Annotated in this window: 103 protein-coding genes, 1 tRNA gene and 1 pseudogene (1 of these 105 only partly in view); 68 read left to right on the top strand and 37 right to left on the bottom strand. The window is 62.4% G+C overall.

The window, feature by feature from the left end; genetic code table 11:
• Positions 1-58: the start of a phasin family protein gene (locus tag PQQ95_RS08795; RefSeq protein ID WP_054038013.1), read on the bottom strand. 515 nt of this gene lie to the left of the window's left edge; 58 of the gene's 573 nt are visible here — the first part of the coding sequence; the start codon lies at positions 56-58; its stop codon lies beyond the left edge, outside the window.
• A 399-nt stretch (positions 59-457) separates the two neighbouring features.
• Here PQQ95_RS08795 and PQQ95_RS08790 point away from each other — a divergent pair, with 399 nt between their 5' ends.
• Positions 458-745: a hypothetical protein gene (locus tag PQQ95_RS08790; protein ID WP_408436861.1), complete on the top strand. Its 288-nt coding sequence runs from the start codon at positions 458-460 to the stop codon at positions 743-745.
• 87 nt (positions 746-832) lie between these two features.
• Positions 833-2017 carry a D-alanyl-D-alanine endopeptidase gene (gene pbpG, locus PQQ95_RS08785; protein WP_408436859.1) on the top strand — a complete coding sequence of 395 codons (1185 nt, stop codon included), beginning with the start codon at positions 833-835 and terminating at the stop codon, positions 2015-2017.
• 129 nt (positions 2018-2146) lie between these two features.
• Here the strand turns inward: pbpG and PQQ95_RS08780 are convergent, their stop codons facing one another.
• A complete protein-coding gene (locus PQQ95_RS08780) occupies positions 2147-2953 on the bottom strand; it encodes an IclR family transcriptional regulator (protein WP_211610099.1) in 807 nt (268 codons plus the stop codon).
• 178 nt (positions 2954-3131) lie between these two features.
• Here PQQ95_RS08780 and PQQ95_RS08775 point away from each other — a divergent pair, with 178 nt between their 5' ends.
• Positions 3132-3854, top strand: coding sequence for a (Fe-S)-binding protein (locus tag PQQ95_RS08775; RefSeq protein ID WP_408436857.1), 723 nt, complete (start codon positions 3132-3134; stop codon positions 3852-3854).
• A 144-nt stretch (positions 3855-3998) separates the two neighbouring features.
• Positions 3999-5414, top strand: a complete 1416-nt coding sequence (locus PQQ95_RS08770; RefSeq protein WP_408436855.1) for a lactate utilization protein B — start codon at positions 3999-4001, stop codon at positions 5412-5414.
• 101 nt (positions 5415-5515) lie between these two features.
• Here PQQ95_RS08770 and PQQ95_RS08765 read toward each other — a convergent pair whose 3' ends face one another.
• Entirely contained in the window at positions 5516-6088 is a 573-nt protein-coding gene (locus PQQ95_RS08765) for a hypothetical protein (RefSeq protein WP_408436854.1), read from the bottom strand.
• Positions 6089-6358: 270 nt separating this feature from the next.
• Here PQQ95_RS08765 and PQQ95_RS08760 point away from each other — a divergent pair, with 270 nt between their 5' ends.
• The 10 genes from PQQ95_RS08760 to iscX all read left to right on the top strand — a co-directional run bounded on the left by PQQ95_RS08760 (position 6359) and on the right by iscX (position 13752).
• Positions 6359-6598 (top strand): hypothetical protein, encoded by a 240-nt coding sequence (locus PQQ95_RS08760; RefSeq protein ID WP_408436852.1) that lies wholly within the window; start codon positions 6359-6361, stop codon positions 6596-6598.
• Between the two features lie 262 nt (positions 6599-6860).
• On the top strand, positions 6861-7358 hold the full coding sequence (locus tag PQQ95_RS08755; protein WP_408436850.1) for a low molecular weight protein-tyrosine-phosphatase: 498 nt from the start codon (positions 6861-6863) through the stop codon (positions 7356-7358).
• A 142-nt stretch (positions 7359-7500) separates the two neighbouring features.
• A complete protein-coding gene (gene iscR, locus PQQ95_RS08750; RefSeq protein WP_153135270.1) occupies positions 7501-8031 on the top strand; it encodes a Fe-S cluster assembly transcriptional regulator IscR in 531 nt (176 codons plus the stop codon).
• A gap of 74 nt (positions 8032-8105) precedes the next feature.
• Entirely contained in the window at positions 8106-9329 is a 1224-nt protein-coding gene (locus PQQ95_RS08745; RefSeq protein WP_408436849.1) for an IscS subfamily cysteine desulfurase, read from the top strand.
• A 72-nt stretch (positions 9330-9401) separates the two neighbouring features.
• Entirely contained in the window at positions 9402-9815 is a 414-nt protein-coding gene (iscU, locus tag PQQ95_RS08740; protein WP_028199493.1) for a Fe-S cluster assembly scaffold IscU, read from the top strand.
• A gap of 180 nt (positions 9816-9995) precedes the next feature.
• On the top strand, positions 9996-10319 hold the full coding sequence (gene iscA, locus PQQ95_RS08735) for an iron-sulfur cluster assembly protein IscA (protein WP_028199494.1): 324 nt from the start codon (positions 9996-9998) through the stop codon (positions 10317-10319).
• Positions 10320-10517: 198 nt separating this feature from the next.
• Positions 10518-11045: a Fe-S protein assembly co-chaperone HscB gene (gene hscB, locus PQQ95_RS08730; RefSeq protein ID WP_028199495.1), complete on the top strand. Its 528-nt coding sequence runs from the start codon at positions 10518-10520 to the stop codon at positions 11043-11045.
• A 140-nt stretch (positions 11046-11185) separates the two neighbouring features.
• Positions 11186-13057 (top strand): Fe-S protein assembly chaperone HscA, encoded by a 1872-nt coding sequence (hscA, locus tag PQQ95_RS08725; protein ID WP_408436845.1) that lies wholly within the window; start codon positions 11186-11188, stop codon positions 13055-13057.
• Between the two features lie 140 nt (positions 13058-13197).
• Positions 13198-13539: an ISC system 2Fe-2S type ferredoxin gene (gene fdx, locus PQQ95_RS08720; RefSeq protein ID WP_064268968.1), complete on the top strand. Its 342-nt coding sequence runs from the start codon at positions 13198-13200 to the stop codon at positions 13537-13539.
• Positions 13540-13554: 15 nt separating this feature from the next.
• Positions 13555-13752 carry a Fe-S cluster assembly protein IscX gene (gene iscX / locus PQQ95_RS08715; protein WP_007181290.1) on the top strand — a complete coding sequence of 66 codons (198 nt, stop codon included), beginning with the start codon at positions 13555-13557 and terminating at the stop codon, positions 13750-13752.
• A 119-nt stretch (positions 13753-13871) separates the two neighbouring features.
• On the opposite strand, the gene PQQ95_RS08710 is transcribed toward iscX, so the two are convergent.
• From PQQ95_RS08710 to PQQ95_RS08690, 5 genes are all read right to left on the bottom strand, one after another.
• Positions 13872-14585 (bottom strand): glycine zipper 2TM domain-containing protein, encoded by a 714-nt coding sequence (locus PQQ95_RS08710; protein ID WP_408436843.1) that lies wholly within the window; start codon positions 14583-14585, stop codon positions 13872-13874.
• Between the two features lie 318 nt (positions 14586-14903).
• Positions 14904-16460 carry a lysine--tRNA ligase gene (gene lysS / locus PQQ95_RS08705; protein WP_408437002.1) on the bottom strand — a complete coding sequence of 519 codons (1557 nt, stop codon included), beginning with the start codon at positions 16458-16460 and terminating at the stop codon, positions 14904-14906.
• A 144-nt stretch (positions 16461-16604) separates the two neighbouring features.
• Positions 16605-17709 (bottom strand): peptide chain release factor 2 gene (gene prfB / locus PQQ95_RS08700; RefSeq protein WP_408436841.1). Its coding sequence is split into 2 segments (ribosomal slippage): positions 16605-17627 and positions 17629-17709, totalling 1104 coding nucleotides; the frame shifts between segments, so codons are not numbered across the junction.
• Positions 17710-17939: 230 nt separating this feature from the next.
• Positions 17940-19646, bottom strand: coding sequence for a single-stranded-DNA-specific exonuclease RecJ (gene recJ, locus PQQ95_RS08695; protein WP_408436839.1), 1707 nt, complete (start codon positions 19644-19646; stop codon positions 17940-17942).
• A gap of 28 nt (positions 19647-19674) precedes the next feature.
• On the bottom strand, positions 19675-20859 hold the full coding sequence (locus PQQ95_RS08690; RefSeq protein ID WP_408436837.1) for a regulator: 1185 nt from the start codon (positions 20857-20859) through the stop codon (positions 19675-19677).
• A gap of 132 nt (positions 20860-20991) precedes the next feature.
• Between PQQ95_RS08690 and PQQ95_RS08685 the strand changes: the two genes are divergently transcribed.
• The 10 genes from PQQ95_RS08685 (at position 20992) to ftsB (ending at position 33100) form a co-directional block, all read left to right on the top strand.
• Positions 20992-21237 carry a hypothetical protein gene (locus PQQ95_RS08685; protein ID WP_408436835.1) on the top strand — a complete coding sequence of 82 codons (246 nt, stop codon included), beginning with the start codon at positions 20992-20994 and terminating at the stop codon, positions 21235-21237.
• A 429-nt stretch (positions 21238-21666) separates the two neighbouring features.
• Positions 21667-22920, top strand: coding sequence for a lipoprotein-releasing ABC transporter permease subunit (locus PQQ95_RS08680; protein WP_175053676.1), 1254 nt, complete (start codon positions 21667-21669; stop codon positions 22918-22920).
• Positions 22913-23656 carry a lipoprotein-releasing ABC transporter ATP-binding protein LolD gene (lolD, locus tag PQQ95_RS08675; RefSeq protein WP_408436834.1) on the top strand — a complete coding sequence of 248 codons (744 nt, stop codon included), beginning with the start codon at positions 22913-22915 and terminating at the stop codon, positions 23654-23656. The genes PQQ95_RS08680 and lolD overlap by 8 nt, the downstream gene beginning before the upstream one ends.
• Positions 23657-23712: 56 nt before the next feature.
• On the top strand, positions 23713-24501 hold the full coding sequence (locus tag PQQ95_RS08670) for a TatD family hydrolase (protein WP_408436833.1): 789 nt from the start codon (positions 23713-23715) through the stop codon (positions 24499-24501).
• A gap of 121 nt (positions 24502-24622) precedes the next feature.
• On the top strand, positions 24623-27355 hold the full coding sequence (locus tag PQQ95_RS08665; protein WP_408436831.1) for a DNA internalization-related competence protein ComEC/Rec2: 2733 nt from the start codon (positions 24623-24625) through the stop codon (positions 27353-27355).
• Positions 27356-27462: 107 nt separating this feature from the next.
• On the top strand, positions 27463-28266 hold the full coding sequence (locus tag PQQ95_RS08660) for an alpha/beta fold hydrolase (RefSeq protein WP_408436830.1): 804 nt from the start codon (positions 27463-27465) through the stop codon (positions 28264-28266).
• A gap of 256 nt (positions 28267-28522) precedes the next feature.
• Positions 28523-30196: a CTP synthase gene (gene pyrG, locus PQQ95_RS08655; protein ID WP_408436828.1), complete on the top strand. Its 1674-nt coding sequence runs from the start codon at positions 28523-28525 to the stop codon at positions 30194-30196.
• Entirely contained in the window at positions 30193-31047 is an 855-nt protein-coding gene (gene kdsA / locus PQQ95_RS08650) for a 3-deoxy-8-phosphooctulonate synthase (RefSeq protein WP_097389693.1), read from the top strand. The genes pyrG and kdsA overlap by 4 nt, the downstream gene beginning before the upstream one ends.
• A 229-nt stretch (positions 31048-31276) precedes the next feature.
• Positions 31277-32560, top strand: coding sequence for a phosphopyruvate hydratase (eno, locus tag PQQ95_RS08645; RefSeq protein WP_408436826.1), 1284 nt, complete (start codon positions 31277-31279; stop codon positions 32558-32560).
• Positions 32561-32668: 108 nt separating this feature from the next.
• Positions 32669-33100 carry a cell division protein FtsB gene (gene ftsB, locus PQQ95_RS08640; RefSeq protein ID WP_408436825.1) on the top strand — a complete coding sequence of 144 codons (432 nt, stop codon included), beginning with the start codon at positions 32669-32671 and terminating at the stop codon, positions 33098-33100.
• 189 nt (positions 33101-33289) lie between these two features.
• On the opposite strand, the gene PQQ95_RS08635 is transcribed toward ftsB, so the two are convergent.
• The 3 genes from PQQ95_RS08635 to PQQ95_RS08625 all read right to left on the bottom strand — a co-directional run bounded on the left by PQQ95_RS08635 (position 33290) and on the right by PQQ95_RS08625 (position 35391).
• Positions 33290-33670 carry a hypothetical protein gene (locus tag PQQ95_RS08635; protein ID WP_408436823.1) on the bottom strand — a complete coding sequence of 127 codons (381 nt, stop codon included), beginning with the start codon at positions 33668-33670 and terminating at the stop codon, positions 33290-33292.
• A 182-nt stretch (positions 33671-33852) separates the two neighbouring features.
• Positions 33853-34803: an Hsp33 family molecular chaperone HslO gene (hslO, locus tag PQQ95_RS08630; protein ID WP_408436822.1), complete on the bottom strand. Its 951-nt coding sequence runs from the start codon at positions 34801-34803 to the stop codon at positions 33853-33855.
• Positions 34804-34866: 63 nt separating this feature from the next.
• Positions 34867-35391 (bottom strand): gamma carbonic anhydrase family protein, encoded by a 525-nt coding sequence (locus tag PQQ95_RS08625; RefSeq protein ID WP_172173977.1) that lies wholly within the window; start codon positions 35389-35391, stop codon positions 34867-34869.
• Positions 35392-35704: 313 nt separating this feature from the next.
• On the opposite strand from PQQ95_RS08625, the gene PQQ95_RS08620 reads away from it, so the two are divergent.
• The 10 genes from PQQ95_RS08620 to PQQ95_RS08575 all read left to right on the top strand — a co-directional run bounded on the left by PQQ95_RS08620 (position 35705) and on the right by PQQ95_RS08575 (position 44889).
• Positions 35705-36628, top strand: coding sequence for a ferritin-like domain-containing protein (locus PQQ95_RS08620; RefSeq protein ID WP_408436820.1), 924 nt, complete (start codon positions 35705-35707; stop codon positions 36626-36628).
• Positions 36629-36713: 85 nt separating this feature from the next.
• Positions 36714-37598 carry an alpha/beta fold hydrolase gene (locus PQQ95_RS08615; RefSeq protein ID WP_408436818.1) on the top strand — a complete coding sequence of 295 codons (885 nt, stop codon included), beginning with the start codon at positions 36714-36716 and terminating at the stop codon, positions 37596-37598.
• Between the two features lie 103 nt (positions 37599-37701).
• Positions 37702-38532, top strand: coding sequence for a 3',5'-nucleoside bisphosphate phosphatase (locus tag PQQ95_RS08610; protein WP_408436817.1), 831 nt, complete (start codon positions 37702-37704; stop codon positions 38530-38532).
• A gap of 166 nt (positions 38533-38698) precedes the next feature.
• Positions 38699-39334: an L-threonylcarbamoyladenylate synthase gene (locus tag PQQ95_RS08605; protein ID WP_054038207.1), complete on the top strand. Its 636-nt coding sequence runs from the start codon at positions 38699-38701 to the stop codon at positions 39332-39334.
• A 47-nt stretch (positions 39335-39381) separates the two neighbouring features.
• Positions 39382-40044 carry a site-2 protease family protein gene (locus PQQ95_RS08600; RefSeq protein ID WP_408436815.1) on the top strand — a complete coding sequence of 221 codons (663 nt, stop codon included), beginning with the start codon at positions 39382-39384 and terminating at the stop codon, positions 40042-40044.
• Positions 40045-40050: 6 nt separating this feature from the next.
• Positions 40051-41253 carry a tryptophan--tRNA ligase gene (locus tag PQQ95_RS08595; RefSeq protein ID WP_408436813.1) on the top strand — a complete coding sequence of 401 codons (1203 nt, stop codon included), beginning with the start codon at positions 40051-40053 and terminating at the stop codon, positions 41251-41253.
• A gap of 16 nt (positions 41254-41269) precedes the next feature.
• Positions 41270-41881, top strand: coding sequence for a class I SAM-dependent methyltransferase (locus PQQ95_RS08590; protein WP_408436812.1), 612 nt, complete (start codon positions 41270-41272; stop codon positions 41879-41881).
• Positions 41882-41924: 43 nt separating this feature from the next.
• Positions 41925-42839 (top strand): 4-hydroxy-tetrahydrodipicolinate synthase, encoded by a 915-nt coding sequence (dapA, locus tag PQQ95_RS08585; RefSeq protein WP_408436810.1) that lies wholly within the window; start codon positions 41925-41927, stop codon positions 42837-42839.
• 129 nt (positions 42840-42968) lie between these two features.
• Complete coding sequence (gene bamC / locus PQQ95_RS08580) at positions 42969-44108, top strand: NlpB/DapX family lipoprotein (RefSeq protein WP_200565523.1); 1140 nt, start codon at positions 42969-42971, stop codon at positions 44106-44108.
• A 7-nt stretch (positions 44109-44115) separates the two neighbouring features.
• Positions 44116-44889 (top strand): MBL fold metallo-hydrolase, encoded by a 774-nt coding sequence (locus PQQ95_RS08575; protein WP_408436808.1) that lies wholly within the window; start codon positions 44116-44118, stop codon positions 44887-44889.
• A gap of 171 nt (positions 44890-45060) precedes the next feature.
• Here PQQ95_RS08575 and PQQ95_RS08570 read toward each other — a convergent pair whose 3' ends face one another.
• Positions 45061-45759: a Bax inhibitor-1/YccA family protein gene (locus PQQ95_RS08570; RefSeq protein ID WP_408436807.1), complete on the bottom strand. Its 699-nt coding sequence runs from the start codon at positions 45757-45759 to the stop codon at positions 45061-45063.
• A 309-nt stretch (positions 45760-46068) separates the two neighbouring features.
• Here PQQ95_RS08570 and ndk point away from each other — a divergent pair, with 309 nt between their 5' ends.
• The 17 genes from ndk to PQQ95_RS08485 all read left to right on the top strand — a co-directional run bounded on the left by ndk (position 46069) and on the right by PQQ95_RS08485 (position 65647).
• Positions 46069-46494 carry a nucleoside-diphosphate kinase gene (gene ndk, locus PQQ95_RS08565; RefSeq protein ID WP_012433533.1) on the top strand — a complete coding sequence of 142 codons (426 nt, stop codon included), beginning with the start codon at positions 46069-46071 and terminating at the stop codon, positions 46492-46494.
• Between the two features lie 213 nt (positions 46495-46707).
• Positions 46708-47859: a dual-specificity RNA methyltransferase RlmN gene (rlmN, locus tag PQQ95_RS08560; protein WP_063497997.1), complete on the top strand. Its 1152-nt coding sequence runs from the start codon at positions 46708-46710 to the stop codon at positions 47857-47859.
• A 216-nt stretch (positions 47860-48075) separates the two neighbouring features.
• The gene (locus PQQ95_RS08555; protein ID WP_408436805.1) at positions 48076-49212 is read left to right on the top strand and encodes a helix-turn-helix domain-containing protein; all 1137 of its coding nucleotides are present in this window, start codon (positions 48076-48078) and stop codon (positions 49210-49212) included.
• Positions 49213-49299: 87 nt separating this feature from the next.
• Positions 49300-50616 (top strand): flavodoxin-dependent (E)-4-hydroxy-3-methylbut-2-enyl-diphosphate synthase, encoded by a 1317-nt coding sequence (gene ispG, locus PQQ95_RS08550; RefSeq protein ID WP_408436804.1) that lies wholly within the window; start codon positions 49300-49302, stop codon positions 50614-50616.
• Between the two features lie 20 nt (positions 50617-50636).
• Complete coding sequence (gene hisS, locus PQQ95_RS08545) at positions 50637-51986, top strand: histidine--tRNA ligase (RefSeq protein ID WP_408436802.1); 1350 nt, start codon at positions 50637-50639, stop codon at positions 51984-51986.
• Positions 51987-52064: 78 nt separating this feature from the next.
• Positions 52065-52694, top strand: coding sequence for a YfgM family protein (locus PQQ95_RS08540; RefSeq protein WP_408436800.1), 630 nt, complete (start codon positions 52065-52067; stop codon positions 52692-52694).
• A 74-nt stretch (positions 52695-52768) separates the two neighbouring features.
• Positions 52769-53914 carry an outer membrane protein assembly factor BamB gene (gene bamB / locus PQQ95_RS08535; protein WP_408436798.1) on the top strand — a complete coding sequence of 382 codons (1146 nt, stop codon included), beginning with the start codon at positions 52769-52771 and terminating at the stop codon, positions 53912-53914.
• 445 nt (positions 53915-54359) lie between these two features.
• Complete coding sequence (gene der / locus PQQ95_RS08530) at positions 54360-55697, top strand: ribosome biogenesis GTPase Der (RefSeq protein WP_408436796.1); 1338 nt, start codon at positions 54360-54362, stop codon at positions 55695-55697.
• Between the two features lie 153 nt (positions 55698-55850).
• Positions 55851-56087: an RNA chaperone Hfq gene (hfq, locus tag PQQ95_RS08525; RefSeq protein WP_006051315.1), complete on the top strand. Its 237-nt coding sequence runs from the start codon at positions 55851-55853 to the stop codon at positions 56085-56087.
• Positions 56088-56145: 58 nt separating this feature from the next.
• Positions 56146-57342 (top strand): GTPase HflX, encoded by a 1197-nt coding sequence (hflX, locus tag PQQ95_RS08520; RefSeq protein WP_408436794.1) that lies wholly within the window; start codon positions 56146-56148, stop codon positions 57340-57342.
• 49 nt (positions 57343-57391) lie between these two features.
• Positions 57392-58765, top strand: coding sequence for an FtsH protease activity modulator HflK (hflK, locus tag PQQ95_RS08515; protein ID WP_408436792.1), 1374 nt, complete (start codon positions 57392-57394; stop codon positions 58763-58765).
• 12 nt (positions 58766-58777) lie between these two features.
• Positions 58778-59680 (top strand): protease modulator HflC, encoded by a 903-nt coding sequence (hflC, locus tag PQQ95_RS08510; protein WP_408436791.1) that lies wholly within the window; start codon positions 58778-58780, stop codon positions 59678-59680.
• 44 nt (positions 59681-59724) lie between these two features.
• Complete coding sequence (locus tag PQQ95_RS08505; RefSeq protein WP_011488937.1) at positions 59725-59916, top strand: DUF2065 domain-containing protein; 192 nt, start codon at positions 59725-59727, stop codon at positions 59914-59916.
• Positions 59917-60163: 247 nt separating this feature from the next.
• Positions 60164-61315 carry an ATP phosphoribosyltransferase regulatory subunit gene (locus PQQ95_RS08500; protein WP_408436790.1) on the top strand — a complete coding sequence of 384 codons (1152 nt, stop codon included), beginning with the start codon at positions 60164-60166 and terminating at the stop codon, positions 61313-61315.
• 202 nt (positions 61316-61517) lie between these two features.
• Positions 61518-62864, top strand: a complete 1347-nt coding sequence (locus tag PQQ95_RS08495) for an adenylosuccinate synthase (protein ID WP_408436788.1) — start codon at positions 61518-61520, stop codon at positions 62862-62864.
• A 3-nt stretch (positions 62865-62867) separates the two neighbouring features.
• Positions 62868-63458, top strand: a complete 591-nt coding sequence (locus tag PQQ95_RS08490) for a phosphoribosyltransferase (protein WP_408436787.1) — start codon at positions 62868-62870, stop codon at positions 63456-63458.
• Positions 63459-63760: 302 nt separating this feature from the next.
• Entirely contained in the window at positions 63761-65647 is a 1887-nt protein-coding gene (locus PQQ95_RS08485; protein WP_408436785.1) for a potassium transporter Kup, read from the top strand.
• 158 nt (positions 65648-65805) lie between these two features.
• Here PQQ95_RS08485 and PQQ95_RS08480 read toward each other — a convergent pair whose 3' ends face one another.
• On the bottom strand, positions 65806-68157 hold the full coding sequence (locus tag PQQ95_RS08480) for a Tex family protein (RefSeq protein ID WP_408436784.1): 2352 nt from the start codon (positions 68155-68157) through the stop codon (positions 65806-65808).
• Positions 68158-68292: 135 nt separating this feature from the next.
• On the bottom strand, positions 68293-68532 hold the full coding sequence (locus PQQ95_RS08475; protein ID WP_408437009.1) for a hypothetical protein: 240 nt from the start codon (positions 68530-68532) through the stop codon (positions 68293-68295).
• Between PQQ95_RS08475 and PQQ95_RS08470 the strand changes: the two genes are divergently transcribed.
• From PQQ95_RS08470 to yoaA, 3 genes are all read left to right on the top strand, one after another.
• Entirely contained in the window at positions 68483-69436 is a 954-nt protein-coding gene (locus PQQ95_RS08470) for a hypothetical protein (protein ID WP_408437000.1), read from the top strand. The two genes, PQQ95_RS08475 and PQQ95_RS08470, sit on opposite strands and share 50 nt — an antisense overlap.
• 135 nt (positions 69437-69571) lie before the next feature.
• Positions 69572-69790, top strand: coding sequence for a DUF465 domain-containing protein (locus PQQ95_RS08465; protein ID WP_408436782.1), 219 nt, complete (start codon positions 69572-69574; stop codon positions 69788-69790).
• Between the two features lie 63 nt (positions 69791-69853).
• Positions 69854-72094: a DNA repair helicase YoaA gene (gene yoaA, locus PQQ95_RS08460; RefSeq protein ID WP_408436781.1), complete on the top strand. Its 2241-nt coding sequence runs from the start codon at positions 69854-69856 to the stop codon at positions 72092-72094.
• A 149-nt stretch (positions 72095-72243) separates the two neighbouring features.
• Here yoaA and PQQ95_RS08455 read toward each other — a convergent pair whose 3' ends face one another.
• Positions 72244-72507 (bottom strand): hypothetical protein, encoded by a 264-nt coding sequence (locus tag PQQ95_RS08455; protein WP_115780318.1) that lies wholly within the window; start codon positions 72505-72507, stop codon positions 72244-72246.
• 231 nt (positions 72508-72738) lie between these two features.
• Positions 72739-73989 carry a JmjC domain-containing protein gene (locus PQQ95_RS08450; protein WP_408436779.1) on the bottom strand — a complete coding sequence of 417 codons (1251 nt, stop codon included), beginning with the start codon at positions 73987-73989 and terminating at the stop codon, positions 72739-72741.
• Between the two features lie 32 nt (positions 73990-74021).
• Here PQQ95_RS08450 and PQQ95_RS08445 point away from each other — a divergent pair, with 32 nt between their 5' ends.
• Positions 74022-74564 carry an FKBP-type peptidyl-prolyl cis-trans isomerase gene (locus PQQ95_RS08445; protein WP_154565123.1) on the top strand — a complete coding sequence of 181 codons (543 nt, stop codon included), beginning with the start codon at positions 74022-74024 and terminating at the stop codon, positions 74562-74564.
• On the opposite strand, the gene PQQ95_RS08440 is transcribed toward PQQ95_RS08445, so the two are convergent.
• From PQQ95_RS08440 to PQQ95_RS08425, 4 genes are all read right to left on the bottom strand, one after another.
• The gene (locus tag PQQ95_RS08440) at positions 74544-75926 is read right to left on the bottom strand and encodes a hypothetical protein (RefSeq protein ID WP_408436998.1); all 1383 of its coding nucleotides are present in this window, start codon (positions 75924-75926) and stop codon (positions 74544-74546) included. The two genes, PQQ95_RS08445 and PQQ95_RS08440, sit on opposite strands and share 21 nt — an antisense overlap.
• A complete protein-coding gene (mutS, locus tag PQQ95_RS08435; protein ID WP_408436777.1) occupies positions 75913-78597 on the bottom strand; it encodes a DNA mismatch repair protein MutS in 2685 nt (894 codons plus the stop codon). Before mutS ends, PQQ95_RS08440 begins: the two co-directional genes overlap by 14 nt.
• A 147-nt stretch (positions 78598-78744) precedes the next feature.
• Complete coding sequence (gene lplT, locus PQQ95_RS08430; protein ID WP_408436776.1) at positions 78745-80043, bottom strand: lysophospholipid transporter LplT; 1299 nt, start codon at positions 80041-80043, stop codon at positions 78745-78747.
• 239 nt (positions 80044-80282) lie between these two features.
• Positions 80283-81086, bottom strand: coding sequence for an inositol monophosphatase family protein (locus PQQ95_RS08425; RefSeq protein ID WP_408436775.1), 804 nt, complete (start codon positions 81084-81086; stop codon positions 80283-80285).
• 363 nt (positions 81087-81449) lie between these two features.
• Between PQQ95_RS08425 and PQQ95_RS08420 the strand changes: the two genes are divergently transcribed.
• Both PQQ95_RS08420 and cysE read left to right on the top strand, forming a co-directional pair.
• On the top strand, positions 81450-82289 hold the full coding sequence (locus tag PQQ95_RS08420; RefSeq protein WP_408436773.1) for an RNA methyltransferase: 840 nt from the start codon (positions 81450-81452) through the stop codon (positions 82287-82289).
• Between the two features lie 180 nt (positions 82290-82469).
• The gene (cysE, locus tag PQQ95_RS08415; RefSeq protein ID WP_408436772.1) at positions 82470-83315 is read left to right on the top strand and encodes a serine O-acetyltransferase; all 846 of its coding nucleotides are present in this window, start codon (positions 82470-82472) and stop codon (positions 83313-83315) included.
• 98 nt (positions 83316-83413) lie between these two features.
• Here cysE and PQQ95_RS08410 read toward each other — a convergent pair whose 3' ends face one another.
• The 4 genes from PQQ95_RS08410 to PQQ95_RS08395 form a co-directional block, all read right to left on the bottom strand.
• Complete coding sequence (locus tag PQQ95_RS08410) at positions 83414-84211, bottom strand: UDP-2,3-diacylglucosamine diphosphatase (RefSeq protein WP_408436770.1); 798 nt, start codon at positions 84209-84211, stop codon at positions 83414-83416.
• A gap of 47 nt (positions 84212-84258) precedes the next feature.
• Positions 84259-84753, bottom strand: a complete 495-nt coding sequence (locus PQQ95_RS08405) for a peptidylprolyl isomerase (RefSeq protein ID WP_408436769.1) — start codon at positions 84751-84753, stop codon at positions 84259-84261.
• Positions 84754-84900: 147 nt separating this feature from the next.
• Entirely contained in the window at positions 84901-85482 is a 582-nt protein-coding gene (locus tag PQQ95_RS08400; protein ID WP_097389655.1) for a peptidylprolyl isomerase, read from the bottom strand.
• A 49-nt stretch (positions 85483-85531) separates the two neighbouring features.
• Entirely contained in the window at positions 85532-86260 is a 729-nt protein-coding gene (locus PQQ95_RS08395; protein ID WP_408436767.1) for a tetratricopeptide repeat protein, read from the bottom strand.
• Positions 86261-86575: 315 nt separating this feature from the next.
• Here PQQ95_RS08395 and cysS point away from each other — a divergent pair, with 315 nt between their 5' ends.
• From cysS to tilS, 4 genes are all read left to right on the top strand, one after another.
• Entirely contained in the window at positions 86576-87973 is a 1398-nt protein-coding gene (gene cysS / locus PQQ95_RS08390; protein WP_408436765.1) for a cysteine--tRNA ligase, read from the top strand.
• Between the two features lie 47 nt (positions 87974-88020).
• On the top strand, positions 88021-89094 hold the full coding sequence (locus PQQ95_RS08385) for a DNA-3-methyladenine glycosylase family protein (protein WP_408436763.1): 1074 nt from the start codon (positions 88021-88023) through the stop codon (positions 89092-89094).
• Positions 89095-89218: 124 nt separating this feature from the next.
• Positions 89219-90190: an acetyl-CoA carboxylase carboxyltransferase subunit alpha gene (locus PQQ95_RS08380; protein ID WP_007181378.1), complete on the top strand. Its 972-nt coding sequence runs from the start codon at positions 89219-89221 to the stop codon at positions 90188-90190.
• Positions 90191-90236: 46 nt separating this feature from the next.
• Positions 90237-91703 (top strand): tRNA lysidine(34) synthetase TilS, encoded by a 1467-nt coding sequence (tilS, locus tag PQQ95_RS08375; protein ID WP_408436761.1) that lies wholly within the window; start codon positions 90237-90239, stop codon positions 91701-91703.
• Positions 91704-91727: 24 nt separating this feature from the next.
• On the opposite strand, the gene PQQ95_RS08370 is transcribed toward tilS, so the two are convergent.
• Positions 91728-91997 carry a hypothetical protein gene (locus PQQ95_RS08370; protein WP_408436760.1) on the bottom strand — a complete coding sequence of 90 codons (270 nt, stop codon included), beginning with the start codon at positions 91995-91997 and terminating at the stop codon, positions 91728-91730.
• Positions 91998-92143: 146 nt separating this feature from the next.
• Between PQQ95_RS08370 and PQQ95_RS08365 the strand changes: the two genes are divergently transcribed.
• Positions 92144-93394 (top strand): aspartate kinase, encoded by a 1251-nt coding sequence (locus PQQ95_RS08365; protein WP_408436759.1) that lies wholly within the window; start codon positions 92144-92146, stop codon positions 93392-93394.
• Between the two features lie 216 nt (positions 93395-93610).
• A tRNA-Ser gene (locus tag PQQ95_RS08360) sits at positions 93611-93704 on the top strand.
• A gap of 336 nt (positions 93705-94040) precedes the next feature.
• Here the strand turns inward: PQQ95_RS08360 and tcuB are convergent.
• The 7 genes from tcuB to PQQ95_RS08325 all read right to left on the bottom strand — a co-directional run bounded on the left by tcuB (position 94041) and on the right by PQQ95_RS08325 (position 102358).
• A complete protein-coding gene (gene tcuB, locus PQQ95_RS08355; RefSeq protein WP_408436758.1) occupies positions 94041-95180 on the bottom strand; it encodes a tricarballylate utilization 4Fe-4S protein TcuB in 1140 nt (379 codons plus the stop codon).
• Positions 95181-95194: 14 nt separating this feature from the next.
• Complete coding sequence (gene tcuA / locus PQQ95_RS08350; protein WP_408436996.1) at positions 95195-96643, bottom strand: FAD-dependent tricarballylate dehydrogenase TcuA; 1449 nt, start codon at positions 96641-96643, stop codon at positions 95195-95197.
• Positions 96644-96674: 31 nt separating this feature from the next.
• Positions 96675-98009: an MFS transporter gene (locus tag PQQ95_RS08345; RefSeq protein WP_408436756.1), complete on the bottom strand. Its 1335-nt coding sequence runs from the start codon at positions 98007-98009 to the stop codon at positions 96675-96677.
• Between the two features lie 10 nt (positions 98010-98019).
• On the bottom strand, positions 98020-98268 hold the full coding sequence (locus PQQ95_RS08340; protein WP_408436754.1) for a hypothetical protein: 249 nt from the start codon (positions 98266-98268) through the stop codon (positions 98020-98022).
• On the bottom strand, positions 98268-99950 hold the full coding sequence (locus tag PQQ95_RS08335) for a UGSC family (seleno)protein (RefSeq protein ID WP_408436753.1): 1683 nt from the start codon (positions 99948-99950) through the stop codon (positions 98268-98270). Before PQQ95_RS08335 ends, PQQ95_RS08340 begins: the two co-directional genes overlap by 1 nt.
• A 233-nt stretch (positions 99951-100183) precedes the next feature.
• A complete protein-coding gene (locus PQQ95_RS08330) occupies positions 100184-101545 on the bottom strand; it encodes an MFS transporter (protein WP_408436751.1) in 1362 nt (453 codons plus the stop codon).
• A 300-nt stretch (positions 101546-101845) separates the two neighbouring features.
• Complete coding sequence (locus PQQ95_RS08325) at positions 101846-102358, bottom strand: carboxymuconolactone decarboxylase family protein (RefSeq protein ID WP_408436749.1); 513 nt, start codon at positions 102356-102358, stop codon at positions 101846-101848.
• Positions 102359-102737: 379 nt separating this feature from the next.
• Here PQQ95_RS08325 and PQQ95_RS08320 point away from each other — a divergent pair, with 379 nt between their 5' ends.
• The 3 genes from PQQ95_RS08320 to PQQ95_RS08310 all read left to right on the top strand — a co-directional run bounded on the left by PQQ95_RS08320 (position 102738) and on the right by PQQ95_RS08310 (position 105901).
• Positions 102738-104081 (top strand): MmgE/PrpD family protein, encoded by a 1344-nt coding sequence (locus PQQ95_RS08320; RefSeq protein ID WP_408436747.1) that lies wholly within the window; start codon positions 102738-102740, stop codon positions 104079-104081.
• Positions 104082-104244: 163 nt separating this feature from the next.
• Positions 104245-105060, top strand: coding sequence for an N-acyl homoserine lactonase family protein (locus PQQ95_RS08315; protein WP_408436745.1), 816 nt, complete (start codon positions 104245-104247; stop codon positions 105058-105060).
• A 121-nt stretch (positions 105061-105181) separates the two neighbouring features.
• A complete protein-coding gene (locus PQQ95_RS08310; RefSeq protein ID WP_408436743.1) occupies positions 105182-105901 on the top strand; it encodes a dienelactone hydrolase family protein in 720 nt (239 codons plus the stop codon).
• A 129-nt stretch (positions 105902-106030) separates the two neighbouring features.
• Here PQQ95_RS08310 and PQQ95_RS08305 read toward each other — a convergent pair whose 3' ends face one another.
• Positions 106031-106918 carry an NAD(P)-dependent oxidoreductase gene (locus PQQ95_RS08305; RefSeq protein WP_408436742.1) on the bottom strand — a complete coding sequence of 296 codons (888 nt, stop codon included), beginning with the start codon at positions 106916-106918 and terminating at the stop codon, positions 106031-106033.
• A gap of 32 nt (positions 106919-106950) precedes the next feature.
• Complete coding sequence (locus PQQ95_RS08300) at positions 106951-108402, bottom strand: aldehyde dehydrogenase (RefSeq protein ID WP_408436741.1); 1452 nt, start codon at positions 108400-108402, stop codon at positions 106951-106953.
• A 313-nt stretch (positions 108403-108715) separates the two neighbouring features.
• On the opposite strand from PQQ95_RS08300, the gene PQQ95_RS08295 reads away from it, so the two are divergent.
• Together PQQ95_RS08295 and PQQ95_RS36595 are read left to right on the top strand one after the other, a co-directional pair.
• On the top strand, positions 108716-109555 hold the full coding sequence (locus tag PQQ95_RS08295; RefSeq protein ID WP_408436739.1) for an IclR family transcriptional regulator: 840 nt from the start codon (positions 108716-108718) through the stop codon (positions 109553-109555).
• Positions 109556-109570: 15 nt separating this feature from the next.
• Positions 109571-109771 (top strand): annotated as a pseudogene (locus PQQ95_RS36595) (IS110 family RNA-guided transposase); the annotation flags it as partial.
• 129 nt (positions 109772-109900) lie between these two features.
• Here PQQ95_RS36595 and PQQ95_RS08290 read toward each other — a convergent pair.
• The 3 genes from PQQ95_RS08290 to PQQ95_RS08280 form a co-directional block, all read right to left on the bottom strand.
• Positions 109901-111088 (bottom strand): porin, encoded by a 1188-nt coding sequence (locus PQQ95_RS08290; RefSeq protein WP_408436737.1) that lies wholly within the window; start codon positions 111086-111088, stop codon positions 109901-109903.
• 63 nt (positions 111089-111151) lie between these two features.
• Positions 111152-113575 carry a glycoside hydrolase family 31 protein gene (locus PQQ95_RS08285; RefSeq protein ID WP_408436735.1) on the bottom strand — a complete coding sequence of 808 codons (2424 nt, stop codon included), beginning with the start codon at positions 113573-113575 and terminating at the stop codon, positions 111152-111154.
• Between the two features lie 19 nt (positions 113576-113594).
• Positions 113595-114881 (bottom strand): MFS transporter, encoded by a 1287-nt coding sequence (locus tag PQQ95_RS08280; RefSeq protein ID WP_408436733.1) that lies wholly within the window; start codon positions 114879-114881, stop codon positions 113595-113597.
• Positions 114882-115343: the final 462 nt, after the last annotated feature.

Raw genomic sequence — 115343 nt, 5'->3', positions numbered from 1 at the left:
ACGTTTCAAAGTTGGCTTTCTGGGCTGCAGCGAATTGCTCAGGGGTCAGCAGAGTCATGGTTTACGCTCCTGGATCGCGGTCTGTCTATGCGGACCGCATTGGGTTGGTGGCGAGACGCTCTCAGATCGTCTCCCCGGACCGCGACGTTTTGTGCATCGCAGCAATGGTTCCCATTTTAGGATGGTGTTAACGAATGTCAAGTGTTTTTTGTGCGTCGCACAATATTAAGAAACTGCTGACAAAACAATACGTTATGCGGTGGGCATGACATTCGTTTGACGCAGGTTGATTTGTCCGGCGCACCGCGCTGGTGCAGGTTAAATCTGCATTTGTTACCGATTTCAGGAGATGTTTTGACTACTCGATGGGGCGGAGCGGGGGCGGGACCTCGACAGTTAACAAAAAACCCGTCAGTCGGCCATCTCGATGTAAACCGGAAAGTGTCACGGAACGTTAATGCTCTATGCCGGTCGAATGCGCGTTGGCGATCTCCAGCAGGCGTTTAACACGCTGCGGCGAGGTTCCTTCGACGTTCCGGTGCGCTGGCAAGGCTTTACACGCCTGCGTGCTGACCGTATTTCCCCTGATCAAGGTTGTCTCGAAATTGCCGTTATGCTGAAAGAATCGGCTCGATTCCGGCATCTGGCGGCAAAGGCGAGGCGAAGCGCGTTGGCGATCGTTTTTTTCGATCGAAACGCGGCACTTATTTGCGTTTTGGCGATCGGAGCTTACAAGCCGGTTTAAGGAGCGCGTATAAGTGCTTCAAATTGCTAATTTTTCGTTGTTTTACTACACTTGCGGAAACCTCTTGCCGCTCCTTACCGAACACCCATGAAAACCGACATGTTTTCGTCGCTAAAAGTGATCCACGGCGCGGCCCGCAGCACCGCTCTGTCGGTGGCCGCCTCCATGGTCATCGCAGCGGCGTTCGCCACGCCTGTCAGCACTTTTGCCGCCACGTCCGCCACTCCGGCAAAAACCTCCAAACACGCGAAAGCGGCCAAAAAGCCCGCCGCGGCCCCTGCCGACAAAGTGTCGAGCAAGAAGGCCGCCAAAGGCGCCGCCGCGAAGACCGTGGCCGCCGCGGATGACGACGCGCCGCGCGCGAGTGTCAAGCGCAAGCGCGTGACGTATTCGTCGAACGGCCGTCACCGCTCGGTGGTGCGCCGCATCGCGTACGAACCGCGTCCGCCTACCGTCGGCCAGGCTTTCGGTTTGCACGACACGCCAGACGCGCTGATGCTGCGTTCAAGCGTTGCCTACGTGATCGATCAGAACACCGGCGAATCGCTGTTCGACAAGAATTCGCGCGCGGTGGTGCCCATCGCGTCGATCACCAAGCTGATGACCTCGATGGTGGTGCTCGACTCGAAAGAGCCGATGACCGACCAGATCGAAGTCACCGACGAAGACCGCGACTACGAGAAGAACACGGGTTCGCGTCTGTCAGTGGGCTCGGTGCTCTCGCGTGAAGACATGCTGCACATCGCCTTGATGGCCTCGGAAAACCGCGCGGCCGCGGCGCTGTCGCGTTATTTCCCGGGCGGCCGTCCGGCGTTCCTCGCGGCAATGAATGCGAAGGCCAAGCAACTCGGCATGACCGACACGCACTTTGAAAACCCCACGGGTTTGACGAGCCAGAACGTGTCGAGCGCGCGTGACCTCGTGAAGATGGTCAATGCGGCGTATCAGTATCCGCTGATCCGCAAGTTCTCGACCGATCACAGCTACGAGGTGTACACCGGCAAGCGTTCGCTGGCATACAACAGCACGAATGCGCTGGTGCGTAACCCGACATGGGACATCGGTCTGCAAAAGACCGGTTTTATCAACGAAGCGGGTGAGTGTCTCGTGATGCAGGCGACCATTCACGGTCGTCCGATGATCATGGTGCTGCTCGACTCGTCGGGTAAGTATTCGCGCTTCGCGGACGCGACGCGCTTGCGCACGTGGCTCGACAACGGTGGCGATCAGGCGCGCATCACCAGCGCGGATGCCGGCGGCGCGGGTACCTGAAGCGCGTTAGCGTGTTCTGGCGGCCGGTTTCGAACCGGCCGGAAAAAAGCCTCGCAGTTGCGAGGCTTTTTTATTGATCCATATCCGTGTAGGGACCGGAAAAGGACCACTACGAGAACCACCGCGAATTCACGCGTGCTGGGGATGCGAATGCTCCTGCGGGGTCTGCGGGCGATAACCGAGCGACTCGGAAATCAGCAGCGCCGTCTGGCTGAGTTGCCCCAACCACGAGTCCTGCAAGCGATCCGCCGGGGCCGACAGCGACAGGCCCGCAACCAGTTTGCCGGTGTCGTCGTAAATCCCCGCGGCGATGCAGCGCACGCCCAGTTCCAGTTCCTCGTTATCGCGTGCACAGGCCTGCTGGCGCACGTGCGACAGTTCGCGCTCGAGTTTGGTCAGATCGGTGATGCTGTTCTGCGTGTGGCCGGACAGGCCCGTGCGCGTGGCGTAGGCCCGCACGCGGGTCGATTCGTCCGCGGCGAGGAAGAGCTTGCCCACCGAGGTCAGATGCAGCGGCGCCCGTCCGCCGATTGCCCGCACGACCTGCATGCCGGAGCGCTCGGAGTAGGCGCGTTCTATATAGACGATTTCGTCGCCTTGGCGCACCGACAGATTGACTGTCTGCCCGGTTTGACGGTGCAGTTCGCGCATCGGCGTGAGCGCTGCGTCGCGTACCGACAACCTGGCCTTCACCAGATTGCCGAGTTCGAGCAGGCGCATACCGAGGCGGTAAGTGCCGGGATCCGACCGGTCGACCAGCCGGCACATCACCATATCGTTCAGGATGCGGTGCGCGGTGGACGGATGCAGCTCCGTGCGGATGGCAAGTTCTTTCAGGCTGACCGGGTCGCTATGCGCCGCGAGTGCATCGAGCAGGCGCATCATGCGTTCGATCACCTGGATCGACGTTTTGGGATCCGGGTTCGTATCGCTCATGGGAGGAATCGGTTGACGCGTCAAACAGCGGAAATTGATTGTATCCCGTATTGTGAAAAGAAGGGAAGCGCCTGGAGGCCTCATTCCAATTTAACGTGCATTCGTCCTATGCCTTCCGGCCGTTGGTATTGTTCGCCAAACAGCGGATAATCAGGGGCGTTTTCCCGAAGGAGGGCTCATGCGAGTCGGATTGTTCGTTACGTGCCTGATCGACCTGATGCGTCCGGAGATCGGTTTTTCGGTCATCAAGCTGCTCGAAGGCGCCGGTTTCGAGGTGATGGTGCCACCCGCGCAAACCTGCTGCGGGCAGCCCGCGTACAACTCGGGCGAGCGGCGCATCGCACGCGATCTGGCCGAGAAAGCCTTGCGCGAGTTCGAACAATTCGACTATGTCGTGGTGCCGTCCGGTTCGTGTGGCGGCATGATTCGCGCGCATTACGGCGATTTGTTTGCCGACGATCCGGAACTGATGACCCGCTTTGGCCGGCTGCGGCCCAAAGTGTTCGAATTGACCGATTTCCTCGTCAATGTGGCCAAGGTGCAATTGCAGCCGGGGGAGTTCGCGGGCCAGGTGACCTACCACGATTCCTGTTCGGGGCTGCGCGAACTTGGCGTCAAAACGCAGCCGCGCGCGTTGCTGGCGCAGGTCGGCGTGGCGGTGACCGAAATGAAAGATTGCGAGCATTGCTGCGGCTTCGGTGGCACTTTCGCGATCAAGTACGGCGACATCTCGACAGCGATCGTCGACGAGAAATGCGCGAATATCAGTGCGAGTGGCGCCGGTACGGTGGTGCTCGGCGACCTCGGCTGCATGCTCAATATCGAAGGCCGCTTGCGGCGCACCGGCGATACCGCCACGCGTGTGCTGCACGTTGCCCAGGTGCTGGCCGGCGACGTTTAAAGGTCGTCGCAGCGCCCAAACCGGCGCCGTTGATTCAGCGCGCTCCAATTCGCGCACTTCAGTTGCATTTCAATCGCACTTCGTTCGCGCATTTCACTCGCGCTTTTCGTTCGCGTTCTTCATCCGAGCATGCTCAAGGCCGCCATGCAAATCCAATCGATGCATTTCAAGGCCCGCGCGGGCCAGAAGCTCGCCGACCAGCGTCTGCAGCAGAACCTCACCAAGCTGTCGACCAAGTTCGTGTCGGCCCGCGCGGCGGCCATGACCGCACTCGACTTTCCCGCCACCCGCGCCGCGCTCAAGGAGCGCCGCAATCGTGCGTTGGACAATCTCGATGTCTGGCTCGAGACCTTCGAACGTGAAGCGAGCCGGCGCGGCGTCACGGTCCTGTTCGCCGAGACGACGCAGGAGGCTGCGCGCCTCGTCGGCGATATTGCGCGCCGGCACGAGGTGAAGAAGGTGATCAAGACCAAGTCGATGGTCACCGAGGAAATGCGTCTGAACGAGGTGTTGGGGCAGATGGGCGTGCAATCGATCGAAACCGATCTGGGCGAATACATTCTCCAGATCAATGACAACGAGCCGCCGAGCCACATCATCGCGCCGGTCGTCCATAAAGATAAGGACGAGATCGCCGATCTTTTCGCAAAGACACACCAGCGGCCGCGTCTGACCGAGATCACCGACATGACTCGCGAAGCGCGCGAGGTGCTGCGGCCGCACTTCATGACCGCTGACATGGGCGTGACCGGCGGCAACTTCGTGGTGGCGGAGACGGGGTCGGTCGTGCTGGTCACGAACGAGGGTAACGAGGGCATGTGCACCGTGATGCCGCGCGTGCATGTGGCCGTGACCGGCATCGAGAAAGTGTTGCCCACGCTGGAAGATCTTGCGACGGCCATGCGTCTGCTGCCGCGCTCGGCCACCGGGCAGGCAACGTCGAACTATTTTTCCGTGCTGACCGGGCCGCGCGGCGCGGGCGATCAGGATGGCCCCGAGCATATGTACGTGGTGCTGGTCGACGGCGGACGTACGGGGCTGATCGGTGGTGACTTCCAGGACATGCTGCGCTGCATTCGTTGCGGTGCTTGCATGAATCACTGCCCGGTGTATCAGAAGGTGGGCGGTCATGCTTACGGCTGGGTTTATCCGGGACCGATGGGGTCCGTCCTGACACCGAGTTATGTCGGGATCGACAAAGCGCTGGACCTGCCTCAGGCGGCGACGTTGTGCGGCGAATGCAACAGCGTGTGTCCGGTGGGAATTCCGTTGTCCGATCTGCTGCGCAAGCTGCGCGAGAAGCAGGTCGAACGACGTTTGCGGCCATGGCGCGAGCGGATAGGGCTCGCGGCGTGGGGCTTTCTCGCATTGCATCCGGACGCTTATGCGCTCTTTACCAAGCTGGCGGTTCGCGTGCTGGAAAGAATGGGCGGGCGAAATCGTTCGATTGTCAGACTGCCGCTGGGCGGCGCGGGCTGGACCAATACGCGCGATATGCCTGCGCCGGTCGGCCGTACGTTCAGGGAGTTGTACGCCGCGCAGCGCAGCCATATTGGCTGAGTGCGTGGCCCAGCCGTTGTAGTTTGCAGGGCAAAGGGAGTATGACGCGCAAGGACGTGTGACGCGCAGCCGCACCTACGCCTGCGCATTCCCCAGCCGGATCAATGGTCCGTCATCCCTGGCTGGCGGCTGCCATTGCCTCGGGCCTGCGTATTGCCGCCATTGCCCCCATTGCCGCGCCCACCACCGTTGCCCGCCTGCTGCGGCGGAGCGGGAGGTGGGCTGCCGGCGCCCGGCCGTGGCGCGTTGGATCCACTCGGTCCTCTCGGCCCGCCAACCGCGCCTTGAGGCGGCGGTCCTCCGTGGGATCCGCCCCCGTTCGGCTGACCATGCCAGCCGCCGTTATCTCCCCGGTTACCGTTGTTTCCATTGTTGCCGTTGTTCGGCCGCCCGCGATCCGGATAGCCTGGGTAGCCCCGATAGCCGGGTCCCGGCCCGTAATAGCGGCCTGGTCCGTCGTAGTAACCCGGCCCCCCGTAATTGCTGTAGCCCATGTAGACGTTGGTTTGCGGCACCACAGGCACGCCGGTGGCATAGCCGTCGTAACCGTCATATCCGCTGTAGCCGCCGCCATAGCCGTTGCCGACCATTGGCGTGCCGTCCGGATAGACGGCGCAGCCGCCTAGCAATGCAGCCGCGACCGTGAGGGCGGCGAGTGGAGCAATACGTTTCATTGGAAGGACCAGTGCGAAGATTTCATGTCTGTAAGACAGCTATTATCGCGAACCGTCGCAGCAGCTTTGTATATGTTTGTAAGGATTTCTTTTTCATGCCACGACGCGGGGCCAACGTCGTGCGCGGCAAACCAGTCAATGCACTGTTCCACCCAGCGCAACGCTGTATCTCGCGCCAGGGGATTTTTCCCGATTGTAAATTTCTATAGCATTTCGAATGGGCATAGTGTGTCACGAGCGCACGAGCCCTTAATCGGAAGAAACGACATCATGAAAAAGACAATATCGGTGTACTGGCCCCTCGCCATTGTTGTGCCGCTTGCTGCGGCAGCCTATCTGCACATTTGCGGCGATGCCGCGTCGCGTCTCTCGCAAGCCCCGCTCGCTGCTGATCAATTGACCGCGGAACTGGCGCGCGCCGTCTCGTACGGCATGATCGACAACGCGACGACGTTGCCCGCCAAACCCCTGCACGCAGCCCCGGCAATGCCGCTGGCCGAAGCGTCTTAAGCGCAGCGGAGCAAGATAGTGCGCCTTGATCCGTCGTCTCCCGCGCGTTACGCAACACGGGCCGTGGCGGAATCCGGGGTGCGCTGCTGGCGCACGGTGACATCCGTGACCGAATCTGACGCTTGCCGGCGCGGCGGCAGCAGTGAAATCCGGACGCTGGCTGGAGCGAACGGCCTCCGGCGCGATTTGATCGACCTTTGTATAATCGCGGCATCGTTTCCTAACTGCCGATCCGCGGGCGTTTAACGTCCGGAAGCCTCTGATGAAAACCGTGTCCATCTGCTTTGTCTGCCTGGGGAACATCTGCCGTTCGCCGACTGCGGAAGGCGTGATGCGGCGCCTGGTCGGGGAGGCGAAACTGGCGGAGCGGATTCTGATCGATTCCGCTGGCACAGGCGACTGGCACATCGGCCAACCGCCTGACGACCGCGCGCAACATGCGGCCGGCCGGCGAGGGTATGAGCTGGCCGCCTTGCGCGGACGCCAGATCGCAGCAGCCGACTTCGAGCGCTTCGACCTGCTGATCGCGATGGACGACAAAAACGTCGCCGCGCTGCGCCAGGTTTGTCCGGCGGAACAGCGCGACAAAATCCGCCTGCTGATGGAATTTGTGCCTGAGTTTGACAGCCGGTGGGGCGGCGCCCGCGAAGTCGCCGATCCGTATTTCGGCGGCGCCGAAGGCTTTGAACAGGTGCTGGATCAATGCGAAGCAGCTTGCCGCGGACTGATCGCAGCGTTGCGTCCTCAATTGATCACATAAGACCGGGCTGTCGTCGGCGGATGTCTGGCTGCGCTATCCAGCAATTAAGCAAATGACCCAAATCACGGTAGGGATACTTGACTAATTCAGTCATGTATTTATACTTGACCAAACTTGTCGAGAATTGCGGTTCCCACACCATATGAGACTCACCACGAAAGGCCGTTTCGCCGTCACGGCGATGATTGACCTGGCACTGCGCCAGGAGCAGGGCCCGGTGACGCTTGCGGGTATCAGCCAGCGCCAACATATCTCCCTGTCTTATCTCGAGCAGCTGTTTGGCAAGCTGCGTCGTCACGAAATCGTCGAGTCCGTGCGCGGACCGGGCGGCGGCTACAATCTGGCCCGCCGCGCTGAAGACGTGACCGTCGCCGACATCATCATCGCGGTCGACGAGCCGCTCGACGCCACCCAATGCGGCGGCAAGGGCTCGTGCGAGGGCACCAAACAGCACGACGGCCACTGCATGACGCACGAATTGTGGTCCACGCTGAACCAGAAAATGGTCGAGTACCTGGATTCGGTCTCCCTGAAAGATCTGGTCGATCAGCAGCGTTCGCGCGAAGGTGCGCCGGCGGTGCTGCGCGACCGGCGCAATGAAGCGCCGGCGGTCGAGCCCGCCCGCGTCGTGCCGAAAGGGCCTAATTCAGTTTTCAACATGGCCAGTTCCTAGGCGCGGCAATCTGAACGCACCGCAGCCTGATCAGGAACCCAGAAGCCAGAGCAATGACGTCCCCGGAGCAATTGATGAATAACGACACTCTCCACCTGCCCATTTACATGGACTACAGCGCGACGACGCCGATCGATCCGCGTGTGGTGGACAAGATGATTCCGTACCTGCGCGAGCAGTTCGGCAACCCCGCGTCGCGCAGCCACTCGTATGGCTGGGCCGCGGAACGTGCGGTCGAAGAAGCGCGCGAGAACGTCGCCGCGCTGGTGAATGCCGATCCGCGCGAGATCATCTGGACCTCGGGCGCAACGGAATCGGATAACCTCGCGCTCAAGGGTGCGGCGCACTTCTACAAGAGCAAGGGCAAGCACATCGTCACGGTGAAGACCGAGCACAAGGCTGTGCTCGACACCTGCCGCGAACTCGAGCGCGAAGGCTTCGAAGTCACGTATCTGGATGTGAAGGACGACGGTCTGATCGACCTCGAGAAGTTCAAGGCCGCGCTGCGCCCGGATACGATTCTGGTCTCGGTCATGTCGGTGAACAACGAGATCGGCGTGATCCAGGATATCGAGGCGATCGGCGAGATCACCCGTGAAAAGGGCATCATTTTCCACGTCGACGCGGCGCAGGCCACCGGCAAGATCGCCATCGACCTGCAAAAGCTGAAGGTCGACCTGATGTCGTTCTCGGCGCACAAGACGTATGGTCCGAAGGGCATCGGCGCGCTGTACGTGCGTCGCAAGCCGCGTATCCGTATCGAAGCGCAGATGCACGGCGGCGGTCACGAGCGCGGTATGCGTTCGGGCACGCTGGCTACGCACCAGATCGTCGGTATGGGCGAGGCGTTCCGTATCGCGCGTGAAGAAATGGCGACGGAAAACGAACGCATCCGCATGCTGCGCGACCGTCTGCTGGCCGGCCTGTCGGAAATGGAAGAAACGTATGTGAACGGCGACATGGAAAAGCGTGTGCCGCACAACCTGAACATCAGCTTCAACTTCGTCGAAGGCGAGTCGCTGATCATGGCGGTGAAAGACGTGGCGGTGTCGTCGGGTTCGGCGTGCACGTCGGCTTCGCTGGAACCGTCGTATGTGTTGCGCGCACTGGGTCGTAACGACGAACTGGCGCACAGCTCGATCCGCTTCACGGTGGGCCGCTTCACGACCGAGCAGGATGTCGATTACGTGATCAACCTGCTGAAGACCAAGATTTCGAAGCTGCGCGACTTGTCGCCGCTGTGGGAAATGCATAAGGACGGGATCGATATTTCGACCATCCAGTGGGCAGCGCACTGACGCGCCAGCGCGTCAGTCAGGCAGCGCCGAGTTCATCGAATTGCAGGTTGAAACGAATTAAGGAGTGTCATCATGGCTTATAGCGACAAGGTTCTGGACCACTACGAAAACCCGCGCAACGTCGGTTCCTTCGCGAAGGACGACGATGCAGTCGGCACCGGCATGGTCGGCGCGCCGGCATGCGGCGACGTGATGAAGCTGCAGATCCGCGTGGGCGCGGACGGCATTATCGAAGACGCGAAGTTCAAGACGTACGGCTGCGGTTCGGCGATTGCGTCGAGCTCGCTCGTCACCGAATGGGTGAAGGGCAAGACGCTCGATCAGGCCATGTCGATCAAGAACACGCAGATCGCCGAAGAACTGGCGCTGCCGCCGGTGAAAATCCACTGCTCGATCCTCGCCGAAGACGCGATCAAGGCAGCGGTCGCCGACTACAAGCAACGCCACGGTGAAGCGGTCGTCGAAGGCGATAAGCAACACGCGTAAGCGGCCGTTGAGCGCGCGGTTGAGTGCTCGTTCGGGCGAGGCTAGGTGAGTTTGGGTGAGCCGAAGCGGGCGGTGCAGATAAAAGCACGGCCCGGCATGAGCGATATTTGAAGCAGGCAGGGTAGCAGCGCGTCAGTAGGCACAGAAGTGACGAACACGCGCGGCGCAATGAGAAACGCTATGGCAATTACGTTGACCGAAAAGGCAGCACAGCACGTCCAGAAGTATCTGACTCGTCGCGGCAAAGGTGTCGGGCTGCGCGTGGGCGTGCGCACGACCGGTTGCTCGGGTTTGGCCTACAAGCTCGAGTACGTGGATGAACTCGCGCCCGAAGACGAAGTGTTCGACTGCAACGGCGTGAAGATCATTGTCGACCCGAAGAGCCTCGCCTATATCGACGGCACCGAACTCGACTTCGCACGCGAAGGGTTGAACGAAGGCTTCAAGTTCAACAACCCGAACGTGAAGGACGAGTGCGGTTGCGGCGAATCGTTCCGCGTGTAAATCGGCTCATTCCGCGTGCAGCGGATCAAAGGCGGCGCGTGCCGCCTTTTTAGTTTCATCCGCGCATCCGGGTTGTTGCTTGCCGGCTGATTTTGCCGCTGAATCCGCCGGCGAATCTCCACGGCGCTTTCGATTTGCGTCATCCGCGTTTTTAGCCTGCACTCCGGTGCGCTTTCCTGAACGGACTCCTTTTATCCGATGGCCTCGCTGAACGACAGCCACTTCGACCTGTTCGATCTGCCGGCGCAATTCGCGCTCGACGCAGCGGCACTCGATCACGCCTACCGCACGGTGCAGGCGCAAGTGCATCCGGACCGCTTCGCGGCGGCCGGCGACGCGCAAAAGCGCATTGCGATGCAATGGGCGACGCGCACCAACGAGGCCTATCAGACGCTGCGCGATCCGTTGAAGCGTGCGACCTATCTGTTGCATCTGCGCGGCATCGACGTCGGCGCGGAAAACAATACGGCGATGGAACCGGCGTTCCTGATGCAGCAGATGGAGTGGCGTGAAGGGATCGAGGACGCGGCCGCGGCGAAGAACGTCGATGCCCTCGACGCCTTGCTGACCGAACTGCGCGACGAAGAGCGCATGCGTTTCGACAAGCTCGGCGCGCTGCTCGACAGCGGCGCGAATCAGGCGGCGGGCGAGGCGGTGCGTCAGTTGATGTTCATCGAGCGGGTGGCATCGGAAATCGGCACACAGATCGAGCGGCTCGAGAACTAGCGGCCCGGTGGTCTGGCGCGCCGGTGCATACCGGCGCCGCGCATGAAGACGCAGCGATAGCAGTCGTAGCAATACACACAGCAACGCATCCAGCAACGCAAAAATTCAGGACGGGGCCAAGCGGCCTCGAGACGATCCAGATGGCCTTACTGCAAATCTCCGAACCCGGCATGGCGCCGGCGCCCCATCAGCGGCGTCTGGCGGTCGGCATCGATCTCGGCACCACCAATTCCCTCGTTGCCGCCGTGCGCAGCGGCGTGCCCGACGTGCTGCCCGACGAAGACGGCTACGCGCTGCTGCCTTCGGTAGTGCGTTACCTGGAAAAGGGCGGCCGCCGTATCGGCCGCACGGCCAAGGCTGAAGCCGCGAGCGATCCGCGCAACACCATCGTGTCGGTCAAGCGCTTCATGGGCCGCGGCAAGGCGGAAGTGGAAGGCGCAGAAAACGCACCCTACGATTTCGTCGACGCCCCCGGCATGGTGCAGATCCGTACCGTGGACGGCGTAAAGAGCCCCGTCGAGGTATCGGCGGAAATTCTCGCGACGCTGCGCCAGCGCGCCGAAGACACGCTCGGCGACGAACTGGTCGGCGCAGTCATCACGGTGCCCGCGTATTTTGACGAAGCGCAGCGCCAGGCGACCAAAGACGCCGCGCGTCTGGCCGGGCTGAACGTGTTGCGTCTGTTGAACGAGCCGACTGCGGCGGCGATCGCCTACGGTCTGGATAACGGCTCCGAAGGCCTCTACGCGGTCTATGACCTCGGCGGCGGCACCTTCGACCTGTCGATTCTGAAGCTCACCAAGGGCGTGTTCGAAGTGCTCGCGGCGGGCGGCGATTCCGCGCTCGGCGGCGACGATTTCGACCACGCGTTGTATCGCCACGTGCTGGAGCAGGCAGGCATCGCGCCGCAAACGCTCGCACCGGAAGACGTCCGCCTGCTGCTGGACAGCGTACGCGTGACCAAGGAGGCTTTGTCCGACGCGCCGGATGCGAAGGTGCAGGCGAAGCTCTCGAACGGTACGCAGATCGATCTGACGATCGACGAGGGCACTTTCGAGGCCATCACTCAGGCGCTGGTTCAACGCACGCTCGGGCCGACGAAGAAAGCGCTGCGCGACGCCAAGGTGGCGACCAAAGACATCAAGGGCGTCGTGCTGGTCGGCGGCGCGACGCGCATGCCGGTGATCCGCCGCGCGGTCGAGTCGTTCTTCGGCCAGCCGCCGCTTATCAATCTGGACCCGGATCAGGTCGTCGCGCTCGGCGCGGCGATCCAGGCCGATCTGCTCGCGGGCAACCGCGGCGCGGACGGCGACGACTGGCTGCTGCTCGACGTGATTCCGCTGTCGCTGGGCGTCGAAACGATGGGCGGTTTGACCGAGAAGATCATCCCGCGCAATTCCACGATTCCGGTCGCCCGCGCGCAGGATTTCACGACCTTCAAGGACGGCCAGACGGCCATGGCGATCCACGTCGTGCAAGGCGAGCGCGAGCTCGTCAGCGATTGCCGTTCGCTCGCGCGTTTCGAGTTGCGCGGCATTCCGCCGATGGCCGCCGGCGCAGCGCGGATTCGCGTCACGTATCAGGTCGACGCGGACGGCCTGCTGTCCGTGTTCGCACGTGAACAGGGCTCGGGCGTGGAAGCGTCGGTGGTGGTCAAGCCGTCCTACGGTCTCGCCGACGACGACATCGCCAAGATGCTCGAAGAAAGCTTCTCGACCGCCGAAGTCGACATGCGTGCGCGCGCGCTGCGTGAAGCGCAGGTCGAAGCACGTCGTCTGGTGGAGGCCACGGACGCGGCCCTCGCCGCCGACGCCGAATTGCTCGACGACAGCGAACGCGCGGAACTCGACACACTGCTCACGGCGTTGCGCAACGTCGCCGGAAGCGATGACGCCGATGTGATCGAAGCCGCGACCAAAACGCTCGCCGAAGGCACCGACGAATTCGCCGCCCGCCGCATGAACAAGGGCATTCGCCGCGCACTGGCCGGCCGCAAGCTCGACGAGATCTGAGCCTCGCGGCGTGGCCCCGCGCCTCGCGCGCGAGCCGGCAATGAACCGCGTCGCGTGGACTTAAAAAGTCCGCGCGACGCCAGTAAAATGGTACGGAGCCTGTTTGCGGCTGCCGTGCCGCAGACCCAAACGGAAAATGTATGCCTCAAATCGTTGTGCTGCCTCACGTCGAACTGTGCCCGGAAGGCGCGGTGATCGACGCCGTGCCCGGCAAGAGCATCTGCGACAGTCTGCTCGAACACGGCATTGAAATCGAGCACGCGTGCGAGAAGTCCTGCGCGTGCACGACTTGTCATGTGATCGTGCGTGAGGGTTTCGCCGCCTTGACGCCGTCCGAGGAAGACGAGGACGATCTGCTGGACAAGGCGTGGGGGCTCGAACCGGCCTCGCGTCTGTCGTGCCAGGCGATAGTGCCGGCCGAGCAGGATCTGGTCGTCGAGATCCCGCGCTACTCGATCAATCACGCGAAGGAAAATCACTAACTGGAGGATGCAGCCATGAAGTGGACCGATACGCAAGACATCGCGATGGCCCTGACTGACAAGCACCAGGACATCGATCCGCAGCAGGTGCGCTTCACTGATTTGCACCGCTGGGTCACCGAGCTGGAAGGTTTCGACGACGATCCTAACCGGTCGAACGAAAAGATCCTCGAAGCGATTCAGGCTGCATGGATAGAAGACGCGGATTACTGAGCACGACGCGGGGTTGTCCGCTGTCGGCGAGGTGAGGTTGATTCCGCGCCGGCGGTGGCAAAGAAAAAGGCGATTCCATTGGAATCGCCTTTTTTAACGCCTGGAGAATCTTCAGGTGGTCAGCTTGCTACCAGCGTGCCGTTTTCGACCCGCACGCGCTGGCCTTGCTGGAACGGCGGCGCTTCGTGATACGTGAAATAGCGCGTCTTGCCGCTTTCCATCCGCACTCGCACGGAATACGACGTCGTGCTGCGGATGTGCTTTTCAACCGAGTTACCGGCGAGGCCGCCGCCGAGCACGCCCAGCACCGTCATCGCGGTACGGCCGTTGCCGCTGCCGAACTGGTTCCCGACTACGCCGCCGGCCACTGCGCCGCCAACCGCACCGATACCCGTGCCGTGGCCTTCCTGACGGACTGCCGAGATGCCCTCGACCGTGCCGCAGGTCGAGCAGTAGGCCGGTTGCGACGGCTGTTGCTGGGCGTACTGTGGCGCCGGTTGAGCCTGTGGCTGTTGAGCGTACTGTTGTTGCGTGGGTGCCGGGGCGCGTTGAGGCGGTGGTTGCTGCGCGGCCTGCTGTTGCGCTTCGGCCTGTGCGGCTGCCTGTTGAGCGGCCGGGTTTGCCGGCGCAGCCGAATCGATCACGCCCGGTTGGGTGGCCACTTGCGCAGCCTGGGTCTGATCGGTTTGCGAACCGCTGCTCGACGCCTTCGGGAACAAGCCCGTGACGGCCGCCGTCGCGGCGAGGCTGGCGATGATCACCGCGCCTGCGGCAGTCGCGACGAGCGGGTGAAGACGACGTTGTTGCGTGGTTTTGGTATCTGGATTGTCCATATTGGCCTCCGTCTGGAGCAGAGTCGACTGTTATTGAGACTGAGTGTCGGGTAAATCGATCCCCGGAAGGTTTCAATTTGTAACCATTTCCGGGCAATCATCGCAGCGCTTTCGCGTCAAAGCGCGCGAAGCGCCGTGGGGCGCCTGATTTTCCGCGGGTCTGCAGCAACTTGCGAAAACCATGGCCTGGCCGCCGATACGCACCTTTTACCGATGGTTACAAACCGTCAGGTTACAGCAGGCCGTGTTTTTCAAGCGACGCAAGAAAAACGCCCGGCATCGAGCCGGGCGTTTTTCCTTTTGCATACCACGCAATGATCAGTCTTCGCGGCGCAGATGCGGGAACAGAATCACGTCGCGAATGCTCGGACTGTCGGTCAGCATCATCACCAGACGGTCGATGCCGATGCCGCAACCGCCGGCCGGCGGCATGCCGTACTCCAGCGCGCGGATGTAGTCCGCGTCGTAGAACATCGCTTCTTCGTCGCCGGCTTCTTTCTGGTCGACCTGCTTCTTGAAGCGGGCGGCCTGGTCTTCCGGATCGTTCAGCTCCGAGAAACCGTTGGCGATTTCACGGCCCGTGATGAACAGCTCGAAACGCTCGGTGATGCCGGCGACCTTGTCCGACGCGCGCGCCAGAGGCGACACCTCGACTGGGTAGTCGATGATGTAGGTCGGCTCCCACAGTTGCGACTCGGCGGTCTCTTCGAACAGCGCCAGTTGCAGCGCGCCCACGCCTGCGTTCAGGAACTGCGGCTGCGAGGCGTCCACGCCGAACTTCTTCAGTTCCGTGCGCAGGAAGGCGTCGTCGGCGAGTTGCGCGTCCGTGTACGCCGGCGCGTACTTCTGGATGGCCTGGCTGATCGTGAGGCGATGGAAGGGCTTGGCCAGATCGAGCTCGCGACCCTGATAGGTGATCGTGGCGGTGCCGAGCGCGTCGATCGCCGCCTGGCGGATCAACTGCTCGGTGAAATCCATCAGCCACTTGTAATCGGTGTACGCCGCGTAGAACTCGATCATCGTGAATTCCGGATTGTGGCGGACCGACACGCCCTCATTGCGGAAGTTACGGTTGATCTCGAACACACGCTCGAAGCCGCCCACCACGAGGCGCTTCAGATATAGCTCCGGTGCGATGCGCAGGAACATTTGCATGTCGAGCGCATTGTGGTGCGTGGTGAACGGCTTGGCCGCCGCGCCGCCCGGAATCGGATGCAGCATCGGCGTTTCGACTTCCATGAAGTCGGCTTCCGACATGAACTTGCGGATCGACGAAATCGCCTTGGTGCGCGCGACGAAGGTCTTGCGCGTTTCCGGCGTGACGATCAGGTCGACGTAGCGCTGGCGGTACTTCATTTCCTGGTCGGCGAGACCATGGAATTTGTCCGGCAGCGGACGCAGCGACTTCGACAGCAAACGCAGTTCGGTACAACGCACCGACAGTTCGCCCTTGTTGGTGCGGAACAGCACGCCGCGCGTCGCGACGATGTCACCCATGTCCCACTTCTTGAAGGCGTCGTACGTTTCCTGACCGACGTCGGCAGGGGTGATGAAGAACTGGATCTGACCCGAACCGTCGCGCACGGTTGCAAAGCTTGCCTTGCCCATTACGCGCTTGAGCATCATGCGGCCGGCGATCGCGACTTCGAGCGGATTGGCTTCGAGCGTTTCCTTGTCGGCCTCGGCGTATTGCGTTTGCAGATCCGCGGCGTGATGCGTGGGGCGGAAATCGTTCGGATAGGCAACGCCTTGCTCACGCAGTTCGCGCAGCTTTTCGCGGCGTTCGGCCATGATCTTGTTGTCGTCTACCTCGGGCGCGACATCGGGTCGGGTCGCGTCAGGCTGGGCCGCATTAGGCTGGGTCGGTTCGGTCATGATGGTTTGGTATTCGGTGGCCCGCACCAGGATGGTCCGCATGCGGGTGGCCAGTCAGTAAAAACCTCAGGCGCTATAACAAAGATGCGCAAAGATGCAAAGATAGACGGCGCGGCGATGCAAGGCATGCCGCGCCGGTTGCGCTTAGACGCCCTGTTTCAGGCTGGCGCTGATGAACGGATCGAGGTCGCCGTCGAGCACGCTCTTCGTATTGCTGATTTCGACGTTGGTGCGCAGATCCTTGATACGGCTGTTGTCCAGCACGTATGAACGGATCTGATGACCCCAGCCCACGTCGGTCTTGCCGGCTTCGAGCTTGTCCTGTTCGGCTTGGCGTTTGCGGATTTCCGCTTCGTACAGGCGCGATTTCAGCATGGCCATGGCTTCGGCACGGTTGCGGTGCTGCGAGCGGTCGTTCTGGCACTGCACGACGATACCCGACGGCATGTGCGTAATCCGCACGGCCGAATCGGTCTTGTTGATGTGCTGACCGCCCGCGCCGGACGCGCGGTACGTGTCGATGCGCAGATCGGCCGGATTGATGTCGACTTCGATCGAATCGTCGATTTCCGGGTACACGAACACCGACGAGAACGACGTATGGCGGCCGCCCGACGAATCGAACGGCGACTTGCGCACGAGGCGGTGCACGCCGGTTTCGGTGCGCAAAAAGCCGTACGCGTATTCGCCTTCGATCTTGATCGTGGCGTTCTTGATGCCGGCGACGTCGCCTTCGGTCTGTTCCAGGATTTCGGTCTTGAAACCCTTGCGTTCGCAGTAGCGCAGGTATTGGCGCAGCAGCATGGACGCCCAGTCGCACGCTTCGGTGCCGCCGGCGCCGGCTTGAATGTCGAGGAAGGCGTTGTTCGGGTCGGCCGGATTCGCGAACATCCGGCGGAATTCCATGTCGGCGACGCGCTGCTCGATGCCTTGTGCGTCGGATTCGCAGGCGAGGAGGGTTTCCTCGTCGTCTTCTTCGCGGGCCATGTCGAACAGGTCCTGCGCATCGCGCAGGTCGTTATCGAGCGCCGTAAGTTTGCCGACGGTATCGTCGAGCAGTTTCTTTTCCCGGCCGAGGGCCTGGGCGTGCTTCGAGTCGTTCCAGACGTCCGGGTCTTCGAGTTCCCGGTTGACTTCGATCAGACGTAATGCCTTGTCGTCGTAGTCAAAGATACCCCCGTAGCGAGTCCGCGCGCGTGCGCAGGTCCGCCAGTGAGGCTTCGATCGCGTTGAGACGTTCCGCTTCCATGTCGATCTTTTATAGCTTCGTAAAAAGGGGAAATTATAGCCGATCGGCGCGGCGCGCCGGAGGCTCTTGAGCGATCCGGCGCGGGTTTGGGGTTGATTTTGCGGTGTTTTTCGACGTTTTTGAGCGATGCCGGGCAAACGGCGGTACAGCCGGCCAGGTGTGGCCGGCGCACGCGTGACGCGCAAATCTCATGGCGCGAACCCGACACGGCGCCGGGGCTCGTGCGCGCTTCAGCTCGCGGCGTGCTCGACGATCAATTGCACGCGCGACACGCCATTCCATGTGTCGCTGGCGAGGCGATAGGCGACGGTGGTGCGCGCGGGCAGCGTATCGGTGTGATTGAACCAGATCGCGTTGAAGCGCTGACGGCCGCGCACCAGTTGCAGCTTCAGGTGCTTGTCCTTCACCAGCGCCTGCGACGCGATGTCGAATTCGCCGGAAAACACCGGTGCCGGAAAGCCTTGACCCCATACGGCGGCATCGAGCATTTCGACGAACTGCGGCGTGAAGTAGGCGTCCTCGAGTTCACCGTCGGTTTCGACCGTGCGCGACAGTGCCTCTTCGGAAAGCCATTCGCGGCCCACGGCCTCGAACGCGGCCGTAAAGCGCGGCACGTCGGCGGCGGCGATCGTCAGGCCCGCAGCCATTGCGTGGCCGCCGAATTTGACGATCAGGCCAGGCTCGCGCTTCGAGATCAGATCGAGCGCGTCACGCAGATGGAAGCCCGAGATCGAACGGCCCGAGCCTTTGACGGTCTGACCGCTGTCGTCGGCGAGCGCGAACGTGAACGAAGGGCGGTGGAATTTCTCCTTCAACCGTCCGGCGACGATGCCGATCACGCCCTGGTGCCACCCCGGATTGAACAGCGTGATGGTGGTCGCGCCCTCAGGATTGATCGCCGAGAGGTCGTCGAGCGCCTGCTGCTGCATGCCGGCTTCGATTTCGCGGCGCTCGCGATTCATCGTGTCGAGCTGCTGCGCGAGATCCCATGCGCGGCCGATGTCGTCGGTGGTTAGGCACTCGATTCCGAGCGACATGTCCGACAGGCGGCCGGCCGCGTTCAGGCGCGGCCCGAGCGCGAAGCCGAGGTCGAAGCCCGACGCGCTGCGCGCGTCGCGCGCGGCGGCGCGAAACAGGGCGGCAATGCCCGGCTGCATCTTGCCTTTGCGAATCCGTTGCAGACCTTGTGCGACCAGCACGCGATTATTGCCGTCGAGCTTGACCACGTCGGCGACCGTGCCGAGCGCGACCAGATCGAGCAGACCGTCCAGACGCGGTTCGGGGAAAGCGTCGTTGAAGGCGCTCCGGCGGCGCAATTCCGCGCGCAACGCCAGCAGCACATAAAACATCACGCCGACACCGGCGATGCATTTGCTCGGGAACGTGCAGCCCGGCTGGTTCGGATTGACGATCGCGCGGGCGGGCGGCAGTTCGTCGCCGGGGAGGTGGTGATCGGTGACCAGCACGTCGATGCCGAGCGCATTGGCCGCTTCCACACCGTCGACGCTGGCGATGCCGTTGTCGACCGTAATCAGCAGGTCCGGCTTGCCTGACGCGCTGCGGGCGGCCAGCGCGACGATCTCCGGCGTCAGACCATATCCGTACTCGAAGCGGTTCGGCACCAGATACTCGATCTGGCCGCCAAACATGCGCAGGCCGCGCACCGCGACCGCGCAGGCGGTGGCGCCGTCGCAGTCGTAGTCGGCTACCACCAGCATGCGGCGCTTGCTCTGGATCGCATCGGCGAGCAGCACGGCGGCGTCTTCGCAGCCTTTGAGCCCGGCGGGCGGCACGAGCCGCGCCAGACCGGTTTCGATTTCATCGGGCATGCACACGCCGCGCGCGGCGTACAGGCGTGCCAGCACCGGATGCAGGCCGTGGCGGGTGAGAATTTCGGCGTCGACCGGCGAGGCGGCGCGCGTAACGATTCGAGTCATTCGGAAAGGCCGTAGATCAATCGATAAGTCATTCGATAAACAGCGAGGCGAGCACGCGCCGCCGCCAGAATTTACGCAGATCGCCGCGCGTGACCGTGAGCGTCACCGAACCGGTGTCGCCGCACAGGGTCAGGCCGAGTTCGTCGAGCTGGCCTGACTGCAGTGCGTCCAGCGCCGGTTCGATCCAGTCGGTTTGCAACGCGGCGAAGGCGTCGTTCCAGCGTGCCCAGTCCTGCTCGATGTAGGGCGCGGAGAAGGGATCGAGTTCGATCAGCGTGGCGCGATTGGCATTGGCATTGGCATTGGCGTTTGCATTGGCGCTAGCCGCGGACGCGCCACCCGATGTGCCATTCGACGTGTTATCCGCCGCGCCGCTCGCCGCGGTAGCGGCACGGAACGCCGCAAACGACGCCGGCGCTGCCGCAGTCTCGACGCCGCAAGTCATGGCGAGGCCACGCGTTGCCGCCGCGTCGGAGAACACCCGGGCGAACGGGCTTCTGACCGGCTGCACTGCGCCCTGGGCGTGAAACCAGATCGAGTTGACGGCCGGCAGGCCACGCGCTTCGCGCGCTTCATTGACGGGATGCTCGAACCATGCCATCTGCACTTCGTTCTGCAGCTTCATCCAGGCGCGCGAACGGTCGCCGGAATGGGCCTCGTGCGGCAGCCAGATTTCGATGTTGCGACCGCTTGCGCGTAACGGCGAGGCCCCGGCCAGCGTGCCGAAGCCGTCGCCCGACAAATACCAGCGCGTGGGCTTGGGCGCTTCGATGCGCACGCCGAGTTCCTCGATCAACGGCCGGGCGACCGCCAGCAGCACGCCGGCTTCGTCGTCGGACAGGTCGAGCGAGGCGGGATCGATCAGCACCAGATGGTCGTGCGCGATGCGCACGTGTACCGGTTGCACGCAGGCCCATGTGGCGCTGCCGGGTTCGCCGCCGTCGGCGCGCAGCATGTACGGCGCGAGCGGCGCTTCGTCGGCGGCCGCCGCGCCGCTGGGCAGCGCGCCGAACTGGCGCGCCACCCAGCGCTCGTGCGGCAGCGTGCGCTGAAAATCTTCGCCGACCACCCGTTCCACCAGCGTCGCGCGGGCGATCAGCCGGTCGAGGGCCGGACTCCGGATGTCATGCAGGGCGGTGGAGGCATCGGCTGCGGCGGGCAGCGCGAAGGGCAGGAGAAGATGAAGACGGTTGGCGTGCATGATGCTGCGCATTGTAGGGCAAAGAGTGCGAGTATTCAGACCATATCGGCGGATTCGGGCAGCGCGTCCGAGCTTTGCCGATGACCCTCGCCGATGACAGCGGCCGGGCGCGGCGGCACCGCGTACATGACGAAGGAGGCTGACATGTCACGTGAACTGAAAACCGAGCAGGAGCTGCTTGGATTGGTCGTCAAGGCGCTCGACGCGAATCCGGTCACGGCCGGCTGGATTCCCACCGGATTCCACGAGACCGTCGAGGACGAAGACGGCTGCAACTGGGATATCACCCATCTGCATCGGGACCGTAAAGACGCGGAAGTGCGCGAAGTCGCGACCAGCGAGGCGGCCGGCATCATCAACGATTTGCGCCGCCGCTACAACCTGAGTTAGGGCGCGTGTCTGCAGCAAGGCAGCGGATCGGCAGGGTTGCGCCTTCAGTCTGCCGCTCCAGGCCGCGGGCAGGTGATTTGCCCGCGTCGCGCGCCCGTGCTCGACACCGACGGTGGCCCGCCGCGTCCGCCATGAGTCCCGCGTGCAAGGCCTTTGCGCGGGTTCGCGGCATTGTATGGCAAACTTCGCGCTTGATTAATGGCAGTGGCAAGCAGGCAGTGGCAGCAGCGGCGGGGCGATGGCTTCGGCGGTGCAGGGTTGGCCAGAAACACCGGGCGGCCTGGGAAGTCATGCCGGAACCATCCGGGTTGCCGCGACACCAATGATCAGGACGCTCGGGCCGCATGACAGGCGCGACAGCCACAAGCTGCCGCGGCCATGCGCAGCACAACGCCCACGGGCAGACGAAGAACGCAGAAAAGGATTCGCTTGAAATTCCCCTACGAATGGCAGATTGGCTGGCGCTACACCCGCGCCGGCAAACGCACGACCGGCAACGGCTTCATTTCTTTCATCGCGCTCGTGTCGATGTCGGGCATCGCGCTCGGCGTCGCGGCGCTGATCGTGGTGTTGTCCGTGATGAACGGTTTCCAGAAAGAGGTGCGCGACCGGATGCTGTCGGTGCTGGCGCACGTCGAAATCTTTTCGCCGACCGGGTCGATGCCCAACTGGCAATTGACCGCGCAGGAAGCACGCCAGAACAAGGAAGTGATCGGTGCGGCGCCCTATGTCGAAGCCCAGGCGCTGCTCACGCGCCAGGACGCCGTGAGCGGCGTGGCGCTGCGCGGCGTCGAACCGTCGCTCGAGCCCGAAGTGTCGGACATCGGTAAGGAAATGAAGGGCGGCAAGCTGACCGACCTGGTGCCGGGCGACTTCGGCATCGTGCTGGGCGCCGACCTCGCCACCAATCTCGGCGTGACGGTCAACGACAAGATCACGCTGGTCGCGCCCGAAGGCACGATCACGCCCGCCGGCATGCTGCCACGGCTGAAACAGTTCACGGTGGTGGGCATCTTCGAGTCGGGGCATTACGAGTACGACAGCACGCTCGCGCTGATCAACATCAAGGACGCGCAGGCGCTGTTCCGGCTAGCCGCGCCGACCGGCGTGCGGCTGCGTCTGACCGACATGCAGCGGGCGCCGGAGGTCGCGCATCAGCTGGCGCGCAGCCTGTCCGGCGATTTGTATATTCGCGACTGGACCCAGCAGAACAAGACCTGGTTCTCGGCGGTACAGATCGAAAAACGCATGATGTTCATCATCCTCACGCTGATCATCGCGGTGGCGGCGTTCAATCTGGTGTCGTCGCTGGTGATGACGGTGACCAACAAGCAGGCCGACATCGCGATTCTGCGCACGCTCGGCGCGCAGCCCGGCTCGATCATGAAGATATTCGTGGTGCAGGGCGTGACGATCGGCTTTATCGGCACGGCGACCGGCGTGGCGCTCGGCTGTCTGATTGCGTGGAGCATTCCGTGGCTCGTGCCGATGATCGAGCATCTGCTCGGCGTGCAGTTCCTGCCGCCCTCCGTGTATTTCATCAGCGAGCTGCCGTCTGAACTGATTCCCGCCGACGTCGCGCGAATCGGCATCATCGCGTTCCTGATGTCGGCGCTGGCAACCCTTTATCCGAGCTGGCGTGGTGCGAAAGTCCGTCCTGCGGAGGCACTGCGCTATGAATGACCGTTCCACCAGCCTATCCATGGTCTCTGAAGACACCGCGCTGCATCCCTACGTGCTGGAAGCAACCGGCATCTCGAAGTCGTTCGTGCAGGGCGGCCTCAACGTGCAGGTGCTGAACAACACGCAACTGAGCGTACGGCGCGGCGAAAAACTCGCGATCGTCGGCGCGTCGGGGTCCGGCAAGAGCACGCTGCTGCATGTGCTCGGCGGCCTCGACGATCCGAGCGCGGGTCACGTCTCGGTAATGGGCAAGCCCTTTACGAAGCTCTCCGAGCGCGAGCGCAACGATCTGCGCAATCGCGCACTCGGGTTCGTGTATCAGTTCCACCATCTGCTGCCGGAATTCACCGCGCTCGACAACGTCGCGATGCCGCTGCGGATTCGCCGCATGACGACCGAGGCCGCGCGGCACGAAGCGCTCGCGGTGCTGGAGCGCGTCGGCATGGGGAATCGGGCGAAGCATCGTCCGGGTGAGCTGTCGGGTGGCGAGCGGCAACGTGTCGCGATTGCGCGGGCGCTGGTGACGAAGCCCGCCTGTGTGCTCGCCGATGAACCCACCGGCAATCTGGACGGGGGCACCGCCGACACCGTGTTCAACCTGATGCTCGAACTGTCGCAAACGCTCGATACCAGCTTCGTGATCGTCACACACGATCCGGAACTGGCCGGACGCTGCGACCGGATCATGCGGTTGCGCGACGGCGTATTGCACGAAGAGCCGCCGGTGCCGGTTTAAGCACCGCGCGGAACGTGGGTGATGCTCAGCCACCTCTGTCACTAACGAGGCGCGCCATGTGGATCGATACGCACTGTCATCTCGACGCTTCGGAATTCAACGCCGATCGCGATGAAGTCGCCGCTGCGGCGCGTCGAGCCGGCGTGGGGCGTATCGTGATTCCCGCGATCGGCCGCGAGAACTTCACGACGGTGCGTGAACTCGCGCACCGCATCGACGGCGGCGCGTATGCGCTCGGCATTCATCCGCTTTTTGCGCCGGGCGCGCAGGAGCAGGATCTCGACCTGCTGCGCATGGAAATCGAGGCGTGTCTCGACGATCCGCTATTTGTCGGCATCGGCGAGATCGGCCTCGATTATTTCGTGGAAGGTCTCGACGATGCGCGGCAGCAGTTCTTCTACAACGGTCAACTTCAACTGGCGCGCGAATTCGATCTGCCGGTGATTTGCCACGTGCGCAAATCCCAGGATCAGGTGATCAAAGGGCTGCGGCGGCATCAGATCCATCGCGGCATCGCGCACGCTTTCAACGGTAGTTTTCAGCAGGCTCAGGCGTATATCGACCAGGGCATGCATCTCGGTTTCGGCGGTAATCTGACCTTCGAGCGGGCGCGCCAAATCCGCCGCCTTGCGGAGCAGCTGCCGTTCGACGCACTGGTCGTCGAGACCGACGCGCCGGACATTGCTCCTTCCTGGATGTACAAGCAGCGCAACTCGCCGGAGCAGATTCCGGCCATCGGCGCAGGTCTCGCGCAACTGCGCGGCATGACCGCCGACGAAGCCGCCCTAGGCACAACGGCTAACGCGCTCGCCGCGCTGCCGCGGCTCGCACTTTCCTCTGCATAATTGAACGCGATGGTTTGAGTGGTTCGCGCCGGGCGGAACACATGCCTGGCGGGCTTTTTGACGCCTGCTCGCTGTGCGTTGCGCCGTCCGGTGATGGCTGGTCGGAAGGGGCGGAGGGCGGATGCGGGCATGGTGGTGCGGGTTTGCGTTGGGTGTGATCGGGTTGCAGCGGCAGGCGGCGTTGCCGGATTGGCGTGGCTGGTGTGCGCTGGTGGCGCTCGGGTGCGTTGCGATTGGTGTTGCGGTGTGGGGATTGTGTTGTGGTTCTTCGCGCGAAGGGCGCGGGGATTCTTTGATCTTCTTCAGCGCACGCTTGTGTTCGGGCGTCGGCTGGGGGGCGGTGTGGATTGCGGCCTTATGTGTTGGCTTCGGCTATTCCGCCTGGCGCGCGGAAACCCGGCTCGCGGTGAGCTTGCCGAGTGCCTGGGAGGGCCGCGATATCGACGTCGCCGGCAGTATCAAGGGTCTGCCGTCGCGCGACGAAAAGGGGGCGCGTTTCCTGTTCGACGTCGAGTCGGTCGAGGCGCCGATTGCCGCTTTTCCGCGTGTGATTCAACTGTCGTGGATTGCCGAAGATGCGCCTGCGCCGTCGCTCGAACCGGGCGCGCGCTGGCGTCTGACCGTGCGGCTCAAACGCCCGCATGGCAATGCGAATTTCGGCGTGCGCGATGCCGAAGCCAGCCTGCTGGCACGCAATGTACGCGCTACCGGCTATGTGAGCGCACCGGCTCACGCCGTGCGTTTGCCGGGCCACGCGCGCGGCTTGGGTGTGACGATTGATCGCTGGCGCGCCGCGCTGCGCGAGCGCATCGACACGGTGCTCGCCGACGCGCCACATCGTGGGATAGTGGTGGCGCTAGCCATTGGCGCGCAGGACGAAGTCAGCGCGGCCGACTGGCTGTTGATGCGCGGCACGAGCACAAGTCACCTGGTGGCGATTTCCGGCTTGCATATTGGTTTTGTCGCCGGCCTGGCGGCGTGGCTCGCCGGTGCGGTGTGGCGGCGCTCGGGATTCATCGGCCGCGACTGGCCGTTGTTGCTGCCCGCGCAGATCGTCGCGGTGACGGGCGGCGCGTTGTTCGCCGGGCTGCATGCGGCGTTGGCCGGTTTCAACGTGCCGGCGCAGCGCGCGTTGTGGATGGCGGGCGTGGTGGCGCTCGCGTTCATCAGCGGCCGTAACGTCGCGCGATCGGTGGTGCTCGTGTGGGCGTTGGGTTTGGTGCTGCTGATTGATCCGTGGGCGGTGGTGTCGGCGGGATTCTGGCTATCGTTCTGTGCCGTGGCGGCGATTCTGTTCGCGATGTCGGGACGGCCCCGAGTGCAGGATCACGAGCAACGGCGTGATGACGAGGGCGAGGATGGCGTGACGCCGGCCAGGCTCGCGCGCCTATGGTCCGGGCTGGGCCGCCGCGTTCGCGCTTTCGGCGAGCGCCTGAGGAGCGCAGCCCATGTGCAGTTTGCGGTGACCATTGCGCTGGCGCCGCTTACCGTCTACTGGTTCGCGCAGATTCCGTTGATCGGCCCGCTCGCAAATGCCTTCGCAATTCCGTGGGTGAGCTTGCTGGTGACGCCGGCGGTATTGGCGGGTGTCGCGTTGCCCGCGCCAGTCGATGCCTACGCCTTTCGCGCCGCGCATACCTTGCTCGACCTGCTCGCCGCGGGCTTGCAGATGCTGTCCGGTCCGGCATGGACGCTCTGGCGGTTGCCACAGCCGGATGCGTGGACGCTAGCTGCGGCCGCGGTCGGGGTTCTCTGGTGTCTGGCGCCGCGAGGTTGGCCGCTGCGCTGGGCCGCACCGTTGTTGTGGCTGCCGCTGCTGATGCCGGCGCGGGCCGGGCCGCCGTATGGTGGCTTCCGGCTGACGGCGCTGGATATCGGTCAAGGCACCTCGGTGCTGGTGGAAACCGCGCATCACACGCTGCTGTTCGACACCGGACCGGGGCCGGAATCGACCCATGCGGGCGAACGGGTTGTCGTGCCGTTTTTGCAGGCGCATGGCGTCACGGCGCTCGATACGCTGATCATCAGCCACGCCGACTCCGACCATTCAGGCGGCGCGCCGGCTGTACTGGACGCGATCGAGGTACGTCAAATGGTGGCGGCATTGGCGCCGGCGAATCCGCTGTGGTCGAACGCAAGGCAACGCGGCGCGGATACGCTGCCCTGTGCGGCGGGGCAGCGCTGGCAGTGGGACGGTGTCGAGTTCGCGATGCTCTGGCCGGATGCCGGGCCGCTGCAAGGCAAGCCGAATGCGCATTGTTGTGTGTTGCGGGTGAGCACGTTGCCTGTTGCGGTGCAGCCGTCTGCCACGGCGAACGCGCCGATTGCGGCGAACACGTCGCTTGCGGAGCGCGGGGTGGTCACGGAGAGCATGCGGGCCGGAAATGTTCAAACAGCGCCATTACGCATGACAGCCCTGCTGACGGCTGATATCGAAGCGCCGGTCGAACGCGTCCTGCTCGCGCGCGATCGCGACGCGTTGCGCGCCCAGGTGCTGGTCGTGCCGCATCATGGGAGCAAGACCTCGTCGACCGAGCCGTTCCTCGACTCTATCGATCCGCTCATCGCGCTATTTCAGGTAGGCTATCGCAACCGGTTTCATCATCCGAATGCGGGTGTGTTCGAGCGTTACAAGGCACGGCATATCGAACTTGCGCGTAGCGATGCGGACGGCGCGGTGCGGGTCGACATCCGCCCGGATTTCAATCCGGATTCCGCCTTGAGCGTCGATCCGAACGCCGGGCCCGAGGGGCGTCGGGGAGTCAGCGCCGGAACCGGCCCGGGCCCGAACGGCGCCGCACTGACGCTCGAGCGCTATCGTGACACGCAGCGCCGCTACTGGATGGATCGCTGACGGATTGTCGGCCGCACGGATAGAACAAACGCGCCGCCGGGGCTCGGGCCTGGATGAAAAACCAGGAATCAATCCGGCGCGCTAAAACAGAACGGAGATAGCCGCAGTTGAAAAACATCATCCACTTCTCGCACGCGAACGGTTTTCCGGCGTCGACCTACCGGACGATCTTCGCCGAACTCGCCGACGACTATGAACTGCGCTCGATCGAGCGCATCGGTCACGACGCGCGTTATCCGGTCACGCAGGACTGGCCGCATCTGGTCGAGCAGTTGCTCGACGACATCGGCGGGTCGTACGAGCAGCCGGTGTGGCTGGTCGGCCATTCGCTCGGCGGCTATCTGTCGCTCATGGCCGCGCTGAAAAAGCCGCAGTGGGTGAGGGGCGTGGTGATGCTCGACTCGCCGGTCATCGCGGGTTGGCGCAGCAGCATGTTGCGCGTGTCGCAATGGACCGGCCTCGACGAGCGCCTGTCGCCGGCGGCCGCCACCCGCACGCGCCGCACGCAATGGGCGAGCCGCGACGAGGCGTGGCGGCACTTTTATTCAAAGCCGGCTTTTGCGCGCTGGGACGAGCGGATGCTGTCCGACTATATCGACTTCGGCATTCCGCAGAGCTCGCTGGATGGCGGCCGTTCGCTCGCTTTCGACCGGCGCACCGAGTATCAGATCTATAAGACCTTGCCGCATACGCTCGGCCCCCGCCTCGCGCGCGGCGCGCCGGTGCCGGTGGGATTCATCGCCGGCACGCGTTCGAAGGAGGTGCGCCAGGCGGGTCTGGAGGCTACCCGCCGCGCGACGGGCGGTCACGTCGAATGGATCGAAGGCAGCCATCTGTATCCGATGGAGAAACCGCTCGAAACCGCGCGCGCGGTACAGCGGATGCTGCGCGAACTGGAACGGCGGAGTTAAGGGCCTGCGCCGCGCCGCGCGACACACGGCGCGGCGGTCACCGGCACGGCACGCCGCTCATATATAAGAGATGCAGCCGTCGGCGAGGGCGGCGCGGCCCGCCATCGCCGCTGGTCACCGCCGTGAAAAACGGCGCATGATCGGCGAACGGCGATTGCCATCGCCATGGCACACTTTCGTGCAGATGTCGCCAGGAATTCGCTGGGTTGAGACCCTGCTTTACGGTATAATCCGTTTTTCCCGCGAGCATCCAGCGATGACCAAATATGTTTTCGTCACCGGCGGCGTAGTATCTTCCCTCGGCAAGGGTATTGCCGCCGCTTCCCTCGCCGCGATCCTCGAATCGCGCGGTCTTAGAGTCACCCTCCTCAAGCTCGATCCCTACATCAACGTCGACCCCGGCACGATGAGCCCGTTTCAACACGGCGAAGTGTTCGTAACGGAAGACGGAGCGGAGACTGACCTCGACCTTGGCCACTATGAGCGCTTCATCAGCACGAAGATGCGCAAGGCCAACAACTTCACCACAGGCCAGATTTACGAATCGGTGATCCGCAAGGAACGCCGCGGCGATTATCTCGGCAAGACGGTGCAGGTCATTCCGCACATTACCAACGAAATCCAGGCGTTCATCGAACGCGGCGCGGCTTCCGCAACGTGCGGCGAGCCGGATGTCGCGATCGTCGAAGTGGGCGGCACCGTGGGCGACATCGAATCGCTGCCGTTCCTCGAGGCCGCGCGTCAGATGAGCCTGCGCATGGGCCGCAACAGCGCGTGCTTCGTGCACCTCACGCTGGTGCCCTGGGTCGCCACCGCCGGCGAGCTGAAAACCAAGCCGACGCAACACAGCGTGCAGAAGCTGCGTGAAATCGGTATTTCGCCGCACGTGCTGCTGTGCCGCGCCGACCGCCGCATTCCGGACGACGAGCGCGCCAAGATCTCGATGTTCTCGAACGTGCCGGAAGACGCGGTGATTTCCGTGTGGGACGCCGACAGCATCTACAAGATTCCGCAGATGCTGCACGACCAGGGGCTGGACGCGATCATCTGCGAAGAGCTCAAGCTCACGCCGCAGCCGGCCGATCTGTCGATGTGGTCGAACCTCGTCGAAAAGCTCGAACATCCGCAGCACGAAGTCACGATCGGCATGGTTGGCAAGTATGTCGATCTGACCGAGTCGTACAAGTCGCTGATCGAAGCGCTGCGCCATGCGTCGATGCATACGTCGACCAAGGTCAACATCGAGTACATCGATTCGGAAGAGATCGAGACGCAAGGCGTCGAGAGCCTCAAGCATCTGGATGCGGTGCTCGTGCCGGGTGGCTTCGGCCGTCGCGGCACCGAAGGCAAGATCGCCGCGATCCGCTATGCACGCGAAGCAAAGGTGCCGTATCTCGGCATCTGCCTCGGCATGCAACTGGCTGTGATCGAATTCGCCCGCGACGTGGTCGGCCTGAAAGATGCGAACAGCACCGAGTTCGATCAGGAAACCGAAAACCGCGTGGTCGCACTGATCACCGAGTGGTACGACCGCGAAGGCAAGGTCGAGAAGCGCACCGAAGAATCGGATCTGGGCGGCACGATGCGCCTCGGTTCGCAACGTTGCCCGATCAAACCCGGCACGATGGCCGAAGAGATCTATGGCAAGGATGTGAACGAACGTCATCGTCACCGTTATGAAGTCAATAACCGCTTCGTGCCCCAGCTCGAAGCCGGTGGCCTTATCATCAGCGCCCGTACCCCGAGTGAAGATCTGCCGGAAATGATGGAATTGCCGCGCAGCATGCACCCGTGGTTCGTCGGCGTGCAGTTCCACCCGGAATTCACGTCCACGCCGCGTGACGGCCATTCGCTGTTCAAGTCGTTCGTCGAAGCGGCGCTCGCGCATCAGCAGTCGCGCACCGTGAACGAAGTCGGGGAGAAAGCATGAAACTGGGCGATTTCGAAATCGGGCTCGACAAGCCGTTTTTCCTGATCGCGGGCACCTGTGTCGTCGAATCCGAACAGATGACGATCGACACGGCAGGCCGGCTGAAGGAAATCTGCGCGAAGCTGAACATTCCGTTCATCTACAAATCGTCGTACGACAAGGCCAACCGCAGCAGCGGCAAGTCGTTCCGCGGTCTGGGCATGGACGAAGGTTTGCGCATCCTGTCGGAAGTGAAGCGTCAACTCGGTTTGCCGGTGCTGACCGATGTGCATGCCGAGCACGAGATCGAGCAGGTTGCGTCGGTGGTCGACGTCCTGCAAACGCCTGCTTTCCTGTGCCGTCAAACGGACTTCATCCATGCTTGCGCGCGTTCGGGCAAACCGGTCAACATCAAGAAAGGCCAGTTTCTCGCACCGCACGACATGAAGAACGTGATCGACAAGGCGCGTGATGCGGCGCGTGAAGCCGGTCTCTCGGAAGACCGCTTCATGGCGTGTGAGCGCGGCGTGTCGTTCGGCTATAACAATCTCGTGTCGGACATGCGGTCGCTTGCGATCATGCGCGAGACCAACGCGCCGGTCGTGTTCGACGCCACCCACTCGGTGCAGTTGCCGGGCGGGCAGGGCACGAGTTCGGGCGGTCAGCGCGAATTTGTGCCGGTGCTGGCGCGTGCCGCCGTGGCGACGGGCGTGGCGGGTCTCTTTATGGAAACCCATCCGAAGCCTTCCGAAGCCAAGTCGGACGGCCCGAACGCAGTGCCGTTGCATCGCATGGCCGACCTGCTCGAAACGCTTGTTACGCTCGATCAGGCCGTCAAGCGCGCGCCGTTCCTCGAAAGCGATTTCAACTGATTCAGGCGTTCGCGGCGTGTCACGATTGGGCTGCACAATGGGCTCGGTCGGCATCATCGGCATGTGGCGAATGCACGCAATGGTCGTCGAAAGCGTCGGGGTGTTTGTGGTGTGCCGGGGAGACCGGCGTTCTGCATGGGATTGGAGTAGAGGCTGAAGCGCTAACTCCAATCGACAGCCCCGGTGCAGTTTCACAGTAAAGAATTCAACGTCATTTCTTGAGGAAACCATGAGTGCTATCGTAGATATCATCGGTCGAGAGATTCTCGATTCGCGAGGCAACCCCACCGTCGAATGCGACGTGCTGCTCGAGTCGGGCACGATGGGCCGCGCCGCGGTGCCGTCGGGTGCGTCGACGGGCTCGCGCGAAGCGATCGAACTGCGCGACGGCGAAGCCGGCCGTTACGGCGGCAAGGGCGTGCTGAAGGCTGTCGAGCACATCAACACCGAAATCTCCGAAGCGATCATGGGCCTCGATGCTTCCGAGCAGGCCTTCCTCGACAAGACCCTGCTGGAACTCGACGGCACCGACAACAAGTCGCGCCTCGGCGCGAACGCGATGCTGGCCGTTTCGATGGCTGTCGCGAAGGCCGCTGCTGAAGAAGCCGGCCTGCCGCTGTACCGCTACTTCGGCGGATCGGGCGCGATGCAACTGCCGGTGCCGATGATGAACATCGTCAACGGCGGCGCGCATGCGAACAACAGCCTGGACATCCAGGAATTCATGATCGTGCCGGTCAGCCAGCCGACCTTCCGCGAAGCACTGCGTTGCGGCGCTGAAGTGTTCCACGCGCTGAAGAAAATCCTGAGCGACCGTGGCATGAGCACGGCCGTGGGCGACGAAGGCGGCTTCGCGCCGAACTTCGGCAGCAATGACGAATGCCTGTCGACCATCCTGCAAGCCATCGAAAAGGCTGGCTACCGCGCAGGTGAAGACGTGCTGCTCGCGCTCGACTGCGCAGCCAGCGAGTTCTACCACGACGGCAAGTACCAGCTGGCGGGCGAAGGTCTGCAACTGTCGTCGAGCGAATTCGCCGACTACCTGGCGAACCTGGCCGACAAGTTCCCGATCGTGTCGATCGAAGACGGCATGCACGAAGGCGACTGGGCCGGCTGGAAGATCCTGACCGACAAGCTCGGCAAGAAGATCCAGCTGGTGGGCGACGATCTGTTCGTCACCAACACGCGCATTCTGAAGGAAGGCATCGAGAAGGGCATCGCCAACTCGATCCTGATCAAGATCAACCAGATCGGTACGCTGACGGAAACCTTCGCGGCGATCGAAATGGCAAAGCGCGCCGGTTATACGGCCGTGATCTCGCACCGCTCGGGTGAAACCGAAGATTCGACGATTGCGGACATCGCGGTCGGCCTGAACGCCGGTCAGATCAAGACGGGTTCGCTGTCGCGTTCGGATCGCATCTCGAAGTACAACCAGTTGCTGCGCATCGAAGAAGACCTCGGTGATATCGCCAGCTACCCGGGCAAGTCGGCGTTCTACAATCTGCGCTAAATGACTTGTTCGCTAGCGCTGACCGATGAACCGGTTACCTTTCGTTTCTGATTGACCCCGCCGCCCTGCGTATAGCGCAGGGCGGCGTGTATTTATTGTGCTTACTTCATGCGGCTTGTCACTGCTGTCCTGATCGTTCTGCTGGCGCTGATCCAGTACCCGCTCTGGTGGGGGCACGGCGGCTGGTTACGCGTGCATGAGTTGCAGCAGCAACTGGCGCAGCAACTGCAGAAGAACACTGATTCGAAGCTGCGCAACGAGCGTATCCAGGGCGAGGTCCAGGATTTGCAGACCGGTACGGCCGCGGTGGAAGAGCGGGCGCGTTATGAAATGGGCATGGTGAAAGACAGCGAAGTGTTCGTGCAGTTTGTCGCGCCGAACGCGCCGTTGCCAAACGCCAATACGCCTTCGGTCACCACGTCGACGCGCGGTGAGGTGTCTGCAGCGCCGCTGCACGTGGTGCCGAATCCGGAGTCGCGCGCGAAGCCGGATCGTAAGCATGGCGGGAAGACGGTCAAGGACAAGAAGACCACGCACTGAGTTTATTGAGGCTGGTTGAGCTCGCAACAAACGAACGCGAAGCAAAACGCGGGAGCGAACGTAAGAGCGAACACCAAAGCGCGTAGAAAGATGCAAAAAAGCCACCGGTGAGGTGGCTTTTTCATTGACGCTGCTAAGCATCCCTTGATCGTTAGATCGCCGGGCCTCTCTGTGAGTGCCCGCTTAGGCTTACCAGCCCCAGTACGGTGAGTAACCTACGCCGACTCCCGTACCCCAGCCGTGCCCCCAACCGCCGCCGTAATAACTGCCGTACACGCTAACGGGCGGCGAGTAATAGCGTGAATACGCTTGAGCCGCGTTCTCGGCGGCAATGGCCTGATTCTGATCGGACAGCACCTGACGATCGATCGCATCGTAGCGCTCGCGTTCTTCCGGCGTGAGCGGCCGGGCGGCACTGGCGGTGCCTGACTGGTCGGCCGGTAGCCGGCTATAAATCGGCGACGGCCCCGGTGGGTCCATCACGCAGCCCGTCAGCACGGCGCTGCCGGCTATGACCGCCAGCACGGTAAGCGAGCGCACGCAATGCTTCAACGAAGTAGGGTGGTTCATTTTTGATCTCCATTGATCGGATGCCTAAGCAAACCATGCGCAGCGCGCACCGTCCACGATCCAACGCAATGATCGACGATAACGCGCCGCCTCAGCCCTGAAAAGGCCGCGGCCGGCACGTCAATTTTACTGCCGTAATTTACTGCTGTAACACAGGCGCAATGGGCCGCCACCTGGCTGCTTCAGTGCCGCTGGTCGGCCGCCGGCGTCACACCTTGTGAGAGCGCATTGGCGACAAAAAGTTGCGCGACGTCGACCGGATCGAATTCGTACCGCTGGTTACAGAATTCGCAATGAATTTCGACGTGACCGCGTTCTTCGATCACGCCGTCTACTTCCTCGCGGCCCAGCATCTTCAGCATGGCGCCGACTTTTTCGCGCGAACAGCTGCATTCGAAGCGCGTTGTGGCCGGTTCGAAATGCTGCACGTTCTCCTGCCAGAACAGACGGCGGAAAATCGTGGCCGGTTCCTCCTTCAGCAGCTCATCTTGTGACATGGTGCCGCCGAGCGTGCAGACGCGCTCCCACGTGTCCGCATCCAGATCGCCCGGATGCGGGACAATGCCGCCGTCTCCCGGCAGCTTTTGCAACAGCATGCCAACTGCGCGCTCGGTGTTCGCCGCGAGCCACAGGCGCGTGTCGAGCTGCTCCGAGTGATGCATGTAGTGCTCGAGCACTTCGGACATCGACTTGAGCGGGCCGTCCACACCCGAGAGCGGCACGATACTTTGATACGGCTGCTGGCCGGGCTGCTTGTCGCGCGGGTCGAGCGTGATCACGCAACGGCCATGGCCGCTCGCGTTGACCAGTTCGATCATGGAGGTGGTGTCGTCGATCGTATTGCCTGCTTCACCGGAAAGCTTGGCGGTGGCGCGCATCGACAGGTCGGAGCTGCACTGCACCACCAGCATCTTGGCCGGGCCGTCGCCGAAAATCTGCATGACAAGCGTGCCGTCGAACTTGAGGTTCGCCGAAAGCAGCGCGCACGCAGCCATCATTTCGCCCAGAATCGTCCGGACGGGCGCCGGATAGTCCCGGCGCGTCAGCACTTCCTGCCACGTATTGCGCAGCGAAACGATCTCGCCGCGCACCGGCGCCGCACTGAACATGAATTTTTGCAACTGGTCGCTCACAACTTTTCCTCGGTCGAATGACGCAGCCTGATGCTGCGCCGTGCGCGCCGCGCGCCCGGCTGACTAGCCGATGCGCACGAGCTGCGCCTTGAAATATTCGCGGCGCTCGGCATAACTTGCCGTGCCGCGCTGCATATTGGCGATATCCGTCTCGGTCAGTTCGCGCACCACTTTGGCGGGCGCGCCGAGAATCAGCGAATTGTCGGGAAACACTTTGCCTTCAGTGACGATGGCGCCCGCTCCGACCAGACAGTTGCGGCCGATTACCGCTCCATTCAAGACCACGGCCTGAATTCCGATCAGCGAGCCTTCCTTGATCGTGCAGCCGTGCAGCATGACCTGGTGGCCGATCGTCACATTCGGCTCGATCGTCAGCGGGAAGCCCGGGTCGGTGTGCAGCACCGCGTTTTCCTGCACGTTGCTGCCGGCGCCGAGCGTGATCGGCTCGTTGTCGCCGCGCAGCGTCGCGCCGAACCAGACGCTCGAATTTTCCTCGAGCGTCACATTGCCGATAATGTTCGCTGAATCCGCGACGAACACGCTTTCATGGATGGTCGGGGCTGCTTCGCCAAGCTTGTAAATTGTCACGCTGTCTCCTCTTGATCGGTCGCTGCGCGTTGTGCGGGCGGGCTAGGGGTGTAAAACCGGTTGCGAACCTGTTGTGAAACGGGGGCAGCGCAGCGGCTGCAAGACGTCCAAAAACGCCCCGCTGAACCGGATTGTCCCGCCGGCCCTGCGCAATAGGCGCGCGAGATGGTCGAATCGAGTATTGTAAACGGTTGTGTGCTTAGGCCGCTCGGCGCTGCTGCAAGCTGCCTGGAGCTCGGTCCCGGCTCAGCCTCGGCAACCGCCGCACCGCCCGTTTTGCATGTTGCCGTTCTCTTTGCCAACCTTGGTTGCCATGATTTCCGCTGCTCCGTCTGCTTTGCCCGTTCTGCCGATATCGACGAATCCCGCGCATTGCCCAGATCGCGCAAATTGCGCGCGTGCCGCGGCGCTGGCCGCATTGCGTGAAATCGATCCGGCAACCAAGGCAGCCGCGGCACGCGCGTTATACGCCGCGGCGCTGGACGGCAGTCTCGCATTATTCGCCGACCTCGAACTCGCTGAGCCGGCCGGCCTGCCAGGCCGTCCCGCACGTCCCGAACTGGTCGATCCGCGCAAACTGAAGCGCCGCAGCATGCAATCGCCCGAAGGACGCGCGGTCTTGCTGCATGCGCTGGCGCATATCGAATTCAACGCCATCAACCTTGCGCTCGACGCCGTCTGGCGTTTTTCCGGCATGCCCGCTGCGTTCTACACCGACTGGCTCAAAGTCGCCGCCGAAGAAGCGCATCACTTCTCGCTGCTGGTCGCACGGCTGGCGGAATTCGGCCATGTCTACGGCGATTTTCCCGCCCACGACGGCCTCTGGGATATGTGCGAGCGCACCCGCGCCGACGTGCTGGCCCGCATGGCGCTTGTGCCGCGCACCCTCGAAGCGCGCGGCCTCGACGCCTCGCCGCCGATCCGCGCCCGCCTGCAGCAGGCGGGCGACCACGCGTCCGCGGCGATTCTGGACGTGATCCTGCGCGACGAAATCGGTCATGTGCTAATCGGCAACCGCTGGTTCCGTCACCTGTGCGACGAGGGCGGCCTCGATCCGCACACCACCTACACGCACCTTGCCGACCAGTATCGCGCACCGAAATTACGCGGTCCGTTCAATTTCGAGGCGCGCCGCGACGCCGGTTTCGACGAAACCGAACTGGCCGCGCTGGTCGCCCTGGCGGGCCTCGACGCTGAGCAGACGGTGCCTCCGATCATGCAGGGCTCAGATAACTGAAGCCTTTTTCCATCGCCAGACGTCACGCATCGTCCGGCTATCTCGTTATAATCGAACGACCATTCTTTTTTCGGGCGCGCCGTTCATGAATACATCCAGGTCTGAATTCGTCGCCGTGCGCGGCATCCGTCTGCACGTGCGGCGCTGGGGCAATCCGGATGCGCCGATGCTGTTCATGCTGCACGGCTGGATGGACGTGGCCGCATCGTTCCAGTTCGTCGTCGACGCATTGGGCGGCGACTGGCAGGTGATTGCGCCCGACATGCGCGGCTTCGGCCTGTCGGACTGGCCGGTCGCGGAACGCGGCGGCGGCAACTACTGGATCCAGGACTACGTTGCCGATCTCGACGCGCTGCTCGACCACTATGCACCGACTGGCGAAGTGAATCTGGTTGGCCACAGCATGGGCGCGAACATCGTCTGCCTGTATGCAGGCGTGCGGCCCGAGCGGGTGCGGCGCGTGGTCGATCTGGAAGGCTTCGGTCTCGCGCCGTCGCACTCGGCGCAAGCCCCCAGGCGCCTGCGCAACTGGCTCGACGAGCTGCGCGATCCGCCGCAATTGAAGCGCTACGCCTCACTGGACGACGTCGCGGGCCGTCTGATCAAGACCAACCCGCGCCTCCCACCGCAGCGCGCGCAGTTCCTCGCCCAGCATTGGTCCAAACCGGACGGAGAAGGGCGCTTCATGCTGCTCGCCGATCCGGCGCACAAACTGCGCGGGCCGACGCTGTACCGCCTCGACGAAGTGATGGCCGTGTGGCGCAAGGTCACCGCGAAAGTGCTGCACGTCGAGGCCGCCAACTCGCCCACGCTTGCACAGATCGCCGGCGAGATTCCGCTCGACGAATTCAAGGCGCGCTTCCAGGCGTTTCCGAACTGGCGCGAGAAAATCATCGACGAAGCGGGGCATATGGTGCATCACGATCAGCCCGAGCAGGTCGCCGCGCTGATCGAGGGCTTCTGCGCCTGAACCTTGCAAAAGGATTTCGGCGCGAGGTCCACTATCGCGAGATAGCGCTGCGGCCATTTACTGCGTTGCAGTAAAATAAGAGCAGAACTTTCTCAAGACCAAGATGAACGCCGACCTCCACTGTCACTCCACCGTATCCGACGGCCAGTTCGCGCCGGCCGATGTCGCGCGCCGCGCGCACGCGGGCGGCGTGACGCTGTGGGCATTGACCGACCACGACGAGCTGGGCGGTCAGCACGAAGCGCGCAGCGCCGCTGAGGCGCTCGGCATGGGCTACCTGAGCGGCGTAGAGATTTCGGTCACGTGGGCGTCGCGTACGGTGCACATCGTCGGGCTGGGCGTCGATCCGACCAGTTCGATCCTGATCGACGGCCTCGCGCGCACCCGCAACGGCCGTGCGGCGCGTGCCGAAGCCATCGGCGAGCAGTTGGCCACGCTCGGCATCCCCGACGCCTATCAAGGCGCGCTCAAATACGTCTCGAACCCGGACATGATTTCGCGCACGCACTTCGCGCGCTTCATGGTCGAAAACGGCTACGCCAGCTCCACGCAGGACGTGTTCAACCGCTTCCTCGGCGACGGCAAACCCGGCTACGTGTCGCATCGCTGGGCGAAACTGGCGGACGCGGTGGGCTGGATTCAGGCGGCCGGCGGCGAGGCGGTCATCGCCCACCCGGGTCGCTACGCATACTCGCCGGTCGAATTCGACGCGTTTTTTGCCGAATTCATCGACCTCGGCGGCAAGGCGATCGAAGTGGTGACGGGCAGCCATACGCCGGATCAGTACCGCGAATACGCTGACGTCGCGCGCCGCTTCGGCTTCGAAGCCTCGCGCGGCTCCGACTTCCATGCACCGGGCGAGGGCCGTGTCGATCTCGGCACGCTGCCGCCGCTGCCTTCCGATCTCAAGCCCGTCTGGGAACGCTGGCTGTGATCGCGTGCCGTGCCGCGGTGGCACGATATGCGCGAATGTCCCCGTCCGAGGGGCATGCTTTCGCCCGATCTTCCGCCCGGCTCCCGCCCGAATTTTTATCCGCTTTTTTTCGTCTGTTTTCGTCCGCTCTGTCGTCCGTCGCCACCCGTCGCCATCGTTAGTCAACATGTCCCAATACTTTCGGCTTCATCCGGATAACCCGCAGCCGCGCCTCGTCAAACAGGCCGTGCAGATCATCAACGACGGCGGCGTCGTCGCGTTGCCGACGGATTCGAGCTACGCGCTCGCCTGTCATCTCGACGACAAGGACGCGGTCGAGCGCCTGCGGCGCATTCGCGGGCTCGACGAGAAGGCCTTGTTGTCGCTGCTGGTGCGCGATCTCTCGGAGTTGTCCAACTTCGCAATGGTCGACAACCGGCAGTACCGTCTGATCAAGTCGGTCACGCCGGGCCCTTACGTTTTCGTGCTGCAGGCTACCAAAGAGGTGCCGCGGCGCCTGTCGCATCCGTCGCGCAAAACGATCGGCCTGCGGGTGCCGGAACACGCGATCACGCTGGCCATCCTCGAAGAACTCGGCCAGCCGCTGCTCGGCTCCACGCTGATCATGCCGGGCGAAACCCAGCCGCTGAACGATCCGGAAGAAATCCGCGAACGGCTCGAGAAACAGCTGGACCTGGTGATCGACGGCGGCCCGTGCGTGTGCGAACCCTCCACCGTGATCGACTTGACCGGCGCCGAGCCGGTGCTGGTGCGGGCAGGGCGCGGTTCTCTCGCGCCGTTCGGTCTCGAAGAGACGGCATGAGCGAAAGCGGACAGACGCACGCAATCGCGTTGTTACAATAGCGAGATATGGATTCTTCCCTGATACAAACCATTGCGGTTTACGCATTGCCGGTGATTTTCGCGATCACGCTGCATGAAGCCGCGCATGGCTACGTCGCGCGCTGGCTCGGCGACAACACCGCGTACGTGCTCGGCCGCGTCTCCCTCAATCCGATGCGGCACATCGATCCGCTCGGCACGATCGCGATTCCCTTGCTGCTGTACTTCGCCACCAGCGGCGCGTTCATGTTCGGTTACGCGAAGCCCGTGCCGGTCGCCTTCGGCAACTTGCGCAATCCGCGTTGGGGCAGTCTGTGGGTCGCGGCCGCCGGGCCGGCCTGCAATTTCGTGCAGGCGCTGGTGTGGGGTCTGGTCGGCGTCGCACTTGCCGTTGGGGGGATTGAGGAGCCTTTCTTCACGCGCATGGCGGCCGCCGGCGTCGGCGTGAACCTCGTGCTCGGTGTGCTCAACCTGTTTCCGCTGCCCCCGCTCGACGGTGGCCGCGTGCTGATGGCGCTGTTGCCGCCACGGCAATCGATCACGCTGTCGCGCCTTGAACCGTACGGCTTTTTCATCGTGATGGCGCTGGTCATGACAGGCACGCTCACGCGCTATTGGCTCAGCCCGCTCGTCACGCTGGGCTATGGCGCGATTACCGCAATTCTGACTCCCCTTGTTTCGCTTTTCTAAATAACCATGTTCCCAGACCGTATCTTCTCCGGCATGCGGCCCACCGGGTCGCTGCACCTCGGCCACTATCACGGCGTGCTGAAAAACTGGGTGCGGCTGCAGTCCGAATACCCGTGTTTCTTCTGTGTGGTCGATTGGCACGCGCTGACGACGCACTACGAAACGCCCGAAGTGATCGAAAAGAACGTGTGGGACGTGCTGATCGACTGGCTCGCCTCGGGTATCGATCCGGCGCAGGCTACGCTCTTTATCCAGAGCAAGGTGCCCGAACATGCGGAACTGGCGCTGCTGCTCGGCATGAGCACGCCGCTCGGCTGGCTCGAACGCGTGCCTACCTACAAGGAGCAGCAGGAAAAGCTGAAGGACAAGGACCTGTCCACCTACGGCTTCCTCGGCTATCCGGTGCTGATGGCGGCGGACATTCTGCTGTACCGCGGCTCGCTCGTGCCGGTCGGCGAAGATCAGGTGCCGCACGTCGAAATGACGCGTGAAATCGCGCGCCGCTTCAACTACCTGTATGGCCGCGAACCGGGCTTCGAACAGAAGGCGAATGAAGCAGCGAAGAAGCTGGGCGGCAAGCGCGCCAAGCTTTATCACGAGCTGCGCAACGCGTACCAGCAGGAAGGCGACGACGAAGCACTCGAACAGGCACGCGCGATGTTGCAGGAATCGCAGAGCCTGTCGATGAGCGATCGGGAGCGTCTGTTCGGCTACCTCGAAGGCTCGCGCAAGATCATTCTGGTCGAGCCGCAGGCCATGCTGACCGAAGCGTCGCGCATGCCGGGTCTGGACGGCCAGAAGATGTCGAAGTCCTACGGCAACACGATCGGCCTGCGTGAAGACGCGGAAACGATCACGAAGAAAGTTCGCACCATGCCGACCGATCCGGCCCGCGTGCGCCGCACCGATCCGGGCGATCCGGACAAATGCCCGGTGTGGCAACTGCATCAGGTCTACACGGACGAAACCACCCACGAGTGGGTGCAGAAGGGCTGCCGAACCGCAGGTATCGGTTGTCTCGAGTGCAAGCAGCCGGTGATCGAAGGCATTCTGCGCGAGCAGCAGCCGATGCTCGAGCGCGCGCAGAAATACATGGACGATCCGTCGCTGTTGCGCGCGATCGTCGCCGACGGCTGCGACAAGGCCCGCAAGTTCGCCACGGAAACGATGCGTGACGTGCGCGAGGCGATGGGCCTGTCGTACAACTGATCGCGGCACGGAAGCGATGAGCACCTCGGTTGCCAGGTCGGACGGTCCCTCGCACGGAAACGGCGAGCCGTCGCGCTGGGTGCGCCACTGGGCGCATCTGGTCGCGGCGGGCGGTGCGGTGCTCGACGTGGCGTCGGGGGCCGGGCGGCATGCACGGTTCTTTGCCTCGCTGGGCCATCCGGTGACCGCGCTCGACCGCGATGCGTCCGCGCTGGACCTGATGCGCGACGAGCCGCGCATCACCACGCTCGCGGCTGACATCGAAGGCGCCGCATGGCCTTTGCCCGCCGACGCGAAATTTGCAGCGATCGTGGTTACGAACTATCTGCATCGGCCGCTGTTTCCGCAGCTTCTGCGCTCGCTCGCGCCCGGCGGCGTACTGGTTTACGAGACCTTCGCGCAAGGCAACGAAAGGGTCGGCAAGCCGTCTAACCCGGCATTTTTGCTTGCACCCGGCGAGCTGCTCGAGGTGGTGCGCGGCCACCTCCGCGTGGTCGCATTTCAAGACGGATTTCTCGCGCAGCCGCGCCCGGCTTACGTCCAGCGGATATGCGCAATTATGGAGGCGGATCGCTCAGCCGAGCGTGCCGAGGCGGCACCCCCGCCTTGTTACGAGCTGGCTGGCTAATCCGCTACAATCGCGGTTTACCTGATCAAATTCATGGCGTTTCATGACTAACGGCAATCAAAGCAGCACTGGCGGCGTTCAGATTCGCGGCAGCATCCCTGCCATCATTACTCCCATGCTCGAAGACGGCGGCCTCGATCTGCCGGCGTTTCGCAAACTGATCGACTGGCATATCGCAGAGGGCACGAACGCACTGGTCGTGGTCGGCACGAGCGGCGAGTCGGCCACGCTGTCGGTCGAAGAGCACGTGCTGATGGTCAAAACCGCAGTCGAGCACACGGCGGGCCGGATTCCGGTGATCGCGGGCTCGGGCGGCAACTCCACCACCGAGGCCATCGAACTCACGCAGCAGGCGAAGGCCGTCGGCGCGGATGCCACGCTGCAGGTCGTGCCGTACTACAACAAGCCGACCCAGGAAGGCATTTATCGCCACTTCGCGAAGATCGCCGAAACCGTCGATCTGCCGGTCATTCTGTACAACGTGCCGGGCCGTACGGTTGCGGACATGAGCAACGAAACGATTCTGCGTTGCGCGCAGGTGCCGGGCATCATCGGGGTGAAGGAAGCGACGGGCAATATTGATCGCGCCGCACATCTGATCAAGTCGGCGCCGGCCCATTTCGGCATCTACAGCGGCGACGATCCCACGGCGATCGCGCTGATGCTGCTTGGCGGCCACGGTAATATCTCGGTCACCGCAAACGTCGCGCCGCGCGCCATGAGCGATCTATGCAAAGCCGCGCTTGCCGCGGACGCGAAGACCGCTCGTGAGATTCATCTGAAACTCCTGTCGCTGCATAAGAACCTGTTCATCGAGTCGAATCCGATTCCGGCGAAATGGGCATTGCAGCAACTGGGTCGTGTGCAGGGCGGAATCCGCCTGCCGCTCACGCCGCTCGACGCGCAATACCACGACGTGGTGCGCGGCGCGCTGCGCGAAGCGGGTCTGCTGGGCTAAACGGGCTTGTCCCGGCAACTCCCAGCTTAACCAAAGCCTGCCACCGGCACTCCCTTAACCGACGTCGATCCAGCCCACGTTCCCGGCACACAGAACCAGGCACCGCGTTCCAGCATCACGAAGGACCTCATGAAACGTTCCGCACTTTCCCTCCACGCAACCCGCATGGCGGCGCTGGCGCTTGCCCTGGTAACGCTCGCCGGCTGTGACACGCTGAACGACTGGTTCGCCTCCGACCGCGTCAATTACAAGGGCGCGGGCAGCGCACCGCCGCTCGCCGTTCCGGGCGATCTGAGCACCGCGCCGACCGACGGGCGTTATGTTGCGCCGCCGGCCAATCTGGCGCTGGGCGGCGCGCAGCAGCGCGCCGTCACGGCCGCGGGCAATTCCACCGAAGGCCAGCCGAATGCGCAGGACCCGCTGGGCATGCACATCGAGCGTGACGGCGATCGCCGCTGGCTGGTGGTCGACGGCCGCACGCCGGAACAACTGTGGCCGCAGCTGCAGGAGTTCTGGCAGGAGAATGGCTTCGCGCTGAAAACCGACGCGCCGGCCACCGGCATCATGACCACCGACTGGGCTGAAAACCGCGCCAATATTCCGGACGACTGGTTCCGTCGCACGGTCGGCAAAGTGATCGACTTCGCTTACTCGTCGGGCACCCGCGACAGCTTCCGCACGCTGGTGTCGCGTGGCCCGGCTGATACGACGGACATCTCGATCACGCATAGCGCGATGGAAGAAATGCTGACGGGCCAGGACAAGACGTCGTCGCGCTGGGAAGAGCGTCCGCGCGATCCGGCGCTGGAAGCGCTGTTCCTGACCAAGCTGATGCAGAAGTTCGGCCTGACCGAAGCGCAATCGAAGCAACTCCTGACCGATGCCCGCTCGGCTACCGCGCCGGCTACGATCGACCAGAGCGCGGGCGCCTCGACGCTCGATCTGCAGGAATCGTTCGACCGTGCATGGTTGCGCGTGGGTCTCGCGCTTGACCGCACCAACTTTACCGTCGACAACCGCGACCGCGCGAAAGGCATCTACTACGTGCGCTATGCGGACTCGATGCAGGAGTTGAAGAAGGAAGGGCTCTTCGGCAAGCTGTTCTACAGCGGCAATTCGTCGAAGAAGCCGGGTCAGGAATTCCTCGTCAATGTGCGCTCGAAGGGCGATACCGTGACGCAGGTGGCGGTGCTGGACGCGAACGGACAGGTGGATAACTCGTCCGACGCACAGCGCATCGTGACGTTGCTGCACGCGCAACTGAACTAAGCGGGCTGTGCGCTTCGCCAGTCTCGGCAGCGGCAGTGAAGGCAATGCCTTGCTGGTGGAAGCGCAAAGCGGCGCGACCACCACGCGCGTTCTGCTCGATTGCGGCTTTTCGGCCAGGGAAGTCGAGCGGCGTCTGACGCGGCTCGGCGCGGGCGTCGAGGGTCTCGACGCCATTCTGATTACACATGAACACAGCGATCACATTGGCAGCGCGCTGACGCTGGCGCGCAAGTGGTCGATTCCGTTGTACATGAGTTGGGGCACCGCCCGCGCGGTGGGTGCCGACGAAGCCGACGTCGACCTGCAGGTGCTGTGGGGCGACGAAGCGGTGGCGATCGGCGACCTCAGCATTCTCCCTTACACCGTTCCTCACGACGCTCGCGAGCCGCTGCAATACGTGCTCTCCAATGGCGCGAGCCGGCTTGGCGTGCTGACCGACGTCGGCACTTCCACGCCGCACATCAGCGCGGTGCTGAGCGGCTGCGACGCGCTGGTGCTCGAATGCAATCACGATGTGCGGATGCTGGCGGGTAGCCGCTATCCTCAATCGCTGAAGGCGCGTATCGGCGGCAATCATGGGCATCTGAACAACGAAGCGGCGGCAGAAATCCTGGCTTCGCTCGATCGTTCGCGCTTGCGCCATCTGGTGGCCGCCCATCTGAGCCAGCAGAATAATTCGCCGGAACTGGCGCGGGCTGCCATGGCGGGGGTGCTGGGCGCCGCGCCGACCGAAGTGGTCGTGGCCTCTCAGGATGAAGGCTTCGCCTGGCTGAGCTTGTGAGCTTGTGACCCGTAGCTGATTGACTCATCGCTAATCGCCTGGCATCGTCAGTTTCGGCGATTCGCCGTTGACATGCCGGCAGTGCAATGAAAAAAGCCCATGACGATTGCTCGCCATGGGCTTTTTCTACAAGGCCGGTGTTTCGGGCACCGCGCCCTGCTTGCGTCAGACTTAGTTGCGGTTGCCGCCGAAGATGCCGAGCAGCGCGAGCAGGTTGACGAACACGTTGTACAGATCCAGATAGATCGCAAGCGTAGCGGTGATGTAGTTCGTTTCCCCGCCGTTCACAACGCGCTGGACGTCGAACAGCATGTAGGCCGAGAAGATCACGATGGCCAGCATCGACACCGTCAGCATCAACGCCGGCAGATGCAGGAACACGTTCGCGACCGAAGCCAGCAGCAGCACGATCACACCCATGAACAGCCACTTGCCCAGACCCGAGAAGTCACGTTTGCTGACCGTGGCGATGGTGGCCATGGAGGCGAAGATCACACCAGTGCCACCAAAGGCGAGCATGATCAGCGATGGGCCGTTCGAAAAACCGAGCACGAAGCTCAGGATGCGCGACAGCATCAGGCCCATGAAGAACGTGAAGCCGAGCAGCACGAACACGCCGATCGCGCTGTCTTTGGTTTTCTGGATGGCGAACATGAAGCCGAAGGCGATCGCGAAGAACGCCAGCATGCTCATGCCGGGGCTGGTGGCGGCGAACAGCGAGAAACCGGTGGCGACGCCTGCCCAGGCGCCGAGCACTGTCGGGATCATGGACAGCGCGAGCAGCCAGTAGGTGTTCCGTAGCACGCGGTTGCGCGTTTCGACCGTGCTGACCGCGCCATTGCGGCCAAAGCTATACGGATGATCGTTCATGGTCTCTCCTTACCTCAGAAGCGTGTTGCGTAGTGGTTGTGCAGCGGGTTGTACCACATGGTGCGTCAGGCGTGCGGCGCCGGCCGGAATGCTTGCCGCCGGTCGCCAAGGTGTTCATCCCTAAGATTGGCGCGGCGGCGGGGAGTTTCAATACCCGGAAAATGCCCACACGGCCTACGCTACCAGTATTCGGAAACTCCTGCTTGGAGTCTTTCAATGCTGTAAGGGTTCAATCGCAATCATACACGGGAACATGCTACAATAGCGGATTCATTTGAATCTGTAACCTCTTAATTTTTTGGAGTTTTTATGGCGATCGAACGCACCCTGTCGATTATCAAGCCGGACGCAGTGGCCAAGAACGTGATCGGTCAGATCTACAGCCGTTTCGAAAACGCTGGTCTGAAGATCGTGGCTTCGCGCATGGTCCACCTGTCGCGCGCTGACGCAGAGAAGTTCTACGCTGTGCACGCCGCACGTCCGTTCTTCAAGGACCTGGTCGATTTCATGATCTCGGGCCCGGTGGTCGTGCAAGCGCTGGAAGGCGAAAACGCGATCCTGAAGCACCGCGACCTGATGGGCGCAACGGACCCGAAGAAGGCAGAAAAGGGCACGATCCGCGCCGATTTCGCCGACAGCATCGACGCTAACGCGGTGCACGGTTCGGACGCCGCTGAAACGGCCGCAGTTGAAATCGCGTTCTTCTTCCCGCAAGTGAACGTTTACTCGCGTTAAGCAGCGGGTTTGGCCGGTCTGGTCGGGTTTGAACGCGTTTGTGTTGTAGGCGCGATCTGCGATTCGTGCGCTGCCGTTGGATTTGTCGCACGAATCCGCACGAACAGCCCGGCAAAGTAGTAAGGTAAAGCAGCAGGAATGGGCGCGAACGGCATTGCGTTCATGCAGCTTGTTGCATGAACGTAGTCTCGCACTGAAATGGCAGGATTCGATATGACGAGCAGTCCCACCGTCAACCTTCTCGACCTCGACGCCCAAGGGCTTGTCGCCTACTGCGACAGCCTGGGCGAGAAGCCGTTTCGCGCCAAGCAATTGCAGCGCTGGATCCACCAGTACAACGCTGCCGACTTCGACGGCATGACCGATCTGGCGAAGTCCTTGCGCGAAAAGCTCAAGGGGCGCGCAACGATCACGATGCCCGGCATCGTCAGCGACAATATTTCGACCGACGGCACACGCAAGTGGCTGATCGACGTCGGTAACAGCAACGCGGTTGAAACCGTCTATATCCCCGAAGAAACGCGTGGCACGCTGTGCGTGTCGTCGCAGGCCGGGTGTGCGGTCAACTGCCGTTTCTGTTCGACCGGCAAACAGGGTTTCTCCCGCAATCTCACCACCGGCGAAATCATCGGCCAACTGCGTATGGCCGAGTTCGCGCTGCGCGCGACGCGCGGCACTGACGGCGGTCGCGCCACGGGCGGTGACGGCAAGGGCGAGCGCGTCGTCACGAACGTGGTGATGATGGGCATGGGTGAGCCGCTGCTCAATTACGACGCGGTGGTGCCCGCCATGCGCCTGATGCTGGACGATAACGCGTACGGCCTGTCGCGCCGCCGCGTCACGCTGTCCACCTCGGGCGTGGTGCCGATGATGGACCGGCTGGGCGCCGATCTGCCGGTGGCGCTCGCGGTATCGTTGCATGCGCCGAGCGACCCGCTGCGCGACATGCTGGTGCCGCTGAACAAGAAGTATCCGCTGCGCGAACTGATGGCCGCTTGCCAGCGCTATCTGAAAGTCGCGCCGCGCGATTTCATTACGTTCGAATATTGCATGCTCGACGGCGTGAACGACAGCGAAGCGCAAGCACGCGAATTGCTGGCCGTTACGCGTGACGTGCCGTGCAAGTTCAACCTGATTCCGTTCAATCCGTTCCCCGAGTCGGGTCTCATCCGCTCGAAGCCGGAACAGATCAAGCGGTTTGCACAAGTGCTGATGGACGCGGGCGTCGTCACCACGGTGCGTAAGACACGCGGCGATGATATCGACGCTGCCTGCGGTCAGTTGGCCGGTGCGGTGAAAGACCGCACGCGCCTTGCTGAGCGCACCGGGAAGGCAGCAAAGGTGATCGAGGTTCGCGCCGTGTAATCGCGTGAGGCGGCAGGGCGCAGCGTTCGGAGCAAAGCTGTCCGGGCGTGCAAAAACCCGGCACACCGTCTGCGATTGAAAAGAAAGTTTGCAGAAGCGATCGGAAGCGGCACACAAGGCCGCGCATTTTGTTATAAACGGTCTGCGATTCCGGCGTGAGGCTTTGGCCCGCCCGGGTGGCACAAGTGAAAAAGAATCGACGCGAAAGGATTTGGGATGAGTGAGCCGCAGCACCCGCAGCCGCAGGACACAGACACAAACGAAGGCCATCCGGCGCCAATCGCCCGGGCGGTGGTGCAGCCTGTTGCACAGCCGGGTCAGGCGGGCTTGGCGGGTTTGGATTCCCTGGCGGCAGTTGGCGCGCGCTTGACCCAATTGCGTGAATCGAAGGGCTGGACGATCGAAGACGTGTCGGCGCGCCTGAAGGTCTCCGTCATCAAGCTGCGTGCGCTCGAATCCGGCGACATCAGCCATTTGCCGGACACGACTTTTGCGCTTGGTGTGGTGCGCAGCTACGCAAAGATGCTCGGCGCCGATCCCACGCCGTTCACGCAGGCTTTGCGCCGCGAGAAGGGTGTGCCCGCGCCGGATTTGTCGATGCCGGCTTCGTCGGGCAAGGATTTGCCGCGCGGTCGTGTATCGCTGTCGCTCGGCGGCAGCGGGCAAAAGAGCCGTTCGTGGCTGTGGGGCATCGCCGCGGTGATTGTTGCGGTGATCGCGCTCGGCATGTGGCATACCAATGGCGGTGATTCGTCGGCGTGGCTCGCGCGGTTGAAGGCCAGCGCGAATGGTACAACGGGTGGCGCGACCGGGGCATCGGGCGCGGTGGCGCAGGGTCAGCCGGCAGGTTCCGAGGCAACCGCGGAAGATGCTGCTTCCGCGCCGGAAACGCAGGCTGCAGCGGATAACGCAGCAGCGTCGGGTACGCCGATGCCCGCGCCGCTGGCGACCGGTACGGCGCCGTCTTCGGCGCCGGCGGTCACGGCGGCAGCAGTCGCGCCGAAGGCCGGTTCGCAGGTCCAGGCGGCAGCGCAGGGCGCGAGCGTGCCGGTAGTTGCCGCGATCGGCGCACCGGCCACTGCAGATACGGCGGCGCCGGCTGCGGGTGAGGCGATCGTCGCGTTGCGTGTGACGCAAGACAGCTGGTTCAGCGTGCGTGGCAAAGATGGCAAGGAAGTGTTCTCCGGCCTCGTGCGCGCAGGCGATACGAAGGAAGTGACGGGCGTGGCCCCTTTCAAGGTCACCGTCGGCAACAAGGCGGGGCTCGAGTCGCTTACGCTCGATGGCCAGCCGGTCGATCCGTCGAAATATTCGGCGGCCAAAGGCAATGTGGCGCGTTTCGCGTTGCCTTGATTAGATACGGTATGCGTCGCGGCCAACCGGGTCACGGCGCTTTTTCAATTCAGGCGCTACGTCTTTTGTGTGGCGCATGCGGCGTAAATGGGTTTTTCGATGCAATCCGAAGCTCAATCCCAATCCAGTAGCAAGATCGTTTCAAACGAGCCGGTGTTTGGCGGCCACGCTGTGCGGCGCAAGTCGCACGCGGTCGACGTCCGTTGGGGCGGCCAGCTCGTCACCATCGGTGGCGATGCGCCGGTGCGCGTCCAGTCGATGACCAACACCGACACCGCGGACGCGATCGGCACCGCGATCCAGATCAAGGAACTGGCGCAAGCCGGTTCGGAACTGGTGCGTATCACGGTCAACACGCCGGAAGCGGCGGCGGCCGTGCCGGCTGTTCGCGAGCAGCTCGACCGCATGGGTGTGTCGGTGCCGCTGGTCGGCGATTTTCATTACAACGGCCATTTGTTGCTGCGCGATTACCCCGCGTGCGCGGAGTCGCTCTCGAAGTACCGGATCAACCCCGGCAACGTCGGCCACGGCGCGAAGCGTGACACGCAGTTCGCGCAAATGATCGAAGCGGCGGTGAAGTACGACAAGCCGGTGCGGATCGGCGTCAACTGGGGCAGCCTCGATCAGGACCTGCTCGCGAAGATGATGGACGAAAACGCCGCGCGTTCCACGCCGTGGGAAGCGCAGAGCGTGATGTACGAAGCACTGATCCAGTCGGCGATTGGCTCGGCGGAGCGCGCGGTCGAAATCGGCCTGCCGCGCAACAAGATCATTTTGTCGTGCAAGGTCAGCGGCGTGCAGGATCTGATCGCGGTGTACCGTGAACTCGCCCGCCGTTGCGACTTTGCATTGCACCTGGGTCTGACCGAAGCGGGCATGGGTTCGAAGGGCATCGTGGCGTCGACCGCTGCGTTGTCGGTGTTGCTGCAGCAAGGCATTGGCGACACGATCCGTATTTCGCTGACGCCGGAACCCGGTGGCCCGCGAACAGGCGAAGTGATCGTCGGCCAGGAAATTCTGCAGACCATGGGCCTGCGGTCGTTCACGCCGATGGTGATCGCGTGCCCGGGCTGCGGCCGTACCACCAGCACGCTGTTCCAGGAACTGGCGTCGCAAATCCAGACCTATCTGCGTACGCAGATGCCGGTGTGGCGCGATCAATATCCTGGCGTCGAGAAAATGCACGTCGCGGTGATGGGCTGTATCGTCAACGGTCCGGGCGAATCGAAGCAGGCGAATATCGGCATCAGCTTGCCGGGTTCGGGCGAAAATCCGGCCGCGCCGGTGTTTATTGATGGCGAGAAGGTCAAAACGCTGCGCGGCGATAACATCGCGCAAGAATTCCAGCAAATCGTGAGCGACTACGTCGAGCGCCGCTATGGCCGCGCCGAAGCACTCAATTAAATACCGTCGATCGAAGACAGATGACTGAACAGAAGAAAAAGCTCGAAAAGTTGTCCGGCGTGAAGGGCATGAACGACATCCTTCCGCAGGAAGCCGGATTGTGGGAATTTTTTGAAACGACCGTCAAGTCGTTGCTGCGCTCGTACGGATACCAGAATATTCGTACGCCGATCATCGAGCATACGCAGTTGTTCAAGCGCGGCATCGGCGAAGTGACTGACATCGTCGAGAAAGAGATGTACAGCTTTACCGACGCGTTGAATGGCGAAAATCTGACGATGCGCCCGGAAAACACGGCGGCTGTCGTGCGCGCAACGATCGAGCACAACATGCTGTACGACGGTCCGAAGCGTCTATGGTACATCGGTCCGATGTTCCGCCATGAGCGTCCGCAGCGTGGCCGTTATCGGCAGTTCCATCAGGTTGGCGTGGAAGCGTTGGGTTTCGCCGGCCCGGACGCCGATGCTGAAATCATCATGATGTGCCAGCGTCTGTGGGACGACCTCGGCTTGATGGGCATCAAGCTCGAACTCAATTCGCTGGGTCTCGTGGAAGAGCGCGCGGCACATCGCGTCGAGTTGATCGCTTACCTCGAAAAGCACATGGACGTGCTCGACGAAGAGGCAAAGCGCCGCTTGTACACGAACCCGCTGCGCGTGCTCGATACGAAGAATCCGGCCATGCAGGAAGTCGCGCAGAACGCGCCCAAGCTGATCGATTTTCTCGGCGAAGAATCGCGCGCGCACTTCGAAGGCCTGCAGCGCATTCTGAAGGCGAACAACATCCCGTTCACGATCAATCCGCGTCTCGTGCGCGGTCTCGATTATTACAATTTGACCGTGTTCGAATGGGTGACCGACAAGCTTGGCGCGCAAGGCACGGTGGCGGCCGGCGGCCGTTACGATCCGCTGATCGAGCAGCTCGGCGGTAAGCCGACGGGTGCATGCGGCTGGGCGATGGGTGTCGAGCGTATCCTCGAGTTGCTGAAAGAAGAGCAGCTCGTGCCGGAAGACGAAGGTTGCGACGTGTACGTCGTCCATCAGGGCGACGCGGCGCGCGAACAGGCCTTTATCATCGCCGAGCGTTTGCGCGATACGGGCCTCGACGTGATCCTGCATTGCAGTGCGGATGGCCAGACGGCGAGCTTCAAATCGCAGATGAAGCGTGCAGACGCGAGCGGCGCGGCATTCGCAGTGATTCTCGGCGAAGACGAGATCGCCAACGGTACGGTCGGCGTCAAGCCGCTGCGCGATACAGGCGATACAGGCGGTAACGGCGGTAAAAACGAGCAACATAACGTGCCCGCCGAAGACTTGACCGAATTTCTAATCAATGCGATGGTTGCAACCGCCGAAGACGGCGACGACTGATCGCGATGTCGTCGAGCCGGTTGGGTGCCAATCAGGCTCGACACGCACACGTATCAAGAAAGAGGAAATCGCCGGGCGATGAGTTACCACGACGAACAAGAATCGATTGAAAGTCTGAAGGCATGGTGGACGCAGTGGGGTAATGCAACCACGTGGATCGTGCTGGTGGCCTTGGTTGCCGCAGCAAGCTGGAACGGCTGGAATTTCTGGCAGCGGCGTCAGGCTGCGGAAGCTGCGGTGCTGTACGACCAGGTGCAGCAAGCAGTGGCATCGGGCGACAAGGCGAAGATCACGCGCGTCGCCACCGATATGGAAGACAAGTTCAGCCGCACCGCGTATGCGCAGATGACCGCGCTGGGCGCCGCCAAGGCGCTGTACGCCGCGGGTGACGAAGCCGCCGCGAAGGCCCAGTTGCAATGGACCATCGATCACGCGAAAGACGACGAGTTCAAGCAGATCGCCAAGCTGCGTCTGGCTTCGCTGCTGCTTGACGACAAGGCTTACGACCAGGGTCTCGCACTGCTCGCCGAACCGCAGTCCGATGCGTTCAAGGGCATTGTGGCGAATGGCCGCGGTGATCTGCTCGCGGCTCAAGGCAAGCGTGACGATGCACGCGCAGCCTATAAGCTCGCGCTCGACTCGCTGTCGAAAAACGATAGCTCGGCTCGCCAGTTGATTCAGTTCAAGCTGGACGCGCTGGGCGGCTAATCGCCGCATGCAGTGCGCCGCATGACACGACCAACCGGTCTCCTTTAATAATTTCCTGAATGCTTCGTCCACCGATGAATCTGCTGAAACGTTACGCTGTGCCCGTTGCCTGTGCGATGACCGTCCTCACCATGGCGGCTTGCTCATCCACGAAAGACGAGCGCCGCGTGCCCACGCCGCTCACCGAGTTCAAACCCGTGCTCGACGTGCAGCAGGCGTGGAAGGCCAGCGTGGGCAAGGCAGGTCGTTACCTGTTCTCGCCGGTTGCGGTCGGCAACGCGGTGTACGCGGCCGGCGCGAACGGCTCGGTGGCGAAGATCGACGCGCAAACCGGCCAGGATATCTGGCGCGTCAAGCTGCATGACGACCTCTCAGCAGGTGTCGGCAGCGACGGCACGCTCACGGCGGTTGGCGGGCTGAAGGGCGACGTCTACGTGCTTGGTGCTGACGGCAAGCAGTTGTGGACGGCCAAGGCGCCAGGCGAAATCATCTCGCCGCCGCTGGTCGGCAACGGCCTCGTGGTGGTGCGCACGGTCGACGGTCAGATCGTCGCGTTCAATGCGCAAACGGGCGAGCAGAAGTGGAACTATCGCAACCGTGCGGTGCCGCTCAATCTGCGTGTCTCGTCGGGCATGACGTTTGCCGGCGACGCGGCCGTGCTGGCTGGCTTCCCGGGCGGCGCATTCGCCGCGATCAACCTGCAGACCGGCGACAACTACTGGCAGACCCCGGTGTCGTATCCGAAGGGCGTGACGGAAGTGGAGCGCATCAACGACGTGACGGGTCCGCCCACGCTGCTCGGTTCGGAAACCTGTGCGGTGACGTTCCAGGGTCAGATTGGCTGCTTCGACGCGAACTCAGGCCGGGCAGTGTGGGAAAAGGCGTTTTCGAGCACCAGCGGCCTCGCGCAGGATGACCGCGCCGTGGTGGCGGCGGACGACTGGTCGGTGGTGTCGGCGTTCGACGTCAGCAACGGCGCCACGCTGTGGAAGAACGACAAGCTGAAGAATCGCGACCTTAGCGTCCCGTTCATCCTGGGTCACGCCGCCGTGCTGGGCGACTACCAGGGTTACGTGCATTTCCTGTCGCGCGACGACGGCACGCTTGTGGCACGGGTGAAGACCGACGGCAGCCCGATTACCGCAGCGCCTGTATTGGCCGGCGAGACGCTGGTTGTGCTGACGCACGACGGCGATCTGTACGGCTACCGTCCGCGCTAATCGCGCAGGCCATCGGCAGTCAGGCGTGCAGGCCGGCTTCGCCGGCCGCGCGCGTTTTTGTTGTACAGCAGAGCAATCAGAAGTAACCAGAAATATTCCGCCGGACTGGCTGGTCCGGCAAGTCGGATCAGAAACGGCCCATGTGGCCATCGGTGGCTGCTTGCGGCGCCACCTTCAGCGGCGCCTTCGTAGACTTCGTCGATACGGCAGAGAATCGTATCGAACTGTCGTGCGAGCCGTTGAGCAAGAAAGACTGAACCTGGCGGCCCGTTGGCGCCGCCCCATACAGCCAACCCCCCGTCCGCCCGGGTGCGCATATTGACAGCACATCCGGGGCTGGCCGAATTCGTGATAATTTTCGTCAAACGCTGCCGTGTAGCGGCCGCATGGCGTCGCTACGCGGGCGGTCGATTTCGATCCCGCGTTTCACCGTGAACAACATCTGATGAAACCCGTTATTGCCCTGGTTGGGCGCCCCAATGTGGGGAAATCCACGCTATTCAACCGTCTCACGCGTACGCGTGATGCCCTGGTTGCCGACCTGCCCGGTCTCACCCGCGATCGCCATTACGGCGAAGGGCGCGCCGGCGAGCGGCCGTATCTGGTCGTCGATACCGGTGGCTTCGAGCCGGTCGCGAAAGAAGGCATCCTGCACGAGATGGCGCGTCAAACCCGCCAGGCGGTAGAGGAATCGGACATCGTCGTGTTCATCGTCGACGGCCGCAACGGTCTCGCGCCGCAGGACAAGACGATCGCTGATTACCTGCGCAAGGTTGGCCGGCCGATTTTCCTCGTCGTCAACAAGGCGGAGGGGATGAAGTACACCACGGTGGCCGCCGATTTCTACGAGCTCGGTCTCGGCGACCCGCGCGCGATTTCCGCGGCGCACGGTGACGGCGTCACCGAAATGATCAACGAGGCCCTCGGCGTCGCGTACGCCGGGCAGCCGGAAGAGAGCGACGAGGAAAAAGAAACGCGTGGCGTGAAGATCGCGATCGTCGGGCGGCCGAACGTCGGCAAGTCGACCTTGATCAATGCGCTGGTGGGCGAGGAGCGCGTGATCGCGTTCGATATGCCGGGCACCACGCGCGATTCGATCTACGTCGACTTCGAACGTCAGGGCAAGCCGTACACGCTGATCGACACGGCCGGCTTGCGCCGCCGCGGCAAGGTGTTCGAAGCAATCGAGAAATTCTCGGTGGTGAAGACGCTGCAATCGATCTCGGACGCGAACGTCGTGATCCTGCTGCTCGATGCACAGCAGGACATTTCCGAACAGGACGCGCACATCGCCGGTTTCGTGGTGGAGCAGGGCCGTGCGCTGGTGGTGGGCGTGAACAAATGGGACGGTCTCGATCCGCATGTGCGCGAGCGCACCAAAGCCGACTTGCAACGCAAACTAAAATTTCTGGAATTCGCCAAATTCCACTTCATTTCCGCTGCGGAAAAAACCGGAATCGGCCCGCTGATGCGCTCGGTCGACGACGCCTACGCGGCCGCCATGGCCAAGCTGCCGACGCCGAAATTGACGCGCGCGCTGATCGATGCGGTGGAATTCCAGCAGCCGCGCCGGCGCGGTCCGGTGCGCCCGAAATTGCGTTACGCGCACCAGGGCGGACAGAATCCGCCGATCATCGTGATTCACGGCAATGCGCTCGATGCGATCACCGAAACGTACAAACGCTACCTCGAAAACCGCTTCCGGGAAACTTTCAAGCTGACTGGGACTCCATTGCGCATAGAGTTCAGATCGTCGACGAACCCTTACGCGGATAAAGGCTAAATTCAGGCTGAAACCCGCGTGTGTGCTGGGTTTGGCCGCGAGGCCGGGTCTCTCGCGCAAAAATGAAAATCGGCTATAGTGTAGCGGTTGACGGCGGATCTCTTTTTCTTCGTCGTCAATTCAGTCAACCTGCAAAAAAATACGGAGTTTGCTATGAGCAACAAAGGGCAATTGTTACAAGACCCGTTTTTGAACGCACTGCGTAAAGAGCATGTGCCGGTGTCGATCTATCTGGTCAACGGCATCAAGCTTCAAGGGAACATCGAATCGTTCGACCAGTACGTCGTGTTGCTCCGGAATACGGTCACCCAAATGGTCTACAAGCACGCAATTTCTACGGTCGTGCCTGCCCGTCCGGTGAATTTCCACCCGGATTCCGAACAGTCCTAACCCCTGTCCGCGGCCGGCGTAGCGTCGCCCGTTGGCGATTACTCCCGGCCGCCTCATTTTGATACCCTCCAATTTGATCAATGCAGCGCTTGTCGGCATCGACTTCGGTAAGATCGATTTCGAAGCCAGCCTCGAAGAACTCAGCCTGCTCGCGCAAAGTGCGGGCGCGAATCCCTTAGTCACCCTCACGGGGCGCCGGTCCAGTCCCGATGCCAAGATGTTCGTCGGCAGCGGCAAGGCCGAAGAGTTGCGTCTTGCCTGTGAGGCGAACGACATCGAACTCGTCATTTTCAATCACGCTTTGGCTCCTGCGCAGCAGCGCAATCTGGAGCAGGCGCTTAACCGCCGCGTGATTGATCGTACCAGCCTCATCCTCGATATTTTTGCGCAACGCGCCCGCAGCCACGAAGGCAAGCTGCAGGTGGAACTCGCGCAACTGCAGTACTTATCGACGCGGCTGATCCGCGCATGGACCCACCTTGAACGCCAGAAAGGCGGTATCGGTTTGCGCGGCCCAGGCGAAACGCAGCTCGAAACCGACCGCCGTTTGATCGGCGAGCGGATCAAGGCGCTCAAAACCCGCCTCGAAAAACTGCGCCGCCAGCATGGCACGCAGCGCCGCGCGCGCAGCCGCAATCAGACGATGTCCGTGTCGCTCGTCGGTTATACGAACGCGGGCAAATCCACGCTGTTCAATGCGCTGACGAAGGCCCAGGCGTACGCCGCCGATCAGCTGTTCGCCACGCTGGATACCACGTCGCGGCGCGTTTATCTGGGCGACGAAGCCGGCCAGGTGGTGGTGTCCGACACCGTCGGTTTCATTCGCGAATTGCCTCACCAACTGGTGGCGGCTTTCCGCGCCACGCTCGAGGAAACCATCCACGCCGACCTGCTGCTGCATGTGGTCGACGCGTCGAGCGCCGTGCGTCTCGATCAGATCGATCAGGTGAACGAGGTGCTGCACGCAATTGGTGCGGACACGATCCGGCAGGTGCTGGTGTTCAACAAGATCGACGCCGTGCCGGAGTTGGCGGCCCGTGGCGACTCGGTCGAGCGGGATGAGTATGGTAATATTTCGCGCGTCTTTTTGAGCGCGCGCACGGGGCAAGGGCTGGATACATTGCGCGCTGCCATCGCTGAAATCGCTACTGCCGAACCTCTCGCCGATACGCTGGTCGATCTGTCGGAAGACGACCGGCCCGCAGCACCACGCGAGGACCCTAAGGACCATAAGGTCTCAGAACTCGGGCACTGACCCGCTCCAATTGCACTGACCCGCTGTCTACTCTGGTGAACGAACACAGGTGAACGATTACAACGAGCGGAGTATCTGGCTGCGCATGCGCGCCATGCTTTCACTTAACGATCCGCGCTGGGGCCGGGGCGACGGCAATGGCGACCGCCAACGACCCAATGAACCCAGGCGTCCGCCCACCAAGGACGGTGAAGGCCCGCCCGATCTCGACGAGATGTGGCGCGATTTCAACCGCCGTTTGAGCCGGGTGTTCGGCCGCAAGGGCGGCGGTACGGGTGGCGGACGTCCGGACAACGGCCGCGGCGCGCGCATTGGCGTGGGCATTGTGATCGGCGTGCTGATCGCGATCTATCTCGGCAGCGGCGTGTTCGTCGTACAGGATGGCCAGGCCGGCGTCGTGATGCAGTTCGGCAAGTATCGCTATACCGCGGGGCAGGGTGTGCATTGGCGGCTGCCGTATCCGTTCGAGGGGCACGAGCTCGTCAATATCGGCCAGATCCGTCAGGTGGAGATCGGCCGTAACAACGTGGTGCGTCTCGCCAACGTGAAGGACGCGTCGATGCTGACGCACGACGCCGATATCGTCGACGTGCGCTTTGCCGTGCAGTACCAGGTGAGCAAGCCGACCGATTATCTCTTCCGCAGCGTCGATCCCGATCAGAGCGTCATGCAGGCCGCGCAGGCAGCGGTGCGCAGCATCGTCGGTGCGCGCAGCACCAATGACATCCTCTATCAGGATCGCGAAACAATTCGCCAGCAGCTGATGGCGTCGATCCAGCAATCCCTGGATGAATACCAGTCTGGCCTTGCCGTGACCGGCGTGACGATTCAGGGCGTGCAGGTGCCCGACCAGGTGCAGGCCGCTTTCGACGATGCCGCCAAGGTGCGTCAGGACAACGAACGCGCCAAACGCGAGGCGCAGGCCTATGCCGCCGATCTGCTGCCGCGCGCGCAAGCGGATGTGGCGCGTCAGGTCGACGAAGCGAAAACGTATAGCGACAAGACCGTGGCCCAGGCGCAAGGCGATGCCGAGCGCTTCAAGCAGGTCTACGCGCAGTACTCGAAAGCGCCCGCTGTGATTCGCGAGCGCATGTATCTGGAAACCATGCAGCAGATCTATTCGAATACGACCAAGGTGTTTGTGGACAGCAAGAGCGGCAACAACGTGTTGTATCTGCCGCTCGACAAGCTGGTCGAGCAGACTCGCCAGCGCGTAGCCGACGCTGCTGCGGCCGCTTCCGGCGCTGCCGTTGCGTCGGGTGCTGCCGCGCCGCAAGCCGCGAGCAGCGCTGGTGCACCGGCTGCCGCCGCTTCCGCTCCCGCCGCGGTTGCAACGCCTGCCAGCCAGGCCGCAGCCAGCAGCGACGCACTGCGTTCACGCGACTCCTTCCGCAGCCGTATGCGCGAAGACGACGTTCAATAAGGAGCGCACATCATGAACAAGATTATTGCGCTCGTCGTTGCCGTCGTCATCGTGCTGTTTGCCGCATCGTCGATGGTATTCGTGGTCGACCAGCGGCATATGGCTGTGCTGTCCTCGCATGGTGACACCGCGCCCGAATTGCTCGGCCCGGGTCTGCACGTGAAACTGCCGCCGCCGTTGCAAACGGTCACGCTGGTCGATAACCGCATTCAGTCGCTCGACGCGCCGGATGAAGACCGTTATGTCACGTCGGACAAAACCGATCTGCTGGCGAACCCGGTCATCAAATACCGCGTGACCGATCCGCTCAAGCTGCTCGCTGAAACCCGCGGTGATGTGCAAAGTCTGGCTGATCGCCTCGCGTTGCTGTCGCGCAGCGCGCTTGGCGACGCGTTCGGCAAGGTCACGCTGACCGATGCGCTGGCAAAGCAACAAGCCGTCGCAGACGAAGCGCGCGACACGATGAGCAAGGCCGCGGCATCGCTAGGCGTTTCGGTGCTTGACGTGCAACTGACACGCGTCGATTTCCCCGCGGCGATGGCCGACTCGGTCTACAAGCGGATGATCGCCGCGCGCGAGCAGGCGGCTGCCGACGAACGTGCGAAGGGCACGGCCGAAGCCGACCAGATCAAGGCGGATGCCGTCGGCCAGCAACAGGCGATTCTCGCGGACGGCTATCGTCAGGCGCAGACCATCAAGGGCGAGGGCGATGCCAAGGCAGCGGAAATTGCGGCCGCGGCATACGGCAGCGACCCGCAGTTCTACCAGTTTTATCAAAGCATGCAGGCGTACAAGAACACCTTCAAGCCGGGCGACGTGATCGTGGTCGACCCGAGCAGCGAGTTCTTCCGCTTCATGCGTAGCCCGACCGGCGCCGCCGCCCCGGACGCTTCCGCGACACCGCGCAAACACTGATAACCGGAACGCCGCGGCATCCGCATCGCGGCCCTTTCATTCGCATGGACATAGCCGGCTCGTTACTGCTCGCGATCGCATTGATGCTGATTATCGAAGGGATGTTTCCCTTCGTTTTCCCGAGCGCCTGGCGCGACACGTTCCGTAAAATAGCGGAACGGCCGCCGCATCAGATTCGCATCGGCGGACTGATCGTGATGGTGCTCGGATTGATCCTGCTGTTTATCGTGACCTGAAGGGGCGCTCTACCGCGCAGCCGCTGTGCGCGGTTGTTGTTAGCCCTACCGGCGGCAAACCTCAGCGTGGCACCAGCGGGCGTGGCAGGAACGGGCGTTTCGGCGCGGCGCAGGCCACGGTTGTCTGAGGGCCGCGAAGGGCTGTTCCGATACCCGCGACAGCCGCCAGAATAGAGCCGTCGCCCGCCATTCACACTCACTCACCGGCGCACTCAGCTGCCGTGTTCAACGTCGTAGGACTGTATCGATGTCGACCTGGTTACTTCCCGAGAATATCGCCGACGTGCTGCCGTCGGAAGCCCGCAAGATCGAAGAGTTGCGGCGCCATTTGCTGGACCGTTTCCGTTCGTATGGCTACGAGATGGTGATGCCGCCGCTGCTCGAGTACATCGAGTCGCTGCTCACCGGCGGCGGGCACGATCTGAATCTGCGCACGTTCAAGCTGGTCGATCAGATGTCCGGGCGCACGCTGGGTCTGCGTGCCGATATCACGCCGCAGGTCGCGCGTATCGACGCGCACTTGCTGAATCGTCAGGGTGTGACGCGTCTTTGCTATGCCGGCAACGTGGCGCATACGCGTCCGCGCGGCCTGCACGCCACGCGTGAGCAGATCCAGATCGGCGCCGAAATCTACGGTCACGCCGGTCTCGAAGCGGATCTGGAAATCCAGCAGTTGATGCTCGACGCGCTGCGTCTGGCCGGTCTCGCGAAAGTGCGGCTCGATTTGTGTCATGCAGGCGTGCTCGCTGCGTTGATCGAAGGCGAGCCTGCTGCTGCCGAACTGGGTCAATCGCTTTACGACGCGTTGGCCGGCAAGGATGTGCCGCGCCTCGTCGAATTGACCGCCAATCTGACGCCAGTCACACGAGACGCATTGCGCTCACTCCCCACGCTCTACGGCGACGCGTCGGTACTCGACGAAGCCCGTGCACGCTTGCCGAACGCACCGGCCATCGCCCGCGCGCTCGACGACCTCGCATTCCTCGCGAGCCAGGTGGACGGTGCCGAAGTGATGATCGACCTGGCCGATTTGCGCGGCTATGCGTACCACAGCGGCGTGATGTTCTCCGCGTATGTCGACGGTGTGCCGAACGCGGTTGCGCGCGGCGGCCGTTATGACCACGTCGGCCAGGCGTACGGCCGTGCGCGCGCGGCAACCGGCTTCTCGCTCGATCTGCGCGAAGTCGCTCGCATTTCGCCGGTTGAAGCCCGCAGCAGCGCGATTCTTGCGCCGTGGCAGCACGACGAAGCATTGCGCACCAGCGTCGGCGCCCTGCGCAACGCCGGTGAGGTCGTGATCCAGGCGTTGCCCGGCCACGAGCACGATCTGGACGAATTCGCCTGCGACCGCGTGTTGGTCGAGCGCAACGGCGCGTGGGTCGTCGAACCCCGTTCCTGAGCGCGAATTGATGGACCGCCTGAGGGGCATCCCGAGGGCATTTGAGAAGGCGTCCAAAGCGTCGCCTGACCCGGCGTGGCTCCTCGCCGCGCTATTTTCGAAATACCCACCATAACGTGCATACCGTTGAGCGGAAACGGAAAAATTCGGAAGGTTCCGCGAACATAGGTAGAATACGTTTTTAACCAGCTTACGAAACAACATGTCTGCCAGCGCAGTGAATGTGAACCCCGGGCGCAACGTCGTCGTCGTGGGAACCCAGTGGGGTGATGAAGGCAAGGGCAAGATCGTCGACTGGCTGACGGACCACGCTCAAGGCGTCGTTCGCTTCCAGGGCGGTCACAATGCCGGTCACACGCTTATCATCGGCGGCAAGAAAACCATCTTGCGTCTGATTCCGTCGGGCATCATGCATCCCGGCGTCGCGTGCTACATCGGCAATGGCGTCGTGTTGTCGCCGGAAGCGCTGTTCAAGGAAATTGGCGAGCTCGAAGCCGCCGGGGTCGATGTTCAGAATCGCCTCTTCATTTCCGAAGCCACCACCCTGATTCTGCCGTACCACATTGCCATCGACCAGGGCCGCGAAGCGCGCCGTGGCGCGAGCAAGATCGGCACCACCGGCCGCGGCATCGGCCCGGCCTACGAAGACAAGGTGGCGCGCCGCGGTCTGCGCGTGCAAGACCTGTTCGAGCCGGAAAGCTTCGCCGAACGCCTGCGTGAAAATCTCGATTATCACAACTTCGTGCTGACGCAATACCTGGGCGCCGACGCGGTCGACTTCCAGCAAACGCTCGACACGATGCTGAGCTATGCAGACCGTCTGAAGCCGATGGTGACCGACGTGTCGCGCCGTCTGTACGACGAAAACGCAGCCGGCAATAACCTGCTGTTCGAAGGCGCGCAAGGCACGCTGCTCGACATCGACCACGGTACCTATCCGTACGTCACGTCGAGCAACTGCGTGGCCGGTGCGGCAACCGCGGGTGCGGGTGTCGGTCCGCAAAAGCTGAACTACATTCTCGGCATCACCAAGGCGTATTGCACGCGCGTCGGTTCGGGCCCGTTCCCGAGCGAACTGTACGACGCGGATAACGCCGCGCGTCAGGAACCGATCGGCCTGGAACTCGCCAAGGTCGGCAAGGAATTCGGCTCGGTCACCGGCCGTCCGCGCCGCACCGGCTGGCTCGACGTCGCAGCACTGCGCCGCTCGATCCAGATCAACGGCGTGTCGGGTCTGTGCATGACCAAGCTCGACGTGCTCGACGGCCTCGACGAAGTGAAGCTGTGCGTCGGCTACACGGTCGACGGCAAGAACGTCGACCTGCTGCCGCGTGGCGCATCGGAAGTCGCGCGTTGCGTGCCGGTGTACGAAACCTTCGCGGGCTGGAAGGAAAGCACCGTCGGCATCACCGAATGGGACAAGCTGCCGGCCAGCGCTCGTGCGTATCTGACGCGCGTCCAGGAAGTCGCGGGCATTCCGATCGACATGGTGTCGACCGGTCCCGATCGCGACGAAACGATTCTGTTGCGTCATCCGTTCAAGGTTTAAGCCATGGTGCAAGGTGTACCCATGATTGCGATGAAAGATCCGCGCAACGATGACAAGAACCTGTGGGTCGGCTGGGACGAGTATCACCGGCTGATCGAACTGCTGGCATTGCAAGTGCACGAGTCGGGCTGGAAGTTCGACAAGATTCTGTGTCTCGCTCGCGGCGGTTTGCGTGTCGGCGACCAGCTCTCGCGTATTTACGATCTGCCGCTGGCGATTCTCGCCACGAGTTCGTATCGTGAGGCGGCCGGCACGGAGCAGGGCGAGCTCGACATCGCGCAATACATCACGATGACGCGCGGCGAGTTGCATGGCAATGTGCTGCTGGTCGACGATCTGGTTGATTCGGGTGTGACGCTGGCACGCGTGCAGCAACATTTGAAGGACCGCTATCCGGCAATCACCGCGGTGCGCTCGGCGGTGCTCTGGTACAAGGGCTGCTCGAAAGTGAAGCCGGATTACCATGTGCAATACCTGCCCACCAATCCGTGGATTCACCAGCCGTTCGAGGAGTGGGACACGGTTCGTCCGCATAACCTCGGCGCGTGGATCAAGCGCGGTATGCAGCAGGACCAGGAGTCGTCGGGCACGTGATGCGCGCTACGACGTCGTGTGTATTGCGTCGTATCCCGTGCAGTGTCTGCAAAACGGAGCCCAATTGGGCTCCGTTTTTTTATGTCCGTTATGTGTCCGCCGTAGGTGTCCTGTAAACGGCGCTGCGCGAAATGTGCATGCCGCGCTGGCGAAACGCCTGACGCAGCAGACGCGCCTAAATCGCGGTGCTACACTGCGCGGACCCTCTACGTGGTGTATCCACAACAAGCCGGGCGGCGCTAGGCGGGCAGTTTAGAATAGCGGTCGTTTTTTCCGCTCAGGGAACGGATTTCCTCGCGTCTATGACAGATAACAATCACGTGCACAAACAGCCTCTGCCTTCCCTCGCGATTGCCGCGATCGGCGTGGTGTTCGGCGATATCGGCACGAGTCCGCTGTACTCGCTGAAAGAAGCTTTCAGCCCTGCACATGGCATTCCGCTGACCGATCAATCGATTCTGGGCGTGATCTCGCTGCTGTTCTGGGCGATCGTGATCGTGGTCGGCGTCAAGTACGTGCTGTTCGTGATGCGCGCCGACAACAACGGCGAAGGCGGCGTCCTCGCGCTGATGGCGCTGGCGCTGCGCTCGCTTGACCACAAATCGAAAATGGCCGGCTTGCTGATGATGCTCGGCATCTTCGGCGCCTGCATGTTCTATGGCGACGCGGTGATTACACCCGCCATTTCGGTGATTTCTGCGGTCGAAGGTCTTGAGATCGCGGCGCCTCATCTATCGCATCTGGTGCTGCCGCTCACGATGGTGATTCTCGTGCTGCTGTTCTGGATTCAGCGGCATGGAACGGCCACCGTCGGCCGCCTGTTCGGCCCGATCATGGTGCTGTGGTTTCTGGTGCTCGCCGCGCTGGGTTTGTGGCACATTCTGCAGTCGCCGAATGTAATCCGCGCGCTTAATCCGTACTACGCGTACACCTTTATGGCGGCGCACGTGTTGCAGGCTTACGTGGTGCTGGGCTCGGTCGTGCTGGTGCTGACCGGCGCCGAAGCGCTGTATGCCGATATGGGCCACTTCGGCGCAAAGCCGATCCGCATGGCCTGGTACTTCCTCGTGATGCCTTCGCTGGTGCTGAACTATTTCGGCCAGGGCGCGCTGTTGATGCACGACCCGAAGGCGATCGAAAATCCGTTCTTCCTGCTCGCGCCGGATTGGGCGCTGCTGCCGCTCGTGGTGCTGTCGACGGTGGCGACCGTGATCGCGTCACAGGCGGTGATTTCCGGCGCGTATTCGTTGACGAGCCAGGCGATCCAACTCGGCTACGTGCCGCGTATGAAGATTCTGCATACGTCGGAACTGGCGATCGGTCAGATCTATGTGCCGGTGGTGAACTGGATGCTGCTGTTCATCATTCTGTGCATCGTGATCGCGTTCAAGAGCTCGGACAATCTCGCCGCCGCGTACGGTATCGCGGTGACGGCCACCATGGTGATCACCACGATCCTCGCCTGCGTCGTGATGGTGAACGTGTGGAACTGGAACAAGTTCCTCGTGGCGATGATCATCGGTGTGTTCATGGCGGTCGACCTGGGCTTTTTCGGCGCCAATCTGCTCAAGGTCGCGGAAGGTGGCTGGTTGCCGCTCGGCATTGGCGCGCTGCTGTTCTTCCTGCTAATGACGTGGTTCAAGGGCCGGTTGATCGTCAAGGAGCGCACGGCGGCTGACGGTATTCCGCTCATGCCGTTCCTGCAGGGCCTGCTCGCGCATCCGCCGCATCGTGTGTCGGGTACGGCGATCTATCTCACGGGCAGCGATTCGCTCGTGCCGGTGAGCTTGCTGCACAACCTGAAGCACAACAAGGTGCTGCACGAGCGCACCATTTTCCTGACCTTCGTGACGCTCGACATTCCGTATGTGAACGATGCAGAGCGCGTGACGGTCAAGGACCTCAATGGCGGCCTGTATCTCGTCAAGGCGGCGTATGGTTTCAACGAAACGCCTGACGTGAAGGCGGTGCTGCTCGAGGTAGGCCGCACGCACGACATGACCTTCGAGATGATGGACACGTCCTTCTTCCTGGCGCGCGAAACGGTGGTGCCGACGCAATTGCCGGGCATGTCGGTGTGGCGCGAACGTGTGTTCGCCTGGATGCATCAGAACGCAGCCAAACCGACCGACTTCTTCAGCATTCCGGCCAACCGGGTGGTGGAGTTGGGGACGAAGATCGAGATTTGACGACGGACTCACTCACGCTGGACGCGCCTTGCATGCCGAGACGCGGCAAGCGGCAAGTGATAAAAAAGCCCACGCAATTGCGTGGGCTTTTTTTGCCACTCGATTTCGTGGACGTCAGTGTGTCAACGCGTGAACGAATCACGCGCTGACACACCCGCTTACTTCTGTTTGAGCTTGGCGAATGCCGCGGCCATTGCGCCGCCTGCTTCCGGCTCACGCGAGCGCTGTTGCTGCGCGCCGCGTGCACCGCCACCCGAACGACCGGAGCCGCCGCGATCCTGCTGGGCGCCGCCACCGCTGCGCTGCGCGGCCGCCGCGCCGAACTCGTCGTCCAGACGCATGGTCAACGCGATACGCTGGCGTTTCACGTCGACTTCCAGCACCTTCACCTTGACGATCTGACCGGCCTTGACCACTTCGTGCGGGTCTTTGATGAATTTCGTCGACATGGCCGACACGTGCACCAGACCGTCCTGATGCACGCCGACGTCGACGAACGCACCGAAGGCCGCCACGTTCGTCACGACGCCTTCGAGCACCATGCCCGGCGTCAGATCGCTGACCTTCTCGACCCCTTCGCGGAAAGTCGCAGTCTTGAATTCAGGACGCGGATCACGGCCCGGCTTTTCGAGTTCCAGCAGAATGTCGCGCACGGTCGGCAGGCCGAAACGGTCGTCGACGAATTCCACCGGCGACAGGCCGCGCAGTGCTTCGCGATTGCCGAGCACTTCGCCGACATGCTTGCTGATCTTCGCGAGTATGCGTTCCACGACCGGATACGCTTCCGGGTGAACCGACGAGCGGTCGAGCGGGTTCTCGCCGTTGTTGATGCGAAGGAACCCGGCGGCCTGTTCGAAGGTCTTGTCGCCCAGACGCGGCACCTTGCGCAGATGTTCGCGCGACGGGAACGGACCGTTTGCATCGCGATAGTCGACGATATTGCGAGCCAGCGTGGCGTTCAAACCCGAGACGCGCGCGAGCAATGCGACCGACGCCGTATTGGCATCCACGCCGACCGCGTTCACGCAATCCTCGACCACCGCGTCGAGCGAGCGGGCCAGTTCGCGTTGATTCACGTCATGTTGGTACTGGCCGACGCCGATTGCCTTCGGTTCGATCTTCACCAGTTCCGCGAGCGGATCCTGCAGTCGGCGCGCAATCGACACCGCGCCGCGCAGCGACACGTCCATGTCCGGGAATTCCTTGGCCGCGAGTTCGGAGGCCGAGTACACCGACGCGCCGGCTTCGGACACGACGATCTTCTGCAGCTTGAACTCCGGATGCCGTGCGATCAGTTCGCTCGCGAGCTTGTCCGTTTCACGCGACGCCGTGCCGTTGCCGATGCTGATCAACTCAGCCTGCGTCTGTGCGCAGATGCGCGCCAGTTTCGCAATCGAGCCGTCCCAGTCGCGGCGCGGCTCGTGAGGATAAATCACGTCGGTGGCGAGCACCTTGCCGGTCCGATCGACGACCGCGACTTTCACGCCGGTGCGCATGCCCGGATCAAGGCCGATCACGGCCTTCGGGCCTGCCGGCGCGGCCAGCAGCAAGTCCTTCAGATTACGCGCGAACACACGAATGGCTTCATGTTCGGCTTCGTCGCGCAGATTGGTCAGCAGTTCGTTTTCGATATGCGGCTGCACCTTCACGCGCCAGCACCAGCGGCACACGTCGGAGAGCCACTTGTCGGCCGGGCGGTTCTGATTGGCGATGCCGAAGTGGCGGGCGATCAACGCCTCACCCGGATGCGGCACCTGCGCGTCGAGTTCTTCGCCGAGACCCAGCTTGACCATCAGCACGCCCGCATTGCGGCCGCGGAACAGGGCCAGCGCGCGATGCGACGGCACGGTCCGGATAGTTTCCGCATAGTCGTAGTAATCGCGGAATTTCTCTTCTTCCGCGTTTTCCTTGCCCTCGACCACTTTCGACGACACCACGCCCTGGTTGAACAGGTAATCGCGCAGCTTGCCGAGCAGATCCGCGGTTTCGCCGAATTGTTCGGAGAGGATGTCGCGCGCACCGTCGAGCGCGGCCTTCACGTCGGCAACGCCTTTCTCGGCGTCCACGTAGGCGGCGGCTTCGGTTTGCGGGTCGAGCAGGGCGTTGGCCAGCAGCGCGTCGGCAAGCGGCTGCAAGCCGGCTTCGCGAGCGATCTGCGCACGTGTGCGGCGCTTCGGCTTGTACGGGAGATACAGATCTTCCAGCACCTGCTTGCTGTCGGCGCCTTCGATCGCGGTGCGCAACTCGTCGGTGAGCTTGCCCTGTTCGTCGATGCTCGCGATGATCGCGGCGCGCCGGTCTTCCAGCTCGCGCAGATACAGCAGGCGTTCCTCGAGATTACGCAGTTGCGTGTCGTCGAGATTGTCGGTCACTTCCTTCCGGTAGCGGGCGATGAACGGAACAGTCGCTCCTTCGTCGAGGAGTTGCACCGCGGCCGCGACCTGGCGCGGCTGGACGGACAGTTCGGCGGCGATGCGCTGTACGATCTTGAGTGCTACGGTTTCCGTCATAAGGTCTTGGTGTTCCTGCTACTCAATCAAAGGTCGCGCGGTGACGGCGCACGTCGGGCACGCCGCTGCACGCTGGGCGTGCGCGCTGCGACCAGGTTGCTGGAGCGGGGCATTTTGCCATAAATGCAAAAGGGCTCAACCGCAGGGTGATAGAATTTCGGGCATGTTCCGTTGACCATTTACGACGTTGCCAACCTCTTTGTCCCTCAACCGCCTGGGCTCCCGCTTGTCACAATTGCCGCCTTTCTTGTCGCCGCGTTTGGCGTGTTCGTCGTTCGTGCCGGCGGCGCGGCCCGTGTTCAAGTCAGCGCGCCCGTCCAATGGGATGTTTATCGCTTCGCACGTTTTGTGTGCAATAGCCGCGATGTTGGTCATGTCGGCGCCGGCCGTGGCGCAATCCGCAGCGCCGCTCGAGGCCGCCAGCAGTCTTGCGCCGGTCGCCGCTTCGGGTGCGCGGGCAGTGGGCGCAACGGGCGCAGCGGGTGCAACGGACACCATGAACGCCGCGGGCGCGGATAACGCCGGCAACGCTGAGAACGCCGGCAACGCGGTATCGCTCGATAGCGCATTTGACGCGCGGCAGAAAGTCCTCGATCAGCGCTCGGAGGAAAACAACTACCGGTACGCGGTCGCCGAACACGATTGCTACAGTAAGTTCTTCGTCAACCATTGTCTGAACAAGGCGCGCGACAGTATGCGCCTCGTGCAGGCCGATATTCGCAAGGAACAGCTCGCGCTCGACGGCGAACAGCGTGCCCAGCACGCCCGCGAGCGTGACGAGCAGGCGGCGCTCAAACGCGCGCAAGACGAAGCCAGCGCGCCGCAGCGCGCCGCCGACGACGCGCGTAACGCGCAGGCCTACGAGGACAAGCAGCGCCAGCACCAGATCGACCAGGCGCAACGCGCCGCCGAGGCGCCGCAACGCAGCGCCAACGCGCAGGCTTATCAGGACAAGCAGCAACAGCACGCACTGGATCAGGCGCAGCGCGGCATCAGTCCGTCGAAGGCCGCGGCCAACAGCCAGGCCTACGATCAGAAGCAGAGCGACTTTCAGCGCAAGCTCGACGAAGCGCATCAGCAAGGCGTGCAAAAGGCGCAGGAGCGAGTGGAGAAGCAGCAGAGCTTCGAGAAGAAGCAGGCCGACGCAGCGCAGCACAAAGCCGACGTCGAGGCCCGTCAGAAGCAGGCGGCCGAGAAAGCCGAACAGAAACGTCAGGACCAGTTGAAAGAACAGCAGCAACTTGAAGAACAGCAAAAGCAGCAACAGCAACAACAGTAGGTGTGCTGTAGCGGGTTCTGGCAGGGTCATAGCCAGACAGTAGTCAGTAGTCGCCGTAACGCGTTTTAAGCCGGACAGCAACCTCAGGCATCGGGCTGCATAGGCAGCCTGTGCCGCATACGAGAGGAGGCGAGCATGCGCGATCAACATCACGTCATCACCGCGGACACACTGCGCGACCGTATTCTGCAACTTGAATCGGAGCATAGTGGGCTCGATCGATTGATCGACCGAATGTCGGATGAGCCTGGCATCGACGACTTCGAGTTGCAGCGCCTGAAAAAGCGCAAACTCAAAGTCAAGGACACCATCATCTTGCTGCAATTGCAGCTCGAACCGGACGTACGCGCCTGAGTTCGCGGCCTGGCAGGCGCCGGGTCGCGCCGCGCGCGCCGGACTTTGCAGGAAACGCTTGCCTTGAATTCACCGCTCGACACTTCACCACGCGCCATGGCGGGCGACGACGCTCCGGCGGCCGGCACCCCCGCGTCTGCGCTCTCCGCATCATTGAATCCACGCCGCGCCGCCGAACTGGACGATATCTTCGCCGATAACGGCCTGCTTGCCCGTCAGATCGACGGTTATCGCTCGCGCGCATCGCAGATCGAAATGTCGCGCGCCGTCGCGGCGGCCATGGAAGCGTCGGGCCGCGCGATGCCCGAACCCGCGATGTTCGAGGCGCAAAAGCGTCCGGCGCGGCGTCTGCAATCGCCGGGCGCGGATGCTGCAGCCGAAGCCGCCGACAGCGACGAGTCGAATGGTCTCGACGGCAGTGAAAACACGCTGATCGTGGAAGCGGGAACAGGTACCGGCAAGACCTATGCGTATCTCGTGCCGGCCATGTTGTGGGGCGGCAAGGTGATCGTTTCCACCGGCACCAAGCATTTGCAGGATCAGCTTTTTCAGCGCGACATTCCGACCGTGCGCGATGCGCTCGCCGTGCCGGTGTCGGTGGCCATGCTCAAGGGCCGCGCGAACTACCTGTGCCATTACTATCTGCAGCGCACAGCGGATAACGGCCGTCTGCCGTCGCGCCAGGAAACCTCGTATCTGCAGGACATCATTCGCTTCGCCAAGATCACGCGCACCGGCGACAAGGCCGAACTCGCGAGCGTGCCGGAAACGGCGGCGGTGTGGTCGATGGTGACGTCCACGCGTGAAAATTGTCTTGGCCAGGAGTGCCCGCACTACAAGGAATGCTTCGTGATGCAGGCGCGTCGCGAGGCGCAGCAGGCCGACATCGTGGTGGTCAATCACCATCTGTTTTTCGCCGACATCATGTTGCGCGATACCGGCATGGCTGAATTGCTGCCCACGGCCAATACGGTCATCTTCGACGAAGCGCATCAACTGCCGGAAACCGCGACGCTGTTTTTCGGCGAAACGCTCTCCACCACGCAATTTCTCGAGCTCGCGCGTGATTCCGTGGCGGAGGGCCTCGGTCATGCGCGCGAATCGGTCGACTGGGTGAAGCTCGGCTCGACGCTCGAACGCGCGGCGCGTGACGTGCGGCTTGCTTTCAAGGAAGACTCAGTGCGCTTGTCGATCGGTCAGCTGCCCGACGATCACCCGTTATTCCCCGCACTCGAAACGCTGGAAGCCGAGCTCGATGCACTGACTTCCGCGCTGGCCGGTCAGGCCGAGCGCGCCGAATCGATCGGGGCGTGTTTGCGCCGTGCACGCGAACTGCAAGGCGTGCTCGCGGGCTGGACCACGCCGCCCACCGAGACCGAACGCGCAGCCGCTGACACAGCCGCGGCGGACGCCAAGGCCGAACGTGCCGATCCGAATGAAAAGGTGCGCTGGATCGAGGTGTTCGCGCATACGGTGCAGTTGCACGAAACGCCGCTTTCAGTCGCGCCGATCTTCGCGAAGCAGCGCGCGGGCGTGCCGCGCGCGTGGATCTTCACGTCGGCGACATTGTCGGTGCGTGGCGATTTCACGCACTATGCGGCGCAGATGGGCCTGAACGCAAAACGGTCGATGACGCTGCCGAGCCCCTTCGACTACCCGACGCAAGGGCTTCTGTACGTGCCGCGCAATTTGCCGCAGCCTTCGTCGCCCATGTTCACCGACGCCGTGTTCGACGCTGCATTGCCGGCGATCGAAGCATCGGGCGGCGGCGTCTTCATGCTGTGCACGACGTTGCGCGCCGTGGACCGCATCTCGGCCAAACTGCGCGACACCATCGAGGCGCGTGGCTGGGACTATCCGCTGCTCGTGCAGGGTGACGCCAGCCGCACCGAGTTGCTCGATCGTTTCCGTTCGTACGGCAATGCGATTCTGGTGGGCAGCCAGAGCTTCTGGGAAGGCGTGGACGTGCGCGGCGATGCGCTCTCGCTGGTCGTGATCGACAAGCTGCCGTTTGCGCCGCCTGACGACCCCGTATTGTCGGCGCGTCTGGATGCGCTGACGAAGAAGGGCTTGAGTCCGTTCGCAGTGCATCAGCTGCCGCAGGCTGTGATTACGCTCAAGCAGGGCGCAGGCCGTCTGATTCGCGCTGAGACCGATCGCGGCGTGCTGATGATCTGCGACACGCGTCTCGTCGACAAACCGTATGGGCGCCGTATATGGCAGAGCCTGCCGCCTTTCAAGCGCACACGTGAGATCGAAGTCGTACGCGAGTTTTTCGAAGAGAATGCAACGCCGGCTCAATAGCGGATTAAGTGCAGACCGTTGTAAAAAACGGGCTTTTAAATGACAAAACGCCACGGATGTGAATCCGTGGCGTTTTGCTTTACTGCCTCAGGAAATCGAAATGATTTCCCGGAGCAGTTTTCGCCCGGAGGCGAACCCTATGCGACAGCTTACTGGCTTGCGCCCGAAGCCGGAGCAGCAGCCGAAGCAGCAGCGCCTGCGTCCGAAGCAGCGGTCGTAGCCGAAGCGGCAGCGTCGCTCGCAGCAGCAGCAGCACCCGACGCAGCAGCAGCAGCGTCCGAAGCAGCAGCAGCCGGTGCCGAAGCGGCAGCAGCGTCGCTAGCAGCCGGTGCAGCGGCTTGATCGTTGCTCTTGTTGCATGCAGCCAGTGCCACAGCTGCCAACAGGGATGCTACGAGGAGGGATTTCTTCATGATCACGTCCTTTTATGGTTAAAGGTAAGCAACAGCGCAAAATAATACCGGTAATGTGCTCCAACACCGACCTGGGCCGCTGGTGGAGACGCTCTTTTGACGAGCTAGAATCTTCCCTACGGCTTGGGCGGAAATTATATGCACTTTCGTACTGACAATCCATAAATCCGGGGTCAATACGTTGTCTTTCTCATACAAAATTTCACAGTACGGTATAACAGGCGGGCAGAGTTACGCAAGCTCGCCCACTTGTATCCAGCCCGCACAATACCACTCGTGAAGCAGTGCTGTCACCGACGAATCGTGTGAGAGTGTTACAAAGCGTTTCGCACTCATACACCGGTGGTCAGCGAGGTCAAACAACCACTTTTTTGCACCATCAAACGGTGTTTCCTCTCCATTTACGAAGAAAAAACGGCGGTTGTACAACAAATTAGTCTTTCGGTCGAGCCGAATACCGGACTTCGATGCCTGACTGATGAAACGGGCCTCATTGAGCGGTCGTTGCGGTGGATCAAAGACGACACTCGGCTTGGGTTCGCTAAGGTACGTTCCAAGGAACGAAGCAATGTCCCGGTCACTCCATTTAACGCCAGCAAGGATCGCACCAACCCGTTCGATCAAAGCGGCGGGCAATTCTGCCGGACGCTCGACGGCGGCTTGCTGGGGGTCTCGATACAGCGCATTGGGCCGTACGGCGGCGTCGCCGCGTTCCGCCAGATGGTAAAGGAACTGCGCGGTCAACTCGCCCGCAGACGGGGCGCGAAAACCGATCGAGCAGGTCATGCATTCGCCTTCGGCGACACCGTCATGCGCGATATGCGGCGGCAGATACAACATGTCGCCCGGCTCGAGCAGCCATTCCTCTTCGGCCTCGAAATGCTGTAAAACTTTCAAAGGCAAACCCGGTTGGAGCGTCAGATCTTTCTGCGCACCGATCCGCCACCGGCGCTTGCCTTTTACTTGCAAAAGAAACACATCGTAGGAATCGAAGTGGGGGCCGACGCCGCCGCCATCGCTCGCATACGAAATCATCAGATCGTCCAGACGCGCGTCCGGCACGAAGCGGAAGCGGTCGAGCAAGGCACGCGCGCGATCGTCGTAAAGATTCACGCCTTGCACGAGCAGTGTCCAGGCGCGTTGCTTGACCGACGGCAATTCATCCGGCGCGAACGGGCCGTGCTCCAGTTGCCATTTGTTGCGAAAGTGCGTGATCAGACGTGCTTCCACTTCGTCCTGATCGGCCAGCTCGAAAAATTCCTCGCGCGACAGCGGCGCCTCTACGTTCGGGATCGCCTGGCGGATCAGCAGGGGCTTCTTTTGCCAGTACCGGCGCATGAATTGCGATGGCGTCAGATTGCCGAGCAAGGGCGTGGGCGTGTCGGGCGACGGCGGGAGAATAGGGCGAGCCGGCTTTGACGCCGGTGAAGAATTCCGTGCCGAAGGTGCATCGGCCGGGTGGTCAGTGGGCCGCTTGGGCATCGTATAATGTGAGTTGTATTCTGGAGAATCGAATGAAAATCGCAAAGAACACCGTCGTGTCGGTCGCTTACAAGCTATCGGATGCGCAGGGCAATCTGATTGAAGAAAGCGACGAGCCGATGGTCTATCTGCACGGCGGCTATGATGGCACGTTCCCCAAGATCGAGGAAGAGCTCGACGGCCACGAGGCCGGCTTCGAGACCCAGATCCAGCTCGAGCCGCAAGACGCGTTCGGTGAGTACGACCCCGATCTCGTGAAGATCGAGCCGCGCGATCGCTTCCCGGAACCGCTCGAAGTCGGCATGCAATTCGAAGGCACGCCGGAAGAAGGCGATGACGATCTCGATTCGCTCGTCTACGTGGTAACCGACGTGGCGGAAGACAAAGTCGTGCTCGACGGCAACCATCCGCTCGCCGGCATGGCGCTGCGTTTCGCGCTGACCGTGAAGGACGTGCGTCCGGCTACGGAAGACGAAATCCAGCACGAACACGCGCATGGCGCCGACGGCCTCGAAGTCCTCGATGACGATGACGACGAAGCTGAAGACGACAAGTCAGGGCCCACGCTGCACTGAACTGGCGGGCGTGCCGGGAGCGCCTGAAGGCACACCCGGTGCGTGCGGCAAAACGGCCGAGGCAGGCGGGGCGGACATGGCGGGACCATATTCGCCGTTGCCTTCATCTGCCGGTCTGTGTTGCTGTTGGTCCGGTTGCTGCTGCCCAGGTGTCTGCAGCAACGGCGGCAACTCGGAAGCCGGGCTCAAGGCCGGCACGGCCGGCATCGAAGCGGCCGGCTCTTCGCGCTGCGGCGCCGGCGGTGCTGCCGGCATTGGCATTTGTTTCGGCACATCGCGCACACTCACGCGGAACGGCGGTTTCTTGCCGAGGTCCGCTTCAATCTGAATCCACTGGTTAAGACGATCATGCGGCGCAAGCGCGACACGCGTGAGGTTCGTCACCAGCACTCCCTTGTCATTGCGTAGCGGCTGATCGATCACGAAGCCGGCGCTCGCGTGTTCGTCGTCGCAATGAATCACCAGCACCGGTCCGCGAAAAATCTGCGCGAGTTTGACGAGGCTGCGTTTGAATTCCAGAAAGCCGTCGCGGCGCGTGTTCCGCGCAAAGCGCAGCCACGCGAACCGGTCGGGCCGTTCGTAGCGCTCCGGATCGGGGTCGCCCTGAATGAAGATGACAATCGCGCGCGCGTCGCGGCGTTTCGCATATTCGCCGGCATGTTCGAGCCAGAACGCATTGGCGATTACGCGATCTTCGAACTCGCCATTGCGGCCGCCCGCAGTCAGATAGTGATTGTTCGGACTCGGCGCGTTCAGACCGACAAACACGGTGTCGCCGACTTGCCAGCGCACGTTCTCCCTGAACGGACGAAAGCGTGACACTTCGCTCTCGCGCGTCAACGCGATCGGATTCTGACCCATCGACGTGGCGTCGGTGAAGAGAGTCTGACGGAGTTGATCGAGCCGCTCGACCGGGTCGAAGCCACCGGCCTCCGCCGTGCCGCAGTCGGCCCAGTCGTGTTGACCCGGAATGAAGAAGAGGGCGGGCCGGGATGTTTCGAGCAGCGCGTGGCGCCGTTCGTATAACGCATCGCGGCAGGCTTCTTTCGCGCCCTTCAGATTGCCGTCGTAGACGATGAACGAGAGCTCGCGGTCGCGGCCGATTGCCTCGATCAGACGTTGTGTGGGCGCTTCGTCAGCGGGGCTTTGCATCGTGCTGGCGATGACCGCGAAGGCAAAGCGCGGCGTTTCAGCGTGCGCGAGCGGGGCAGTCACTGCGAGCACCACGAGTGACGTTAGCGATGTTCGAGATGCAAGCGACGCAAGCGACGCAAGGCCGCCCGCGAACGTGAGGGCGTTGCTCAGCGCCGCGCGAAGTTTGCGCGGGCGCTGCAAGGGCCTGTGTGCGTCAATGATCTGCATCCGGCGCGGCGGCCAGCTCGTGCAGTTCATACAGCAGATCGAGCGCTTCGCGTGGCCGCAGATCGTTCGGATCGATTGCGCGCAGACGCTCGACAAGTGCCTGCATGGCCGGCGACACCGCAGCTGCATGCTTGTCGCCAGGTTCGTCGTCGGCGTCTTCTAGCAGCATAGGCATGGGCGCCGCGAACAGATCGAGTTGCGGAGCGGGTTGTGCCGCCGATTGCTGTTCGAGATGCGCGAGATGCTTGCGGGCCGCGCGAATCACCGCGTTCGGCACACCGGCCAGTTGCGCGACCTGCAAACCGTAGCTCTGATTTGCCGGCCCTTCGCTGACCGCATGCAGGAACACAATGCCGTGCCCATGCTCGACTGCCGACAGGTGCACATTGGCCGCGTGCGGAAACTCGGCGGGCAACTGCGTCAATTCGAAGTAGTGGGTGGCGAACAGCGTATGACAGCCGTTGTGCGAGAGCAGGTGCCGCGCGATGGCCCACGCCAGCGCGAGGCCGTCGAACGTCGACGTGCCGCGCCCGATCTCGTCCATCAGCACGAGACTTTGCGGCGTGGCGTCGTTCAGGATCGCCGCGGCTTCCGTCATTTCCACCATGAAGGTCGAGCGGCCGCCGGCCAGATCGTCCGCCGCGCCGATTCGCGTGAAGATGCGATCGATCGGACCGAATGCCGCGCGGCGTGCGGGCACATAGCTGCCGACGTAGGCCAGCAACGCGATCAGCGCGGTCTGCCGCATGAAGGTCGATTTACCGCCCATGTTCGGGCCGGTGATCAGCAGCAGTTTGCGCTCGGGTGTGAGCGTGCAGTCGTTAGCGATGAATTGCTCGACCTGCGCCTCGACAACCGGATGCCGGCCTTGTTCGATTTCGATGCCGGTATCCGGCGAAAACGTCGGCGCGACCCAATCGAGCGCGCGGGCGCGTTCGGCGAAAGCAGCCAGCAGATCGAGTTCGGCGAGTGCCGCCGCGACGCGCTGGCAGTCCGGGATAAACGGCAGCAGCGCTTGCAGCAACGCGTCGTAAAGCGAGCGTTCGCGGGCCAGCGCGCGTTCCTGCGCGGACAGCGCCTTGTCTTCGAATGTCTTCAGTTCTGGCGTGATGTAACGCTCAGCGTTTTTCAGCGTTTGACGGCGGCGGTAGTCGTCCGGCACCTTGTCAGTCTGGCCGCGCGTGACTTCGATATAGAAGCCATGCACCTTGTTGTACTCGACGCGCAGATTGCCGATACCGGTGCGCGCGCGTTCGCGCATTTCGAGGTCGATCAGGAACTGCCCGCAGTTCTCCGAAATATCTCGCAACTCGTCGAGTTCCGCATCGTAACCGCGGGCGATCACGCCGCCGTCGCGCACCATTGCGGCGGGCTCCTGCGCGACCGCGCGCCTGAGCAGCTCGACGCATGCTTGCGGCGGTTCCAGCGACGCGTCGATACGCGCCAGCGAATCCGCATTGGACGAAACGGCCGCGAGTTGCGTGCGCAATTCGGGCAACGCGATGAAGGTGTCGCGCAGGCTCGACAGATCGCGGGGCCGCGCCGACAGTAGCGCGAGACGTCCGGTAATCCGCTCGATGTCGGAGATTTGCCGCAACGCGCCGCGCAGCGTGTCGACGCCTGCGCTCAGTGGTGCGTCGAGCAATGCGCCGATGGCCTGCTGACGAGCTTGCGCCACAGCGGCTTCGCGCGGCGGGTGATGCAGCCAGTGACGCAGCAGACGGCTGCCCATGGTCGTGCAGCAAGTATCGAGCAGCGAACACAGCGTGGGCGATTCAGTGCCGCGCAGCGTTTCCGTGAGTTCGAGATTGCGGCGCGTGGCGGGGTCGAGCCCGATATATTCGGACTCGTACTCGACCTTCAGGCTGCGCACGTGGCGCAGTTGCTGGCCTTGCGTGGCCGCTGCATACAGCAGCAGCGCGCCGGCCGCGCCGCATGCCGCTGTCAGCGAGTGCGCGCCGAAGCCGTCGAGGCCGGCCACTTCCAGTTGATCGCACAGACGCTGCGTGCCCGAGGCGATATCGAAGTGCCAGACGGGGACGCGGGTGAGGGCGCCGGCGTTGACGGGCGGCGTCCAGCTCGCGGAGTCAGCGGGGGCGTCGGCCACCAGAATTTCCGCGGGACGAATCCGCTCGAGCGCGGCGGCCACCTGGTCGGGCGCCACTTCGGCGAGACGCAACGCGCCGCTCGCCAGATTCAGCCACGCGAGCCCGACGCTCGTTGCGACGCCGCGGCGGTTATGCGCGACGCACAGCGCCATCAGGTAGACGTCGCTCTTGTCGGACAGCAGCGCTGCGTCCGTCAGTGTGCCCGGCGTGACCACACGCATCACTTTGCGCTCGACCGGCCCTTTCGACGTAGCCGGATCGCCGATCTGTTCGCAAATCGCGACGGATTCGCCGAGCTTCACCAGCTTGGCCAGATATTGCTCGACGGCGTGATGCGGCACGCCCGCCATCTTGATCGGATTGCCCGCCGAGGCGCCGCGTTGCGTAAGTGTTAAATCGAGCAGACGCGCGGCCTTTTCCGCGTCTTCGAAAAAGAGCTCGTAGAAGTCGCCCATCCGGTAGAACACCAGCGTGCCCGGATGATCCGCCTTGATGCGAAGGTACTGCTGCATCATCGGCGTGTGTTGTGCGACGTCATTGGCCGCTGCGGTTTGAATGCCCATCCTCGGTGTCTTTTTGCGTTAGCTGTTCAGGGCGTGAGTTTAACCCGCCGACGCGGCGAGCGGACCCTGGCCGGATGGCCAGCCGCCACGCAACTTGCATGTCGCAAGACGGATTCTCGCGTCAGCCGGGCGATTCTCGCCATGGCGTCATTCTTCAACGAGCGCCCGCATATCCACCGTGCGCTCATTCACGGCGCTGCGCCGCTTTGCGAGCCACATCATGAACGTGATGAAACTGCCGAACACAACAATGATCCATTGCGCCGGTATTTTCGCGGTGAGCAGTATCGCGTAGGCCCCCAGCATCAGCAGCACGGCCAGATTCTGGTTGAAATTCTGCACCGCGATCGAATGTCCCGCGGAGAGCAAGGTCGCGCCACGATGCTGGAGGATCGCGTTCATCGGCACGATAAAAAAGCCGGATAGCGCGCCGAGCAGGATCATCAGGGGATAGGCGAGCAGGATATAGATCGGCAGCACGTACGAGCCGATGCGGATGCCGGCGCCCGCCGGAAACAGGTCCCGGTTGTAGAACGCCATGGCGATCGCGACTGCGCCGGTGAGGATGCCGATCGGCAGCACGCGCAGCGACTTGCGCAATGGAATCAGCGCCGCCGCGGCCGCCGCGCCGACGGCGATGCCAAGCCCCGTCACGCCTTGCATCACCGCAGCCTTCGACAGCGACAAGCCAAGGTTCACATTCGCCCATTTGAGCACCAGCAATTGCAGCGTGACCGCGCCGCCCCACATCAGCGTCGTGACCCACAGCGCGATCTGCGCGAGCTTGTCGGCCCACAGCACGTTGAAGCAATGGTAGAAGTCGCCGACCAGCTTCTTCGGCTCCGTCAAACGGTTCGGGTAACGCGCGCCGGTGTCGGGGATGAAGATGTTGATCGCCGCCGCGATGGCATAGGTGACCATCACCGCGAACATCGCCAGATCGGCGGACGAGCGGATCAGCGGCAGATGCGCATGCGCGACGAACCGGTCGGCAACGGTGCTGATCAGCGCCCCGCCGACCATCGTACCGACAATGGTCGACAGGACGGTGGCCGATTCGAGCCACGCGTTCGCCTTGACGAGTTTTTCCGCGGGCAGGAGCTCGGTGAGAATGCCGTACTTGGCCGGCGAATAGGCGGCCGCGCCGAAGCCGACCACGCCATACGCGATCATCGGATGGACGCCGGCGATCATCATCAGGCAACCGCTCGCCTTGAGCGCGTTGGAGACGAACATGACGTGCCGCTTCTGCAGCGCGTCGGCGAATGCGCCGACGAAGGGGGCGAGCAACACGTAGGAAACGGTGAAGAAAATCTGCAGCAGCGGCGTGACCCAGGCGGCCGAACGGATCACCGATAGCAGGGCGATAGCGGCGATCAGCAGTGCATTGTCCGCGAGCGACGAAATGAACTGCGCCGCGATGATTGTGTAGAAGCCTTTTTTCATGAAGCGGATCGGAAGCTGCGCGGCAGTCTGACGCGAAGCAGGGCGCTGCAGGAAGCGCGCAAAACGCAGCCGGCGATCGAGCGTGCCGGCGCGGCCTTCCGCTTTGTAGCACGAACGCCTGCCGGATGCAGGCGCGGCAACGAAAAAGCGGCCGAAGCCGCTTTACGTGTTACCGATGTGGGCGCTGAGCTGGTGAGATCACGGGCTTAGGCTCCAGGCCTGAGAGCTGACCCAAGACCTTAAGCCGATTGCTGGCGCGTACGGCTGTAGCGCGACAGGATCGGAATCATCTGCGCGTAAACCTTCGGATTGCCCGCGACGATTTCGCCGACGTGCAGGAAGTCCGAGTCGCCCGTGTAATTGCCGACCAGACCGCCGGCTTCCGTGATCAGCAGGCTGCCCGCGGCGACGTCCCACGGATTCAGGCCCTGCTCGAAGAAGCCGTCCATACGGCCCGCGGCGACGTTGGCCAGATCGAGCGCGGCAGCACCCGGACGGCGCAGTCCGGCGCAGGCTTCGGTCATTTCAGCGAACAGGCGGCCGTACGCTTCGAGGCCGTCTTTTTCGCGGAACGGGAAGCCGGTGCCGATCAGGCCGTCAGCCAGGCGGTCGCGCTTGGCGACGCGGATACGGCGATCGTTCAGGAACGCGCCACGGCCGCGCGAAGCGGTGAACAGGTCGTTGCGGGTCGGATCATAGACGACGGCCTGGGTCACGATGCCTTTGTGCGCGAGCGCGATCGATACGCAGTAGTACGGGAAGCCGTGGATGAAATTGGTGGTGCCGTCGAGCGGATCGATGATCCACTGGTATTCGGACTCGTTGTCCGACTTGCCGGATTCTTCGGCGAGGATGGCGTGATCGGGGTAGGCTGTCTTGAGCGTGTCGATGATCGCCGCTTCAGACGCTTTGTCGACCTCCGTGACGAAATCGTTGTGCTGTTTCTTGCTGACCTGGAGCAGATCGAGGTCGAGCGACGCGCGGTTGATGATCTGGGCTGCGCGGCGCGCGGCCTTCACAGCGATATTGAGCATGGGATGCATGAGACTGGATCCTTGTGCCGGGGCAGCACGGCTGCTTACCGGTAAATGAGCGCGGGATGAGCGCTAATTGAGCGCCATCAAAGGGCGCGGAAACAGCACGGAACGCACGTCCGATAAGGACCCGGTGCGCATTCCGCCGACGGAGACGAATTGGATAAGAACGAGGCGCCGGAGTTTTCACAGGCGAAAACCGGGCGCGAATACCGGTATTTTACCTGAGTCCGGGCGCTGCGGCAGCGCTTGCTGTCCGGCATGGCGTGCGAGGGTCCGGTTGCGCGGTTCCGGTACGGCGGACACGCGCATTTCGGAGCCGAGGCGGCGTTGGCGCTACCATACGCGTTCTTTAGCTTGCTGAATTCCATCGTGGACCACACCCACCATTCTTCCGATCCCACCGTGGCGGACCTGCGCGGCGGCTTTACGTCGACGCGCTTCGTGCTCGTCGAGCCCAGCCATCCCGGCAACGTCGGCGCGGCGGCGCGCGCGCTGAAAACCATGGGTTTCTCACGTCTTGTGCTGGTGTCGCCACGTGTGCCGCACGTGCAAAGCGATCCGGAAGCCATCGCCATGGCGAGCGGCGCTGACGACGTGCTGGCGTCCGCGCACGTCGTACCGACGCTTGCCGATGCGCTGAATGGCGTGCATTGGTCGATTGCGCTGACCGCCCGGCTGCGCGAATACGGGCCGCCGCAATGGACGCCGCGTGCCGCGGCCGGCGCGGCGCGTGAGCAGGCTCTACATGGCGAGATCGCGCTGGTGTTCGGCAACGAGCGCACGGGCCTGTCGAACGAAGACGTCGAGCGTTGCAGCGCGCTCGCGCATATTCCGGCCAATCCCGCCTACAGTTCGCTCAATCTGGCGCAGGCCGTGCAGGTGTTGGCGTACGAATTGCGCACGGCGTATCTGTCCACTGACGACGCAACGGCTGCGGCATCCGCGGCGGTGGCTCAGGCGGCTGCCGGGCAGGGCGAGCCGGTCGGCGCGCGGGCGGCAAGCGACGAAATCGAAAGTATGTATGCGCATCTGGAAAGCGCGCTCGTCGCGCTCGAGTTTCTCGATCCGGCCAATCCAAAGAAACTGATGCCCCGCTTGCGGCGCCTGTTCGCGCGTTCCGGCCTGGAGCGCGAGGAAGTGAATATCGTGCGCGGCATCGCCAAGCACATTCTGCTGAAGACCAAACCGCCGGGCGGCGACGCGTCTTAAGGGCTGCGCCCGTCACTCTCCGACCTTGCCGGCAGCGTGGGCTTCCGGCAGGTTTCGCGCAATCGCCCTACAATCGCTCGAAACGTTCTAAGCAAAGCTGCCGATCTGCTATGCGGCAAGCATCCGCCGTGCGTGGTGTTGCACGCGGGCGGTCTTTTTCCCCACGACCTAGTCCCTGCCATGTTCACGAGACTCCGCGAAGACATCGCCACGATCCGCGAGCGCGATCCCGCCGCCCGCAGCGCCTGGGAAGTCCTCACGTGTTACCCGGGTCTGCACGCGCTCGTGCTGCACCGGCTCGCGCATGCATGCTGGCAGGCTAAACGCCGCTGGCTCGCGCGCTTCATCTCGCAGATGGCGCGTTTCATGACCGGCATCGAAATTCATCCGGGCGCCACGCTGGGCCGTCGCGTGTTCATCGATCACGGCATGGGCGTCGTGATTGGCGAGACGGCGCAAGTCGGCGACGACTGCACGATCTACCAGGGCGTGACGCTTGGCGGCACGTCGCTCACGCGCGGTGCGAAACGGCATCCTACGCTTGAGCGTGGCGTGATCGTGGGTGCGGGGGCGAAGGTGCTCGGCGGCTTTACGATCGGCGCGGACGCGAAGATCGGCTCGAATGCGGTGGTCACGAAGCCGGTGCCGGCGCGCGGCACGGCGGTGGGTAATCCGGCGCGGATCATTGTCCCGGCCGCGGCTGCCGTGGCTGCTGAGGTGACGGCGGGTTCGCCGGGCGCATCGGCAAATGGCGCTGCGCGTGGGTCGAAGGCTGCGTCCGGGAGCAGCGCATTCTGCGCTTACGGCATCACGCCAAATGCGGACGATCCAGTATCGCTGGCGATTCACGGTCTGATCGATCATGCCGCTACGCAATCCAAGCGTATTGACGAAATCGTCGACGCGCTGGAGCGGCTGGGAACCAGTCTGGAAGGGCTGCAAGGCGCTGACGCCGCACTGCTCGATCTGCGACGCCTGTCGGCCGCGATTGCAGGAAAGGTGGAAGGGGTGATGGCGGAGCGCTAGTCATGCAGCCAGTGTGGGGGAACACGTCTCGCGCGACGCCGGCGAATCATGTCAATGCACCCCCACGGAACGTGCCACCGGCAAGTGGCGCCGGCCGGTCAATTCAGCGGCAACGCCCGAATCCCTTCCGCATCGATCAGCAGATAACCGCCACGGCGCTCGCCGTGGTCGAGATCCCAATCCGGTAGCACCCAGCGCGTGCCGCCCGGCTCGCGATGCCGCGCCGGACGATGCGTGTGCCCATGAATGAGCGTAGCCGTTTTCGACACCTTGAATAACGCAGCGACGGCCTTCTGCGTCACGTCATACTTCGACGAAACCGGACGCGAGCGGCCTTGCTCGCTTTTCGAGCGCATGTTTTCCGCCAGCGCCTGACGCCAGCGAAACGGCCACGCGAGAAACAGCATCTGCGCGAAACGGCTGCGCGCAAAGTGCCGGAAAAATTGATAGCCGCGATCCGCGGTGCAGAGGCTGTCACCATGTGCGAGCACGAGCCGCGTGCCGAATGCGGTGATCACGAACGGATCAGGCAGCCAGATCGCGCCGGCCGCTTTCATGAAGCGCTTGCCGAGCAGAAAATCGCGATTGCCGTGCATGATGTAGAGCGCGATACCGCGTTCCGACAGCGTATGCAGCAACGCCGCCATGCGCGCGACGAACGGCTCCACGAGCATGTCGTCGCCGATCCAGTACTCGAACAGATCGCCGAGAATGAAAACCGAATCCGCCTGCTCGGCCGTGACGCGAATGAAATGTTCGAACGCGGCGACCGTGTGCGGAATCGCCTCGCTCAGATGAATATCGGAGAGGAAAAAAAACGGGCGTGCGGCGTGCGGGCGTTTGCCCTCGCCAGGCACGCCCGCGGCGACGCTTCGCAGCGGCGTTTCTTGCAGCATTGAAGGTGCCTGATATCAGTTCAAACGGGTTGGCCTTTATCGGACGCTTAGTCGACGATCACGGCTTTTTCGATCACGACGTCGTCGGCCGGCACGTCCTGATGGAAGCCCTTCGAACCCGTCTTGACCTTCTTGATCTTCTCGACGATGTCCAGGCCGTCGACCACCTTGCCGAACACCGCGTAGCCCCAGCCCTGCGGCGTCGGCGACGAGTGGTTCAGGAAGTCGTTGTCGTTCACGTTGATGAAGAATTGCGCGGTCGCCGAGTGCGGGTCGTTCGTGCGAGCCATCGCGATCGAGCCGTTGACATTCTTCAGGCTGTTGTTCGCTTCGTTGGTGATCGGCTCAGCCGTCGGCTTCTGCTTCATGCCGGGCTCGAAACCGCCGCCCTGGATCATGAAACCGTCGATCACGCGGTGGAACACCGTGTTGTCGTAATGGCCGGCCTTCACGTAGTTGAGGAAGTTCTCAACCGACTTCGGCGCCTTTTCAGCATCAAGTTCGAGTTTGATGACGCCGTGGTTCGTATGCAGTTCAACCATGATGGAATCCTTTGATGAACGGGTGGGTAAAAGGCGCGGCCGTTCGTCATAAGGTGCGATGACGATGGGTCGCGCCGGGGGCGTAGATTTAACGTTGACTTCCGGTGCAGCGTGTCTGGTGCTGTTTTAGTGCCGCTTATTGTTCTGTTACTTGCCGACTACCGTGGCCGACTCGATCACGATTGGCTTTTGCGGCACGTCGCTCATCGGGCCGCGTGTGGTGGTGGCCGTGCCTTCGATCTTCTTCACGACGTCCATGCCGCTCGTGACCTTACCGAACACCGCGTAGCCATTGCCGTCCGGATTCGGATAGTCGAGGCCGGCGTTGTCCACCGTGTTGATGAAGAACTGCGCCGTGGCCGAATTCGGATCGCTGGTGCGCGCCATGGCGAGCGTGCCGGCGGCGTTCTTCAGACCGTTACGGCTTTCGAGCGGGATCGGTGCGCGCGTGGGCTTCTCCGCGAAGCTCTGCGTATAACCGCCGCCCTGAATCATGAAGCCGCGAATCACGCGATGGAAAATCGTGCCGCTGTACTGGCCGGACTTCACGTAGTCGAGGAAATTGGCGACCGTTTTCGGCGCCTTCTCAGGATACAACTCGACGCGGATGTCGCCTTCCGTGGTCTTGAAGAGGACGGACGGATGCGCGGCCTGCGAACCGGACTGGGCAAAGGCGGGGGCGTTTGCGATCAGGGCGGCGCTGCCGAGCGCCAACATCAACCATTTCATGAAGATCCTCAGGGTTGGAAAAAACGTGTTGCCGAAAACGGTGACGGTGTTACTTCGAGGGCGCCATATAAGGCGGCATGGCGAGCGAGCCGTTGGCGCCGCCGTACTGGAAGCTCGGGGTTTGTGTCATGTCCGCGGTGGGGCGCACGGCGCTGGCTTCAACCGGTGCGGCGGCTTTTTTCACCGGCGCGCTGCCCTTGGGCGGCGAGACGATCTTCTGGATGTCGGCGAGGCGCTGCGTGGTGGTGGCGCTCGCTTTGCCAAGACTTTGCGCGCGACGGTAGGCTTCGTTAGCCATGCGCAGATACAGGTCGCCGAGATTCTCGTAGGCGAGGCCGTAGCCTGGATTGACCTTGGTCGCGGTTTCGAGTGCGGCGCGCGCCTCGGCATAACGGCCGTGCTTCGCATAGAGCGCCGCCAGGTTGTTATACGGTTCGGGCAGTTCCGGATACAGCTGCGTGAGTTCGGTGAACGCGGTGATCGCTTCGTCGTCCCGATTCAGGTGGGCGAGCACCGTGCCGCGCTTGAACCTGGCTTGTGCGTCGTGCGGATTCGAGGCGATGCGCGCGTCGAGTTGGGTGAGCGACGCTTGCCAGTTCTTCTGCGCAATCGACGCGTCGATCTCCGGCGTGTTGTCGCGCACGGCGGGGCCTTGCGGCATCGTGGCGGCTTTCTGCGCGTACGCGGCAGCACCCGGCAAGACCGTGAGGGCGACGGCGCAGAATGCCGTCGCGGCGAGGGTCGCAGCGCTGCGCGCGCGGCCGCTGGAAGGTTTCATAGGCTCGGGTCTGGATGTTATACTCCGACCCATTCTAACAAAAGGTCTGCGCGTTTCGTCGAGCCGCAAACTGTCTTTTCGCCACTCGTGGTCGTCTCCGCATTGATCGCAGCCTGACCGTCGCACCCGGTGCACCGGTTTGCTGCTGTGCGTGTTGTTGTGCAAAGGTTGTGCAAAAGGTTGTACGAAGCGTTGTACGAAGCGTTGTGCAAAGCGGCAGTACAGGATACTCCCGCTGTCTTCTCGCGGGGCGCTTCATGCACGAAACAGCACGAAACACGTTGTGGATTTCTTTCGGCCCACGCACCGTTCTCTATGGAATCACTGCGCATCTACAACACGCTCGCGCGTGACAAGCAAACTTTCGTGCCGCTGCAAGATGGCGTCGTGCGGATGTATGTCTGCGGGATGACCGTATACGACTATTGTCACGTCGGTCATGCGCGGGTGATGGTCGTGTTCGACATCGTGCAGCGGTGGCTGCGCACGCTCGGTTACGACGTGACCTACGTGCGCAACATCACGGATATCGATGACAAGATCATCCGGCGCGCAGTGGAGAACGGCGAAACGATCAAGTCGCTGACCGATCGCTTCATCAAGGCGTTGCATGAAGATGCGGACGCGCTCGGCATCGAGCGGCCCGATCTGGAGCCGCGCGCCACCGATTTCATTCCGCAGATGCTCGGCATGATCGAGAAGCTCGAGGCGAACGGTTACGCCTATCAGGCGGGCGACGGCGACGTGAACTACGCGGTGCGCAAGTTCGCGGGCTACGGCAAGCTGTCGGGCAAGTCGCTCGAAGATCTGCGCGCGGGCGAACGCGTCGCGGCGAACGACGCGAAGCAGGACCCGCTCGACTTCGTGCTGTGGAAGCAGGCGAAGCCGGACGAACCGGCCGACACCGGCTGGGAGTCGAAGTACGGGCGCGGCCGCCCAGGCTGGCATATCGAATGCTCGGCCATGGGCTGCACGTTGCTCGGCGAGCATTTCGACATTCACGGCGGCGGTCAGGATCTGCAGTTTCCGCACCACGAGAACGAGATTGCGCAGAGCGAAGCTGCGACCGGACAAACCTTCGTCAATTACTGGATGCACAACGGCTATGTTCAGATCGACAATGAGAAGATGTCGAAGTCGTTGAACAACTTCTTTACGATCCGTGAAGTATTGGCGCAGTACGATGCCGAGGTCGTACGTTTTTTCATCGCGCGCGCGCATTACCGCTCGCCGTTGAATTACAGCGACGTGCATATCGACGACGCCCGCAGCGCGCTGACGCGTTTGTACACCGCGCTGAAAGACGTCACGCCGGACGGCGCGGCGCTCGACTGGAACGAGGCGCATGCGCAGCGTTTCCAGGCAGCGATGAACGACGACTTCAACACGCCGGTTGCGGTGTCGGTGTTGTTCGAGTTGGCAACTGAAGTGAATCGCACGCGCGACCCCGCGCTGGCCCGTCAACTGCGCTCGCTCGCACAGGTGATCGGGTTGCTCGGCCGGGAGCCGCGTGCCTACCTGCAACAGGCTGCGGGCGCCGCCGCAGAAGGCGCGCTCGACGCCGCCGCGATCGAAGCAAAGATCGCCGCGCGTGTGGCCGCCAAGCAGGCAAAAGACTATGCGGCAGCAGACCGGATCCGGGCCGAATTGCTCGAGGCCGGCGTTGCACTTGAAGACAAACCCGGCGGGTTGACCGAGTGGCGGCGCGTGTGAGCGCACCTCGAGCTTCCCTCTAATCGACTCGCCAGGCAGGAGGCAGGATGGCAACGGCCACGAAGACGCCGGCTAAACGAGCCACGTCTCAAACAAACGCGGCAACTGCGGCAAAGTCGACACGAACGTCGGCTCGTGCGGGCAGCGGCGCGGTAAAAAATGCATCGTCGAAAGCCGCCGGCGTGCCGGCGAAGGCCGGCGTGCGCGTAGCGGCGGGTACAGCAACCGCAGCGGCGAAGAAGGCCACCGTCAAGCGCGCGCTGAACGGCGCGTCGGCGCATGCGCCTGTTGCTACGCGCGCTAAAGCCCCACGTGCAAAAAGCAATGGCGCCTTGCCCGCCGAACTCGCCGGCGAGGTGCAGGAACTCGCGCGCATCAAGCACGAGGGGCATGAAAGCGAAATCGTACGCAAGACGCGCGCGTCGTCGAGTGCGGGCGGCGAAGCAGCGGGCGTGGCCGAACTCGCGGTGCCGGTGCAGATCGGCGGACTCACGCCTGAAGTCACCCGTCCGGCGTATTGGGACAAGGCATGCGCCGACCTCGTCAAGCGCGACCGTATCCTGAAGAAGCTGATTCCCAAGTTTGGCCCGGTGCATCTGCTGAGCCGTGGCGATCCGTTCGTCACGCTCGCGCGTTCGGTGGTCGGGCAGCAGATTTCGGTGGCTTCCGCGCAAGCCGTGTGGGCGAAAGTCGAAGCGGCGTGTCCGAAGCTCGTGCCGCAGCAGTTCATCAAGCTCGGCCAGGACAAGCTGACGGCGTGCGGCTTGTCCAAGCGCAAGGCCGAATACGTGCTCGATCTCGCTCAGCATTTCGTGTCGGGCGCCTTGCACGTCGGCAAGTGGACCTCGATGGACGACGAGGCGGTGATTGCCGAACTCACGCAGATCCGCGGCATCGGCCGCTGGACTGCGGAAATGTTCCTGATCTTCAATCTGTCGCGCCCGGACGTGCTGCCGCTGGACGATCTCGGCCTGATCCGTGCGATCAGCGTCAATTACTTCAGTGGCGAGCCGGTTACGCGCAGCGAAGCGCGGGAGGTTGCGGCAAACTGGGAGCCGTGGCGCACCGTCGCCACCTGGTATATGTGGCGTAGTCTCGATCCGTTGCCGGTCGACTACTAAAGAATAAGAAGCCATACCGTTTCAAAAACTATCGATTGTTAAAAATTGATAGTTGAGAGATGGTTTTGACATCGGCGAGCGCGGTTAGAATACGCGCTGCCGGTAAGTCCAAGGATTACAACCAATGAAGACCACCTTTCTGGATTTCGAACAGCCGATCGCTGAACTCGAAGCGAAGATCGAAGAATTGCGCTTCGTGCAGGACGATTCGGCCGTCGATATTTCGGAAGAGATCGAGCGGCTGTCCAAGAAGAGTCAGCAGCTCACCAAAGATCTGTATGCGAACCTCACGCCGTGGCAGGTTTCGCAAATCGCCCGACACCCCCAGCGCCCGTACACGTTCGATTACGTGAACGAGCTGTTCACCGATTTCCACGAACTGCATGGCGACCGCAATTATGCGGACGACCTGTCGATCGTCGGCGGCCTTGCGCGTTTCAACGGCCAGGCTTGCATGGTGATCGGCCATCAGAAGGGGCGTGACACGAAGGAGCGCGCGCTGCGCAACTTCGGCATGCCGCGTCCGGAAGGCTATCGCAAGGCCGAACGTCTGATGCGTCTCGCCGAGAAATTCGGTTTGCCGATCTTCACGTTCATCGACACGCCGGGTGCCTACCCGGGCATCGGTGCGGAAGAGCGGGGCCAGTCGGAAGCGATCGGCCGCAATCTGTACGTGATGGCTGAACTCAAGACGCCGCTGATCGCTACGATCATCGGCGAAGGTGGTTCGGGCGGCGCGCTCGCGATTGCCGTGGGCGATAGCGTGCTGATGCTGCAATTCTCGACCTATTCGGTGATTTCGCCGGAGGGCTGCGCGTCGATCCTGTGGAAGAGCGCCGCGAAAGCGCCGGAAGCCGCGGAAGCGCTCGGCCTGACCGCGCATCGTCTGAAGGCGCTTGGCCTGATCGACAAGATCGTCAACGAGCCGCTGGGCGGCGCGCATCGCGATCCGAAGGGCATGGCCGCGATGCTGCGCCGCGCGCTTGCCGACTCGCTGCGTCAGTTTCAAGGTATGAGCATCAACGACCTGCGTCAACGCCGTTTCGAACGGTTGATGTCGTACGGCAAGTTCAAGGAAACGACGCCGGGTGCTTAAGCCCGCGCGTTCTCCTTCGTCCTCCAGCGCGTAACGCGCGAGCGACGTGACTTCCACCGCCGATTCTCCCGCCGACCGCCGCGTTCTCGAGGCGGTCGGCGTGGCGCTGTCCGCGTTGCCTGCGAACGCGCGCATTGCGATTGCGTTCAGCGGCGGCGTCGATTCGAGCGTGCTGCTCGATGCGGCGATGCGCGTTGCGGGGGCGTCGCGTTGTGTCGCGCTGCATGTGCACCATGGCCTCAGCGCGCATGCCGACGCGTGGCTCACGCATTGCGAAGCATTTGCGCGGGAACGCGGCGTTGAATTCGCGGCGCAGCGTGTCGAGGTACCACGTGACGCGGGTGTGAGTGTCGAGGCCGCGGCGCGTGACGCGCGTTATCGCGCGCTCGACGCAATGTGCGCAACCCGCGCGATTCGTACGTTATGGCTTGCGCAACATGCGGACGACCAGGCGGAGACGGTGCTGTTGCAACTGCTGCGCGGCGCAGGCCTCGCGGGACTGGCGGCGATGGCGCCTGAGTATTTGCCGGCGGGCGCCTCTGCGGCGCGTGTGAGACCTTTGCTGCATCTGCTGCGTGCACAACTCGAGCAGTATGCGAGCGACCACAACCTGCACTGGATCGACGATGAATCGAACGCCGACACCCGTTACGCGCGCAACGCATTGCGTCACGAGGTGACACCGGCGTTGGCCGTCCATTTTCCTGGTTTTCGCGACGCACTCGCGCGCACGGCCGCGCATGCGGCATCGGCACAACGTCTACTCGACGATCTCGCGCGCCTCGATCTGGACGAAGCCGTGCGCGATGACGGCCGTGCGCTATCGCATGACGCACTGCTTTCCCTCGACGACGATCGCGCGCTCAACCTGCTGCGCTACTGGATGCGCACGCAGGGCCTCGTGGCGGCATCGACGGCGCGTCTCACCGACGCTTTGCGGCAGTTGCGCGAAGTCGGCAAAGCAGGCGAGGGCCACAGCCTGCGTATCGATCACGCAGGGCAGGCGTTGCGCAGTTATCGCGGCCTCGTCTACTGGGAAGCGGGCGATAGCAGCGAACCCGCCGACGAAACCGCGCTATCGATGCGCACCGTCAGCGAACTCGCATGGCAGGGTGAAGCGATCTGGCGTTTGCCGCAATGGCGGGGCACTTTTGTGTTTGTCGCTGTCGCTGCTGATTCCGATGCCTCCGATAATGCCGATGCTGCGTCGGACGATCCCGATACGCTTCCCGTCAGCGTGCTACGCCGGGGATTGTTGAGCGCGCGTTCGCGCAGCGGCGGCGAACGGATGCGCACGAACGCCGCACCCGGCAGCCCGAGCCGCACGCTGAAAAACCTGTTTCAGGAGCGCGGCATTCCTGCATGGAAGCGCGACGTACCGCTACTTTACGTAGGTGGCGATTTGCTGTTCGTGCCTTTGCTCGGCCTGAACCGCGCGGCGTTACCCGAACAGATCGATGCGGCCGATCAGCGCGTCAGGATCATCTGGCGCGACGATCTGCTGATCGCATGACCGACCGGTCGGGCACACGGTTATCTATTGGGTGAAGCGCGAAAATAGGATGAAAAGCAGGGTGAAAAAAGGGCGCAAAACCAGCACGCAAAACAGAACCCAAATCGCACCGGATAAGCCTTTCCAGCCGCGAATATGAGCCATTTTGCGGCCATTCTGGCTTGTCTTTTTTCGCCCGATCGGGTAATTTAACTTGTTTGCCCGACCCGATTTCGCCGTCGCTTTTGTCAATTTTGTCGTATTTACCGGTTTGCGAGCGTGATCCGTCGCGTCCGGTAAGCCACTAGCGATCATTCCCGGGCAAATCCGCGCGTGTTACACGCGCGCTGCATCTACGCCGCCACACATTTTGCCGTCGTTCACAAGACGTTGCGCTCCTGTGCTTTTGTGCGGTCGTCTCCAGCGCGCCAGCGCGGTTTATCCTCCAGTTCAGAACGACAATGGCACTCATCGTACATAAATACGGCGGCACCTCGATGGGCTCGGTCGAGCGCATCAAGAACGTCGCCAAGCGCGTCGCGAAATGGCATAAGGCCGGCCACAAGATGGTCGTCGTGCCGTCGGCGATGTCCGGCGAAACCAACCGCTTGCTCGGTCTCGCGAAAGAAATCACGAGTCAGCCGAGCCCGCGCGAACTCGACATGATCGCCGCCACCGGCGAGCAGGTCAGCTCGGGTTTGCTCGCCATCGCGCTGCAGGAAGCCGGCGTCGACGCGGTCAGCTATGCCGGCTGGCAAGTGCCGGTCAAAACGGATAGCGCATTCACGAAAGCACGGATTAGCGAAATCGACGGCGAGCGCGTGCTGCGCGATCTCGACGCGGGCAAAGTGGTGGTGATCACGGGCTTCCAGGGTATCGACCCTGAAGGCCACATCACCACGCTCGGCCGTGGCGGTTCGGATACGTCCGCGGTTGCAGTCGCTGCCGCTTTGAAGGCCGACGAGTGCCTGATTTACACGGACGTCGACGGCGTCTACACGACCGACCCGCGCGTGGTGGAAGAAGCACGTCGCCTCGATCGCGTGACGTTTGAAGAAATGCTGGAAATGGCAAGCCTGGGTTCCAAGGTGCTGCAGATCCGCTCGGTGGAATTCGCCGGCAAATATCAGGTGAAGACACGCGTGCTGTCGAGCCTGACCGATCCGCTGATCCCGCTCGACACGGAAATGAAGTCGGGCACCCTGATTACTTTTGAAGAAGACGAGACCATGGAAAAAGCAGTCATCTCGGGCATCGCGTTCCAGCGCGACGAAGCTCGTATCGCCGTGATGGGTGTGCCCGACAAGCCGGGCATCGCGTATCAGATTCTCGGCCCGGTGGCGGACGCGAATATCGACGTCGACATGATCATCCAGAACCAGAGCGTCGAAGGTAAAACGGCGTTCACGTTCACGGTCGGCCGCGGCGACTATCAGCGCGCCATGGACATCCTCACCGGCCAGGTGAAGGGTCATGTGCAGGCCGAACAGGTGCTGGGCGATCCGAAGGTGTCGAAGGTCTCGGTGGTCGGCGTCGGCATGCGTTCGCACGTGGGTATCGCGAGCACGATGTTCCGCACGCTGTCGGAAGAGGGCATCAACATCCAGATGATCTCGACCTCCGAAATCAAGATTTCGGTGCTGATCGACGAGAAGTACATGGAGCTCGCCGTGCGCGCGCTGCATAAGGCGTTCGAACTGGATCAGGCGTAACCGTGCTGCACGGGGTGAGGCGTACAGGAGCGCGTTGCCTTTGCCTCGCCTTTGTCTTACCCCTGCCTCGTCTCGTATTGCGCGGTCAATGTGAATAAATTGCGTCGTCGGTGACAAAACTGGCACAAAAAGTGTGTGGCAGACATTGACCTTCGCGGTTCGGCCCGCTATTATCTTGGCTTCGTTGCGCTGACTCCCTGCGCAACCGAAAGTTTGGGAGACGTGGCCGAGAGGTCGAAGGCACTCCCCTGCTAAGGGAGCATCTGGGCCAAAACCTGGATCGAGGGTTCGAATCCCTCCGTCTCCGCCAGAAGTGGTAGAGAGAACCCCGCAGAGTCTAGGCTCTGCGGGGTTTTTTTTATGCGACCTACAAACCGACCATCAAATAGCTCTTCGAGTCGCAGAAAAGCTGGGCTTAATGCGCCGGCGTGAGGTCCTGAACCATGGAAGGCCAAGTATTCGATATACGTCGTAGTCGGACCAGGTGCGACGGTGTCATATCGGAGAATGGATCTGTTAAGGATAAGCAATCCTGGAACGTGCCAGGCACTTCCCTTCAAGGTCGTCTAACAATCAGACCCGCAGAGGTTATCCCCTCCCTGTGCGCGTGATCCAAATAAGCGTCCCTCGTACAGGCTGATGCAGTTCAGTCGTCACTTAGCCGCAGCGGATTGGGTTGGCGGCGTTCGATTGACCATTTGAGTAGCGCGGCGCCGCGATAAACCCCATGCGCGAATTTGCTGTACGGCATCGTCAGGAATAGCGCCATCACGACACCCAGGTGGAATGCGAGTAGAAGCGGCATCCCTTGACTGCTTCGCCATCCCAACAGCGCCAAACCGGTAAGGCTCGTCAACAGCAATAGGGCGATGAAGCCAAGGTCCATTGGCCGCTGGGCGGAGTCACCCTGCGCCGGGTTACGACGCATATGCAGCACGCCGAGTCCGATGCAGCCCGCCGCCAACCCCACGCCGCCCACTGTGCCGAGTAACACAGGAAGGCTCGTCACCGAATAGGGAGCCTCAGCGTGCAGCGCATAATGGTAGATCGTTGCGACGCAGGTAGCTGCGAAGCACAGCATAAATCCGTAAAACGTAAGGTGATGGAAGCGCCGGCGCCACAGAGTGAACGCGTCGTCAGCGTTATTGCAGCCTTCGCCGTGACCTCCGCCCAGATAGCGCATACTCATAGCGTCGTGGGCTGCTTCCTTGAGCGCGGCCGCGGAGGCGGGGCCCGGCGCCCCATTGCGCCAGAAGCGGCTTACGCCCACCGTAAGTGCGATCGTGGCATAGACGAATGCGATGCCGAACATCCCCGCCAATGTGCCGTGTGGAAATACCGCATAGAAGTGACCCCCAGGCGGTGCGCTCCAGATCGGCCCGTTTAACAGTCGAGCCAGGCTCAGGAGTATCGCGATGCAGATCGCCGTCGCGAGTGCGAGTGTGAGTCCGTTGCGTTGATAAAGCGCGCCTAGCGCATTGGGCCACGCGTACCGCGTGTAGGTATCGAGCCGCACGCGAGCCATGGCCTGAGGCACATTCACTGCGAATTCGTGCGGCGGCGCGTATTGACATGAGTACAGGCAGGCGCCGCAGTTGTGACACAGATTGGCGAGAAAATGAATGTCGGCCTGGCCAAACTCCAGGCGGTGCGTCATGGCCGGAAAAACGGCGCAAAAACCTTCGCAGTATCGGCAAGCATTGCAGATCTGCAGCACCCGGCTGACCTCGGCTTCGTGGGTCGCAAGTGCACTCGCTTCCTGGATGAGCGTCTCGAGCGATTGCATCGGCGGGTTTTCCATTATCGTTGTGCCTCCGCGTTTGCTCCTGCGTTTGCAGTCACTTTTGCAGTCGCGCTTGTCCCCGCGCTCGCCGCTCTCGCTGCTTTCGCCGCCTCGGTACCGGCAATGCGACCGAACGCCGTGCCGATCGACATGCCGACGCCTGCGGTATAGCCCTTGCCCAGAATGTTGCCCGCCATCATTTCCCCAGCAACGAACAGATTCGGACTGGGCCGGCCGCCGAAGTGCACGGCGGCTTCCTTATTGACCTTCAGTCCGAGATACGTGAACGTGATGCCGGGCCGTAGCGCATACGCGAAAAAGGGCGGCCGGTCGATCGGCTGCGCCCAATGTGTCTTGGGCGGGTTCAAGCCTTCAGTGTGACAATCGTCGAGCACCGCGTGATCGAACATGCCGACGCGGCAGGCCGCGTTATAGGCCGCCACGGTGCTGACGAACGCTGTCTCGTCGAGCCCGGTCGCGCGCGCGAGCTCCGCAATCGTACTGGCTTTCGTGCCGGGGAAAACGGGCGGCATAAACCGGCCGATCGCCTTCGAGTCGATGATCGAGTAACCGATCTGTCCCGGCTGCTGCGCAATAAGACGGCCCCATACCGCGTAACGCTTGGGCCAGAAATCCTCGCCTTCGTCGTAAAAGCGCTGCGCGTTGCGGTTCACCACGATGCCAAGCGAGACGCAGTCGATGCGAGTGCAGATACCGCCGTCATAGAGCGGGGCGCGCGCGTCGATGGCGACGCAATGCGATTGGGACGGATCGCCGATCATGTCGGCTCCGGCGTCCATCATGAACTTCAGCACCCGTCCGGTATTGAAGCGCGTGCCGCGAATCAGGAAGTTATCGGCGACCCATTCGCCGTTGACTTGCCCCCACGCTTCGCGCAGCCATTCGCGATTCGATTCGAAGCCGCCGGCCGCCAGCACGCAGCTACGTGCCGCGATGCGCTCGCCGCCCACGCGCGCAGCGACGAAGCGGTCGTCTTCGAGTTCAATGGCGTCAACGGGGGCGTCATAGCGGATCTGCACGCCGAGCCGCTCAGCGGAACGGTAGTACGCGTTGACTAGCGCCTTGCCGCCTCCCATGAAAAACGCGTTGGTGCGCGCAACGTGCAGGGCGCCGGACAGCGGCGGCTGAAAATGCACGCCATGACGGCGCATCCAGTCGCGGCACGTCGAGGACGCGCGAATCACGAGCCGGGCCAATGGTTCGTCGGTCATGCCGCCGGTGACTTTCAGCAGATCCTGCCAGAATTCTTCTTCCGTATAGGCATCCATCAGGACGTCCTGAGGCGCGTCGTGCATGCAACGCAGATTGCGCGTGTGTTGCGAATTACCGCCCCGCCATGCGCGCGGCGACGCTTCGAGCAGCATCACGCTGGCGCCCGACTCACGCGCCATCAGCGCCGCGCACAACGCGGCGTTGCCGCCGCCTATCACCAGCACGTCGATCATCGTCAAGTCATCCGGTTTCTTATCGGGGGCGTCAGCGTGCCTCACGCAGTGTGGAGGACAACTGCGCCGACCTGTCGTCGCCATCCGGAACGCTGACCCCGAGTTCGCGCCGATAGGTTTCAGGGCTCAGAAAAATGGTGACGGCGGTAATCAGGCACAACACGACGATGTACCACGCGACAGCCCACGGTTGTCCGCCCATCCACGCCACCAGCATGACGGAGACGGCGGGCACGGGTGCGCCGCCGATCAGCGTGCCGATTTCACGTGCGACCGCAAAGCCGCTGAAGCGCGTAGCTGGCCCGAACAGCTCGACAAAAAATGCGGGCTGCGTGCCGAGCATGCCGGCATAGCCGATCCCGCTCGCGAGAGCGAAGCCGAGATAGATCAGTATCAGATGGCCGGAGCCCAACAGCCAGAAGAAGGGGAATGCCATCAGCGCAGTGAACAGCGCGGCGCCGATATAGACCGGGCGCCGCCCGATCCGGTCGGACAGAACCGACACGCCGACGATCGTGAAGATCTGGATGATGGTCGCACAAAGCAGTGCGAGCAGGGCGTCGTTGCGCGGCACCCTGAGCTGGTTCGCCACGTAGCTCAGCCCGAACACATTGAACATGTACGCCATGCCGTTCTGTCCCATCTGCGCGAAGATCACGATCAGAAGACTTCGCTTGTTCTCCCGAAACGCGGCAAGGAGCGGCAAGCGCCTGATTTCGCCTTTCTTGCTGATGGACTCGAACGCGGGCGTCTCGGCGACGCGCCGGCGCACATAGATGCCGAGCAGCACCACCAGAAAGCTCAGCAGGAACGGAATGCGCCATGCCCATTGCAGGAGTTCCTGCTTCCATAGAAAACTGACCAGCGCAAACGACCCGAAGGCGAGCAGGTTGCCGATGCTGACACCCATTGCGGGGCCGCTGGCGAACAGGCCACGCCGTCTCGCGGGAGCGTATTCGACCGCCATGATGATCGAGCCGCCATACTCGGCGCCGGTGCCGAGCCCTTGTGCGAGGCGCAGGATAAGCAGCATCAGCGGCGCCCACATGCCGATCTGGCTGTAGGTGGGCAGCAGCCCGATCAACGTGGTGCCGCCGCCGACCAGGATCAGCGTCGCGATGAGAACCGGCTTGCGCCCCAGCCGGTCGCCGAGGTGGCCAAAAATGACGCCACCGAACGGCCGGGCGATGAAGCCGACGCCCATCGTCGCGAACGAGGCGATCGTGCCGAGCACCGGCGAGAGACTCGGAAAGAACAGGTGATTGAAGACTATCGCCGAGGCAATCGAGTACAGGTAAAAATCGTACCATTCGAGCGCGGACCCTATCGACGACGCGAACAGCACACCTCTTAGCGAAGGCTTCATGCCTCACCCCTTAATCAATCTGCTCCACCACGATTTCCACGGCTTTTATATGGGGCGCTTTGGCACGCAATTGCTCTGCGAGCAATTCGCGCAGATCGTCGACCGACATGACGCACATCGAGCATGACGGCTCTTTCTTTGCGAGATAGCGGATATGCGCCGTGCCTTCCTTGACGTCTTCCAGTACCAGATCGCCATCGGGCGCGACGAAGCTGCGCGCCTGTCCGATTACGAACTGCGCCAACGGGTCTTTAGCCATTACGATTCAATCCTTTTGGTTTGAGGTTCGCCGGCGCCATAAAGGAAAGCGCCACGCCCGGCCGCGCCGCCGAGCACCACGACGTCGTAGCACGACGGGTCTTCGACAACCGGCAGCAGCGTGTCGCGGCTATCGAGCAGCCACGCGAGTTCGGGATGGCTCGCGTTGAACGCTTCGGGTTCCTTTGCCAGCATCAGCTTTTCAAAGGAAACACGGGCTTTGCGATACACAGCCTCCTGCACATCTGACTTGCTCCAGCCATGTTTCTTGAACTGGTCGGCGTGGTCCGGACAGATGAGCATCGTGTGATGTTCCTTTTCACTGGTTCCGGCGCGCGGGTCCGCGCGGCGTCCGAGCAGCCACATGGCGGTCGACACATTGGCGATATTGGTGGCCGCTCCCGCATAGACCTCGGTGAGGCGCTCCGGATCGTGGTTCTTGAAGTCGTGCAGTTCGCAGATGCCGCAGTTGAAGTGCAGCGAGATGACGTCTTCGTCTTTTTCGAAACCGGCGTCCACGTGATACGGATTCCACGGACTGCGCTCCTCGTTTTCCGCGATACACATGCTGTATTTCGTCGGTGAACCGATGGTGTCCATATCGGCGACGCCGGGGTAGGTGTGGCCGATGTTCATCATGCACATGCGTACCGCGCGGCCGATGACCGTATTGGCGAACGAAGGCGCGCCGGGCCCGAGCGCGCAAGCGCCGCTATTGATGCCGAGCCGCTTGCGGATAGGGCCGTTGAGCCAGACGATCGGCGCGTGCGGGCAGGTCGACATCGACTTGTTGCGCAAATTGATCTGCGGCTCGGCCATGCATTCCACCGCGGTGATGATGGCGGGCAGGAACTCCGGACGGCAGCCGGCCATGACCGCGTTAGCCGCGATCTTGAGCACCGTTGCCTTGCCGAAGCCGGGCTCGAGTACGGCGATAACGTCGTCGGGATTGCGTCGGGTGGCAGCGAGCATCCGTTCGAGCCGGTCTTCCGTAGGAGGAATCAGCGGCAGGCCGTCGGTCCAGCCGTATTCGAGAAACCGCGCGTTCATGCTTTCCATTGCGTAGAGCGCGTCGTCGCCGCTGAACGTCAGCCAGTCGTCGGGGAGGAAGGTCAGTTCGGATTCGAGTTCGCCCGCCTTCGCGAGCGGCCGGGTCAGCCCGCTGACGAGGGCCTCCACCTTCGTATCCATGATCGCGTGGATGTCGTCGGGAGACTGGTTCGTCAACGGCAGCGGGACCACCACGATGGCCAGATCGGCAATGCCGAACGTCAGCGCGCTGCGGCGCGCATCGGCCACGAATTCCTCCGCTGTGATCGCGACGGTCGGCACACCTTTCTTTTCGAACTCGACCATATCGTGGATCAGCCACGAAGTGCACGATCCGCAATCGGCCGTGGTGCCGATCACCACGTCGCATTCGCGCCCCACGCGCGCGGCGTCGGCTTCGGTGACGTGGCGCATCATCCAGCCAACCGAGCCGCGATAGTTCGCGAACGTGGCGCTGGGATACAGCTCGTGCAACCGCTTCGCCAGGTGAGCGAGCGCAATGTCGCCGCCCGCCTTCATGTTCCAGTACAGGCCCACGCGCTTGCCGTTCAGGTCGGGAACGCGCGAAGCCGGTTCAAGCTTCGATTCGAGGGATTCAGCGACAGGATTGTAGACACGCAGGATGGAACTCACTTTTTGCAACCTCGTTTAGGTCAGGCGTGGATCCGGACAGGATTGCTTGTCAGCTTGAGCCGGGATGCAATTTATTCGTTCTTTCTGGCAGAACAATCGTTCCATTAAGTATTGTTGATCGACCAGGTCAAGTCAAGGCAAGCACGCCCGCATTAGTGGAACTCCCTGGGGACCCCGGCACCTCGCCGGTCAGGCTTTTCAATCGCCTGGCCGGCGGGGTTCGGCAGACTGTTTCAAAGCAGTTTCTTCGATGACTGCAAGTCCGTTGCCAGCGGCGTGTTTGCGCTTTGGCCGGCATCGGGCCGCAACTGCGCCGCTGTTTCACTGTTGAGATCGCGACGGTGTGTCTCGGGGCTCAGATAAACGGTCAACGTAGTAATCAGGCACAGCACGATGATGTACCAGCACACCCCCCAAGGTTGCCCACTCATCCAGGTGACCAGCATCACAGAAATGAACGGCACCGGCGCGCCGCCGACCAGCGTGCCGATCTCGCGCGCGGTGGCAAAGCCGCTGAAGCGGGTGGAGGGGCCGAACAGCTCGGCGAAGAAGGCCGGTTGCGTGCCCAGCATGCCGGCATAGCCGACACCGAACGCCAGCGCGAAGCCGACGTAAACCAACGCAAGGCTGCCTGAACCCAATAGCCAGAAGAATGGGAAAGCGATGGCCGCGGTGAAGAGCGCGGCCCCCATATAGACCGGACGCCGGCCGATCTTGTCGGACAACGCGGCTGCGGCCACGATGGTCGCGATCTGGATCACGTCCGCGACGAGGAGCGCCATCAAGGCGTCGTTGCGAGGCACCTTGAGCTGGGTTGTGACGTAACTCAGCGCAAAGACGCCGAACATGTAGGCCATGCCGTTCTGGCCCATTTGCGTGAATATCACGATCAGCAGGCTGCGCTTGCTTTCGCGAAACGCCGCGGCGAGCGGCACTCGCTTGACGTGGCCCTTCTTGCTGACGGCTTCGAAAGCCGGTGTCTCGGACACGCGGCGGCGTACGTAGATGCCGAGCAGCACGACGAAAATGCTGACAAGAAAAGGAAGCCGCCATGCCCAGGCGAGCATCTGATCTTTCCACACGAACTCGACCAGCGCGAAGGAGCCGAACGAGAGCAGATTGCCGACGCTTACGCCCATCGCGGGGCCACTGGAGAATAGTCCCCGGTGGTTGGTCGGCGCGTACTCGGCGGCCATGATGATCGCACCGCCATATTCCGCGCCGGTGCCGAGACCTTGTGCGAGGCGCAGCACCAGCAGTAGCGCCGGCGCCCACAGGCCGATCTGGTCGTAGGTCGGCAGCAAGCCGATCAAGGTGGTGCCGCCTCCCACCAGGATTAACGTGATGACAAGAATGGGCTTGCGACCCATCTTGTCGCCAAGATGGCCGAACAGAATGCCGCCGAACGGCCGCGCGATGAAACCGACGCCCAGGGTCGCGAATGACGCGAGTGTGCCGGCGACCGGCGAGAGCCTGGGAAAGAACAGGTGGTTGAATACCAGTGCGGAAGCGGTTGAATACACGTAGAAGTCGTAGTATTCGAGCGCCGACCCGATCATGGATGCGAAGAGTACGCGCCTGAGCGTTTTATTCATCTGTGACCATGACCGTCTCCTGGTGGCGCAGCCTCATGCGTCTAGGCGGACGCGAATTTCGACGTGTCATCCTCTTTAAAGTTTGGCTTCATGGTCCGCAAACTTCCAGCTGATTTGCGGCAGCCCTGTCTCCCGAGTGGCAAATGCACTTCGCCCGTTCACAACTTTTTGTGGTGTATTTTGAAGTTGCCCGGGTTGATGTTATTGGTTCATTGTGTCGTTATCCGAATCGATAGGAGCCTGCGTGTGGCGACGTTATGATCGGGCATCAACGCCGCTGCCGTCGCCTGCCCGCAGGCCTCAGTTGTCACGCACAATGCCACTGAACACAACCATTTTTCCAAGACCGATATACATCGCGATGGCCCACACGAGTTCGACGATCTGGGCATCGTTGAACTCCGCATGCAAGCGGTCCATCAGTTCCTTGTCGGTGCCGGCTTCGGCAGCGTTGTTCCACAGCGCTTTCGCGAGGTCCATGGCGGCGATTTCCTGGCTGGTAAAGAGCCCGGGACGGCGGTGTTCGATTTCGGCAATGTGTTCGTCGGTGATGCCTTGGCTTTCCGCCAACGTCGAAAGCGACTGCAGGCAGTAGCGACACGTATTCAGCCGGGCAATCTGGAATCTGGCGAGCTCCTTGACCTTGGCGGTGACGAGGCCGTTACCGCGCATTTGCAGGTAAAAGTCGAAGAAGGGCGGGATGAGGTCCGAGCGGTAACTCATCAGCCGAATCATCGAAGGATCGCTTCCGATGGCTGCCCAGGCGTCTGAAACCCTGGCAACTTCAGCGTTCAGTGTCTCCGGTTCCGGCACCGAGATTCTTGCGTTCATGATGCAGTTCCTGTGTGTTTTGTATTGGGAATACTTAACGACGTTTGCTGGCGCCAACGTCGCCACCCTGGTCCCAAGATCACGGGTGGTTCACTGAGTGTAGTAAAGCATCAATCGAAAATAAAGCGCTATTTCGTAACGACAGTTCTGTTAGACGGAACGTCCGGCATCGTGCCAAATACCATGGGGGATCGCAGCTGATCGATAGCGGAACCTTCTTCTTGACACCTCAAATCAACTCGCCAATACTGAAAAAAAGAACGCTAATTCTGACAAAGAGAACAACCGGGACGGCCGCGATATATGTGCAGGTGCAGCACGCGTTCGCTCTGCTTACTACCCCTTCAATTGGCACGCGCCCATGAAACCGGTCACCCACTTTCTCGCTGATTTCGCATGCAAAGCCACCTTCGCCGAGATGCCTGCGCAGGTACGTGGAGAAGCTGTGCGGGCATGGGTCAATTGGGTGGGGTGCGCGCTTGGCGGATCGAATACGGACACCAGCGAGGCGGCCGTGCGCGGTTGCGTCAGCTTTCAGTCCGGCGGCACGGTTGCGCTGCTGGGACGGTCCGAACATCTCGATCTGACCGACGCTGCACTGATCAACTGTCTGACGTCCTCATCGCAAACGTTCGACGATACTCACCTGAAAACCATTACTCATCCAACCGGACCGGTTGCAGCGGCGCTGCTTTCTGTGGCGCACACGCGCAAGGTGTCCGGAGCGGAGTTGATGCTGGCGCTCGTCATTGGTATGGAGATCGAATGCGGGATCGCCAGCGCGATCGCCGCGCCAGGTTCGGGCGCGCACGGCGGCTGGTTCATGACCGGGCTTGCGGGCGGGATTGGCGCTGCGGCGGCGGCAGGGCGGTTGCTGGGCCTGAACCACGAGCAGATGGTTTCAGCCCTGGGCCTCGCCGCAACGCAGTCGTGCGGCTTGCGGGCCACTCACGGCAGCATGGCGATTGCGTATGTACCGGGGCTGGCGGCGCGCAATGGTCTGAGCGCAGCCTACATGGCGCGCTCGGGGTTTACCTGCAGCGATATCGCAATCGACGGCCGTAACGGTCTGTTCGAGGTCCTGGCGTCGGGCGCGAATTCAGACGCGCTCGTCGAGGACCTGTATTGCGCCACTGAATTCCTCGGCAATTCCTATAAGCCCTATCCTTGTGGAATCGTGATTCATCCCGCGATCGATGCCTGCCTTGAAATCGCCGGGCGTGATGGGTTGTCGGGAGACGAGATCGAGCGCGTGGATCTGCAAGTGCACCCCGACGCTATCAGGCTGACGTGGCGAAAGCTGCCGGTTAGCGTATTCGATGCCCAGGTGAGCCTCTATCACTGGGTGGCCGCCGCGCTGGTTTTTGGTCGAGCGGGATTGGAGGAGGGCGAGCTTGCCGCGGTCATGCATCCCGCGGTTCGCTCCCTGCAGGAACGTACGTTTGTGGAAACGCTGACGTCGCTAGGCAGCGACGCGGCGATTGTCGAAGTTCGTACGCGGCAAGGGCAGATTCATCGGGCAGCAGTCGAGCACGCGACCGGCAGCGCCGCGCGCCCAATGACGGACGCCCAGCTCGACGCAAAGTTTGTTGCCCTCGCAACGCGTGTGCTGGAACCCGCGCGCGTGACCGGGATTTTGACGGCTTGCAGGCAGATTGAGGAATGCGGCGATGTCACGCGCATCAGCCAGCTCGGCGCGTTATAGGGATGGCGTGCGATGGGCGGCGCTTCTGCGCCCGGACGCTATCGACATGGCGACGCCCGGCGGGCAATGGCCGGGGCTTTGCCTCTGTTCTTACCTTTAGCTGGCCTCCATTGCGTGCAGGGAGTGCGGCGCAGATGAGATACCGAACAGGAGATGACGCATCGTGACGAATCCAGCCAATCAGTACGAGATCTACGCGATCCGCTATGCCACCCATGACCGCCCGCGAAGCTCAAATTTCCTGCAGCGCGATCCCCATGATGAAGGGTCGATGCCGATGGACTACTACGTGTGGTTGCTGCGCTCCGGAAAACGGCTGATTCTCGTCGACACGGGTTTCAACGCCGAGACGGCGGCACGCAGAAGCAGGCGTTTGCTGTGCTGTCCGATTGAAGCATTGAGCGTGTTCGGGATTGACGCCGCCCAGATCACCGACGTCATCGTGACGCATCTGCACTATGACCATGCCGGCAATCTCGACAAATTGCCGAATGCCCGCTTTCATATTCAGGATGCCGAGGTCAGCTTTGCAACGGGGCGCTGCATGTGCTTCGGTGCGCTTCGGCATGCTTACGAGATCGACGATGTGCTCGATTTAGTCAGGTACGTCTACGCGGATCGGGTCGTTTTTCATGCCGGCGACGACAGTCTGGAGCCCGGTATCGAGTTGTTGCGAATCGGCGGCCATACTGCCGGCTTGCAATCCGTTCGCGTTAACACCGAGCGCGGTTGGGTCGTGCTGGCGTCCGATGCGAGTCACTACTACGAGAATATGCAAAGCGCCCGGCCGTTCCCGATTATCTACAACCTGGGTGACATGCTGGAGGGCTACCGGAAGCTGGATGCGGCGGCGGATTCACCTGAGCATATCGTGCCGGGTCACGATCCCGACGTCTTGCGGCGCTATCCCGCGTGGCCCAATGAGTTGACTGCAATCGCATGCCTTCATCAGGCGCCGGCCGCGGCAGCGAGTGCATGAGCATCGCAGGCTGATTCTCTCGCGCGTCGAGAGGACGAAAAGAGCGGGTTGCGAAACGGTGCACCGCTAGCGGATCCACCATATCGACAGCCCACGGGATTGCCGCATTGAGGAGAGCACAATGAGCGTCACGCTACGCAGGCTTACGCTGGAACAGGATGGGATTCCGGGCTGGATCGCTCATCCGCTTACCGAGGCGCGGCGAGCCGCTGTGCTGGTGTTGCATCATGCACCCGGCCTGACCGGCGACTACAAAGCGAATGCGGCGTTGCTCGCGCAGTTGGGGTACACGGTGATGGTGCCGAACCTGTACAACATGCTCGGCATCCCAGGCGACAATCACCACGGGCAGGGACCCGAGATCCAGGCCAGACATGGCGACGCGGACTTTCTTCATGTGATCGGTGAGGCATGGCGAATCCTGGCCGCGCGACCGGACGTCGATCCTGAGCATATCGCCGTGATGGGCCATTGCCTTGGCGGCAGGCTCGCCATTCCGTTCGCCGCGGACACGCCGGCGGTTCGGGCGCTCGTTCTGTATTACGCAACGATCCGCGATGACGCGGTGAGCGAGTTGCGGCCACGTCACCCGTTCGAGACGGCGAAGCGGGTGAAGTGCCCGTCGCTGGTTTTTTACGGCGGGAGTGATCACCTGACCGTGCCGGCTATTCAACTGCGGCTTTGGCAAAGCTTTGTGGACGGTGGCGCGCCGCTTGAATGGCATTATTTCGGGGAAGGTGCTCACGGCTTTGCGAACCCCGACTACCAGTTCTATCAGCCCGATTTCAGCCAGTTGGCCTGGCGCCTGACATGCGATTTTCTCGGGCGCAGGCTTGGGTGACAGCGAGACAGCGAGGTGGCGGGCAGATGCGGCCCTGGGGCTGCCGCGCAGTGAGTGCGTGACACACGAGGCCACGCGGACGTGCCGCCTGCGCGTCGCGCAGCGCCGTGTGGGCGACGCTACGCGCGATCAGCGTGACTGAAAGAGCCGATCGATGACCGGCCAGTAAAGCGCGCCGTCGCCATTCGCGATCGCCAACGCGAAGAGTTCATCGACATAGTGCGCGCCTTTGGCGGACACACCGGTGTTGCGGGCCAATTGAAGTGCGTATCCCAAGTCCTTGCGCGCGTAGTCGACCGAGAATGCGCGCTCAGGGAAACTGGCGGGCAAGATCGCCTTTATCCCATGATTGCGCAACCCGAAGCTGTCGGCCGATCCCTTGGCCAGCGTATCGAACAGCCGTTTCGTTTCGACGCCCGCCCGTTGTGCGATCGCACGGGCTTCGCAGACGGCCGTAACGACTTCGAACAGCACCATGTTGTTGAGTATCTTGACGACCTGGCCGCAACCCGTCGGTCCGCACAGCGTGATGTCGCTGGCGAAGGTTTCGATCAACGGCAACACGCGCTCATAGTCTTCGGGAGCGGCGCCCACCATGACCGAAAGCGTGCCGGCCTCCGCAGCCGCACGGGTGCGCGCAACGGGTGCGTCGATCAGGAGTTTGCCGGCGTCGGAGAACTGCTTCGCGAGTGCGCGCGTAGTTTCCACCGACGTCGTACCGAGGTCCACGACGGTCTGTGCGGGCTTGGCAACGTTCAGGAAGCCGTCTTCCGCGCGGGCAAGCTGTTCGACGATTTCACCCGAGGGCAGCGACAAAAAGACAATGTCCGCTGTCTCCAGCAACTCACGGCGCGAGGTGGCGCGCTGCGCGCCTTGCTCGACGAGGCGCATAACCGGCTCGGGATTCGCGTCGAGCACCGTGACGCGGGTATTGGACCTGGTTAGCAGGTTGCGGCAGATGGGCTCGCCCATCACGCCGAGACCGATGAAGCCGATATGTTTGAAGGCAGACGCCATGTTCTTGTCTCATGAATGTTGGACTCTGGCCTTCAGACATCCAGGCCGACGTATACGCTTTTGCGTTGCTGGTACAGACGCAGCCCGGCGATGCCTTTCTCGCGGCCGAGGCCGCTTTCCTTGTAGCCACCGAAGGGCGTCGAAATGGAAAGCTGCTTATAGGTATTGATCCATACCGTGCCGGCCTGCAAACCGCGCGCGACGCGCCAGGCGCGTGGGAAATCGCGAGTCCAGATGCCGGCCGCAAGGCCATAGGGGGAGTCGTTGGCTTGCTGCAGCAGGTCTTCTTCGTCATCGAACGGGAATACGCAAAGCACCGGGCCGAAAATTTCGCGTTGTGCGATCGAGGCGCGGTTGTCGATACCGCTGATGACCGTCGGCAAATAGAACGCACCCTGCGCCAGTTCTTGAGCGGTGGGGCGGCTGCCGCCCGCGAGAATCTCGGCGCCTGCGTCGCGCGCCTCCTGGACCATGCTTTCGATCTTGTCGCGATGCGCGAAAGAGGCGATGGGGCCCATTTCCGCACCGTTCATGTGTGGCAAGGCCACCTTGATGGAGCGGGCGATTTCGCTCAGCGCATCGACCACTTTGCCGAATACGCTGCGTTGCACGAACAGGCGCGAACCGGCAATGCACGATTGCCCGCTGCCTTCGAAGATGCCGGCCGCGACGGCTTTGATGGCCGCGTCGAGGTTAGCGTCGTCGAACACGATGTGCGGCGATTTTCCGCCCAGCTCCAGCGCGACCGGGATCATTCTCGAGGCCGCGATCTGCGCGATGCGCTTGCCGGTTTCCGTGCCGCCGGTAAACGACACCATTTTCACGTCGGGGTGCGAGACGAGCGCGGAACCCGTCACTCCACCTTTGCCGGGTAACACGTTGAGCAGTCCAGGCGGCAGACCCGCTTCGAGCGCAATGCGTCCCAGCTCCAGCGCAGTCGACGAGGTGATTTCAGCGGGTTTCAGAATCACGGCATTGCCGGCGGCCAGTGCTGGCGCGACTTTTTGCGCCTCCATGGTCATTGGCGAATTCCATGGCGTGATGGCCACGACCACGCCATAGGGCTCGTGCGTCGACATCGACAGATAGTTGCCCCGTGCCGGCGTGAGGTCCTCGTCGACCGTTTCGCAGGCTGCGGCGAAGTAGCGAAAAGTGGCGGCGGCGCTCTTTGCCTGCGCCACGCATTCGGACATGACCTTGCCGTTCTCGATCATCTGCAGGTGAGCGAAGTGCTGTGCGTTGTTCTGCAAAAGATCGCTAATGCGATGCAGGATCGCCGCGCGCTGGTGCGGCAGGAGCGTCACCCACGCTCGCGATTCAGCGGCGGTTCTGGCCGTGGCGACCGCGTGCGCAACGTCGTTGACGCCTGCGCAACTGATTTCGTGATTGATCTCGCCGGTGGCGGGATTTTGCGAGACCAGGGTTCCGTCTTCACCGTGCAGCCACTCGCCGTTGACGAGCATGGCATGGGGCGGTTTATTCATGGTGGCGTGTCTTCGTGTGCGAAGCGTTGAGGTGGGCGATTCATGCTGGAATCGGGCCGCAAGCGGAGGCAACGCCGCCTGTCACTGCATCAATCGACATCATGGGCCGCCTTTCCCGATCCGCACGCTGACGGCATTCGGGGCCAGCTGTTTCGCATTCCGTCTGAAAGAACGATAGTTCCATTATAGTAGCGTGCTTGGCAAACTCAAGGAGCAAAACGCGATGAGCAATGGCGTGCTTGCGGATGAATAAGCCTCGCGGCAACACACCGGGAATGTTCTCGGGTAAACTTGGCCGCAGATCAGGAGATCAGTGAAGCGCTTCCTCACTGATTCGCCAACGGGCCGTTGGCCCGCCATTACCAATCTGGACACGCAGCAGATCATGCCGAAACTGTATTCTCCGGAATCCGCTGAAAACGGAGGGGCCGCCGCCGTTGACCGGGCGCTCACTATCGTCGCCGCGCTGGAGGAGGCTGCCTCGCCGTTATCGCTGGCAGACATTGCGCGTTTAACGGGCTTATACAAGAGCACGTTGCTACGTCTGCTGATTTCCCTCGAACGCAGCAACCTTGTCGTGAGACGTCCTGACCAGCGGTACGCGCTTGGACAGTTCGCGTTCCGGCTGGGGCGAGCTTATGAAGCCACTTATCGGCTCAAGGAATGTATTGTTCCTGTGCTCGAGTGGCTCATCACGCAGGACACGGAAAGTCCGTCGTTTCATGTCGAACACGACCGGAATACGAGGTTGTGCATGTTCCGTCTGGATTCGAAGCATTCCACGCTGGACCGTGTGCGCGCTGGCGAACTTTTGCCAATGGCGCACGGCGCGGCGGGAAAAGTCCTGAAGGCTTTTCGCAACGGCGTGACTGCCGAAGCTCATGGGTCGATGATTTTCACCTCGTTCGGCGAACGGGATCCTTCCTGTGCCGCATTGGCGGCCCCGGTCTTCGGACCTGAAGGTCAGGTTGCTGGCGCCTTGTCGCTATCGGGCCCGCTCGAGCGCTTTACTGCGACTGCCGTGAAAAAAATGAGTGTCCCGCTGCTCGTTGCGGCGCAAACCGCCACGCAATCACTGGGTGGCGAGTGGCCAGTCGAGCCAGTGCGTTTGCGCGCGCCGTCTGCGGGGCGCAAGCGTAAGGAACCAGCGTAAAGTGCCCGATCCTGAGGGAAGTCCGATCCCACTGATCCAGAAAACGCCGCACGTGCGATCCTTGTTGGAACGGCTACAGCTATCCCAAAGCAACAAGCCGGTGCTGCCGAAGCGATGCGTGCTGTCTCCGTAGCCAAACGCAGCGCAGTCATGGCGAAGACACAGGCGGTCAATCAGCGGGTAGCGTTGCTCGTAAGCGCGCCTCAGAATGAGCGGGTTTATTCGGCAGCCCCTGATCACCCAAATCAACCACGGCGCTGCGTCGCACTCCATACCTTGCGTTCGTCAGCAGCAGGCAGCAGGAAAACTGCGACTCCGCAGCCGCGCTCAACCTGCCACCCAGCATCAAAACGCGTGCCGCAACCCCACCATGCCGACGAATTGCGACGGCCCCGATGACGGCGTCGTATTCTGCGAATCGCCGACCACAGCCACTGCATCAGTAATACTCGTGCCCGTGCTGCCCGACGCTACCAAGGTCTTGCCCCGCGCATGCTGATACGCCTCCAGTGCGTATAACGTGGTGCGGGTGGAGAGGTTGTACGTCTGCTCGAGTGAAATCTGCTGATAGCGCGCCGCATCGCTGATGCCATTCGTTTTGCTTGCCTGCGTGTAGCTGTAGCCGGCGCCGACAGTCACGGCTGGCGTGATCCGGTACGTCGAAATCAAACCATACGTATTGAAGACCCCCTCGTTGATGAACAGCGAACCGGAACCCGGCGCATACTGCACATTCGAATAGTTCACGCCGACCATCAGGTCCTGGTGGGTATAGCGAGCCGCTGCGGCGAACAATTGCGCGCTGCGTGCCGTCGCATAGCCGCTGTTCACCGGCGAGTTGACCGCGTACGTACCGAGCGCCTGGCTCGTCGCGATGTCTTTCAGTTTCACGTAGCCCACCGCGATCGCAAACGGCTGGTAGTCGTAGCGAGCCGCCGCGCTGAATTGGCTGCCGTTGGCCACGCTGCCCGGCACACCGCCCAATCCGTACTGCGCGCTGAATTGCAAACCGGCGAGATTCGGCGAAAGATAGGTAACCGAATTGTTGAGGCGCAACGTGGTATCGAGTGCGTCGAGGTCGCCCGGATGCGCGCCTGTCGCGCCTGTTAGCACACCGGTTGGCCCGAGTGCGCCGACCATCTGGAAGTAGGGTGTGTATTGCCGGCCAAGCGTGACCGTGCCGTATCGGTCATTGCTGAGCCCGACGTACGCTTGCCGATTGAAAATGAAGCCTGCGCTACTTTGTGCGCCGGTCAGCGAATTAAAGCCGCTTTCGAGCCTGAAAATCGCTTTCGTGCCGCCGCCAATGTCTTCCGCGCCGAGCAGGCCGAACTTGCTCGCCTGCAGGTTGCCCTGGCTCATGTAGAAGTTGGCGTGTCCCTTCTGGTTGTTCGCATAGGTGAATGCGTTGTCGATGACGCCGTACAGCGTCACGCTGCTTTGGGCCGACGCGCCCGTTGACAGTACGGCGCCTGCAAACGGCAGGCATGAAAGGACGAGTGCGCGTGTCCGCGCGCGCTTCAATGAGTTCATGGCTAGCGGGTCTCCGGATTAAATAGGTGATCGTTGGTCTTCAGATCGGTGATGCATGTTGTGTTAATGAGCGATGGAAATCGTCAGGCATCGCCAGCCGTCAGTGGTACGGTCGTCCACTACCGAACCGCTGACACATTCGGCTGCGCGCGTTTCGGCCGCGGGCACGAGAATCCGTACTTCCGGTTGCGGCTGCTGCATCCAGCCTTCCCGCACGACCGACATGCGCAGCGTGCTCGCATCGCCTGTAATCGTGACGTCCCAGCGGCCTTGCGCGCCTGTGCGCCAGGCTTCGCTTTCACCATCGTCTTCGACGCAGCCGCCGCGAGCGATGCCCGCGCCGTCGTGCGGCACGGCGATGAATGCACGTTCGTCGGCGGGACGGCCGAAGTGTTGTTGAGCGACGTTCAGCGGAATCACGCAGCCCTCACGCAGCAACGCCACCGGCTGCTCGAATGGGGCAGGCAGGTTCACCGTCTGACCGCCTTCGAATACTTCGCCGCTCCAGTACGACACCCAGCGCGCGCCGTCTGGAAGATAAACATCGCGCGTCGACTGACCCGCTTCGACCACCGGCGCAATCAGCATCGATGAGCCCAGCATCATGTCGTCGCCGTCGACGAGACAGCGCGGATCGTGCGGAAACTCCGCGAACATCGGCCGCAATACCGGTTCGTACGCGCGGTGCGATTGCCAAAGCAATTCGTACAGGTAGGGAATCAGCCGGTAGCGCAGTTTGATCAGCGCTGCGACCTGCTGCGTCACTTCGGGATACATCCATGGCTCGTTGACCGTGCCGTCGTCGTTCCACGAGTGAATGCTAAAGCGCGGCAGGAAAATGCCGAAGGCGACCCAGCGGGCGAACAACTCCGGGCCCGGCGCCGGGCCTGAGAATCCGCCGATATCGTGGCCGCTGTTCGACACGCCGGACATGGCGAGTCCGAGGCCCATCTTCAGGTTGAAACGCAGCGTTTCCCACGAGCTGTAGTTGTCGCCGGACCATGTCTGCACATAGCGTTGCATGCCGACGCCGCCTGAGCGGGACACCAGAAACGGCCGGCGGTCCGGCGCATATTCGCGCTGCGCATCGTGCGACGCTCGCATCATCAACTGCGTTTGCAGCACCTTTGCCTCGCGCGCCGGATACGGCTTGCCGAAGCCCTGAGCCATCGCGTCGGGAGACCAGATTTCGAATTCGTTGTTGTCGTTCCAGGTGGCGGCAATGCCGTGTTTCAGCAGGCTGTCTTTCACGCGCGCTTTCCACCAGTCGATGGTGGCGGGATTCGTGAAGTCCAGATAGGCGCCGACTTCGTCCCAGAACTGCACCCACGCCGGGTCGCCGTCGCGCGACGCGATCAGCAGGCCGGCGCGCGCCACTTCGTCGAACGCCGGATGATCCTGCAACAGGCACGGCTTGATATTCGCGCACAGACGAACACCATGGTCGAGATAGCTCTGCACGAAGCCGTCGATATCCGGAAACTTCTCGTGGTTCCAGTTGAACACGTAGCGCTTCGGGCCAATCGAGGTATAGCCCGACGACAGATGGAAGGAATCGCACAGCACGTCGTGCTCGCTGCATCGTTCGATGAATTCGCCCATCCGTTGCTGCGCGTCCGGCGCGTCGGTATAGCTCATCGTCGAGCCGGAGTAGCCCAGTCCCCACTTCGGCATCCATGCCGGGCGCCCGGTTAGCCACGTGAAGCGGCGTACGGCATGCAAGGGGGTGGCCGCCGACGCGATGAAGTAATAGTCGAGGTCGCCATGCTCGGCGACAAAATGCCGATAGTGCCCGTGATAGTTGTCGAGTTCGCGGCCCATGTCGAAGCGGCAATCGGCAAGCGTGTCATAGAACAGGCCAAATCCTGTGGACGTTTCCGGCTGCCACGTCACGTAGAAGGGGATGTGCTTGTAGAGCGGATCGGTCGTGCGCGCGCTGTAACCCATTGCGTCGATGTTGCGCATTTCATAGGACTGGTCCGCGCGGTTGAGCGAACCGGCGCGCTCGCCCAGGCCAACATATATTTCGTCCTTGCGACGCTCGATGTGGTGATACACGCGCTCGTCCCACCAGCCGAAGTTGTACGCTTGGGTCTTCCGATCGCTCATCACGCGATGCCACGTCGAATCGTGCAGGATGTCCCACGCGCAGAAGCCACCGTCCAGTTCGATCGTCAAACGGATATGCGCCGTTTCGATCACGACGTGCCCGGTGTCGCTTGAAAGCGCGAACGGTGGCGGCGTGAAGCCGCTCACGTCACGGCGATCGCGGCCTTCGAGCGGAACGTCGTCGGCGCCCGGCGCGATGGACCACGTTCGGGGCCCGTGCGTTTCGCCGTCCGGCAGCACGAGCACCCGGATGATGTCGTCGGCGAGAACGAACAGTTCGATCCGGCAGTTTTCCTGCGCGGTGAGAACGATGTGATTGTCGATATGGGAAAACAGTGAAAAACGCGGCGGGTGCTTCAGATTCGTCTTTGGACGCATGATGTTTCTTCGAGTGAGGTCACGCAGCAGTGCTGGCGTTGTTGTCGACTTGATGGGGGCGCACGTCGCGTTTGACGCCGCGCATCAGAATGATCAGCAGCGTGGCGCCGATGAGATCGAACGCGCCGAGGGCGCCGAATAGGGGCGTGTAGCCGATCGAATCGGCCAGCGCGCCGACCAGCAGCGAAAAGCCCAGGCCGCCGATCCACGCGGACATGCCCGCAAATCCGGCGACGGTGCCGACTTCGCCGGGATCGAACACGTCGGCTGCCAGCGTATTGACGAGTGCCGAGATCATTTGATGCGCGAAGCCGCCCACGCAGAAGAGCGCGATCGCCTGATACGGAGAGGCGACGAGGCCGATGCATGCCGGTCCGAGCATCATGAAGGCGCCGAGGACCACACCCGCGATACGCGACCCGATCAGCGGCATGCGCAAATGCTTCATCAGGAACGGCGACAGGTAGCCGCCGAAGAGACCGCCGAGGTCGGCGGCAAGAAACGGCAGCCACGCGAACAGCGCGATCTGCTTCAGATCCATGTGACGTTGCGTCGCGAGGTAAAGGGGAATCCAGAAGCTGAACGTTTGCCACGCCGGTTCCGCGAAGAAGCGCGCTTGTGCGATCGCCCAGAAACGGCGCGTACGGAGGACTTCGCGGATGCTGCGCCGTTGCGGCGCGCCCGGCGTTTGTCCGCTGACGATCGTTTCGCGCTCAGTCGCGCTGATACGCGCGTGATCGGCGGGCGAGCGATACAGCGCATACCAGGCAGCGGCCCACACGAAGCCGAGCGCGCCAGTTACCGCAAACGCGCTTTGCCAGCCATACCTCAGCGACAGGAATACGACGAGCGGCGGGGCGAGCAGCGAACCGAGCGAGGTGCCCGCATTGAAGTAGCCCACCGCGACGGATTTCTCCCGATTGGGAAACCATTCGGCGACTACCTTCATGCCCGCCGGAATGGCGACGGCTTCCGTCAATCCCATGAGTCCGCGCAAAGCCGCCAGCGAAAGCCAGCCAGTCGCGAAACCGTGCAGTACGCCTGTCAGCGACCAAAGGCAGGCGAACAGCGCGAAGCCGAGCCTCAGGCCGATCAGGTCGATGATCAGACCGCATACCGGCTGCATGATCGTGTAGCCGACCTGAAATGCGCCGACTACGTACGAGTACTGCTTCGTGCTCATGTGCAGCAGTTGCGTCAACTGAGGCGCCATCACGCCGAGGGCGTTGCGCGACAGATAGTTGACGATCGTCCCGGCACATACGAGCGCGATGATCCACCAGCGCAAACCAATGATTGTTTTCAAAAGCTGTCTCCGTACCCTATGTGTCCGTTGACTGTCCGCTAGACCGCAGGCATGCGCGAATTCGAACATTTTTCGGCGTTAAGTGTCAGTCATCGTATCACTTGAATGACGCTCTTTCACCAGGGAAAACCATGATTTAAGTGATTGAATTTCTTGAAATATCTACAAAATACGGCCTTTTTGACAATTTTTCATAAACGATGAGGTCGGACGACCGTCTACTTCTGAAAATGATAAAAATGTTCTTTCGAACATCAAATGTTCGTTTTGATGGTTTGTGCGAGTTTGTATGGGCTGGAGGCGTGGGTAACAGGTGTGCGGAGACATAGGTAGCACTCTGTGCGAGTGAGCGTGGCCGAGCATCGGGGCGATCGAGGAGGCTAGATGGCGAGGTGGCTGGACGATAAGCGGCGCATTTGCAATTCCGCGCCACCTTTCGATCCGATGTGCGTCGCCTACGGG

The sequence above is a fragment of the Paraburkholderia caffeinilytica genome (genome assembly GCF_046030355.1).
Taxonomy (GTDB): Bacteria; Pseudomonadota; Gammaproteobacteria; order Burkholderiales; family Burkholderiaceae; genus Paraburkholderia; species Paraburkholderia caffeinilytica_B.
Note: the sequence above shows the minus strand (reverse complement) of the source record. Positions and strands in the feature narration are given on the sequence as shown.

Excerpts from the sequence above, each read along its gene's own strand:
- PQQ95_RS08790 (WP_408436861.1), top strand. The coding sequence starts at position 458 with ATGCTCTATGCCGGTCGAATGCGCGTTGGCGATCTCCAGCAGGCGTTT.
- pbpG (WP_408436859.1), top strand. The coding sequence starts at position 833 with ATGAAAACCGACATGTTTTCGTCGCTAAAAGTGATCCACGGCGCGGCC.
- PQQ95_RS08780 (WP_211610099.1), bottom strand. The coding sequence starts at position 2,953 with ATGAGCGATACGAACCCGGATCCCAAAACGTCGATCCAGGTGATCGAA.
- PQQ95_RS08775 (WP_408436857.1), top strand. The coding sequence starts at position 3,132 with ATGCGAGTCGGATTGTTCGTTACGTGCCTGATCGACCTGATGCGTCCG.
- PQQ95_RS08770 (WP_408436855.1), top strand. The coding sequence starts at position 3,999 with ATGCAAATCCAATCGATGCATTTCAAGGCCCGCGCGGGCCAGAAGCTC.
- PQQ95_RS08765 (WP_408436854.1), bottom strand. The coding sequence starts at position 6,088 with ATGAAACGTATTGCTCCACTCGCCGCCCTCACGGTCGCGGCTGCATTG.
- PQQ95_RS08760 (WP_408436852.1), top strand. The coding sequence starts at position 6,359 with ATGAAAAAGACAATATCGGTGTACTGGCCCCTCGCCATTGTTGTGCCG.
- PQQ95_RS08755 (WP_408436850.1), top strand. The coding sequence starts at position 6,861 with ATGAAAACCGTGTCCATCTGCTTTGTCTGCCTGGGGAACATCTGCCGT.
- iscR (WP_153135270.1), top strand. The coding sequence starts at position 7,501 with ATGAGACTCACCACGAAAGGCCGTTTCGCCGTCACGGCGATGATTGAC.
- PQQ95_RS08745 (WP_408436849.1), top strand. The coding sequence starts at position 8,106 with ATGAATAACGACACTCTCCACCTGCCCATTTACATGGACTACAGCGCG.
- iscU (WP_028199493.1), top strand. The coding sequence starts at position 9,402 with ATGGCTTATAGCGACAAGGTTCTGGACCACTACGAAAACCCGCGCAAC.
- iscA (WP_028199494.1), top strand. The coding sequence starts at position 9,996 with ATGGCAATTACGTTGACCGAAAAGGCAGCACAGCACGTCCAGAAGTAT.
- hscB (WP_028199495.1), top strand. The coding sequence starts at position 10,518 with ATGGCCTCGCTGAACGACAGCCACTTCGACCTGTTCGATCTGCCGGCG.
- hscA (WP_408436845.1), top strand. The coding sequence starts at position 11,186 with ATGGCCTTACTGCAAATCTCCGAACCCGGCATGGCGCCGGCGCCCCAT.
- fdx (WP_064268968.1), top strand. The coding sequence starts at position 13,198 with ATGCCTCAAATCGTTGTGCTGCCTCACGTCGAACTGTGCCCGGAAGGC.
- iscX (WP_007181290.1), top strand. The coding sequence starts at position 13,555 with ATGAAGTGGACCGATACGCAAGACATCGCGATGGCCCTGACTGACAAG.
- PQQ95_RS08710 (WP_408436843.1), bottom strand. The coding sequence starts at position 14,585 with ATGGACAATCCAGATACCAAAACCACGCAACAACGTCGTCTTCACCCG.
- lysS (WP_408437002.1), bottom strand. The coding sequence starts at position 16,460 with ATGACCGAACCGACCCAGCCTAATGCGGCCCAGCCTGACGCGACCCGA.
- recJ (WP_408436839.1), bottom strand. The coding sequence starts at position 19,646 with ATGACTCGAATCGTTACGCGCGCCGCCTCGCCGGTCGACGCCGAAATT.
- PQQ95_RS08690 (WP_408436837.1), bottom strand. The coding sequence starts at position 20,859 with ATGCGCAGCATCATGCACGCCAACCGTCTTCATCTTCTCCTGCCCTTC.
- PQQ95_RS08685 (WP_408436835.1), top strand. The coding sequence starts at position 20,992 with ATGTCACGTGAACTGAAAACCGAGCAGGAGCTGCTTGGATTGGTCGTC.
- lolD (WP_408436834.1), top strand. The coding sequence starts at position 22,913 with ATGAATGACCGTTCCACCAGCCTATCCATGGTCTCTGAAGACACCGCG.
- PQQ95_RS08670 (WP_408436833.1), top strand. The coding sequence starts at position 23,713 with ATGTGGATCGATACGCACTGTCATCTCGACGCTTCGGAATTCAACGCC.
- PQQ95_RS08665 (WP_408436831.1), top strand. The coding sequence starts at position 24,623 with ATGCGGGCATGGTGGTGCGGGTTTGCGTTGGGTGTGATCGGGTTGCAG.
- pyrG (WP_408436828.1), top strand. The coding sequence starts at position 28,523 with ATGACCAAATATGTTTTCGTCACCGGCGGCGTAGTATCTTCCCTCGGC.
- kdsA (WP_097389693.1), top strand. The coding sequence starts at position 30,193 with ATGAAACTGGGCGATTTCGAAATCGGGCTCGACAAGCCGTTTTTCCTG.
- eno (WP_408436826.1), top strand. The coding sequence starts at position 31,277 with ATGAGTGCTATCGTAGATATCATCGGTCGAGAGATTCTCGATTCGCGA.
- ftsB (WP_408436825.1), top strand. The coding sequence starts at position 32,669 with ATGCGGCTTGTCACTGCTGTCCTGATCGTTCTGCTGGCGCTGATCCAG.
- PQQ95_RS08635 (WP_408436823.1), bottom strand. The coding sequence starts at position 33,670 with ATGAACCACCCTACTTCGTTGAAGCATTGCGTGCGCTCGCTTACCGTG.
- PQQ95_RS08620 (WP_408436820.1), top strand. The coding sequence starts at position 35,705 with ATGATTTCCGCTGCTCCGTCTGCTTTGCCCGTTCTGCCGATATCGACG.
- PQQ95_RS08615 (WP_408436818.1), top strand. The coding sequence starts at position 36,714 with ATGAATACATCCAGGTCTGAATTCGTCGCCGTGCGCGGCATCCGTCTG.
- PQQ95_RS08610 (WP_408436817.1), top strand. The coding sequence starts at position 37,702 with ATGAACGCCGACCTCCACTGTCACTCCACCGTATCCGACGGCCAGTTC.
- PQQ95_RS08605 (WP_054038207.1), top strand. The coding sequence starts at position 38,699 with ATGTCCCAATACTTTCGGCTTCATCCGGATAACCCGCAGCCGCGCCTC.
- PQQ95_RS08600 (WP_408436815.1), top strand. The coding sequence starts at position 39,382 with ATGGATTCTTCCCTGATACAAACCATTGCGGTTTACGCATTGCCGGTG.
- PQQ95_RS08595 (WP_408436813.1), top strand. The coding sequence starts at position 40,051 with ATGTTCCCAGACCGTATCTTCTCCGGCATGCGGCCCACCGGGTCGCTG.
- PQQ95_RS08590 (WP_408436812.1), top strand. The coding sequence starts at position 41,270 with ATGAGCACCTCGGTTGCCAGGTCGGACGGTCCCTCGCACGGAAACGGC.
- dapA (WP_408436810.1), top strand. The coding sequence starts at position 41,925 with ATGACTAACGGCAATCAAAGCAGCACTGGCGGCGTTCAGATTCGCGGC.
- bamC (WP_200565523.1), top strand. The coding sequence starts at position 42,969 with ATGAAACGTTCCGCACTTTCCCTCCACGCAACCCGCATGGCGGCGCTG.
- PQQ95_RS08570 (WP_408436807.1), bottom strand. The coding sequence starts at position 45,759 with ATGAACGATCATCCGTATAGCTTTGGCCGCAATGGCGCGGTCAGCACG.
- ndk (WP_012433533.1), top strand. The coding sequence starts at position 46,069 with ATGGCGATCGAACGCACCCTGTCGATTATCAAGCCGGACGCAGTGGCC.
- rlmN (WP_063497997.1), top strand. The coding sequence starts at position 46,708 with ATGACGAGCAGTCCCACCGTCAACCTTCTCGACCTCGACGCCCAAGGG.
- PQQ95_RS08555 (WP_408436805.1), top strand. The coding sequence starts at position 48,076 with ATGAGTGAGCCGCAGCACCCGCAGCCGCAGGACACAGACACAAACGAA.
- ispG (WP_408436804.1), top strand. The coding sequence starts at position 49,300 with ATGGGTTTTTCGATGCAATCCGAAGCTCAATCCCAATCCAGTAGCAAG.
- hisS (WP_408436802.1), top strand. The coding sequence starts at position 50,637 with ATGACTGAACAGAAGAAAAAGCTCGAAAAGTTGTCCGGCGTGAAGGGC.
- PQQ95_RS08540 (WP_408436800.1), top strand. The coding sequence starts at position 52,065 with ATGAGTTACCACGACGAACAAGAATCGATTGAAAGTCTGAAGGCATGG.
- bamB (WP_408436798.1), top strand. The coding sequence starts at position 52,769 with ATGAATCTGCTGAAACGTTACGCTGTGCCCGTTGCCTGTGCGATGACC.
- der (WP_408436796.1), top strand. The coding sequence starts at position 54,360 with ATGAAACCCGTTATTGCCCTGGTTGGGCGCCCCAATGTGGGGAAATCC.
- hfq (WP_006051315.1), top strand. The coding sequence starts at position 55,851 with ATGAGCAACAAAGGGCAATTGTTACAAGACCCGTTTTTGAACGCACTG.
- hflC (WP_408436791.1), top strand. The coding sequence starts at position 58,778 with ATGAACAAGATTATTGCGCTCGTCGTTGCCGTCGTCATCGTGCTGTTT.
- PQQ95_RS08505 (WP_011488937.1), top strand. The coding sequence starts at position 59,725 with ATGGACATAGCCGGCTCGTTACTGCTCGCGATCGCATTGATGCTGATT.
- PQQ95_RS08500 (WP_408436790.1), top strand. The coding sequence starts at position 60,164 with ATGTCGACCTGGTTACTTCCCGAGAATATCGCCGACGTGCTGCCGTCG.
- PQQ95_RS08495 (WP_408436788.1), top strand. The coding sequence starts at position 61,518 with ATGTCTGCCAGCGCAGTGAATGTGAACCCCGGGCGCAACGTCGTCGTC.
- PQQ95_RS08490 (WP_408436787.1), top strand. The coding sequence starts at position 62,868 with ATGGTGCAAGGTGTACCCATGATTGCGATGAAAGATCCGCGCAACGAT.
- PQQ95_RS08485 (WP_408436785.1), top strand. The coding sequence starts at position 63,761 with ATGACAGATAACAATCACGTGCACAAACAGCCTCTGCCTTCCCTCGCG.
- PQQ95_RS08480 (WP_408436784.1), bottom strand. The coding sequence starts at position 68,157 with ATGACGGAAACCGTAGCACTCAAGATCGTACAGCGCATCGCCGCCGAA.
- PQQ95_RS08470 (WP_408437000.1), top strand. The coding sequence starts at position 68,483 with ATGTTTATCGCTTCGCACGTTTTGTGTGCAATAGCCGCGATGTTGGTC.
- PQQ95_RS08475 (WP_408437009.1), bottom strand. The coding sequence starts at position 68,532 with ATGACCAACATCGCGGCTATTGCACACAAAACGTGCGAAGCGATAAAC.
- PQQ95_RS08465 (WP_408436782.1), top strand. The coding sequence starts at position 69,572 with ATGCGCGATCAACATCACGTCATCACCGCGGACACACTGCGCGACCGT.
- PQQ95_RS08455 (WP_115780318.1), bottom strand. The coding sequence starts at position 72,507 with ATGAAGAAATCCCTCCTCGTAGCATCCCTGTTGGCAGCTGTGGCACTG.
- PQQ95_RS08450 (WP_408436779.1), bottom strand. The coding sequence starts at position 73,989 with ATGCCCAAGCGGCCCACTGACCACCCGGCCGATGCACCTTCGGCACGG.
- PQQ95_RS08445 (WP_154565123.1), top strand. The coding sequence starts at position 74,022 with ATGAAAATCGCAAAGAACACCGTCGTGTCGGTCGCTTACAAGCTATCG.
- PQQ95_RS08440 (WP_408436998.1), bottom strand. The coding sequence starts at position 75,926 with ATGCAGATCATTGACGCACACAGGCCCTTGCAGCGCCCGCGCAAACTT.
- mutS (WP_408436777.1), bottom strand. The coding sequence starts at position 78,597 with ATGGGCATTCAAACCGCAGCGGCCAATGACGTCGCACAACACACGCCG.
- lplT (WP_408436776.1), bottom strand. The coding sequence starts at position 80,043 with ATGAAAAAAGGCTTCTACACAATCATCGCGGCGCAGTTCATTTCGTCG.
- PQQ95_RS08425 (WP_408436775.1), bottom strand. The coding sequence starts at position 81,086 with ATGCATCCCATGCTCAATATCGCTGTGAAGGCCGCGCGCCGCGCAGCC.
- cysE (WP_408436772.1), top strand. The coding sequence starts at position 82,470 with ATGTTCACGAGACTCCGCGAAGACATCGCCACGATCCGCGAGCGCGAT.
- PQQ95_RS08410 (WP_408436770.1), bottom strand. The coding sequence starts at position 84,211 with ATGCTGCAAGAAACGCCGCTGCGAAGCGTCGCCGCGGGCGTGCCTGGC.
- PQQ95_RS08405 (WP_408436769.1), bottom strand. The coding sequence starts at position 84,753 with ATGGTTGAACTGCATACGAACCACGGCGTCATCAAACTCGAACTTGAT.
- PQQ95_RS08400 (WP_097389655.1), bottom strand. The coding sequence starts at position 85,482 with ATGAAATGGTTGATGTTGGCGCTCGGCAGCGCCGCCCTGATCGCAAAC.
- PQQ95_RS08395 (WP_408436767.1), bottom strand. The coding sequence starts at position 86,260 with ATGAAACCTTCCAGCGGCCGCGCGCGCAGCGCTGCGACCCTCGCCGCG.
- cysS (WP_408436765.1), top strand. The coding sequence starts at position 86,576 with ATGGAATCACTGCGCATCTACAACACGCTCGCGCGTGACAAGCAAACT.
- PQQ95_RS08385 (WP_408436763.1), top strand. The coding sequence starts at position 88,021 with ATGGCAACGGCCACGAAGACGCCGGCTAAACGAGCCACGTCTCAAACA.
- PQQ95_RS08380 (WP_007181378.1), top strand. The coding sequence starts at position 89,219 with ATGAAGACCACCTTTCTGGATTTCGAACAGCCGATCGCTGAACTCGAA.
- PQQ95_RS08370 (WP_408436760.1), bottom strand. The coding sequence starts at position 91,997 with ATGATCGCTAGTGGCTTACCGGACGCGACGGATCACGCTCGCAAACCG.
- PQQ95_RS08365 (WP_408436759.1), top strand. The coding sequence starts at position 92,144 with ATGGCACTCATCGTACATAAATACGGCGGCACCTCGATGGGCTCGGTC.
- tcuB (WP_408436758.1), bottom strand. The coding sequence starts at position 95,180 with ATGCAATCGCTCGAGACGCTCATCCAGGAAGCGAGTGCACTTGCGACC.
- tcuA (WP_408436996.1), bottom strand. The coding sequence starts at position 96,643 with ATGATCGACGTGCTGGTGATAGGCGGCGGCAACGCCGCGTTGTGCGCG.
- PQQ95_RS08345 (WP_408436756.1), bottom strand. The coding sequence starts at position 98,009 with ATGAAGCCTTCGCTAAGAGGTGTGCTGTTCGCGTCGTCGATAGGGTCC.
- PQQ95_RS08340 (WP_408436754.1), bottom strand. The coding sequence starts at position 98,268 with ATGGCTAAAGACCCGTTGGCGCAGTTCGTAATCGGACAGGCGCGCAGC.
- PQQ95_RS08330 (WP_408436751.1), bottom strand. The coding sequence starts at position 101,545 with ATGAATAAAACGCTCAGGCGCGTACTCTTCGCATCCATGATCGGGTCG.
- PQQ95_RS08320 (WP_408436747.1), top strand. The coding sequence starts at position 102,738 with ATGAAACCGGTCACCCACTTTCTCGCTGATTTCGCATGCAAAGCCACC.
- PQQ95_RS08310 (WP_408436743.1), top strand. The coding sequence starts at position 105,182 with ATGAGCGTCACGCTACGCAGGCTTACGCTGGAACAGGATGGGATTCCG.
- PQQ95_RS08305 (WP_408436742.1), bottom strand. The coding sequence starts at position 106,918 with ATGGCGTCTGCCTTCAAACATATCGGCTTCATCGGTCTCGGCGTGATG.
- PQQ95_RS08300 (WP_408436741.1), bottom strand. The coding sequence starts at position 108,402 with ATGAATAAACCGCCCCATGCCATGCTCGTCAACGGCGAGTGGCTGCAC.
- PQQ95_RS08290 (WP_408436737.1), bottom strand. The coding sequence starts at position 111,088 with ATGAACTCATTGAAGCGCGCGCGGACACGCGCACTCGTCCTTTCATGC.
- PQQ95_RS08285 (WP_408436735.1), bottom strand. The coding sequence starts at position 113,575 with ATGCGTCCAAAGACGAATCTGAAGCACCCGCCGCGTTTTTCACTGTTT.